Source organism: Streptomyces sp. NPDC094147, assembly GCF_044764265.1.
Lineage (GTDB): Bacteria > Actinomycetota > Actinomycetes > Streptomycetales > Streptomycetaceae > Streptomyces.
Genome location: NZ_JBIWHT010000019.1, coordinates 1 through 109806 on the forward strand (window position 1 = coordinate 1; position 109806 = coordinate 109806).

The 109806-nt window shown below is 71.5% G+C and carries 109 protein-coding genes, 1 tRNA gene, 4 pseudogenes and 1 riboswitch (1 of these 115 only partly in view); of the genes and pseudogenes, 50 read left to right on the forward strand and 64 right to left on the reverse strand.

Features of this window, described 5'->3' with window-relative positions; genetic code table 11:
- Positions 1 to 135: 135 nt before the first annotated feature.
- Positions 136 to 825, reverse strand: coding sequence for a copper homeostasis protein CutC (locus ACIQ8J_RS24540; protein WP_403274556.1), 690 nt, complete (start codon positions 823 to 825; stop codon positions 136 to 138).
- A gap of 286 nt (positions 826 to 1111) precedes the next feature.
- Here ACIQ8J_RS24540 and ACIQ8J_RS24545 point away from each other — a divergent pair, with 286 nt between their 5' ends.
- The 4 genes from ACIQ8J_RS24545 to ACIQ8J_RS24560 all read left to right on the forward strand — a co-directional run bounded on the left by ACIQ8J_RS24545 (position 1112) and on the right by ACIQ8J_RS24560 (position 6298).
- A complete protein-coding gene (locus tag ACIQ8J_RS24545) occupies positions 1112 to 3379 on the forward strand; it encodes a heavy metal translocating P-type ATPase (RefSeq protein ID WP_403274554.1) in 2268 nt (755 codons plus the stop codon).
- Between the two features lie 399 nt (positions 3380 to 3778).
- The gene (locus ACIQ8J_RS24550) at positions 3779 to 4426 is read left to right on the forward strand and encodes a hypothetical protein (RefSeq protein ID WP_403274553.1); all 648 of its coding nucleotides are present in this window, start codon (positions 3779 to 3781) and stop codon (positions 4424 to 4426) included.
- Between the two features lie 52 nt (positions 4427 to 4478).
- Positions 4479 to 5006 carry a GNAT family N-acetyltransferase gene (locus ACIQ8J_RS24555; protein WP_403274552.1) on the forward strand — a complete coding sequence of 176 codons (528 nt, stop codon included), beginning with the start codon at positions 4479 to 4481 and terminating at the stop codon, positions 5004 to 5006.
- An 86-nt stretch (positions 5007 to 5092) separates the two neighbouring features.
- On the forward strand, positions 5093 to 6298 hold the full coding sequence (locus ACIQ8J_RS24560) for a Cmx/CmrA family chloramphenicol efflux MFS transporter (protein WP_403274567.1): 1206 nt from the start codon (positions 5093 to 5095) through the stop codon (positions 6296 to 6298).
- An 85-nt stretch (positions 6299 to 6383) separates the two neighbouring features.
- On the opposite strand, the gene ACIQ8J_RS24565 is transcribed toward ACIQ8J_RS24560, so the two are convergent.
- From ACIQ8J_RS24565 to ACIQ8J_RS24575, 3 genes are all read right to left on the reverse strand, one after another.
- Positions 6384 to 6587: a cold-shock protein gene (locus tag ACIQ8J_RS24565; protein ID WP_403274551.1), complete on the reverse strand. Its 204-nt coding sequence runs from the start codon at positions 6585 to 6587 to the stop codon at positions 6384 to 6386.
- A gap of 244 nt (positions 6588 to 6831) precedes the next feature.
- Complete coding sequence (locus ACIQ8J_RS24570; RefSeq protein ID WP_403274550.1) at positions 6832 to 7098, reverse strand: DUF4031 domain-containing protein; 267 nt, start codon at positions 7096 to 7098, stop codon at positions 6832 to 6834.
- Positions 7095 to 7454: a hypothetical protein gene (locus ACIQ8J_RS24575; RefSeq protein ID WP_053724152.1), complete on the reverse strand. Its 360-nt coding sequence runs from the start codon at positions 7452 to 7454 to the stop codon at positions 7095 to 7097. The genes ACIQ8J_RS24570 and ACIQ8J_RS24575 overlap by 4 nt, the downstream gene beginning before the upstream one ends.
- A 109-nt stretch (positions 7455 to 7563) precedes the next feature.
- Here ACIQ8J_RS24575 and ACIQ8J_RS24580 point away from each other — a divergent pair, with 109 nt between their 5' ends.
- The 3 genes from ACIQ8J_RS24580 (at position 7564) to ACIQ8J_RS24590 (ending at position 11073) form a co-directional block, all read left to right on the forward strand.
- Positions 7564 to 8490, forward strand: a complete 927-nt coding sequence (locus ACIQ8J_RS24580) for a MurR/RpiR family transcriptional regulator (RefSeq protein ID WP_403274548.1) — start codon at positions 7564 to 7566, stop codon at positions 8488 to 8490.
- A gap of 68 nt (positions 8491 to 8558) precedes the next feature.
- Positions 8559 to 9497: an N-acetylmuramic acid 6-phosphate etherase gene (gene murQ, locus ACIQ8J_RS24585; protein ID WP_403274546.1), complete on the forward strand. Its 939-nt coding sequence runs from the start codon at positions 8559 to 8561 to the stop codon at positions 9495 to 9497.
- Between the two features lie 106 nt (positions 9498 to 9603).
- Positions 9604 to 11073, forward strand: coding sequence for a PTS transporter subunit EIIC (locus tag ACIQ8J_RS24590; RefSeq protein ID WP_403274544.1), 1470 nt, complete (start codon positions 9604 to 9606; stop codon positions 11071 to 11073).
- A gap of 9 nt (positions 11074 to 11082) precedes the next feature.
- Here ACIQ8J_RS24590 and ACIQ8J_RS24595 read toward each other — a convergent pair whose 3' ends face one another.
- Positions 11083 to 11496 carry a winged helix-turn-helix transcriptional regulator gene (locus tag ACIQ8J_RS24595; protein ID WP_403274543.1) on the reverse strand — a complete coding sequence of 138 codons (414 nt, stop codon included), beginning with the start codon at positions 11494 to 11496 and terminating at the stop codon, positions 11083 to 11085.
- A 137-nt stretch (positions 11497 to 11633) separates the two neighbouring features.
- Between ACIQ8J_RS24595 and ACIQ8J_RS24600 the strand changes: the two genes are divergently transcribed.
- Complete coding sequence (locus tag ACIQ8J_RS24600; RefSeq protein ID WP_403274542.1) at positions 11634 to 12446, forward strand: NAD(P)H-binding protein; 813 nt, start codon at positions 11634 to 11636, stop codon at positions 12444 to 12446.
- A gap of 112 nt (positions 12447 to 12558) precedes the next feature.
- On the opposite strand, the gene ACIQ8J_RS24605 is transcribed toward ACIQ8J_RS24600, so the two are convergent.
- Together ACIQ8J_RS24605 and ACIQ8J_RS24610 are read right to left on the reverse strand one after the other, a co-directional pair.
- On the reverse strand, positions 12559 to 13155 hold the full coding sequence (locus ACIQ8J_RS24605; protein WP_403274541.1) for a Uma2 family endonuclease: 597 nt from the start codon (positions 13153 to 13155) through the stop codon (positions 12559 to 12561).
- Positions 13156 to 13313: 158 nt separating this feature from the next.
- Complete coding sequence (locus tag ACIQ8J_RS24610) at positions 13314 to 13523, reverse strand: hypothetical protein (RefSeq protein ID WP_403274539.1); 210 nt, start codon at positions 13521 to 13523, stop codon at positions 13314 to 13316.
- Positions 13524 to 13641: 118 nt separating this feature from the next.
- Between ACIQ8J_RS24610 and ACIQ8J_RS24615 the strand changes: the two genes are divergently transcribed.
- Both ACIQ8J_RS24615 and ACIQ8J_RS24620 read left to right on the forward strand, forming a co-directional pair.
- Positions 13642 to 14481, forward strand: coding sequence for a Scr1 family TA system antitoxin-like transcriptional regulator (locus ACIQ8J_RS24615; protein WP_403274537.1), 840 nt, complete (start codon positions 13642 to 13644; stop codon positions 14479 to 14481).
- Positions 14465 to 14725 (forward strand): DUF397 domain-containing protein, encoded by a 261-nt coding sequence (locus ACIQ8J_RS24620; protein ID WP_403274535.1) that lies wholly within the window; start codon positions 14465 to 14467, stop codon positions 14723 to 14725. The genes ACIQ8J_RS24615 and ACIQ8J_RS24620 overlap by 17 nt, the downstream gene beginning before the upstream one ends.
- Before the next feature lie 42 nt (positions 14726 to 14767).
- Here ACIQ8J_RS24620 and ACIQ8J_RS24625 read toward each other — a convergent pair whose 3' ends face one another.
- The 5 genes from ACIQ8J_RS24625 to thrC all read right to left on the reverse strand — a co-directional run bounded on the left by ACIQ8J_RS24625 (position 14768) and on the right by thrC (position 20138).
- Positions 14768 to 15523 (reverse strand): DUF4097 family beta strand repeat-containing protein, encoded by a 756-nt coding sequence (locus ACIQ8J_RS24625; RefSeq protein ID WP_403274534.1) that lies wholly within the window; start codon positions 15521 to 15523, stop codon positions 14768 to 14770.
- A gap of 233 nt (positions 15524 to 15756) precedes the next feature.
- Positions 15757 to 17379 (reverse strand): chaperonin GroEL, encoded by a 1623-nt coding sequence (gene groL / locus ACIQ8J_RS24630; protein ID WP_403274533.1) that lies wholly within the window; start codon positions 17377 to 17379, stop codon positions 15757 to 15759.
- 563 nt (positions 17380 to 17942) lie between these two features.
- Positions 17943 to 18146, reverse strand: coding sequence for a cold-shock protein (locus tag ACIQ8J_RS24635; protein WP_005315736.1), 204 nt, complete (start codon positions 18144 to 18146; stop codon positions 17943 to 17945).
- A gap of 399 nt (positions 18147 to 18545) precedes the next feature.
- Positions 18546 to 18821 carry a MoaD/ThiS family protein gene (locus ACIQ8J_RS24640; protein ID WP_385098672.1) on the reverse strand — a complete coding sequence of 92 codons (276 nt, stop codon included), beginning with the start codon at positions 18819 to 18821 and terminating at the stop codon, positions 18546 to 18548.
- 30 nt (positions 18822 to 18851) lie between these two features.
- Entirely contained in the window at positions 18852 to 20138 is a 1287-nt protein-coding gene (thrC, locus tag ACIQ8J_RS24645; RefSeq protein ID WP_403274532.1) for a threonine synthase, read from the reverse strand.
- A gap of 17 nt (positions 20139 to 20155) precedes the next feature.
- Positions 20156 to 20300, reverse strand: a riboswitch (SAM riboswitch).
- A 136-nt stretch (positions 20301 to 20436) separates the two neighbouring features.
- Here thrC and ACIQ8J_RS24650 point away from each other — a divergent pair.
- Positions 20437 to 21384 (forward strand): glucosyl-3-phosphoglycerate synthase, encoded by a 948-nt coding sequence (locus ACIQ8J_RS24650; protein WP_403274531.1) that lies wholly within the window; start codon positions 20437 to 20439, stop codon positions 21382 to 21384.
- Positions 21385 to 21467: 83 nt separating this feature from the next.
- A complete protein-coding gene (locus ACIQ8J_RS24655) occupies positions 21468 to 22928 on the forward strand; it encodes a trehalose-6-phosphate synthase (protein ID WP_403274529.1) in 1461 nt (486 codons plus the stop codon).
- A gap of 10 nt (positions 22929 to 22938) precedes the next feature.
- Here ACIQ8J_RS24655 and otsB read toward each other — a convergent pair whose 3' ends face one another.
- The 3 genes from otsB to ACIQ8J_RS24670 form a co-directional block, all read right to left on the reverse strand.
- Complete coding sequence (otsB, locus tag ACIQ8J_RS24660; RefSeq protein WP_403274528.1) at positions 22939 to 23778, reverse strand: trehalose-phosphatase; 840 nt, start codon at positions 23776 to 23778, stop codon at positions 22939 to 22941.
- A 58-nt stretch (positions 23779 to 23836) separates the two neighbouring features.
- Entirely contained in the window at positions 23837 to 24064 is a 228-nt protein-coding gene (locus ACIQ8J_RS24665; protein ID WP_403274526.1) for a DUF3263 domain-containing protein, read from the reverse strand.
- Between the two features lie 86 nt (positions 24065 to 24150).
- Positions 24151 to 25401: an ABC transporter substrate-binding protein gene (locus ACIQ8J_RS24670; protein WP_403274565.1), complete on the reverse strand. Its 1251-nt coding sequence runs from the start codon at positions 25399 to 25401 to the stop codon at positions 24151 to 24153.
- 250 nt (positions 25402 to 25651) lie between these two features.
- Here ACIQ8J_RS24670 and ACIQ8J_RS24675 point away from each other — a divergent pair, with 250 nt between their 5' ends.
- The 3 genes from ACIQ8J_RS24675 to ACIQ8J_RS24685 all read left to right on the forward strand — a co-directional run bounded on the left by ACIQ8J_RS24675 (position 25652) and on the right by ACIQ8J_RS24685 (position 28989).
- A complete protein-coding gene (locus ACIQ8J_RS24675) occupies positions 25652 to 26632 on the forward strand; it encodes an ROK family protein (protein ID WP_403274524.1) in 981 nt (326 codons plus the stop codon).
- Positions 26632 to 27777 (forward strand): N-acetylglucosamine-6-phosphate deacetylase, encoded by a 1146-nt coding sequence (gene nagA / locus ACIQ8J_RS24680; RefSeq protein WP_403274523.1) that lies wholly within the window; start codon positions 26632 to 26634, stop codon positions 27775 to 27777. Before ACIQ8J_RS24675 ends, nagA begins: the two co-directional genes overlap by 1 nt.
- A gap of 291 nt (positions 27778 to 28068) precedes the next feature.
- The gene (locus ACIQ8J_RS24685) at positions 28069 to 28989 is read left to right on the forward strand and encodes a 1-phosphofructokinase family hexose kinase (protein WP_403274522.1); all 921 of its coding nucleotides are present in this window, start codon (positions 28069 to 28071) and stop codon (positions 28987 to 28989) included.
- 13 nt (positions 28990 to 29002) lie between these two features.
- Here ACIQ8J_RS24685 and ACIQ8J_RS24690 read toward each other — a convergent pair whose 3' ends face one another.
- Together ACIQ8J_RS24690 and cdgB are read right to left on the reverse strand one after the other, a co-directional pair.
- The gene (locus ACIQ8J_RS24690; protein ID WP_403274520.1) at positions 29003 to 29965 is read right to left on the reverse strand and encodes a CBM35 domain-containing protein; all 963 of its coding nucleotides are present in this window, start codon (positions 29963 to 29965) and stop codon (positions 29003 to 29005) included.
- A 108-nt stretch (positions 29966 to 30073) separates the two neighbouring features.
- Positions 30074 to 31747 carry a diguanylate cyclase CdgB gene (cdgB, locus tag ACIQ8J_RS24695; protein WP_403274519.1) on the reverse strand — a complete coding sequence of 558 codons (1674 nt, stop codon included), beginning with the start codon at positions 31745 to 31747 and terminating at the stop codon, positions 30074 to 30076.
- Positions 31748 to 32168: 421 nt separating this feature from the next.
- Between cdgB and ACIQ8J_RS24700 the strand changes: the two genes are divergently transcribed.
- Positions 32169 to 32642 carry a flavin reductase family protein gene (locus tag ACIQ8J_RS24700; RefSeq protein ID WP_403274564.1) on the forward strand — a complete coding sequence of 158 codons (474 nt, stop codon included), beginning with the start codon at positions 32169 to 32171 and terminating at the stop codon, positions 32640 to 32642.
- Positions 32643 to 32669: 27 nt separating this feature from the next.
- On the opposite strand, the gene arfB is transcribed toward ACIQ8J_RS24700, so the two are convergent.
- On the reverse strand, positions 32670 to 33104 hold the full coding sequence (gene arfB / locus ACIQ8J_RS24705) for an alternative ribosome rescue aminoacyl-tRNA hydrolase ArfB (protein WP_403274518.1): 435 nt from the start codon (positions 33102 to 33104) through the stop codon (positions 32670 to 32672).
- Positions 33105 to 33313: 209 nt separating this feature from the next.
- Here arfB and ACIQ8J_RS24710 point away from each other — a divergent pair, with 209 nt between their 5' ends.
- The gene (locus ACIQ8J_RS24710; protein WP_403274516.1) at positions 33314 to 33889 is read left to right on the forward strand and encodes a TerD family protein; all 576 of its coding nucleotides are present in this window, start codon (positions 33314 to 33316) and stop codon (positions 33887 to 33889) included.
- A 248-nt stretch (positions 33890 to 34137) separates the two neighbouring features.
- Positions 34138 to 35643 (forward strand): M4 family metallopeptidase, encoded by a 1506-nt coding sequence (locus ACIQ8J_RS24715; protein WP_403274563.1) that lies wholly within the window; start codon positions 34138 to 34140, stop codon positions 35641 to 35643.
- A gap of 28 nt (positions 35644 to 35671) precedes the next feature.
- On the opposite strand, the gene ACIQ8J_RS24720 is transcribed toward ACIQ8J_RS24715, so the two are convergent.
- Positions 35672 to 37105: a M1 family metallopeptidase gene (locus ACIQ8J_RS24720; RefSeq protein ID WP_403274514.1), complete on the reverse strand. Its 1434-nt coding sequence runs from the start codon at positions 37103 to 37105 to the stop codon at positions 35672 to 35674.
- Positions 37106 to 37147: 42 nt separating this feature from the next.
- Complete coding sequence (locus ACIQ8J_RS24725; protein WP_403274513.1) at positions 37148 to 37759, reverse strand: heme-binding protein; 612 nt, start codon at positions 37757 to 37759, stop codon at positions 37148 to 37150.
- Between the two features lie 200 nt (positions 37760 to 37959).
- Here ACIQ8J_RS24725 and ACIQ8J_RS24730 point away from each other — a divergent pair.
- From ACIQ8J_RS24730 to ACIQ8J_RS24745, 4 genes and pseudogenes are all read left to right on the forward strand, one after another.
- Positions 37960 to 38154, forward strand: a pseudogene (locus tag ACIQ8J_RS24730) (sensor histidine kinase); the annotation flags it as partial.
- A gap of 197 nt (positions 38155 to 38351) precedes the next feature.
- Positions 38352 to 39422 (forward strand): annotated as a pseudogene (locus ACIQ8J_RS24735) (sensor histidine kinase); the annotation flags it as partial.
- The gene (locus tag ACIQ8J_RS24740; protein ID WP_403274512.1) at positions 39419 to 40054 is read left to right on the forward strand and encodes a response regulator; all 636 of its coding nucleotides are present in this window, start codon (positions 39419 to 39421) and stop codon (positions 40052 to 40054) included. The pseudogene ACIQ8J_RS24735 and the gene ACIQ8J_RS24740, both read left to right, overlap by 4 nt.
- Before the next feature lie 65 nt (positions 40055 to 40119).
- On the forward strand, positions 40120 to 40620 hold the full coding sequence (locus tag ACIQ8J_RS24745) for a hypothetical protein (protein ID WP_403274510.1): 501 nt from the start codon (positions 40120 to 40122) through the stop codon (positions 40618 to 40620).
- Between the two features lie 78 nt (positions 40621 to 40698).
- Here ACIQ8J_RS24745 and ACIQ8J_RS24750 read toward each other — a convergent pair whose 3' ends face one another.
- A complete protein-coding gene (locus tag ACIQ8J_RS24750) occupies positions 40699 to 41382 on the reverse strand; it encodes a pentapeptide repeat-containing protein (protein ID WP_403274509.1) in 684 nt (227 codons plus the stop codon).
- 149 nt (positions 41383 to 41531) lie between these two features.
- Between ACIQ8J_RS24750 and ACIQ8J_RS24755 the strand changes: the two genes are divergently transcribed.
- The 5 genes from ACIQ8J_RS24755 (at position 41532) to ACIQ8J_RS24775 (ending at position 46043) form a co-directional block, all read left to right on the forward strand.
- A complete protein-coding gene (locus ACIQ8J_RS24755) occupies positions 41532 to 42743 on the forward strand; it encodes an NAD(P)-binding protein (protein WP_403274508.1) in 1212 nt (403 codons plus the stop codon).
- Positions 42744 to 42853: 110 nt separating this feature from the next.
- The gene (locus ACIQ8J_RS24760; protein ID WP_403274507.1) at positions 42854 to 43864 is read left to right on the forward strand and encodes a zinc-binding dehydrogenase; all 1011 of its coding nucleotides are present in this window, start codon (positions 42854 to 42856) and stop codon (positions 43862 to 43864) included.
- Between the two features lie 165 nt (positions 43865 to 44029).
- Positions 44030 to 44782, forward strand: coding sequence for a DUF6879 family protein (locus ACIQ8J_RS24765; RefSeq protein ID WP_403274506.1), 753 nt, complete (start codon positions 44030 to 44032; stop codon positions 44780 to 44782).
- Positions 44779 to 45621: a helix-turn-helix domain-containing protein gene (locus ACIQ8J_RS24770; protein ID WP_403274505.1), complete on the forward strand. Its 843-nt coding sequence runs from the start codon at positions 44779 to 44781 to the stop codon at positions 45619 to 45621. The genes ACIQ8J_RS24765 and ACIQ8J_RS24770 overlap by 4 nt, the downstream gene beginning before the upstream one ends.
- 158 nt (positions 45622 to 45779) lie before the next feature.
- Entirely contained in the window at positions 45780 to 46043 is a 264-nt protein-coding gene (locus ACIQ8J_RS24775) for a hypothetical protein (RefSeq protein WP_403274503.1), read from the forward strand.
- A 20-nt stretch (positions 46044 to 46063) separates the two neighbouring features.
- On the opposite strand, the gene ACIQ8J_RS24780 is transcribed toward ACIQ8J_RS24775, so the two are convergent.
- A complete protein-coding gene (locus ACIQ8J_RS24780) occupies positions 46064 to 46537 on the reverse strand; it encodes a GNAT family N-acetyltransferase (RefSeq protein WP_403274502.1) in 474 nt (157 codons plus the stop codon).
- A 142-nt stretch (positions 46538 to 46679) separates the two neighbouring features.
- On the opposite strand from ACIQ8J_RS24780, the gene ACIQ8J_RS24785 reads away from it, so the two are divergent.
- Positions 46680 to 47474 (forward strand): rhomboid-like protein, encoded by a 795-nt coding sequence (locus ACIQ8J_RS24785; protein ID WP_403274501.1) that lies wholly within the window; start codon positions 46680 to 46682, stop codon positions 47472 to 47474.
- A 76-nt stretch (positions 47475 to 47550) separates the two neighbouring features.
- Here ACIQ8J_RS24785 and ACIQ8J_RS24790 read toward each other — a convergent pair whose 3' ends face one another.
- Entirely contained in the window at positions 47551 to 48276 is a 726-nt protein-coding gene (locus ACIQ8J_RS24790; protein ID WP_403274500.1) for a DsbA family protein, read from the reverse strand.
- 194 nt (positions 48277 to 48470) lie between these two features.
- Between ACIQ8J_RS24790 and ACIQ8J_RS24795 the strand changes: the two genes are divergently transcribed.
- Positions 48471 to 49862, forward strand: coding sequence for an NAD(P)/FAD-dependent oxidoreductase (locus ACIQ8J_RS24795; RefSeq protein ID WP_403274499.1), 1392 nt, complete (start codon positions 48471 to 48473; stop codon positions 49860 to 49862).
- 57 nt (positions 49863 to 49919) lie between these two features.
- On the opposite strand, the gene ACIQ8J_RS24800 is transcribed toward ACIQ8J_RS24795, so the two are convergent.
- Positions 49920 to 52043: a restriction endonuclease gene (locus ACIQ8J_RS24800; RefSeq protein WP_403274497.1), complete on the reverse strand. Its 2124-nt coding sequence runs from the start codon at positions 52041 to 52043 to the stop codon at positions 49920 to 49922.
- Positions 52044 to 52168: 125 nt separating this feature from the next.
- Positions 52169 to 52242 (reverse strand) — tRNA-Thr (locus tag ACIQ8J_RS24805).
- A gap of 182 nt (positions 52243 to 52424) precedes the next feature.
- Here ACIQ8J_RS24805 and ACIQ8J_RS24810 point away from each other — a divergent pair.
- From ACIQ8J_RS24810 to ACIQ8J_RS24820, 3 genes are all read left to right on the forward strand, one after another.
- Positions 52425 to 53561 (forward strand): ABC transporter ATP-binding protein, encoded by a 1137-nt coding sequence (locus tag ACIQ8J_RS24810; RefSeq protein ID WP_403274496.1) that lies wholly within the window; start codon positions 52425 to 52427, stop codon positions 53559 to 53561.
- 191 nt (positions 53562 to 53752) lie between these two features.
- On the forward strand, positions 53753 to 54163 hold the full coding sequence (locus ACIQ8J_RS24815; RefSeq protein WP_403274494.1) for a hypothetical protein: 411 nt from the start codon (positions 53753 to 53755) through the stop codon (positions 54161 to 54163).
- Positions 54164 to 54196: 33 nt separating this feature from the next.
- Positions 54197 to 54928 carry an NDP-sugar synthase gene (locus tag ACIQ8J_RS24820; protein ID WP_403274493.1) on the forward strand — a complete coding sequence of 244 codons (732 nt, stop codon included), beginning with the start codon at positions 54197 to 54199 and terminating at the stop codon, positions 54926 to 54928.
- Positions 54929 to 55062: 134 nt separating this feature from the next.
- On the opposite strand, the gene ACIQ8J_RS24825 is transcribed toward ACIQ8J_RS24820, so the two are convergent.
- The 7 genes from ACIQ8J_RS24825 to ACIQ8J_RS24855 all read right to left on the reverse strand — a co-directional run bounded on the left by ACIQ8J_RS24825 (position 55063) and on the right by ACIQ8J_RS24855 (position 61632).
- Entirely contained in the window at positions 55063 to 56532 is a 1470-nt protein-coding gene (locus ACIQ8J_RS24825) for a DoxX family membrane protein (protein ID WP_403274492.1), read from the reverse strand.
- A 76-nt stretch (positions 56533 to 56608) separates the two neighbouring features.
- The gene (gene rlmB, locus ACIQ8J_RS24830) at positions 56609 to 57565 is read right to left on the reverse strand and encodes a 23S rRNA (guanosine(2251)-2'-O)-methyltransferase RlmB (protein ID WP_403274491.1); all 957 of its coding nucleotides are present in this window, start codon (positions 57563 to 57565) and stop codon (positions 56609 to 56611) included.
- 109 nt (positions 57566 to 57674) lie between these two features.
- Complete coding sequence (gene cysS / locus ACIQ8J_RS24835) at positions 57675 to 59075, reverse strand: cysteine--tRNA ligase (RefSeq protein WP_403274489.1); 1401 nt, start codon at positions 59073 to 59075, stop codon at positions 57675 to 57677.
- A gap of 80 nt (positions 59076 to 59155) precedes the next feature.
- A complete protein-coding gene (locus tag ACIQ8J_RS24840) occupies positions 59156 to 59560 on the reverse strand; it encodes a PPOX class F420-dependent oxidoreductase (protein WP_403274488.1) in 405 nt (134 codons plus the stop codon).
- A 78-nt stretch (positions 59561 to 59638) separates the two neighbouring features.
- On the reverse strand, positions 59639 to 60154 hold the full coding sequence (gene ispF, locus ACIQ8J_RS24845) for a 2-C-methyl-D-erythritol 2,4-cyclodiphosphate synthase (RefSeq protein WP_403274486.1): 516 nt from the start codon (positions 60152 to 60154) through the stop codon (positions 59639 to 59641).
- Entirely contained in the window at positions 60144 to 60881 is a 738-nt protein-coding gene (ispD, locus tag ACIQ8J_RS24850) for a 2-C-methyl-D-erythritol 4-phosphate cytidylyltransferase (RefSeq protein WP_403274485.1), read from the reverse strand. The genes ispF and ispD overlap by 11 nt, the downstream gene beginning before the upstream one ends.
- A gap of 268 nt (positions 60882 to 61149) precedes the next feature.
- Positions 61150 to 61632 carry a CarD family transcriptional regulator gene (locus ACIQ8J_RS24855; RefSeq protein WP_003953493.1) on the reverse strand — a complete coding sequence of 161 codons (483 nt, stop codon included), beginning with the start codon at positions 61630 to 61632 and terminating at the stop codon, positions 61150 to 61152.
- A gap of 611 nt (positions 61633 to 62243) precedes the next feature.
- Between ACIQ8J_RS24855 and ACIQ8J_RS24860 the strand changes: the two genes are divergently transcribed.
- Complete coding sequence (locus tag ACIQ8J_RS24860) at positions 62244 to 62903, forward strand: DUF461 domain-containing protein (protein WP_403274483.1); 660 nt, start codon at positions 62244 to 62246, stop codon at positions 62901 to 62903.
- A 65-nt stretch (positions 62904 to 62968) separates the two neighbouring features.
- On the opposite strand, the gene ACIQ8J_RS24865 is transcribed toward ACIQ8J_RS24860, so the two are convergent.
- The gene (locus ACIQ8J_RS24865; protein WP_017242433.1) at positions 62969 to 63649 is read right to left on the reverse strand and encodes a response regulator transcription factor; all 681 of its coding nucleotides are present in this window, start codon (positions 63647 to 63649) and stop codon (positions 62969 to 62971) included.
- Positions 63646 to 64926, reverse strand: coding sequence for a sensor histidine kinase (locus tag ACIQ8J_RS24870; protein WP_403274482.1), 1281 nt, complete (start codon positions 64924 to 64926; stop codon positions 63646 to 63648). The genes ACIQ8J_RS24865 and ACIQ8J_RS24870 overlap by 4 nt, the downstream gene beginning before the upstream one ends.
- A gap of 225 nt (positions 64927 to 65151) precedes the next feature.
- On the opposite strand from ACIQ8J_RS24870, the gene phoU reads away from it, so the two are divergent.
- Positions 65152 to 65829, forward strand: a complete 678-nt coding sequence (gene phoU / locus ACIQ8J_RS24875) for a phosphate signaling complex protein PhoU (RefSeq protein WP_403274481.1) — start codon at positions 65152 to 65154, stop codon at positions 65827 to 65829.
- A gap of 411 nt (positions 65830 to 66240) precedes the next feature.
- Here phoU and ACIQ8J_RS24880 read toward each other — a convergent pair whose 3' ends face one another.
- Positions 66241 to 66711 carry a hypothetical protein gene (locus tag ACIQ8J_RS24880; protein WP_403274480.1) on the reverse strand — a complete coding sequence of 157 codons (471 nt, stop codon included), beginning with the start codon at positions 66709 to 66711 and terminating at the stop codon, positions 66241 to 66243.
- A 203-nt stretch (positions 66712 to 66914) separates the two neighbouring features.
- Positions 66915 to 67673, reverse strand: a complete 759-nt coding sequence (locus tag ACIQ8J_RS24885) for a phosphoglyceromutase (RefSeq protein ID WP_403274479.1) — start codon at positions 67671 to 67673, stop codon at positions 66915 to 66917.
- A 202-nt stretch (positions 67674 to 67875) separates the two neighbouring features.
- On the opposite strand from ACIQ8J_RS24885, the gene ACIQ8J_RS24890 reads away from it, so the two are divergent.
- On the forward strand, positions 67876 to 69138 hold the full coding sequence (locus ACIQ8J_RS24890) for an MDR family MFS transporter (protein WP_403274478.1): 1263 nt from the start codon (positions 67876 to 67878) through the stop codon (positions 69136 to 69138).
- On the opposite strand, the pseudogene ACIQ8J_RS24895 reads toward ACIQ8J_RS24890, so the two are convergent.
- Both ACIQ8J_RS24895 and ACIQ8J_RS24900 read right to left on the reverse strand, forming a co-directional pair.
- Positions 69089 to 70815, reverse strand: a pseudogene (locus ACIQ8J_RS24895) (glycosyl hydrolase family 28-related protein). The gene ACIQ8J_RS24890 and the pseudogene ACIQ8J_RS24895 sit on opposite strands and share 50 nt — an antisense overlap.
- A 127-nt stretch (positions 70816 to 70942) precedes the next feature.
- Positions 70943 to 71890, reverse strand: a complete 948-nt coding sequence (locus ACIQ8J_RS24900) for an RNA polymerase sigma-70 factor (protein WP_403274477.1) — start codon at positions 71888 to 71890, stop codon at positions 70943 to 70945.
- A gap of 173 nt (positions 71891 to 72063) precedes the next feature.
- Between ACIQ8J_RS24900 and ACIQ8J_RS24905 the strand changes: the two genes are divergently transcribed.
- Positions 72064 to 72546 (forward strand): carboxymuconolactone decarboxylase family protein, encoded by a 483-nt coding sequence (locus ACIQ8J_RS24905; protein ID WP_403274476.1) that lies wholly within the window; start codon positions 72064 to 72066, stop codon positions 72544 to 72546.
- Positions 72547 to 72594: 48 nt separating this feature from the next.
- Here ACIQ8J_RS24905 and ACIQ8J_RS24910 read toward each other — a convergent pair whose 3' ends face one another.
- The 4 genes from ACIQ8J_RS24910 to mshA form a co-directional block, all read right to left on the reverse strand.
- Positions 72595 to 72816: a hypothetical protein gene (locus ACIQ8J_RS24910; protein WP_403274474.1), complete on the reverse strand. Its 222-nt coding sequence runs from the start codon at positions 72814 to 72816 to the stop codon at positions 72595 to 72597.
- A gap of 36 nt (positions 72817 to 72852) precedes the next feature.
- On the reverse strand, positions 72853 to 73137 hold the full coding sequence (locus ACIQ8J_RS24915; RefSeq protein WP_403274472.1) for a hypothetical protein: 285 nt from the start codon (positions 73135 to 73137) through the stop codon (positions 72853 to 72855).
- A gap of 153 nt (positions 73138 to 73290) precedes the next feature.
- Positions 73291 to 73782 (reverse strand): YbjN domain-containing protein, encoded by a 492-nt coding sequence (locus ACIQ8J_RS24920; RefSeq protein WP_403274470.1) that lies wholly within the window; start codon positions 73780 to 73782, stop codon positions 73291 to 73293.
- Between the two features lie 77 nt (positions 73783 to 73859).
- Positions 73860 to 75203, reverse strand: a complete 1344-nt coding sequence (gene mshA, locus ACIQ8J_RS24925; protein WP_403274562.1) for a D-inositol-3-phosphate glycosyltransferase — start codon at positions 75201 to 75203, stop codon at positions 73860 to 73862.
- Positions 75204 to 75465: 262 nt separating this feature from the next.
- On the opposite strand from mshA, the gene ACIQ8J_RS24930 reads away from it, so the two are divergent.
- From ACIQ8J_RS24930 to ACIQ8J_RS24940, 3 genes are all read left to right on the forward strand, one after another.
- The gene (locus ACIQ8J_RS24930) at positions 75466 to 76263 is read left to right on the forward strand and encodes a class I SAM-dependent methyltransferase (RefSeq protein ID WP_403274469.1); all 798 of its coding nucleotides are present in this window, start codon (positions 75466 to 75468) and stop codon (positions 76261 to 76263) included.
- A gap of 287 nt (positions 76264 to 76550) precedes the next feature.
- The gene (locus tag ACIQ8J_RS24935) at positions 76551 to 77573 is read left to right on the forward strand and encodes an NlpC/P60 family protein (protein WP_403274561.1); all 1023 of its coding nucleotides are present in this window, start codon (positions 76551 to 76553) and stop codon (positions 77571 to 77573) included.
- Positions 77574 to 77970: 397 nt separating this feature from the next.
- Positions 77971 to 79212 (forward strand): PP2C family protein-serine/threonine phosphatase, encoded by a 1242-nt coding sequence (locus ACIQ8J_RS24940; protein ID WP_403274467.1) that lies wholly within the window; start codon positions 77971 to 77973, stop codon positions 79210 to 79212.
- Positions 79213 to 79247: 35 nt separating this feature from the next.
- Here ACIQ8J_RS24940 and ACIQ8J_RS24945 read toward each other — a convergent pair whose 3' ends face one another.
- From ACIQ8J_RS24945 to ACIQ8J_RS24955, 3 genes are all read right to left on the reverse strand, one after another.
- Positions 79248 to 79592 carry a DUF2516 family protein gene (locus ACIQ8J_RS24945; protein ID WP_399052985.1) on the reverse strand — a complete coding sequence of 115 codons (345 nt, stop codon included), beginning with the start codon at positions 79590 to 79592 and terminating at the stop codon, positions 79248 to 79250.
- A 181-nt stretch (positions 79593 to 79773) separates the two neighbouring features.
- Entirely contained in the window at positions 79774 to 80391 is a 618-nt protein-coding gene (locus ACIQ8J_RS24950; protein ID WP_403274465.1) for a hypothetical protein, read from the reverse strand.
- A gap of 22 nt (positions 80392 to 80413) precedes the next feature.
- A complete protein-coding gene (locus ACIQ8J_RS24955) occupies positions 80414 to 80836 on the reverse strand; it encodes a helix-turn-helix domain-containing protein (RefSeq protein WP_403274464.1) in 423 nt (140 codons plus the stop codon).
- Positions 80837 to 81156: 320 nt separating this feature from the next.
- On the opposite strand from ACIQ8J_RS24955, the gene ACIQ8J_RS24960 reads away from it, so the two are divergent.
- Positions 81157 to 82095: a helix-turn-helix transcriptional regulator gene (locus ACIQ8J_RS24960; protein ID WP_403274463.1), complete on the forward strand. Its 939-nt coding sequence runs from the start codon at positions 81157 to 81159 to the stop codon at positions 82093 to 82095.
- A gap of 60 nt (positions 82096 to 82155) precedes the next feature.
- Here ACIQ8J_RS24960 and rox read toward each other — a convergent pair whose 3' ends face one another.
- From rox to ACIQ8J_RS24995, 7 genes are all read right to left on the reverse strand, one after another.
- On the reverse strand, positions 82156 to 83589 hold the full coding sequence (rox, locus tag ACIQ8J_RS24965; protein ID WP_403274461.1) for a rifampin monooxygenase: 1434 nt from the start codon (positions 83587 to 83589) through the stop codon (positions 82156 to 82158).
- A gap of 329 nt (positions 83590 to 83918) precedes the next feature.
- Positions 83919 to 84542: a TetR/AcrR family transcriptional regulator gene (locus ACIQ8J_RS24970; protein ID WP_403274460.1), complete on the reverse strand. Its 624-nt coding sequence runs from the start codon at positions 84540 to 84542 to the stop codon at positions 83919 to 83921.
- A gap of 67 nt (positions 84543 to 84609) precedes the next feature.
- Positions 84610 to 86676, reverse strand: coding sequence for a HelD family protein (locus ACIQ8J_RS24975; RefSeq protein ID WP_403274459.1), 2067 nt, complete (start codon positions 86674 to 86676; stop codon positions 84610 to 84612).
- Between the two features lie 68 nt (positions 86677 to 86744).
- Entirely contained in the window at positions 86745 to 87383 is a 639-nt protein-coding gene (locus ACIQ8J_RS24980; RefSeq protein ID WP_403274458.1) for a TetR/AcrR family transcriptional regulator, read from the reverse strand.
- Between the two features lie 39 nt (positions 87384 to 87422).
- Positions 87423 to 88679, reverse strand: a complete 1257-nt coding sequence (locus ACIQ8J_RS24985; RefSeq protein ID WP_403274457.1) for a GNAT family N-acetyltransferase — start codon at positions 88677 to 88679, stop codon at positions 87423 to 87425.
- A 60-nt stretch (positions 88680 to 88739) separates the two neighbouring features.
- Entirely contained in the window at positions 88740 to 89705 is a 966-nt protein-coding gene (locus tag ACIQ8J_RS24990; protein ID WP_403274456.1) for an asparaginase, read from the reverse strand.
- 59 nt (positions 89706 to 89764) lie between these two features.
- The gene (locus ACIQ8J_RS24995) at positions 89765 to 90358 is read right to left on the reverse strand and encodes an ABC transporter substrate-binding protein (protein WP_403274454.1); all 594 of its coding nucleotides are present in this window, start codon (positions 90356 to 90358) and stop codon (positions 89765 to 89767) included.
- Positions 90359 to 90524: 166 nt separating this feature from the next.
- Between ACIQ8J_RS24995 and dtd the strand changes: the two genes are divergently transcribed.
- Positions 90525 to 90950 (forward strand): D-aminoacyl-tRNA deacylase, encoded by a 426-nt coding sequence (dtd, locus tag ACIQ8J_RS25000; RefSeq protein WP_403274452.1) that lies wholly within the window; start codon positions 90525 to 90527, stop codon positions 90948 to 90950.
- 21 nt (positions 90951 to 90971) lie between these two features.
- On the opposite strand, the gene ACIQ8J_RS25005 is transcribed toward dtd, so the two are convergent.
- The 3 genes from ACIQ8J_RS25005 to ACIQ8J_RS25015 all read right to left on the reverse strand — a co-directional run bounded on the left by ACIQ8J_RS25005 (position 90972) and on the right by ACIQ8J_RS25015 (position 93021).
- A complete protein-coding gene (locus tag ACIQ8J_RS25005; RefSeq protein WP_403274451.1) occupies positions 90972 to 91937 on the reverse strand; it encodes a YgfZ/GcvT domain-containing protein in 966 nt (321 codons plus the stop codon).
- Positions 91938 to 91947: 10 nt separating this feature from the next.
- The gene (locus ACIQ8J_RS25010) at positions 91948 to 92385 is read right to left on the reverse strand and encodes a Fur family transcriptional regulator (RefSeq protein WP_403274450.1); all 438 of its coding nucleotides are present in this window, start codon (positions 92383 to 92385) and stop codon (positions 91948 to 91950) included.
- 63 nt (positions 92386 to 92448) lie between these two features.
- A complete protein-coding gene (locus ACIQ8J_RS25015; RefSeq protein WP_403274449.1) occupies positions 92449 to 93021 on the reverse strand; it encodes an FABP family protein in 573 nt (190 codons plus the stop codon).
- A gap of 277 nt (positions 93022 to 93298) precedes the next feature.
- On the opposite strand from ACIQ8J_RS25015, the gene ACIQ8J_RS25020 reads away from it, so the two are divergent.
- Positions 93299 to 93664, forward strand: a complete 366-nt coding sequence (locus ACIQ8J_RS25020) for a DsrE family protein (protein WP_403274447.1) — start codon at positions 93299 to 93301, stop codon at positions 93662 to 93664.
- Between the two features lie 4 nt (positions 93665 to 93668).
- On the opposite strand, the gene ACIQ8J_RS25025 is transcribed toward ACIQ8J_RS25020, so the two are convergent.
- The 8 genes and pseudogenes from ACIQ8J_RS25025 to ACIQ8J_RS25060 form a co-directional block, all read right to left on the reverse strand.
- A complete protein-coding gene (locus ACIQ8J_RS25025) occupies positions 93669 to 93929 on the reverse strand; it encodes a DUF3099 domain-containing protein (protein ID WP_403274446.1) in 261 nt (86 codons plus the stop codon).
- 115 nt (positions 93930 to 94044) lie between these two features.
- Entirely contained in the window at positions 94045 to 94332 is a 288-nt protein-coding gene (locus ACIQ8J_RS25030; RefSeq protein ID WP_018527919.1) for a DUF1416 domain-containing protein, read from the reverse strand.
- A gap of 54 nt (positions 94333 to 94386) precedes the next feature.
- The gene (locus tag ACIQ8J_RS25035; RefSeq protein ID WP_403274445.1) at positions 94387 to 95232 is read right to left on the reverse strand and encodes a sulfurtransferase; all 846 of its coding nucleotides are present in this window, start codon (positions 95230 to 95232) and stop codon (positions 94387 to 94389) included.
- A 147-nt stretch (positions 95233 to 95379) separates the two neighbouring features.
- The gene (locus tag ACIQ8J_RS25040; RefSeq protein WP_350751515.1) at positions 95380 to 95460 is read right to left on the reverse strand and encodes an Ms5788A family Cys-rich leader peptide; all 81 of its coding nucleotides are present in this window, start codon (positions 95458 to 95460) and stop codon (positions 95380 to 95382) included.
- A 698-nt stretch (positions 95461 to 96158) separates the two neighbouring features.
- Complete coding sequence (locus ACIQ8J_RS25045; RefSeq protein WP_403274443.1) at positions 96159 to 96908, reverse strand: DUF2993 domain-containing protein; 750 nt, start codon at positions 96906 to 96908, stop codon at positions 96159 to 96161.
- Between the two features lie 123 nt (positions 96909 to 97031).
- A complete protein-coding gene (locus ACIQ8J_RS25050) occupies positions 97032 to 98231 on the reverse strand; it encodes a hypothetical protein (RefSeq protein WP_403274441.1) in 1200 nt (399 codons plus the stop codon).
- 10 nt (positions 98232 to 98241) lie between these two features.
- Complete coding sequence (locus ACIQ8J_RS25055; RefSeq protein ID WP_403607945.1) at positions 98242 to 98523, reverse strand: MoaD/ThiS family protein; 282 nt, start codon at positions 98521 to 98523, stop codon at positions 98242 to 98244.
- A gap of 21 nt (positions 98524 to 98544) precedes the next feature.
- Positions 98545 to 99348, reverse strand: a pseudogene (locus ACIQ8J_RS25060) (alpha/beta hydrolase); the annotation flags it as partial.
- Between the two features lie 295 nt (positions 99349 to 99643).
- Here ACIQ8J_RS25060 and ACIQ8J_RS25065 point away from each other — a divergent pair.
- The 5 genes from ACIQ8J_RS25065 (at position 99644) to ACIQ8J_RS25085 (ending at position 105242) form a co-directional block, all read left to right on the forward strand.
- Positions 99644 to 100435 (forward strand): winged-helix domain-containing protein, encoded by a 792-nt coding sequence (locus ACIQ8J_RS25065; RefSeq protein ID WP_403274440.1) that lies wholly within the window; start codon positions 99644 to 99646, stop codon positions 100433 to 100435.
- Positions 100436 to 100529: 94 nt separating this feature from the next.
- Positions 100530 to 101552 (forward strand): LacI family DNA-binding transcriptional regulator, encoded by a 1023-nt coding sequence (locus tag ACIQ8J_RS25070; protein ID WP_403274439.1) that lies wholly within the window; start codon positions 100530 to 100532, stop codon positions 101550 to 101552.
- Positions 101553 to 101670: 118 nt separating this feature from the next.
- Positions 101671 to 102927 carry a S1C family serine protease gene (locus ACIQ8J_RS25075; protein ID WP_403274438.1) on the forward strand — a complete coding sequence of 419 codons (1257 nt, stop codon included), beginning with the start codon at positions 101671 to 101673 and terminating at the stop codon, positions 102925 to 102927.
- Between the two features lie 162 nt (positions 102928 to 103089).
- Positions 103090 to 103821 (forward strand): response regulator transcription factor, encoded by a 732-nt coding sequence (locus ACIQ8J_RS25080; protein WP_403274437.1) that lies wholly within the window; start codon positions 103090 to 103092, stop codon positions 103819 to 103821.
- A gap of 5 nt (positions 103822 to 103826) precedes the next feature.
- A complete protein-coding gene (locus tag ACIQ8J_RS25085; protein WP_403274560.1) occupies positions 103827 to 105242 on the forward strand; it encodes a sensor histidine kinase in 1416 nt (471 codons plus the stop codon).
- Here ACIQ8J_RS25085 and ACIQ8J_RS25090 read toward each other — a convergent pair.
- Positions 105193 to 105792, reverse strand: coding sequence for a TetR/AcrR family transcriptional regulator (locus ACIQ8J_RS25090; protein ID WP_403274436.1), 600 nt, complete (start codon positions 105790 to 105792; stop codon positions 105193 to 105195). The two genes, ACIQ8J_RS25085 and ACIQ8J_RS25090, sit on opposite strands and share 50 nt — an antisense overlap.
- A 114-nt stretch (positions 105793 to 105906) precedes the next feature.
- On the opposite strand from ACIQ8J_RS25090, the gene ACIQ8J_RS25095 reads away from it, so the two are divergent.
- The 3 genes from ACIQ8J_RS25095 to ACIQ8J_RS25105 form a co-directional block, all read left to right on the forward strand.
- Positions 105907 to 106686, forward strand: coding sequence for an alpha/beta fold hydrolase (locus ACIQ8J_RS25095; RefSeq protein WP_403274435.1), 780 nt, complete (start codon positions 105907 to 105909; stop codon positions 106684 to 106686).
- A gap of 100 nt (positions 106687 to 106786) precedes the next feature.
- Positions 106787 to 107710 (forward strand): mycothiol synthase, encoded by a 924-nt coding sequence (gene mshD, locus ACIQ8J_RS25100; RefSeq protein WP_403274433.1) that lies wholly within the window; start codon positions 106787 to 106789, stop codon positions 107708 to 107710.
- 448 nt (positions 107711 to 108158) lie between these two features.
- Positions 108159 to 109806, forward strand: partial view of an RNA degradosome polyphosphate kinase gene (locus tag ACIQ8J_RS25105; protein WP_403274432.1) — the 5' portion only. It continues 578 nt past the right edge of the window; only the first 1648 of its 2226 coding nucleotides appear in the window; it begins with the start codon at positions 108159 to 108161; its stop codon lies beyond the right edge, outside the window.

Here is a 109806-nt window from a genome sequence, read left to right on the forward strand (position 1 = left end):
GCCCCCCCCCCCCGGGCCCGCGCCCGCCCCCCCCCCCCCCCCCCCGCCCCCCCCCCCCCCCCCCCCCCCGCCCCCCCCCCAAACCCCCCCCCCCACCGGGGGGGGGGGGGGGAAAACACCCCCCCCCCACCCCCGCTACGCGTCAAGCGCCGCGCGCCACTCCGCGACAGCCCCCGCGTCAACGGGCGCCCCCCACCCGCGAGGCCGAGACGCCCCGCCGATGTGGACCGCGTCAATACCCGCGGCCCGCAACACCGGCAGGTGCGAGAGCCGCAGCCCGCCCCCCACCAGAATCCGCGGCTCGTAGCCCGGCTCGCCGCGCAGCCCCGCCTCCGCCAGCAGGACGGGCAGCCCGTCGTCCACGCCCAGCGCCGATCCCGCCGTCAGATACGTGTCGAGGCCGGGCAGCCCGGCCAGTTCCTTGCGGAGGGCGTCGCGGGAGGAGGCCCGGTCGATGGCCCGGTGGAAGGTCCAGCGGCACCCGGACAGCGCGGAGGCGAGCGCGCGTACCGCCACCATGTCGGGGCCCCCGGTCTCGTCGAGGAAGCCCAGCACGAATTCGTCCGCGCCCTCGGCCCGCAGCGCCTCGGCATCCCGTACCAGCGCGTCGACGTCACCCGCCGCGAACCCGTCCGCCGACCGCAGCATCACGCGCAGCGGGATGCCGACCGCGGCCCGGATCGCCGCGAAGGTCTCCAGGGGCGGGGTCAGCCCGTCGGCCGCCATGTCGGTGACCAGCTCAAGGCGGTCCGCCCCGCCGGCCTGGGCCGCGACGGCGTCCTGCGCGTCGAGCGCGATCACCTCAAGCAGTGCACGGTTGCTCATCTGACCCCATTCCTCCGTCACCCGGGCCCAGCTCGGCCCAATAGGTCTAGTCCATTGACTACCCTACGCCGCGGAATGCCCGCCCACGTGGACGGTAAACGCGGCCGTTCGGACCTGTCCGCCGTGCCGGCCCGTACGCCCAGCTCCGGTCGACATACCCCCAGGGGGTACAAAGCCAAGGCCGGGGCAACCCTTGCATCCAATACACCCCGGGGGTATACATGGGGTTGGGCAATACCCCCAGGGGGTATAAGCTCGGGGAACCGTCCTACGAGGAGCAGCAGCCATGACCACCACCACGCCCGGCGCCGCCGACGTCGAACTCGCCATCGGCGGCATGACCTGCGCCTCGTGCGCGGCCCGGATCGAGAAGAAGCTCAACCGCATGGACGGGGTCGAGGCCACCGTCAACTACGCCACCGAGAAGGCGAAGGTCACCTTCCGCGAGGACGTGTCCGTCGCCGACCTGATCGCCACCGTCGAGGCGACCGGCTACACCGCCGAGGAGCCCGCGCCCCCGCGGTCCGCATCCGGATCCGGATCCGACGGCGGCGGTGCCGAGCCCGCCGACGAACTGCGGCCGTTGCGCCGGCGATTGCTGACGGCGGTCGCCCTCGCCGTGCCGGTCATCGCGATGTCGATGGCCCCGGCCCTCCAGTTCGAGTACTGGCAGTGGCTCTCGCTCACCCTGACCGCGCCGGTCGTGACGTACGCCGCCTGGCCCTTCCACAAGGCCGCCTGGACCAACGCCAGGCACGGCGCGGCGACCATGGACACACTGATCTCGGTCGGCACGTCGGCCGCGTTCCTGTGGTCGGTGTGGGCCCTGTTCTTCGGCACGGCCGGGATGCCGGGCATGACCCACCCCTTCGAGCTGACCATCGGCCGCTCGGACGGCGCGGGCAACATCTACCTGGAGGCCGCCGCCGGAGTCACCGCGTTCATCCTCGCGGGGCGCTACTTCGAGGCCCGCTCGAAGCGGAAGGCGGGCGCGGCCCTGAAGGCGCTGCTCGAACTGGGCGCCAAGGACGTGACGGTCGTACGCCCCGGCGGCGGCGAAGTCACCGTCCCCACCGCCGAGTTGAAGGTCGGCGACCGCTTCCTGGTCCGGCCGGGCGAGAAGATCGCCACCGACGGGACCGTGGTGGAGGGCAGCAGCGCGGTCGACGCGTCGATGCTCACGGGTGAGTCCGTACCCGTCGAGGTGGCCCCCGGCGACTCCGTCACCGGCGCCACCCTCAACGCGGGCGGGCGCCTGGTGGTCGAGGCCTCCCGCGTGGGCGCCGACACCCAACTGGCCCGGATGGCCAGGCTCGTCGAGGACGCCCAGAACGGCAAGGCCGCCGCCCAGCGGCTCGCCGACAGGATCTCGGCGGTCTTCGTACCGGTCGTGATCGGCCTCGCGCTCGCCACCCTCGGCTTCTGGCTCTGGAACGGTTCGGGCATCACCGCCGCCTTCACCGCCGCCGTCGCCGTACTGATCATCGCCTGCCCGTGCGCCCTGGGCCTGGCCACCCCGACCGCCCTCATGGTCGGTACGGGCCGGGGCGCCCAGCTCGGCATCCTGATCAAGGGCCCGGAGGTCCTGGAGACCACCCGCAAGGTCGACACGATCGTCCTGGACAAGACGGGCACGGTCACGACCGGCCGGATGACCCTGCTCGCCGTGCACACCGCAGGCACTGCGGACGAGGCCGAAGTCCTGCGCCTGGCCGGCGCGTTGGAGCACTCCTCGGAGCACCCCGTCGCCCGCGCCGTCGCCGACGGGGCCGCGGCCAGGGTCGGTACGCTGCCGGCCCCCGAGGACTTCGCGAACATCGCCGGGCTCGGCGTGCAGGGCATCGTGGACGGGCACGCGGTCCTGGTCGGCCGCGAGAAGCTGCTGGAAGAGTGGGCGATGGAACTGACCCCCGCCTTGAAGGAGGCGAAGGCGAAGGCCGAGGCGGCGGGACGCACCGCCATCGCGGTCGCCTGGGACGGCGAGGCCCGCGCGGTCCTCGAAGTGGCCGACGCGGTCAAGGAGACCAGCCCCGAGGCCATCAGGCGCCTGCGCGCACTCGGCCTCACCCCGATCCTGCTGACCGGCGACAACAGGGCGGTCGCGGAGGCGGTCGCGGCCGAGGTGGGCATCGAGCAGATCTACGCCGAGGTCATGCCGCAGGACAAGGTCGACGTGGTCAAGTCCCTTCAGGCGCAGGGCCGTTCGGTCGCCATGGTCGGCGACGGCGTGAACGACGCGGCCGCCCTGGCGCAGGCCGACCTGGGCCTGGCGATGGGTACGGGTACGGATGCCGCGATCGAGGCGGGCGACCTCACGCTGGTACGGGGCGACCTGCGGGCGGCGGCGGATGCGATCCGCCTCGCGCGCAAGACCCTCGGCACCATCAAGTCGAACCTGTTCTGGGCCTTCGCCTACAACGTGGCCGCCCTGCCGCTGGCGGCGGCGGGCCTCCTGAACCCCATGATCGCGGGCGCGGCGATGGCCTTCTCGTCGGTCTTCGTGGTAGCCAACTCCCTCCGCCTCCGAGGCTTCCAGCCCATCGCGAACAACTGACCACCCCTACCACCACCCCCGCCCCGCCCCAGCCCCCACCTGCGGCGGGCCCCCCTCTCCCACCCGCCCACCCGTTCGGCCGGATGGGAAGGCTGGGCCACCGGTGGATGGTCGCCCGCCATTGGCGGCCATCGGCCCGCAGCCGCCACCGGCGAGCACCGCTCACGGGTGCCCAGCCATCCGAGCGGGCAGAACGGGCGGGGTGGGAAAGAGGCCCGCCAGAGGCGGGCGCCCACGCACGAGCGGCCGGCCGCCAACGGCGGGCAACCCCCCACAGGCGGCCCAGCCTCCCGACCCGGCCGAACGGGCGGGCGGGCGGGCGGGAGAGGCGCACCCCACCCGCCCCGCGGCCGACGCGCACCGCGGAATCCCCCGAACCACCCCCGCTACGCTCACCGCATGCCGCACAACAATCCCCTCCGCGCCCGTTGGCGATCCGCACTGCTCGGAGCCCGCCCCGCCCGCGACGGCGGCCCGGACCCGGACCCGTACGGCGAGAACCTCCTGGCCCGCTGGGCCGAACCCCAGCGCCGCTACCACGACACCGCCCACCTCACCGCCGTCCTCGACCGCATCGACGTACTGGAGCGGTACGCGGACGACCCGGACCTCGTCCGTCTCGCCGCCTGGTTCCACGACGCCGTCTACCTCCCGGACCGGTCCGAGAACGAGGAGCGCTCGGCCCGGCTCGCCGAACGCGCCCTGCCCGAGGCCGGTCTGAGCGCGCAGGCCACCGCCGAGGTCGCCCGCCTGGTACGCCTCACCGTCACCCACGCCCCCGCCGACGGCGACGCCAACGGCGCGGTCCTGTGCGACGCCGACCTCGCGATCCTGGCCGCCGCCCCCGACGCGTACGCCGCGTACACCGCCGCCGTACGCGAGGAGTACGCCTTCGTGCCGGACCCGGCGTTCCGGGCGGGCCGGGCGGACGTGCTGCGCCAACTCCTCGCGCTGCCAAGGCTGTTCCGCACCCCGTACGGAGAACGCGAGTGGGAGGCGGCCGCCCGCGCGAATCTCGGGGCGGAACTGGCCCTGCTCACCGCATAATCGGCCCGAGCCCACCGCTCGCCCCGCTCCCTCCGGAAAGCAGGTACCCCGCGTGCCCGTGACAGTCCAGGCCGACCGCGTCGCCCTCCACGAACTGACCCGCGCATCGGCGGCCGAGCTCCAGTCCGGCGGCTCCGGCGGCTGGGAGTGGGCGCCCGGCGGGCCGCACGAGGGCAGCCGTTTCGCCGCCGGGAAGATGCTGGCGGGCATGGCGGCCGGCCGGCACCTGACCGGCTGGGGCGCGTACGTCGTGATCCGTACCGAGGACAACCGCGCCATCGGCGGCATCGGCTTCCACGGCCCGCCGGAGGACGGCCGCGTCGAGGTCGGCTACGACCTCGCGGACTCCGCCCGCGGCCAGGGCTACGCGACCGAGTCCCTCAGGGCGCTGACCGCCTGGGCGCTGGCCCAGCCCGACGTCGAGACGGTGTACGCCACCACGGACGCGGACAACATCGCCTCGCAGCGCGTCCTGGAACGGGCGGGCTTCCGGCGCATCGGCGACACCCCGCGCCCGATCGCGGGCCGAGAGGCACAGCACCTCTTCGAACAGAGCACCTCCGAGACCCGGCGGGAATAGCAGAATCAGCCATGGCGTTGGCACCCGATATGCCCGCCGACGCCATACCCGCGCCCGACGCCCCCGCAGCCACCCCCTCCTCGCGCATGCCGCTGGCCGTCTACATCCTCGGCCTGTCCGTCTTCGCGCTCGGCACGAGTGAGTTCATGCTCACCGGGCTGCTTCCGTCCATCGCGGACGACATGCACGTGTCGATTCCGCAGGCGGGCCTGCTGATCTCGGCCTTCGCGATCGGCATGGTGGTCGGCGCCCCGCTGCTCGCGGTGGCCACGCTGCGCCTGCCGCCCCGCACCACCCTGATCGCGCTGATCTCGGTCTTCGGCCTGGGCCAGGTCGCCGGTGCGCTGGCCCCGAACTACGCCCTTCTCTTCACCTCGCGGGTCGTGTCCGCGCTGGCCTGCGCCGGGTTCTGGGCGGTCGGCGCGGCGGTCGCCATCGCGATGGTCCCGGTGAACGCGCGGGCCCGCGCGATGGCCGTCATGATCGGCGGCCTATCGATCGCGAACGTACTCGGCGTGCCGCTGGGCGCGGTGCTCGGTGACAGCCTGGGCTGGCGTTCGGCGTTCTGGGCGGTCGGCGCGGCCTCCGCGATCGCGCTGGCCGGCATCGCGACCCGCATCCCGCGCATCCCGCTCCCCGCCGAGAAGCCCCAGCTCAGCCGCGAGCTGCGGATCTACCGCGACCCGCAGGTGCTGCTCTCGGTCGCCATCACCGCGCTCGCGGCGGGTGGCGTGTTCTGTGCGTTCAGCTACCTCAAGCCGCTCCTCACGGATGTCGCGCACCTGGACCCGGGCTGGGTCCCGGCCGTCCTCGGCCTGTTCGGCGTGGGCGCGCTGGTCGGTACGACGATCGGCGGCCGGGTCGCCGACGCGCACCTCTTCGGCGTGCTGCTCAGCGGCATCACGGCCTCGACGGTGTTCCTGGTCGCGCTCGCCCTGTTCGCCTCGACGCCCGCCGTCGCGATCACGCTGTCGTTCCTGATCGGCTGCTCGGCGTTCTACACGGCGCCCGCGCTCAACGCCCGCATGTTCAACGTCGGCGGCGCCGCCCCGACGCTGGCCGGCGCGACGACGACCTCGTCCTTCAACCTGGGCAACACCGCGGGCCCCTGGCTCGGCGGCCTCGTGATCAGCGCGAACCTCGGCTTCGCCGCCACCGCCTGGGCGGGCGCCGCGATGACGGTCCTCGCCATCGCCCTGGTCACCGTCTCCCTGCGGCTGCACAACTCCCCCTCCCGCGTGGTCGCCCGCTCCACCGACCAGGTGCCTGCCGAACCGCGCGTGCACGTCTAGCGGGGACAGCAGCGGATACGAGCGGGACACGGCAAAGGCGCCCCGCACCCTTGAAGGGGTGCGGGGCGCCTGGGTGTTCGTCAGGTCAGGCCGGGGTGACGTTCTCGGCCTGCGGACCCTTCGGGCCCTGCGTGACGTCGAAGGAGACCTGCTGGTTCTCCTGGAGCTCGCGGAAGCCCGTGGTGTTGATCGCGGAGTAGTGCACGAAGACGTCGGGGCCGCCGCCGTCCTGCGCGATGAAACCGAAGCCCTTTTCGGCGTTGAACCACTTCACGGTGCCGGTAGCCATCTGTTTCCCCTGTCGAGGATCGCGGGGCACTGGCTTGTCAGTGCCCCTGGGTAGGTGATCGCCCTGGTCCTCGGACATTGCTGCACAGCAGGACGCCCACGGCGTAAACCGCGGGCGCTGAGACTTCGGAACCACGACTACTGGCAAGGAAGTTAGCCGATCCGCAGTCGTCTGGCTACGGGCCGCAGCCGAACCGGTGAAAGTTCCGGCCGGCGCGTGATCCGGCCCGGCCGGACGGACCGGCTCAGGCGGGCCGCCCCTTCGGCCTGCGCAGCCCCGCCGCCGTGAGACGGCGTACGAGCTCCTTCGAGCCGATCTCCACCGCCCCTGCCCGCACCGCCTCCGCGTAGTGCTGCGACGGCACGTCGTAGTGGTCGCGCTCGAAGGCGCGCGGCGGGCACCCGATGGACGCCGCGAAGGTGTGCAGTTCCTCGTACGAGACGTCGCTGACCAGGTGCGACCACAGGCGGCCGTGGCCCGGCCAGGTCGGCGGGTCTATGTAGAGCGTCATCCGCCGAGTCCGCCGACCGGGGCGACCACGACGCCCGCCTTGCCGCACACCCAGTGCGGGTCGGGCCCGAGCTCCGGTTCCACGTCGAGCGCGTGCGGATCGCCCGCGTCGCACACCGGGCACAGCGGCCAGCGGCCGTACCGCTCAAGGAGCGCGTCCTGTACGTCCTGGGCGACGAGGCCCGCGACGTACTCCGTGCCCTCGGGCCACTGCTCGACCCACCAGCGCCGGTGCGTCACCGCGTCCTCGACCAGCGAGACGACATCAGCGTGCGCCACGTCGCGCGCCGCCAGATCCGCCAGGACCAGGGCGCGGGCCGCGTGCAGTGCTTGCTCCAGGGGCTGTACGTCGTCCATGCACCCCATTGTCACCCCACCGGCACCACGGCCCAACGGGACCAAGGGCCCGGCGCCGGAGGGACCGAAGGGGGTTGACCGGAGAACGTCCCGAAAATATCTTTCAAGAGTGACCAATGACGTGAAGGAAAGTTTCAGCGGCGGCGCCCCGCCCGCGCCGGCGGCCCTCGCCGCCAAGGTGCGCACGCTCGCGCCGTCCATGACCCGCTCCATGCAGCGGGTCGCCGAAGCCGTGGCCGGCGACCCGGCCGGCTGCGCGGCCCTCACGGTCACCGGCCTCGCCGAGCTCACCGGCACCAGCGAGGCCACCGTGGTGCGCACCGCCCGCCTCCTCGGCTACCCCGGCTACCGGGACCTGCGCCTCGCGCTCGCCGGGCTCGCCGCCCAGCAGCAGTCGGGCCGGGCCCCCGCGGTCACCGCCGACATAGCCGTCGACGACCCGATCGCGGACGTGGTCGCCAAGCTCGCCTACGACGAGCAGCAGACCCTCGCCGACACCGCGGCCGCCCTCGACACCGTCCAACTCGGCGCCGCAGTCGCCGCGTTGGCGGCCGCCCGGCGCATCGACGTCTACGGGGTGGGCGCCTCCTCGCTGGTCGGCCAGGACCTCGCGCAGAAGCTGCTGCGCATCGGCCTCATCGCGCACGCCCACACCGACCCGCACCTCGCCGTCACCAACGCCGTGCAGCTCCGCTCCGGCGACGCGGCGGTCGCGATCACCCACTCCGGGTCCACCGGCGACGTCATCGAGCCGCTGCGGGTCGCCTTCGACCACGGCGCCACCACGATCGCGATCACCGGCCGCCCCGACGGTCCGATATCGCAGTACGCCGACCACGTCCTGACCACCTCCACGGCCCGCGAGAGCGAACTGCGCCCGGCCGCGATGTCGTCCCGGACGAGTCAACTCCTCGTCGTGGACTGCCTGTTCATCGGCGTCGCACAGCGCACCTACGAAACGGCGGCCCCGGCCCTCGCCGCCTCGTACGAGGCCCTGGCCCACCGGCACAACCCCCGTACCAGACAGGCCCGTTGACCAGCCGCAAAAAGATGTGAAGCCGTACGCACGGGTTCACGAGAACACGAGAAAGAGCCGCCGTCACCATGACCATCCAGGACTACGCCGAGCTCCGCGCCCAGCTGGCCACCCTCACCACCGAGGCGTTCCGGCCCGAGCTCGCGGAGATCGACCAGCTGCCGACCGCCGAGATCGCGCGGATCATGAACGGCGAGGACGCCACCGTCCCCGCCGCCGTGGCGGAGCGGCTCCCGGCCATCGCGGCCGCCATCGACGCCACGGCCGCGCGGATGGCGCGCGGCGGCCGGCTCGTCTACGCGGGCGCCGGCACGGCCGGGCGGCTCGGCGTCCTCGACGCGAGCGAGTGCCCGCCGACGTTCAACACCGACCCCTCCGAGGTCGTCGGGCTGATCGCGGGCGGCCCGTCCGCGCTGGTCAAGGCCGTCGAAGGCGCCGAGGACTCACAGCAGTTGGCGGCCGAGGACCTGGACGCGCTGCGGCTGACCGGCCTCGACACCGTGGTCGGCATCTCCGCCTCGGGCCGCACCCCGTACGCGATCGGCGCGGTCGAGCACGCCCGTTCGCTCGGGGCGCTCACCATCGGCCTGTCCTGCAACGCGGGCAGCGCGCTTGCGGCGGCCGCCGAACACGGCATCGAGATCGTGGTGGGCCCCGAACTGCTCACCGGATCAACGAGGTTGAAGTCCGGCACGGCCCAGAAGCTCGTCCTCAACATGATCTCGACGATCACCATGATCCGGCTCGGCAAGACCTACGGAAACCTGATGGTCGACGTACGGGCCTCCAACGCGAAGCTGCGCGCCCGCTCCCGCCGCATCGTGGCACTGGCGACCGGCGCGGACGACACGGAGATCGAGGCCGCGCTCGCCGCCACGGACGGCGAGGTGAAGAACGCGATCCTGGTCATCCTGGGCGGGGTCGGGGGCTCGACGGCGGCGCGCCTGCTGAACGAGACGGGCGGCCACTTGCGCACAGCGCTGGACGCGGCCCGTACGCCCCACTGAATCCGGCACGACCCGCTCACGCCGGAAGCACCGCACAACTCGTCGTTCCGCACGGCTCGCCGTTACCGCACGGCTCGTCGTTACCGCACAGCAAGGCACCAGCGCCATGGCACCAGAGAACAAGAACCGCGTCACCGCCGCCGCGATCCTCCCGCTCGTCGGCGGTGCCGGGAACATCGACTCGATCGCCCACTGCATGACCCGCCTCCGCCTCGGCCTCAAGGACCGCGCCCTGGTCCAGGACGAGGCGTTGAAGGCGGTGCCGGCGGTGATGGGCGTCGTGGAGGACGACACGTATCAGATCGTGCTCGGTCCGGGCACGGTCGCCCGGGTGGCCCCGGAGTTCGAGGCGCTGATGGCGGAGGGACGGCCCCAACACCCGTCCACAGCAGAGGAGTTGGCGGCGAAGGGCGCCGAACTGAGGGCGGCGCGGAAGGCGAGGAACGCAACGCCCGTCAAACTGCTCCTCCGCCGCATCGCGAACATCTTCGTCCCGCTGATCCCGGCGCTGATCGGCTGCGGCATCATCGCGGGCCTGGGCGGCCTGCTGGTGAACCTGGGTTGGCTGACCGGCGTGACCCCGGCGCTGTCGGCCGTCGCATCGGGCTTCATGGCACTGATCGCGGTGTTCGTCGGCTTCAACACGGCGAAGGAGTTCGGCGGCACACCGGTCCTGGGCGGCGCGGTCGCCGCGATCATCGTCTTCCCCGGCGTGGCGAAGATCGACGCCTTCGGCCAGCCGCTCTCCCCCGGCCAGGGCGGAGTACTGGGCGCGCTGGGCGCGGCGGTCCTCGCGGTGTACGTCGAGAAGTGGTGCCGCCGCTGGGTCCCCGAGTCCCTGGACGTACTGGTGACTCCGACGCTGACGGTGCTGGTCTCGGGCCTGGTCACGCTGTACGGCCTGATGTTCCTGGCGGGCGAGGTCTCGACGGGCATCGGGCACGGCGCGAACTGGCTCCTGGACAACACCGGCGCGTTCGCGGGCCTGGTCCTGGGCGGCCTGTTCCTCCCGCTCGTCATGCTGGGCCTGCACCAGGCGCTGATCCCGATCCACACGACGCTCATCGAGCAGCAGGGCTACACGGTGCTGCTCCCCGTCCTGGCGATGGCGGGCGCGGGCCAGGTGGGGTGCGCGGTGGCGGTGTACGTACGGGCGAAGCGGAACGAGTCCCTCCGAGCCACCATCAAGTCGGCGCTCCCCGCAGGCCTCCTGGGCGTGGGCGAACCGCTGATCTACGGCGTCTCGCTCCCGCTCGGCCGCCCGTTCATCACCGCGTGCGCGGGCGGCGCGGCGGGCGGGGCGTTCGTGGGCCTGTTCTCGATGCTGGGCGACAAGGTGGGCTCCACGGCGATCGGCCCCTCCGGCTGGGCCCTGTTCCCCCTCCTCCAGGGCAACCACGGCCTGGGCACGACGATCGCGATCTACGCGGGCGGACTCCTTGTGGGCTACGCGGTGGGGTTCGCGGCCACGTACTGCTTCGGCTTCACTCGCCAGACGCTGGCGGACCTGAACACCCCGGAGCCGACGGCCCCGCCCTCCCCGACCTCCCGGACCGAGCAGCCGACGGCGGTTTAGCGACCCCGGTCAGCGGATTTCGGAGTCGGGGTGTCCGGCATCCCATTCCTGGCGGGCCCGCGCGATGGAGTCACGGTGCTCCGCCGACCAGTCGGCGAGGGCTTTCACCAGATGCGTGAGGCTGTGGCCCATCGCGGTGAGCTCGTACTCGACCTGCGGGGGAACCGTCGGGTACACGGTCCGGGCCACCAGCCCGTCCCGTTCCAGACGGCGCACCGTGAGTGTCAGCATCCGCTGCGAGATCCCCGGGACGGCACGCTGCAACTGCCGGAACCGGCGTACGCCCTGGGCGAGTTCGACCACGACCAGAACCGACCACTTGTCGCCGATCCGGTCGAGTACGTCGCGGATCCCGCAGTCCTGGTGCTCGTCCCCGCAGCTGACCACGGGGGCGGCGGTTACCTCCGTGTGCCCCACTGACATCAAAGTGCCTCCTTACGCCCGCTGCCGCGGACCCGCAGGATGTTCCTGGTTACCGAAGAGAACCTATCTGAACCGCCCCGAACCTCCCCGAACCCGTCTGTCACCTATCTGACACCTATCTGAATGCGGAGATCCTGATGCTCCTGGTCACCGGCGCCGCAGGCGCCTTGGGCACGCTGGTCGCAGAGCGGCTGTCTGGGCGCGATGACGTCGTCCTCGGCACGCGCGATCCGGAGCAGACGCGGGCCCCGCTGCCGGTCCGCCACATCGACTTCGACGTCCCGGACACCCTCGCGACGGGCTTCGCGGGGGTGGATGTGCTGCTGATGATCTCCGCGGGTTATGGAGAGGACGACGCCGTCATCACCCGGCACGGCGCCGCGATCGACGCCGCGGAGAAGGCGGGGGTGGGCCATGTCGTCTATACGAGCCTGACCGCCGATGGCGACCACCTGCCATACGCCCTGCCGCACCGCTGGACCGAGCAGCGGCTTGAGCGGAGCAGCATGGAGTGGACCATCCTGCGCAACGGCCTCTACGCGGAGCTGCTGGCCTGGCTCGCGGCACCGTCGCCGGACGGGCGGATCACCGCCCCGCTCGGCGAGGGGCGGCTGGCCGCTGTCGCACGCGCGGACCTGGCGGACGCCGCGGTGCGCGTGGCGCTGACGGCATCTGCGCACGCGGGACGCGTCTACGAACTCGTCGGCGAGGAAACCGTCGGCGGCGCGGACCTGGCGAAGGCGCACGGCCCGCACGTCGCGTACGAACCGCAGACACTCGCCCAGGCCCGCGCCCGCCTCGCCGCCTCCGGCGCCGAGCCGTTCCAGGTACCGATGCTGGTCGGCACCTACTCCGCGATCGCCGCCGGATTCATGTCCCGAACCGGAGACGAGCTGCGCCAACTCCTCGGCCGCGCACCCCGTTCCGCCCTCGCGACGGCCGTCGCGTAGCCGAGCGGAGCACCATGCGGCGCACGGACACCGCCACCGCGAAGAGCGCCCTGACCACCGCACGCCGGAATCGGCACGGGCACCATCGCCCCAGAACTCGGGCTGAAGCAGCTCAGCGCGGGAATGCCGCCGTATCGAGCGCCGAGAAGAACGGTTCGGGGAAGGCGACGGCCCTGCCGAACGGCACCGGATCGTCGCGCTTGTACACCCCGCCCTCCGGCTCCGTGAACAGCGTCGCCATGGGCCCTCGTGCGTCGAACCGATCGATGAGCAGATACGCGGGGACCGGCGCATGGGCATATGCCCACAGCTTCTTGGTCCGGTCGTCCTTCGCATTGCTCTTCGAGGCGATCTCCACCACCAGCAGCGTGTCGGCGCCGTCGACGGGCAGCGGGTCCTCACCCGCATCGGCAGCCCGCTGCGCCAGCTCCGCCCGCTCGAAGACGACCAGATCGGGAACGTACAGCTTGCCCAGGCTCGCAATGTGCACACCGAGTGTCTGATAGAGCCCGTAACCGTCGGGCAGGCACCGGTACAGCCACTGCGACACCAGGTCGGCAATGAGGTTGTGGCCGCTGCTGGGGGGTGGAACCACGATGATCCGGCCCTCGTCGATTTCGGCCCGCCAACCGTCGGGCACGTCCATGTCCTGCCAGGCCTTAAGCAGGCGTCCCCACTGGGAGCCGCCCTCCAGCACTTCAGCGGTCACCGCGGACCTCCCGATCTCGGCCTCACACGACGTGAACGTACCGGCACTCATCAGGCCCGGCGCCCACATTCCTCAGCCTCCCACGATCGTGTGAGCAGTGCAGCAATCGGGCGCCGGACCACGGCAACCTCCCCCTCCGATTCAGCTCCGGCACCCCCTCACGTCGTCCCCAGCACCGCCACCAGCCGCAGCGCCATGTCCAGGTTGCAGCGCCCCAGGTCCACGAGCGGGAACAGCACCTCCCCCGCGCACGTCAGCGGGTCGATCCGCAACGACGGCAGCACCACCCCGGCCCGCGCCAGACCCTCCCGCAGCTGCTCCACGGCCTCCTCCACCGCTCGGACCCGCTCCATAGCCGTCAGCGCCATCTCTCTTGTCCTCCCGCACACCGAGTGTTCTACTTTCCTCACCCAGCGTGGCGAACTCCCGCTAGCCTGACTACCGACGGCAACCCAACAACCCCGCCTGTTCCTGAGGGAGTTGCCCATGTCAGGCCCCAAGAACCTCGACCCATCCTCCTCTCCCCGCGCCCTCCTCGGCGCCGAACTCCGCTTCGCCCGCGAGAGATCCGGCCTCACCCAGGACGAACTCGGCCAGCCCCTCTTCGTCTCCGGATCCTTCATCGGCCAACTCGAATCCGGCACCCGCCGCATGCACCTCGAATACGCCCGCCAGATCGACCAGATCCTGGGCACCGAGAGCTTCTTCGCCCGCAACTGCGTCGCCGCCGCCAAGTCCAAGTACCCCGACCACTTCGCCGAAGCGGCGGAGGCCGAAGCCGTCGCCACCACGATCCGGGAGTACGCCCCTCTTCTCATCCCGGGCTTGCTTCAGACCGAGGCGTACGCGCGGGCCGTGTTCCGCGCCTACCAGCCCACCGCCCCGGAGGCGGTCATCGATGAGCTGGTGGCGGCTCGGCTGGAGCGCGCGCAGATCCTCGATGATCCAACAACCCCCCTGTTGTGGGCAGTAATTGACGAGGCCGTACTGAGGAGGGAGGTCGGCGGCCCCGCAGTGATGGCCGAAGCCCTGGCCCACATCGCCGCCCTCGGCTTCCGACACCGGATCATCGTCCAGGTACTTGAGTTCGGAGCGGGGGCACATGCAGCTCTGAACGGCTCCCTCAAGTTGATGAGCTTCGAGGACGCGCCTCCGCTCGCCTACCTTCAAGGCTTGGGCACCGGACGGCTTCAAGACGATCCCGCCACAGTCGCCCGCCACGAACTGACCTACGATCTACTCGGGGCCAGCGCACTGTCACCTCAACAATCCCTGGCCCTGATCAAATCAGTGGCGGAGGATTACGCCCATGAGGATCAGCCCTGAGTACGACCTGAGCAATGCCACCTGGCACAAGTCCAGCTACAGCGACGCCAGCGGAGGCGACTGCCTCGAAATGGCCCGCTGGCGCAAGTCCACCTACAGCGGGGGCGACGGCGGCGACTGCCTCGAAGTGGCCGACGACCAGCTCGACTTCATACCCGTCCGGGATTCGAAGAACCCGGACGGGCCCGTGCTCGTGTTCCCCGCCGGCGCCTGGTCGGCGTTCGTCGCGGGCGTACGGGCCTGAGGGACCGAGGGGGCTCGGGGCGCAAGTCCCGGGCCGCTGGGGCTACTTGGTGGACTTCAGCGTGATCGCGCCGTTGCTGGTGGTCAGGTCCAGGTGGTGGGCGGCGGACGGGCTGTCCGCGATGCCGATGTTCTTGTTGCCCTTGCTGGTCTGCGCGGAGACGCGGTACGGGCCGGCCGGGGCGGTGACGCTGATGCTGCCGTTGGACGTCTTCGCCCGGACGTCCTGCGCGACGGCCGGGGTGATGGAGATCGAGCCGTTGGAGGTCTGCGCCGTGATGCCCGCGCCCTTCAGGCCGCCGGCCTTGATCGCGCCGTTGGTGGTGTGGACGTCGACCGGTCCGCTCGCACCGTCCACGATGATCTCCCCGTTGCTGCTGGACACCTTCACCTCGCCCACCGCCGACAGCTTCATCGCGCCCGAGTGGGCCGAGCCGGTCACCGGGATCCCGGCCGGGACGTCGACCGTGTAGTCCACCGAGCACTGGGAGCCGCAGTCGCCGAGCACCAGAACGCCGTTCTCCACGCGGTACGTCGAGCCCTCCGGCTTCGTACCGCGGTACGAGACCTCACGGTGCAGGGACACCTTGGCGAGGCGCTTCTTGCCCCGGAGCCGTACGCCCCCGGACTCGGTGTCGATGCGTACCGAGGTGATCTTCTGCGAGACCGTGCTGTCGTCCTTGAACACCTTGTCGTTCAGCGTGTCGTTCAGCGTGTCGCACGCGCCCAGCGCGCCGACCGCGAGCGCGGTGACGGTCACGGCCGCGAGCGAGCGGAGACGCAGCTGTGTGGTGGTCATGAAAGTCCCCCGGGTGGGTGCCAGTTGGGGCGGTTCGGGATGCCGCCGTTGATCACCAACGTAACCGGGTCCGAAGGTCTCCCGCCATGAAGCCAGCACCCGTATCGCCCTTCGGCTTTTCAGTACCCCCTGGGTACTGAAAAGCCGAAGGGCGGCATCCCCTTGCTGGGGATACCGCCCTCGGCGTACAGCTTCGTACCGCTTGATGAACTACCGATCCCTCGTGTGGGGGATCAGAAGTCCATGTCACCGCCCGGCATGCCGCCCGGAGCGGCCGCGGAGGCCTTCTCCGGCTTGTCGGCGATGACGGCCTCGGTGGTGAGGAAGAGCGCCGCGATGGAGGCGGCGTTCTGCAGCGCGGAGCGCGTGACCTTCGCCGGGTCGATGATGCCCTCGGCGATCATGTCGACGTACTCGCCCGTGGCGGCGTTCAGACCGTGGCCGACGGCCAGGTTGCGCACCTTCTCCACGACGACGCCGCCCTCAAGACCACCGTTGACGGCGATCTGCTTCAGCGGGGCCTCCAGGGCCAGGCGCACGGCGTTGGCGCCGGTCGCCTCGTCACCCTCCAGGTCCAGCTTCTCGAAGACCGCGGAGGCCTGGAGCAGGGCCACGCCACCACCGGCGACGATGCCCTCCTCGACGGCCGCCTTCGCGTTGCGAACGGCGTCCTCGATGCGGTGCTTGCGCTCCTTGAGCTCGACCTCGGTCGCGGCACCGGCCTTGATGACCGCAACACCGCCGGCGAGCTTCGCCAGGCGCTCCTGCAGCTTCTCGCGGTCGTAGTCCGAGTCGCTGTTCTCGATCTCGGCGCGGATCTGGTTGACGCGGCCCTGGACCTGCTCGCTGTCACCGGCACCGTCGACGATCGTCGTCTCGTCCTTGGTGATGACGACCTTGCGGGCGCGGCCGAGCAGGTCGAGACCGGCGTTCTCCAGCTTGAGGCCGACCTCCTCGGAGATGACCGTGCCGCCCGTGAGGATGGCGATGTCACCGAGCATGGCCTTGCGGCGGTCGCCGAAGCCCGGGGCCTTGACGGCGACGGACTTGAAGGTGCCGCGGATCTTGTTGACGACCAGGGTCGACAGCGCCTCGCCCTCGACGTCCTCGGCGATGATCAGCAGCGGCTTGCCCGACTGCATGACCTTCTCCAGGAGCGGGAGCAGGTCCTTCACCGAGGAGATCTTGGAGTTGACGATCAGGATGTACGGGTCATCCAGGGCCGCCTCCATGCGCTCCATGTCGGTCGCGAAGTACGCCGAGATGTAGCCCTTGTCGAAGCGCATGCCCTCGGTGAGCTCAAGCTCAAGACCGAAGGTCTGCGACTCCTCGACGGTGATGACGCCTTCCTTGCCGACCTTGTCCATCGCCTCGGCGATGAGCTCGCCGATCTGGGTGTCGGCGGCGGAGATGGAGGCGGTGGAGGCGATCTGCTCCTTGGTCTCCACGTCCTTGGCCTGCTCAAGCAGAGCAGCGGAGACGGCCTCGACGGCCTTCTCGATGCCGCGCTTCAGGGCCATCGGGTTGGCGCCGGCGGCCACGTTGCGCAGACCCTCGCGCACCAGGGCCTGGGCCAGGACGGTCGCGGTGGTCGTACCGTCACCGGCGACGTCGTCCGTCTTCTTGGCGACTTCCTTGACCAGCTCGGCGCCGATCTTCTCAAACGGGTCCTCGAGCTCGATCTCCTTGGCGATGGAAACACCATCGTTGGTGATCGTGGGGGCGCCCCACTTCTTCTCGAGGACGACGTTGCGGCCCTTGGGGCCAAGGGTGACCTTGACGGCGTCGGCGAGCTGGTTCATCCCGCGCTCGAGACCGCGCCGTGCCTCCTCGTCGAACGCGATGATCTTGGCCATGTGAAGTGGTCCTCCCGGACAGGGGTGGCGTTCTTCGTGGACCGCGCCGGTGCCCGCGACGGACGGCCTGCAGCCCTTGTGGTTCCTTGCCCCACCCGGCCTGCGGGCCTCACTGACCCGATCCAAGTTCTGTCACTCTCACTGGGAGAGTGCTAACGCCAATGATTAGCACTCGACCCCTGCGAGTGCAAGCGAGTCTCTTGAACCGGGGCCCTCCACTACGCCCCCTTGGCGGCGCGCCCGGCACCGGCGGGGGCTCCGCCCCCCACACCCCGGCTCCTCAAACGCCGGAGGGGCTTCCCGGTAATACGGCTGCGGACCGTGCGTGGTTGCTCGCGCAGTTCCCCGCGCCCCCAAGGGGCACTGTCCGGCGCCCTGTGCAGACATCCCAAGCCCGTCCGGCGATTGAGGACGAGCGCCGTTCAGGCGCGAACGGGGTCTGGGGCGGAGCCCCAGTGGCCACCGGGGCCCGCCACCGGGGGGACGGAGGAACGCGTGAAGGGGGCCACCCTTTCGGGAGCCCCCTTCATGCGTGAGTGCGTCGGTGGTCGATCGCGCCGAGATCAGACGGCGAGCTTGACCATGTCCGCCTGCGGACCCTTCTGGCCCTGCGAGATCTCGAACTCGACTCGCTGACCTTCTTCAAGGGTGCGGTAGCCGTCCATCTGGATCGCGCTGTAGTGGACGAAAACATCCGCACCACCGTCGACCGCGATGAAGCCGTACCCCTTCTCCGCGTTGAACCACTTGACGGTGCCCTGAGCCATGCCTAACTCCCCTATTACTGGCCCTTGCACGGGACCGCACTTCGCGGACCCGGGTCAGACCTCCACCCTCCGACAGGAGAGGGTGTGCGCCGGAACGCGTCGACCGCGGCTGAATGTATCTGCCCAACTGCCCTCTGCAACAGGTCAATCGGACGAGAATTCCGGGCACACTCGGGGCGCGGAATGCCATGAATTCAACATTCCGGGGCAAGTCGGGCCGGGCAAAGTGCACTTAAGGAGCAAATGGCTCGCACACTTTGACCCCATGTTGTCGCGTTCTCATATGCACTTGGCACACACGGCGAGGGGGCTTTCCCAACTGTACCGCGCTCAACCATGCAGAATTGCCCCCTCCGCTTCTCGTGCGGAGAGGGCAATTCGGGGAAACCGCGCGGCGGATCAGCCTCCGGCGACGGCCGGGATGATCGAGACTCCGGCGCCCTCGGGCGTGGCCGTCTCAAGGCCCTGCTCGAAGCGCACGTCGTCGTCGTTGACGTACACGTTGACGAAGCGGCGCAGCTTGCCCTGGTCGTCCAGGACGCGCGCGGCGATCCCGGTGTGGTTCTTCTCCAGGTCGGCGATGACCTCGGCGAGGGTCGCGCCCTCGGCGGCGACCTCGGCCCGACCGCCGGTGTAGGTGCGGAGAATCGTGGGGATGCGGACGTTCACGCTCATGGTCGGTACTCCTAGTCGTTCGGCAGTGGCTCAGTGGGCGAGGCCCGCGGCGCGGAACGCGTCCAGGCTCGGGCGGATCGTCGCCGTCGGGCCGGTGGTCGGGGCCACCGCGTCGAGGGTCTTGAGGCCGTCACCCGTGTTGAGAACGACCGTGGTGAGCGAAGGGTCGAGCAGACCGGCCTCGATCAGCTTCCGGGTGACGCCGACCGTCACCCCGCCCGCCGTCTCCGCGAAGATGCCCTCGGTGCGGGCCAGCAGCTTGATGGCGTCGACGATCTGCTCGTCATTGACATCCTCCACCGCGCCGCCGGTGCGGCGGGCGATGTCCAGGACGTACGGGCCGTCCGCCGGGTTGCCGATCGCCAGGGACTTGGCGATGGTGTCGGGCTTCTGCGGGCGTACCACGTCGTGGCCGGCCTTGAAGGCGGTCGACACCGGGGAGCAGCCCTCGGCCTGCGCGCCGAAGATCTTGTACGGCTTGTCCTCGACCAGGCCGAGCTTGATGAGCTCCTGAAGTCCCTTGTCGATCTTGGTGAGTTGGGAGCCGGAGGCGATCGGGATGACCAGCTGGTCGGGCAGCCGCCAGCCGAGCTGCTCGCAGATCTCGTACGCCAGCGTCTTGGAACCCTCGCCGTAGTACGGGCGCAGGTTGACGTTGACGAAGCCCCAGCCCTCGCCGAGCGGGTCGCCGATGAGCTCCGAGCAGAAGCGGTTCACGTCGTCGTAGTTGCCCTCGATGCCGACGAGCTCGCCGCCGTACACCGCGGCCATGACGACCTTGCCCTGCTCCAGGTCGTGCGGGATGAACACGCAGGAGCGGAATCCGGCCCGCGCGGCGGCGGCGCCGACCGCGCCCGCGAGGTTTCCGGTGGAGGAGCAGGAGAGCGTGGTGAAGCCGAAGGCGCGGGCGGCCTCCAGGGCCTGGGCGACGACGCGGTCCTTGAAGGAGTGCGTCGGGTTGCCGGAGTCGTCCTTGACGAACAGCCTGCCGGGCTCGACGCCCAGCTCGCGCGCCAGGTTGTCGGCCTTGACGAGCTTGGTGAAGCCGGGGTTCAGGTTCGGCTTGTCGGCGACGTCGGCGGGGACGGGCAGCAGCGGGGCGTAGCGCCAGATGTTCTCGGGGCCGGCCTCGATCCGCTTGCGCAGCGCCTCGGGGTCGCCGAGCGGCAGGTCATAAGCCACTTCGAGCGGTCCGAAACACAGCTCGCAGGCGAAGATCGGGCCGAGTTCGAAACGCTGGCCGCACTCGCGGCAGGAAAGCCCGGACGCCGGACCGAGATCGACAGAGGTGCGGCTTTCAACAGTCTGTGCAGACATGGAGGGGAGGCCCTTTCTCCTCATCTTCCTCATGGCGAACCTCGCCATGAGACGGATTTGGCACCTTCCCTAGCCGGGGGCCTCGCGCATGACTGGCGAGAACCGACTGGAGGGTTGCCGGGGCTTCAACGGGCCGTTTCCCTCTGCCCCTCTGGATGAGCGGTATTCGATTGTCAGCGTGGTGACGACCCCCGACATGCGACGGTCATCCGCGTTGCTCAAGACTGTAACCGAAGCCCTGGACGGTTGAGACAGCCGTCCGAACCGCGAGATGGATCACACAAGGAGGCCGGGGACCGTGCTGGAAGAGGTGGAACGCTGGCTGAGCAGGCGTTCCTGGTCCGCGGCCGAGCGGCCGCTGGACCGGATCATGGCCGCGAAGCACAAGGGCGGAGCCACCGTCAGCGTCGTCCTGCCCGCACTTGACGAGGAGGCCACGGTCGGCGCCATCGTGACCGCGATCCGGGACACGCTGATGACCGGCGGGACGCGCCTGGTGGACGAGCTGGTGGTCATCGACTCCGGCTCCACCGACCGCACCGCCGAGGTCGCGGCGGCGGCCGGCGCGCGTGTCGTGCACCGGGACGCGATCCTGCCGCGGATACCGGCGCTGCCCGGCAAGGGCGAGGTGCTGTGGCGCTCGCTGCTCGTGACCAGCGGCGACATCGTGTGCTTCGTCGACGCCGACCTGAAGGACTTCGACCCGGTGTTCGTGTCGGGGATCGTCGGGCCGCTCCTCACCGACCCGGACGTGGACTTCGTCAAGGCGATGTACGACCGCCCGCTCGGCGAGGCCGCGGGCCAGGGCGGCCGGGTCACCGAGCTGGTGGCGCGCCCGCTGCTCAACCTCCACTGGCCCCAACTGGCCGGATTCGTCCAGCCGTTGGGCGGCGAGTACGCGGCCAGGCGCTCGCTCCTGGAGCGGCTGCCGTTCCCCGTCGGGTACGGAGTGGAGCTCGCCCTGCTGGTCGACGCGCTGCACACGGTGGGCCTCGACGCGCTGGCCCAGGTCGACGTCGGTGTGCGCAAGCACCGCCACCAGGACGGGCAGGCGCTCGGCCGGATGGCCGCCGCGATCTACCGCACCGCCCAGCTCCGGCTGTCCCGGGGCCATCTCGTACGCCCCGAGCTGACCCAGTTCGAGCGGGGCGAGCACGGCTTCGTACCGCGCACCTACGCCGTGGACACCGAGGAGCGGCCGCCGATGCGGGACATCGAGGAGTACCCGCTCCACCGCGCCGCGTAGGGGCCGGAAGGACGGCCGGATCCCGCCCCCCGGGCCGGGCGTACGCGTGTTTGGGCGATTGCGGGGCGGGCTAGGTTCCGCTCATGGTCTCCGCGCACACCACCCCCAAGGTCCAGGTACTCGTCGCGTCCAATCGCGGCCCCGTTTCGTACGTCCTGAAGGAGGACGGCTCGCTGGAGTCCAAGCGGGGCGGGGGCGGGCTCGTCTCCGGGCTCAGCGCGATCGGCGACGACGTGGAGTCGCTGTGGGTGTGCGCGGCGCTCGGGGACGGCGACCGCGAGGCGGTCCGGCGGGGCGTGGGTGAACACGGCGTCCGGATGCTGGACATCGATCCGGAGGTCTTCGCCCAGGCGTACAACGGCATCGCGAACTCGGTGCTGTGGTTCGTCCACCACATGCTGTACCAGACACCGCTGGAGCCGGTCTTCGACGCGGAGTTCCGGCGGCAGTGGGCTTCGTACGAGGCGTACAACCGGGCGTTCGCCGAGGCATTGGCGGCGGAGGCCGGGGGCGGGGCGCGCGTCCTGGTGCAGGACTACCACCTGGCGCTGGTGCCGGGGATGCTCCGCGAACTCCGCCCCGACCTGCGGATCGGGCACTTCTCGCACACGCCGTGGGCGCCGGTGGACTACTTCCGGATGCTGCCGGACGACATCGCGGGGCAGTTGGTGCGGGGGATGCTCGGCGCGGACCGGCTGGGGTTCCTCACCTGGCGGTGGGCGGGCGCGTTCATGGACGCGGTGACGGCCACGCTCCCGGCCGAGACGCAGGCGTTCGTCCCGTCCGGCGAGGGGCGTCACTGGTTCCGGCACAGCCTGCCCGGCCGGGCGCCGCACGAGACGGACATCGCGGTGTACCCGCTGGGCGCGGACGGCGACTTCCTGCGGCGGCGCGCGCACGAGGCGGACGTGGCGGAGCGGATGGCCGCGCTGCGCGAGCAGATCGGGGCGGGCCGCAGGACGATCGTGCGGGTCGACCGCACCGAGCTGTCCAAGAACATCGTGCGGGGGCTGCACGCGTACCGGCACCTGCTCGACACCCGCCCCGAGTGGCGGGAGCGGGTCGTGCACGTCGCGTTCGCGTATCCGTCGCGGCAGGACCTCGCGGTGTACCGGGACTACACCGCGGAGGTCGCGCGGGTGGCCGACGGCATCAACTCGGCGTACGGGACGGCGAGTTGGACCCCGGTCGTGCTGCACGTCCAGGACGACTTCGCTCGCTCGCTGGCCGCGTACCGGCTCGCGGACGTCGCCCTGGTGAACCCCATCCGGGACGGCATGAACCTCGTCGCGAAGGAGGTGCCGGTGGTCTCGGACGCGGGGTGCGTGCTGGTGCTGTCGCGGGAGGCGGGGGCGTGTGCGGAGCTCGGCGAGGACGCGCTGGTCGTGAACCCGTACGACGTGACGGGGACGGCTGCCGCGTTGCACTCGGCGCTGTCCATGGAGGACGGGGAGCGGGCGGAGCGGACGAAGCGGCTGGCCGCGGCGGGGACCGCGGTGCCGCCCCGGCGGTGGTTCCTGGCGCAGCTGGAGGCGCTGGGGTGACCCCTGGGGGTTACAAGTGTCCGGCCAGAGTCCGCAGGAACGTCGTCACCGACGCCGGGCCGTTCAGCAACAGGTCGGCCCGGTCGGAGAGTTCGGGGATCACCGTGTCGGCGGCCACCAGCAGGCCCGGTGTCCCGTCCGAGCGGAGTTTCTCCACGGCGGCGAAGGCGGGGAGGTCGCCCAGGTCGTCGCCCGCGTACAGGACGGACTCGGCGCCGACCTCGCGCAGGTACGCGGCGAGCGCCACCCCCTTGTCCATGCCGGGGGGCCTCAACTCCAGTACCAGGCGGCCGGGTTCGAGGACCAGGCCGTGGTGGGTCGCGAGGTCGGCCAGGGGTTCGCGGAGGGCCTCGTAGGCGGCCTCGGGGTCCTGGGCCCGGCGGGTGTGGACCGCCACGGCCTGCCCCTTCTCCTCCACCCAGGTGCCGCGCCAGGCGCCGTGGGAGTCGAGGACCCCGGGGAGTTCGGCGCGGGCGGCGGCCACGCCGGGGTGGGGGGCGGGGGTGTGGACGGTGCCGGTGACCGCGTCCCAGCGTTCGGCGCCGTAGTGGCCGAGGACCACGAGGTGCTCCAGGCCTGGTACGCCCGCGAAGCCCCCGTAGCGGACCGCGACCCCGGCCGGCCGGCCGGTGACCACGGCGACGGAGGCCACGTGGGGGGCCAGCGCGGTGAGCGCCGGAACGGCGTCGGGGTGGGCGCGGGCCTGCTCGGGGTCGGCGACGATCTCGGCGAGCGTGCCGTCGAAGTCGAGCGCGATGACGGCCCGCTCCGGCTTCGCGACGATCGCGGCGAGCCCGTCGCGGCCGGACTGGGTGGCGGGGGTCGGCAAGGGGTGCGATTGGCTGCCCATGCGCCCGACCCTATAGGGATGGGGGCGGGTGCACGTATGGCGCAACGGGGCGCGTGCCTCAGCGGCTCTTCCGCTGCTCGTCCCGGACCCGGCGGAGGCGGTTGACCGTGACCGGGTCGTGGGCGAGGGCGCGGGTGTCGTCGAGGAGGGCGTTGAGCAACTGGTAGTAGCGGGTGGGCGAGATCCCGAGCTCCTCACGGATGGCGCGCTCCTTGGCGCCGGGGGTGGGCCAGGGCCGGCCCTCCATGCGGAGCACGGCTTGCGCGCGGTCGTCGAGTGGGCTCATGCCGTTGAGGCTATCCGGGGGCTGCGCCCCCGGACCCCCATGCCGTTGGCCTGCGGACCGTGCCCGGCGGAAAAAGGAACCCAGGGCTATTCCGCGTTCTGCGCGTCCGTCGCCACCTTCCCGATGTCCTGGAGGACCGCCTTCGGCGAGCCCCCCGGCGTGACCGCCCCGCCGATCTTCTGCTTCACCGTCTCGCTCACCTTCGGCCACGACGTCTTGCCCACCGGAGGCAGCTGGGACGTCGGCAGGGCGGAGAGGAACGGCTTGAGTTCCTTGTGGCCGGCGTCCGCCGACATCGCCGTCGACGCCGACACCGTGGACGGCAGCAGGTCGTACTGGTCGGCGAAGTTCAGCACGTTCTGGTCGGAGAACGTGAAGTCCAGGAACTTCCCGATCTGCGCCCGGTGCCCGCTCTGCTTGAAGCCCATGATCCAGTCGGCGACGCCCATCGCCGCCTTGGCCGGGCCGTTCTGGCCGGGCAGCGGGACCATGCCGAACTTGATGCCCTTCTTCTTGGCCTCCTCCATCAGCGAGGGGTGGCCGTTGAGCATGCCCACCTCGCCCTTGGCGAACGCGTCGAACGCGGCCTGGCGGTTGAGCTTGGCGGGCGCGACGGGACCGGTCAGCTCGGGCTCGACCAGGTTGGTCTTCAGCCAGTCGAAGGTCTGGATGTTCTCGGGCGAGTCGATGTCGTACCCGTCGACCGCGTTGGTGTAGCCGCCGTTGCCGCTGAGCATCCACATCATGGTCTCGGCCTGCGCCTCCTCGCTGCCGAGCGGCAGCGCGAAGGGGGTCTTCACACCCTTGGCCTTGAGCGCCTTGGCGTCCGACGCGATCTCGGCCCAGGTCGTCGGCGGCTTGATGTGCGCCTGGTCGAACAGCGTCTGGTTGTAGAAGAGCAGCCGCGTGGAGGCCACGAACGGCATGCCGTACGCGACACGCTTGACCTGGCCCGCGTCCGCGAGCGACGACAGGAAGTCGGCCTGCACGGGGATGGAGAGCAGCTGGTCGACGCTGTACAGCTTGCCGGTCGCCGCGTAGTCCGAGTACGCGCCGATCTGCGCGATGTCGGGGGCGTTGCCCGCCTTCACCATCTCGGCGACCTTGGCGTCGACCACGTCCCAGGAGAAGATCGACACGTCTATCTTGATGCCGGGATTCTTCTTCTCGAAGTCCGCGACGACGTTATTCCAGTACGTCTTCGTACTGCCGCCGCCCGCGATGTCGTAGTCCGCTGCCACCAGCTTGAGGGTGACGCCGCCGGATCCGCTCTGCCCGCCGCATCCCGAGAGCACTGCCGTCATGCCGAATGCGGCCACTGCCGCGGTCAAGCCCAAGAAGCGCCGCTGCACGCGCTATCCCACCCTCGTTGGGATCCTGGCGGATCCAGTCGGTCCCCCGTGACGTCCTGTTTGTGAGCTGCGATTTTCCCTCATACGGGGGCATGAGGTCTACACCAGTCGCATATCGCTTCCGCAACGCCCGGGGCAAGAGTACATTGGGGAACTTTGCGCGCTGAAAGCGCTTTCTACTCCATCCGGCGAGTGGACTAGACCTTTAGTGGGTGTTGGCGCGAGACTGTCCCCCGTGAGACACGTCATCGCCCTGGATGTGGGCGGCACCGGGATGAAGGCCGCCCTGGTCGGGGCGGACACCGTGCTGTCCGGCGGGAATCCCCCCAGACCCCCCAAGCTGCTCCACGAGGCGCGCAGGCCCACCGGCAGGGAGCGCGGGCCCGAGGCCGTCGTCGAGTCGATCCTCGCGTTCGCCGCCGATCTGCGGGCGTACGGCGAGGAGCACTTCGGCGAGAGCGCCGTCGCGGCCGGGGTCGCCGTGCCCGGCATCGTCGACGCCGAGAACGGGATCGCCGCGTACGCGGCCAACCTGGGCTGGCGCGACGTGCCCATGCGCCGGCTGCTCAGCGAGCGGCTGCGGGGCGTGCCGGTCGCGCTCGGCCACGATGTGCGCACCGGCGGCCTCGCCGAGGGCCGGATCGGCGCGGGCAAGGGCGCCGACCGCTTCCTGTTCGTACCGCTCGGCACCGGGATCGCGGGCGCCATCGGCATCGACGGCCGGGTCGAGCCGGGCGCGCACGGCTTCGCCGGGGAGATCGGCCACATCGTCGTACGCCCCGGAGGCATCGCCTGCCCCTGCGGCCAGCGGGGCTGTCTGGAGCGCCTCGCCTCCGCCTCCGCGGTGACGCTGGCCTGGGCCGGGGCGAGCGGCGATCCGGACGCGGACGCCGCCGACTGCGCCAAGGCCGTCGAGTCCGGCGACCCGCGGGCCGTCGCCGTCTGGCAGAACGCGATCGACGCGCTCGCCGACGGCCTGGTCACCGCGCTCACCCTGCTCGACCCCCGCATGCTGATCATCGGTGGCGGACTCGCCGAAGCCGGGGAAACCTTGTTCGTACCGCTCCGGGCCGCCGTGGAGGAGCGCGTGACGTTCCAGAAGCTGCCCGAGATCGTCCCGGCGGCCCTCGGGGACACCGCCGGATGCCTGGGCGCGGGGCTGCTCGCCTGGGACCTCGTCGCCACGACCACCGACTCCAGTGAGGTAACCGCCTGATGGCCGCATCGAAAGTTCTCTCCGGCGCCCGCGTCGTCCTCCCGACCGGGATCGTCGAGAACGGACGCGTGATCGTCGACGGCACGGCCATCGCCGGTGCGGCCCCCGACGGCGCGCCGGCCCTCGACCTGTCGGGCCACTGGGTCGTGCCCGGCTTCGTGGACATGCACAACCACGGCGGGGGCGGCGCCTCGTTCACCAACGGCACGGTCGAGGACGTGCTCAAGGGCGTCCACACCCACCGGCTGCACGGCACGACCACGGTGGTCGCCTCCACGGTGACCGGCGAGATGGACTTCCTCGCCCAGCGCGCGGGGCTGCTCTCCGAACTGGTCGAGCAGGGCGATCTGGCCGGCATCCACTTCGAGGGCCCGTTCATCTCGCCGTGCCGCAAGGGCGCGCACAGCGAGGACCTGCTGCGCCACCCGGACCCGGCCGAGGTCCGCAAGCTGATGGACGCCGCGCGCGGCACCGCGAAGATGTTCACGCTCGCCACCGAACTGCCCGGCGGCCTCGACTCCGTACGCCTGCTCGCCGAGCACGGCGTCGTCGCGGCGATCGGCCACACCGACGCCTCGTACGAGCAGACCGTCGAGGCGATCGACGCCGGTGCCACCGTCGCCACCCACCTCTTCAACGCGATGCCCCCGCTCGGCCACCGCGAGCCGGGCCCGATCGCGGCCCTCCTGGAGGACGAGCGGATCACCGTCGAGCTCATCAACGACGGTACGCATCTGCACCCCGCGGCCCTCGAACTCGCCTTCCACCACAAGGGCGCGGGCCGGGTCGCGTTCATCACCGACGCCATGGACGCGGCCGGGTTCGGCGACGGCCTCTACCACCTGGGCCCGCTGGAGGTCGAGGTCAAGGAGGGCGTGGCACGCCTGGTGGAGGGCGGTTCGATCGCGGGCTCCACGCTCACCCTGGACCGCGCGTTCAAGCGCTCGGTGACGATCGACGGCATCTCGGTCGAGGACACGGTGCGCGCACTTTCGGCCAACCCCGCGCGGCTGCTCGGCATCGACGACAAGGTGGGCTCCCTGGAGCCCGGCAAGGACGCCGACCTGGTGGTCCTGGACGCCGACTTCACCGTCAAGGGCGTCCTGCGCAAGGGCGCTTGGGTGGTTGAGCCGCAACTCGGCTGATTGCACCCGGTTTTGGTGCGGCGGCCGGTCGGAGGTCTAGGGCGTGTCCGGCGGATCTCGTCTGGGACGCGGTGGTCTGGCACGCCCATCTGCCGCGTTGTCGTCAGTTGCCGACTCCCCCAAGCTCTTGACGAGCAGGGGGACCCCCATCGCGTCGACTCCCTCCTCCGCCTTGCAGCTGCACGCACCAGACCACCGCTCACCAGCACCAAAAAGCACCGCCCGCTGCGGGCGACCAGATCCGCCGGACACGCCCTAGGCCTGCCGCCGTCCGTTTGGCATGATCACCCCGTGATTCTGACCGTCACGCTGAATACCGCGCTCGATCTCACCTACCGCGTCCCCGCCCTCGTACCGCACGCGAGCCATCGCGTCGAAGAGGTCATCGAACGCCCCGGCGGCAAGGGGCTCAACGTCGCCCGGGTGCTCGCCGCGCTCGGTCACGAGACCGTCGTGACGGGGTTCGTGGGCGGCCCGAGCGGCGAGGTGCTGCGCGCGCTGCTCGCCCGGCTCGCGCCCGTCGACGCGCTCGTCCCCATCAGCGGCGCCACCCGCCGCACGATCGCCGTGGTGGACGCGGGGAGCGGCGACACCACCCAGCTCAACGAGCCGGGCCCGCTCGTCTCGCCCGCCGAGTGGGACGCCTTCCTCGCGACGTACGAGCGGCTGCTCGCCGACGCCGACGCGGTGGCGCTGTGCGGGAGTCTGCCGCCGGGGCTGCCGGTCGGCGCGTACGCCCAGCTGGTGCGCCAGGCCCGTACCGCGAAGGTGCCGGTGCTCCTGGACACCAGCGGCGAACCGCTGCGCCGCGGCATCGCGGCCCGGCCCGATCTGGCCAAACCCAACGCCGACGAACTCGCCCAGCTGACGGGTTCGCGCGAGCCGCTGCGCGCGGCCCGGGACGCGCGCCGGCGCGGCGCGCACACGGTGGTCGCCTCGCTCGGCCCCGACGGTCTGCTGGCGGCCACGCCCGACGGCCTGTGGCAGGCGGCCCCGCCGGCCGCCGTCCAGGGCAATCCGACGGGCGCGGGCGACTCTGCGGTGGCCGGGCTGCTGTCCGCTCTGGTCGAGGGCCTCGACTGGCCGGCCCGTCTGACGCGCGCGGTGGCCCTGTCGGCTGCGACCGTACTGGCGCCCGCTGCGGGCGAGTTCGACCGGAAGGCGTACGAGGAACTGCTCGGCTCAGTGCGCGTGACCCGGCACGCGCACTGAACGAGCGACCTCCTCAGGAGGAGGGCGTCAGCCAGATCTGGTCGAGGTTGGCCTGGCACTGGTTGCCCTGCTCGCAGGACAGCTTGATCTCGTTGGCGCCCTTGTTGAGCTGCACTATGGCGAAGGTGCTCTGCCAGCCCTTGGCCCAGTCGCCGGCCGGGGAGCCCGCGAAGTTCTTCATGTTCATCGGGCGGGACTGCGCCTTGCCGTTGAGCGTTATCGTCGCGTTCGCGTCGACGCCCGGCACGCCGTAGCGCAGGTTCAGCTTGTACGAGCCGGCCTTCGGGACGTCGGGCTTCCAAGTCACCGAGGCGCCCACGTTGTTGAAGTTGCCGACGAACGCGCCGCCCGTGCCCTGCGCGCCCGGCACGTTGGTGCCGACCTGCGCGGAGCCGCCGAGCGTCAGCGTCGCCGCGTCGTCCTTGGGGAGCGCGGCCGGGGACGGCGGCGGGGACGACGGGTCGGTGCTCGGTGCCGCGGATTGGCTGGAAGCGGACTTGCCGGGATTGGCGGTGTCGCTCTTCTTGTCCGTGCTGTCGCTGTTGCTGGCCAGCGCCACGGTGATGCCGATGACGACGGCCGCGACCACCGCGACCGCGCCGATCAGCAGCCCCTTGGTGTTGGGGCCGCGCCCCTGCGGGGGCGCCGGAGGCGGCGGAGTCTGCCGGGGCGGGCCGCCCTGGTAGGTCTCGGGCGCGGCGTACTGGGCGGTCGGCTGCCCGTACTGCTGCTGCGGGGGCCCTTGGTACTGCTGCTGCGGGATCTGTCCGTACTGGCGCTCACCGACCGTGCGCACCTGGTTGTACGACGTCCTGGGGACTCCGGGCTGCTGCTGCCCCACCGTCGGCCCGGGGTAGCCGTAGCCGCCACCGGTGCGGGGCGGGTTGGCGCCCGATGCCTGCCCGTCCTCGTACAGGTAGCCGAACGGATCGTCGTCCTCGGGGGTGTTCGCGCCGTTGTTGCCGGGCGTCGTCATCCGGGGTCACTCCTCACTGTCCGCCAGCCGTCGCCGACCGGCCGAGCCTACCCCGAACGGATGACTGCCCCGTCTGGGCTTGACCACACCCGCCTCGGGCCGGATCGCTCAGCCGGCCCGGCGGTGGACCTTGGAGCGCGACCGCTTCTCGATGTACATCCGCTGGTCGGCGGAGCGCAGGACCTCTTCCACGGACATCCCGCAGCTGGCCCAGCCGATGCCGAAACTGGCCCCCACCCGGACCGCTCGGCCGTCCACCCGAATCGGCGGGATGATCGCGTTGCGCAGGCGAACGGCCAGGTCGGCGGCGTCCGCCGCACCGAGCCCGTCCGCGAGCACGACGAATTCGTCCCCTCCGAGCCGGGCCACGGTGTCGCCGTCCCGCACGCCCCTGGTGAGGCGGCGCGCGACCTCGATGAGGACGGCGTCACCGGTGTGGTGGCCGAACCTGTCGTTGATCGACTTGAAGCCGTCGAGGTCGCAGAAGAGCACCGCGAGCCCCTTCGTACCGTCGTCGATCTCACTGCCGGGGGCCACGGCGTGGACGTGGTGGTCGTACGGTCCGCCGCCGGGCACCGCGTCGAAGTCGAAGCCGTCGGCGCGGAACGCGTGGCCGTGCGCCTCGCTCTCGCCCGTCGCGGGCAGCCGGTCGTACGCCGCGTCCAGGGTTTCGGCCGCACTCGCCGCGCCGACGGAGTGCGGCCGGGGACAGAGCCGGGCCGAGAGCCTCGCGCGCAGCTCGGCGCTGTTGGGCAGGCCCGTGAGGGCGTCGTGCGAGGCGCGGTGGGCGAGCTGGAGCTCGTGCCGCTTGCGGTCCTCGATGTCCTCGACGTGGGTGAGCAGGAAGCGGGGCCCGTCGGCGGTGTCGGCGACCACGGAGTTGCGCAGCGACACCCACACATAGGTGCCGTCGCGCCGCCCGAGCCGCAGTTCGGCCCGGCCGCCCTCGGCGGAGGTGCGCAGCAGTGTCCCTATGTCCTCGGGGTGGACGAGGTCGGCGAAGGAGTAGCGGCGCATCACGGAGGCGGGCCGCCCGAGCAGCCGGCACAGGGCGTCGTTGGTGCGCAGGAGCCGGCCGTGCTGGTCGCCGCCCATCTCGGCGATGGCCATGCCGGAGGGCGCGTACTCGAAGGCCTGCCGGAAGCTCTCCTCGCTGGCGCGCAGCGCCTGCTGCTCGCGCTCCAGGCGGACCAGGGCGCGCTGCATGTTTGCGCGGAGCCGGGCGTTGCTGATCGCAATCGCCGACTGCGAGGCGTACATCTGGAGCGCTTCCCTCCCCCAGGCGCCGGGCTTGCGGCCGTTGCGGGGTTTGTCGACGGAGATGACGCCGAGGAGTTCCTGGGAGCCGCCGGCGGAGTACATCGGGGCGTAGAGGCGGTCCTGCGGATGCCACTCGTCCTCGAAGCGCGGATCGGGTCCCTCGGTGTACCACTGGGGTACGTCGTCCTCCAGGAGCACCCAGCCCTCGGTGTGCGGGATGAAGCGGAGCCCGTCCCAGTCCTCGCCCATGGACAGGCGCCGCTCCCAGGAGGCGCGCGAGCCGACCCGGCCGGTGATCAGGGCTTCGGCGGCGGCGTTGCCCGCGAAGGCGGCGACGACCAGGTCACCGTCGGGGCGTACGAGGTTGACGCAGGCCAGCTCGTAGCCGAGTCCGGCGATGACGCCGTCCGCAACGGTCTGCAGTGTGTCGGCCAGGCTGCGGGCGGTGTTCAGCTCCGCAACCACCTGATGCAGCTGCCGCAAGGTCGCAAGACGGACGTACGGCTCCGACTCGGTCTCCATTGCTCGCTCTCCCCGAGACCTCGACAGCAACTCCTGGCTTCAGATCGGCGTTCCCTTTTCCACTGTCCCCGCCACTGAATCACAGCGAGCTGCCTCGCCGGTACACAGGGTCAACAAATACTGCCTCCTGTGACTCAAGTCACAGCAGATGATGAAGAGTTGGACGGTCTTTCCGTCTTTGCCCCCTACCTTTTCTGAACGCAAACACCTCATGGGTGCGGGCGTCGAGAGCGGGCGGGGACTGGGCCGCCGGACCTAGGTCCCGGCTGGTTCCAGGGTCCGATGCGGCCGACGGTGCGAGGAGACTAGCGTTCCGGTTGTGTTGCAGACACCCCTTTCCACCGCCCTTTCCCCACTTCCCCCACTTCCCCCGGGGACCCCTCATCCTGATGGGGTGAGCAATGACGAGTTCCGCGCGGCGATGTCCCGGCTGGCCGCGGGCGTGGTCCTGGTGACCGCGCACGACACCGAGGACGGACCCAGGGGCGAGGACGTCGGCATGACCGCGACCGCCTTCATGTCGGTGTCCCTGGACCCGCCCCTGGTCCTCGTCTCGCTGCGCAACGGCTCGCGGATGGACGACCTCCTCGCCGAGCAGCCGCTGTGGGCGGTGTCGGTACTGTCCGAGAGCCAGCGCCACATCGCGGGCCGGTTCGCGATGAAGGGCCGCATCAGCGACCGCCTGCTCTTCGAGGACATCCCGTACCGCAGCGGCGAGGTGAGCGGCGCCCCGCTGGTCGGCGGCGCGCTCGCGACCCTGGAGTGCCGCACCGAGCAGCACATCGTGGCGGGCGACCACACCCTCGTCATCGGCCGCGTCCTGACGGTGGGCCTGCCGAGCGCGGACGGCGGGCCGTTGACGTACTTCCGGGGCAAGTACCGGCAGTTGAGCTGAACCCTGGGGTCGCCCGCGAGGCCCGGCTCACCAATCGCGGCCGGTGCGGCCCTTCTTGGTCTGGGCGCGCTGCTTCTTCTCGCGCAGGCGGCGCTCGTTGATGCCGCGCGGGATCTTCGTGGCGCGGCGCGGCTTGGGCGGCGGGGCGGTCGCCTCGGCGAGCAGCGAGGCGAGCCGGACGGCGGCGGTCTCCCGGTTGCGCCACTGCGAGCGGTGCTCGGAGGCGCGTACCGAGATGACGCCGCCCACCAGCCGGTTCGCGAGCCGCTCCAGGGCGCGGGCCTTCCAGACCTCCGGCAGCGCCTCGGTCTTCGCGAGGTCGAAGCGGAGCTCCACCTGGGAGTCGCTGGTGTTGACGTGCTGGCCGCCGGGCCCGGACGACCGGGAGAAACGCCAGATGAGCTCGGCCTCCGGGAGGGAGACGGAGCCGCGGATGAGATAGGGCCCGGACATGACATCCATGGTGACGGCTGCGCGGCACCCCGTCACCCGCTTTTCACCGCGCGACGCGCGCCAGGCCCTCTTGTCGCCCCCTTCTCGCCCTCTTGGCGGCCGCTTGGCAAAGAAAGTAAAGGCGGTTGGAACCTCACGGTCCTCCGCCGACGTTATGGGGGATGACGGCAGCTTCGGGACGGCCCGAGGCCCGCGCATCACGACGAAGGGGACATCCCATGGCTGTAAGCCTGTCCAAGGGCGGCAACATCTCGCTCACCAAGGAGGCCCCGGGCCTGACCGCCGTCACGGTCGGCCTCGGCTGGGACGTCCGCACCACCACCGGAACCGACTTCGACCTGGACGCCTCGGCCATAGCCGTGAACGCGGCGGGCAAGGTCTACTCCGACGGCCACTTCGTCTTCTTCAACAACAAGTCGACGCCGGACCAGACCATCGTCCACACCGGTGACAACACCACCGGCGAGGGCGAGGGCGACGACGAGTCCATCAAGGTCAACCTGGCCGGCCTGCCCGCCGACATCGACAAGATCGTCTTCCCGGTCTCGATCTACGACGCCGAGAACCGCTCGCAGAACTTCGGCCAGGTGCGGAACGCCTTCATCCGCATCGTCAACCAGGCCGGCGGCGCCGAGATCGCCCGCTACGACCTGAGCGAGGACGCCGCGACCGAGACCGCGATGGTCTTCGGCGAGCTGTACCGCAACGGCGCGGAGTGGAAGTTCCGCGCCGTGGGCCAGGGTTACGCCTCGGGCCTGGTCGGCATCGCGAAGGACTTCGGCGTGAACGTCTGACGTTCACGTGGCGAGGTGCCCCCGGCGTTCGCGCCGGGGGCACCAACTCCCTTGCGAGCGGCTTGAATTGGTCGGTCAGCGGACATCGGCAACCCTCTTCCGGACACGATAAAGTCAAATAGTTGTCGGGTCACTGTCAAGAAGTGGTCATCGACTGGCAGTCTCCAACTCGCCCCCACGGAACGAGTGAAGGAGACCACCGAGTGCGAACCACTCTGCGTGCCGCCGCTCTTGCTGCATCCGCCGCCATGGTCGTCGTCGGCGTACAGTCCGGATCCACCGCCGGTGCCGCCGACCGCGAGGCCGGTGCCACCGCGCTTCCCCTCAGCACCGCCCAGCAGGCCGACGCCGTGCGCGCCGCCCAGGACGCGGCTCCGGCCGCCGCCCGCCGGATCGGGCTCGGCGCGAAGGAACAGCTCGTCGTCCGCGATGTGATCAAGGACGCCGACGGCACGGTCCACACCCGCTACGAGCGCACCTACGACGGCCTGCCCGTCCTCGGCGGCGACCTCGTCGTGCACACCGCCAAGGACGGCGCCCTCAAGGGCGTCAACCGGGCGACCGACGCGAAGATATCCGTCGCCACCGCCACCACCTCCCTCAAAGCCGCCCCGGCGGGCGCCCGCAAGGTCGTCTGGGCCGCCACCGGCAAGCCCGTCCTCGCCTTTGAGCGCACCGTCACCGGCACCCAGCCCGACGGCACCCCGAGCCGCCGCGACATCGTCACGGACGCCACCACCGGAGCCGAGCTGTACTCCCACGAGGAGATCGAGACCGGCACCGGCACCAGCGAGTACTCCGGCACCGTCACCCTCGGCACCACCAAGAGCGGCTCCTCCTACAGCCTCACCGACGCCGCGCGCGGCGGGCACAAGACGTACGACCTGAACCACGGCAGCTCCGGCACCGGCACGCTCTTCACCAAGTCCGCCGACACCTGGGGCAACGGCCTGCCCTCCAACCGCGAGACGGCCGCCGTCGACGCCCACTACGGCGCGGCCGTCACCTGGGACTTCTACAAGACCGAGTTCGGCCGCAACGGCATCGCGGGCAACGGCAAGGCCGCCTACTCGCGGGTCCACTACGGCAACGCGTACGTCAACGCGTTCTGGGACGACAGCTGCTTCTGCATGACGTACGGCGACGGCGCGGGCAACGCCAAGCCGCTCACCTCACTGGACGTGGCCGGTCACGAGATGAGCCACGGCCTGACCGCCGCCACCGCCAAGCTGAACTACAGCCGGGAGTCCGGCGGCCTCAACGAGGCCACCAGCGACATGTTCGGCACCTCGGTGGAGTTCTACGCCAACAACAAGGCCCACCCGGGCAACTACCTCATCGGCGAGCAGCTCGACATCAACGGCAACGGCACTCCGCTGCGCTACATGGACAAGCCCAGCAAGGACGGCAGGTCCGCCGACTACTGGTCATCGAGCGTCGGCGGCCTCGACGTGCACTACTCCTCGGGCCCCGCCAACCACTTCTTCTACCTGCTGTCCGAGGGCAGCGGCGCGAAGACGATCAACGGGGTGAGCTACAACTCGCCGACCTCCAACGGTTCCAAGATCACCGGGATCGGCCGGGTCAAGGCGTACAAGATCTGGTACAAGGCGCTCTCCACGTACATGACGTCGACCACCAACTACGCGGGGGCGCGCACCACGACCCTCAAGGCGGCGGCCGATCTGTACGGCGCGAGCAGCACCGAGTACAAGACGGTGGCGGCGACGTGGACCGCCATCAACGTGAAGTAGCCGTGACATAGCGTCAACTCACCTGGTTCTACGGGGAGTCGGGCTTGCCGTCCCCGTAGAGCCAGGTGTCCCACACCATCGAGAGGCTCGTGCCCGCCTCCTTGTCCACGAAGCGGGTGAAGTCCGCGGTCGAGGCGTTGGCGTGCCGGTAGGTGCGCACCCAGTCGCGCAGCAGGGCGTGGAACTTCTCGTCCCCGACCGCTTGGCGGATCTTGTGGACGACCATGGCGCCGCGCACGTACACCGGCCGGGCCGACACCTCGGCGGCGGTCGGCGGCTCGGCGGGCGGGAAGGACCAGATCTCGTCGCCGTCGTCCTTGGCGTACTCCTCGTCGAAGAGCTGCTGCGCCGACGGGCCGCCGTGGTCCTCGCTCCACAGCCACTCCGAATACTGCGCGAAGCCCTCGTTCAGCCACATGTCGCGCCACACGGCGGGCGTGACGGAATCGCCGAACCACTGGTGGGTCAGCTCGTGCACGAGGGTGCTGGTGTCGAAGTGGTCGAGCGGGATCACCGGCCGGTTCTGCGTCTCCAGCGCGTACCCGGCGGCCTTCTCGGGCGCGACGACGACGCCGGTGGAGGAGAACGGGTAGGGCCCGAAGTTCTTCTCCTCCCACGCCATGATGTCCGGCAACTGGGCGACGACGCCGGCGCTCTGCTTCTTCACCCCCGGATCGACGGCGGTGTAGAGGGGGATCCCGGACTTGGTGATCCCCTTGTCGTCGATCTCGTACGGTCCGATGGCGACGGTGGCCAGATAGGTGGCCATCGGCTCCTTGGTCCGCCAACTGAACGTCGTACGGCCGTTGATGGAGGTCTTGGCCGCCAACTCGCCGTTGGACACGGCCTGGAGACCGTCCGGCACCGTCACCTTGATGTCGTACGTGGCCTTGTCGCTCGGGTGGTTGTTGGACGGGAACCAGGTCATCGAGCCGGTCGGTTCGCCGAGCGCGAGCACGCCGCCGTCCGGCGATCTCAGCCAGCCCTCCACGGAGCCGTCGGGATCGGTGATGGTCTTCGGGCTGCCCGAGTAGCGGACGTACGCCGTGAAGGTCTCGCCCCCGGTCAGCTCGTCGTGCGGGCGCAGCGTGAGCTCGTCCCCGGCCCGGTTGACGGCCGCGGGCCGGCTGTCGACGGTGGCCTCCTCCACGTCCATCCCGGCGAAGTCGAGGTCCAAGGCGCTGAGGTCCTTGGTGGCCCGCGCCACGATGGTGGCGCCGCCCTTGAGGTGCCCGGAGGCCGGGTCGTAGTCGAGGTCCAGGCTGTAGTGCTGGACGTCGTAACCGTCGTTGCCGAGCCGGGGGAAGAGCGGGTCGCGGGTGCCGGACGAGCCCGGGGTGCCGTCGACGCCGCCGGTGCAGGACGTGACGGCGAGGGCGGTGAGCAACGCGGCGGCGAGGCGGACAGGGGTCGATCTCCTTCGCCCCTTCACTGCCGTCCGCCTCTCCGGTCGTTTGTCCACGTCTGTGATCCTACGGGCGGGACGAGGGGGTGCGAGCGGTGGCTACCGCTTCAGCGCCGCGACGCCCGCCTGTGCGAACTTCTCGTCCAGGTCGCCGCTCGGGGCGCCGGCCACACCGATGCCCGCGACCGGGACGGCGCCCTTCGCCTGGACGGGTGCGCCGCCCGCCAGGAACAGGGTGCCGGGGATGTCCTTGAGGTTCGGGGCCTGGGCGAGGCGCTTGGCGAGCTCGGAGGTGGGCGCGTTCCAGGAGACGGCGGTGAACGCCTTGCGCCGGGCCGACTCGGGGGCCTGCGGCCCGGAGCCGTCGCCGCGCAGGGTGACGAGGGTGTTGCCGTCCCGGTCGACGACGGCGACGGACACGTGCTGGTTCTCCTGGGCGGCGGCGGAGAGGGCCGCCTGGGCGGCCTTGGTGGCGGCGGGGAGGGTGAGGTGGGGGGTGCTGGTGAGGTGGGAGGCGGCGACGGTGGCGTCGGTGGCCGTGCCCGGCGCGGCGGCGCTGGCGGTGACGGCGCCGAGCGTGCCGAGGGTGCCCGCGGCGGCGAGGGCGGTGGCGAAGAGGGCGATCTTCTTGGCGTGCCCGCCCTTGACGGGGTTGTTGGCGTCCTGGCCCTCGGCGGGGTTCTGGGCGTTCCGGCTCTTGGTGAGGTTCATGCTTCGATCCTCCGGGCGGTCGCGGCCCCCTCCGGTCGGCGTACCGGCTGCTCGCGCCGCGCGTAACGGCGTACGGGTCCGTCAGCCGATCGGTTGATGCGGGGGTGGCCTGGCCGGGTGACGATGAGTGGGTACGTGGCGTACGTACGCGCAGGTGAGAGGTCCGGACGCGGGACGTCGGCGCGAGTGAGGAGAGCTGGGTGAACCGCAGTGGCGGGGCGCGGGACGGCGGCGATGCGCCCGGTACCGAGCGCCGGCTGCCCGTGGTCATGCACGCCGCGTTCTTCCTGCTGCTCGGCGCCTCGCTCGCCCGGTTCCTGATCCGGCATCCCGGGGAGGCCCGGACGCCCTGGATCATCGCGCTGTCCGCCACGCTGGCCCTGCTGTACGTGCTGGGGGGTGTCCGGTGGATCAGGGTCGGACAGGGCGCGGCGGCTGGTGCGGTGCATCGCAAGGCGCCGGAGCGTCTTCAATGGGGGTCCCCCCTGGCCTTTAAGGCCTTGGGGGAGGAGCTATCGGGACGGTTCGGCAACGCGGCGAGGTGCCGTGCCAGCCGCCGCGACCCCGGCCACGATCCACCGGACACCCCCCAGGCCCCGCGCCGGGTTCGCGGCCGACCCCGCGGCGGCTCGCCTGGCTCGGCTCGGTGGTGGCCGTCTGGATGGTGCTGGTCGTGCTGGCGCCGAGCTTCGCGTGGTGCGCGGTGCCGCTGTTCTACACCGGGCTGCGGACCCTGCGCCCGCGGGCCGCGCTGGCCCTGGTCGGCGTGCTCACCGCGTTCGTCGTCACGGCCCAGGTCGAACTGTCCGCCTCCGACGCCTTCGACCCGAACCTCGTCCTCGCGCCGCCCGCCGTCGCGGCGATCGCGACGGCGGTCTTCGTGCAGATGCAGCGCCAGTCCGACCGGCAGCGTGAACTGACCGAACACCAGCGGCAGTTGATCGACGACCTGATCCGCACCCGCCGCGAACTCGCCGCCACGGAACGCCGCGAGGGCACGCTCGCCGAGCGGCAGCGGCTGTCCATGGAGATCCACGACACCCTCGCCCAGGGCCTGTCCAGCCAGCAGATGCTGCTCCAGGCCGCCGACCGGGTGTGGGCCGCCGGCCCCGGCGCCGCCCGCCGCCATGTCCGTACGGCCGAGTCCATCGCCGAGCGCAACCTCGCCGAGGCGCGCCGGTTCGTGCACGATCTGGCCCCCGCGGACCTCGCGGCGGGCGGCGGCCTGGACGCGGCACTGCGCGCGCTGGCCGCGCGGGAATCGGCGGAGTCGGGCGCGTTCGAGGTCCGCTGCCACATCGACGGGGCGCCGAACGCGCCGCTGCCGGACCGCGTGAGCTCCGCGCTGCTGCGCATCGCCCAGGGCGCCCTGGCGAACGTACGCGAACACGCCGGCGCCACGACGGCGGCGCTGACGCTGACGTATCTGGGCGACCAGGTGGTCCTGGACGTCGCGGACGACGGGCGGGGGTTCGCCCCGGGGAGCGACGCGGCCGGCTTCACTTCCGCATCCGCATCCGGGGAGGCGCCGGGGGTGCGGGGCCACGGGCTGCCCGCGATGCGGGCCCGGGTGCGGCAGCTCGGGGGCTCTCTCACCGTCGAGTCGGCGCCCGGCGAGGGCACCGTCCTGTCCGCCGCGATCCCCCTGGAGCCCCAGCCGTGACGCATCCCGTACGCCCCGTCCGCGTTCTGCTCTGCGACGACCACGCGGTGGTGCGCGCCGGACTGCTCGCCCTCATCGGCAGCGAGCCCGACATCGAGGTGGCCGGGGAGGCGGGCAGCGGCGAGGAGGCGGTGGCCGCGGCGGCCAAGCTGAAGCCGGACGTGGTGCTGATGGACCTCCAGCTCGGCCCCGGCATCGACGGCGTGGAAGCCACCCGCCGCATCTCCGCCACCGGCAGCCACGTCCTCGTACTCACCACGTACGACACGGACGCCGACATCACGCGGGCGATCGCCGCGGGCGCGACGGGCTACCTCCTCAAGGCCGAGCGCCCCGAGGAGCTCTTCGCCGCGATCCGCGCGGCCGCCCAGGGCCGCACCGCCCTCTCCCCTCCCGTCGCCAGCCGCGTCATGAACCAGCTGCGCGGGGCGGCCCGCCCCACCCTCACCGCCCGCGAACTCGACATCCTCGCCCAGCTCGCGCAGGGCCTCGGCAACCGCGACATCGCCCGCGCGCTGTTCATCAGCGAGGCGACGGTGAAGACCCATCTGGGCCGCATCTACGACAAGCTGGGCGTGGACACGCGGGCGGGGGCGGTGTCGGTGGCGAAGGAGCAGCGGCTCGTGCCGTGACGGCGGCCCGCCCCGCGAGGGGGCTGCGGAAAGGGACCCGGCCCCAGCCATGACACCATCGACCCGTGCTCGACATCGGCTACTCCCTATCCCGCCGTTTCCCCGACCCCTCGCAGACCGACTACCGCCGCGCGGACGTCTACACCCTGCGCCACGACCTGTTCTGCGGAGACGTCTACCTCGCCGACACCAAGGCGGACCGCGAGGTGTCCACAGCCTGGGGATGGGTGCCGGTGCTCGACTTCGCGTGGGCGCTGTGCGACACCGTCGAGCGGCTCGACCAAGACCCGCGCGGCTCGCGCGCCGCGCAGCCCCAGTACGCCGAGATCGACTTCACCGAGTCGCCGGACCGGATGCTCTTCGAGCGCCGCTTCGGCTGGGTGGACGTGGAGGCCGACTGGATGCCCGCCGACGAACCGCCCCTCACCTTCTCGCACGCCGAACTCCGCCGCGAGACAAGGGACTTCCTGCACGACCTCGTCGCCGACCTGACCGACATGCACGAGGGCCTCGGCGAGAACCCGATCGTCTGGGACCTCCAGGCCCGCTTCCCCAGGCTGGCCTGACCGGCCGCCTTGGCCGGCCCTGGGGACCCCGCGGCCCCGGGCGTACCGCGGCCGCCCACAGGCCCGCGACGAGAACCCCTACGCCTCCACCCGTACCCCGATCTGCGCGGCCAACGCCGGTGCCAGATCGAGGAGTTGGGACGGGGTGATGATCGCGCCCGCCAGCCGCTCGACCCCGCGCGCGATGTCGAGCAGCGTCGCCCCGCGCAGATCGACGTCCTTCATCCGGGCGCCGCTGAAGTCCGCGCGGCGCAGTTCGCAGCCGTGGAACTCGACCCGCTCCAGCTTCGCCCCGCCGAAGTCCGGCTCGGACAGGACGCAGCCCTCGAAGACGACGTCGCGCAGCTCGGCCTCGCGCAGATTCAGGTAGTCGATCTTCCCGCCCTTGATCAGCACCCGCTCCAGCACCGCCCCGTGCAGCTGCACTCCGCCCATGCGGACGTCGCGCACCTCCACATCCCGCAGCCCGGCCCGGGACAGATCCGTACCCACACCGCGGACGCCCGACAGGACCGAGTCGACGAAGCGGGCGCCGCTCAGCCGGGTCTCGTCCAGCCCGCAGCCGTAGATGCCGCAGTCGAGGAAGCGGGCACTGCGCGCCTCCTGTCCCGCCAGGTCGAGGTCCCTGAACTCAAGCCCGTCATAGTCACCCTCCGGCTCCAGCTCACCCGCGCCGAACGGCGCCAGTGGTGGCAACCGCACCTCCGTCCTGCGGGCTCCCGCCGTCGCCGCCGTCTTCTTCGCACTCCGTGCCGCTGCCATGTCCCCATGCTGGACCATGACACTGACAATCACCCCTGCTCGGAAGCGGGGGAAGGCCCCGCTCCGTAAATTCGCGGCCCGGACATGTCACATTCGCCGAGCCCGTCCCGTCATATCTCCGAACGCGCAAGCCCGCGAAGGAGACCACCATGGACCGCCCCGGCAAAGCCCATCGCCCGCTCCGCCCCGGTCGCGTCACCGTCATCGGCGGCGGTTTCGCCGGTCTGACCACCGCGATCACCGCCGCCGAGGCCGGGGCCGCCGTCACGCTGTACGAGGCGCACGCCACCCTCGGCGGCCGCGCCCGCACCGCCGACGCCCCGTACCGCACCAACGAGGGGCCGCACGCCTTGTACAACGGGGGCCCGCACTGGTCCTGGCTCAAGCAGCGCGGGCTGCTCCAGCCGGTCGCGCCGGTGCGGCCCGCGGAAGCCGTACGGTTCCGCTTCCACCGGAACGGAACCCTGCGCCTCACCCCACCGCCCGCACTACTGCGACTGGCTCGCAAATCACCCGAACTCGCCTCGGTGGACGCCGACTTCACCACCTGGGCCGCCCGGACCGTCGGCGCCCGGGGCGCCCGCGCCGCAGCCCACTACGTCGCCGTCGCGCTCTTCCACCACGACCCGGGCTCGCTCTCCGCCCGTTTCGTACAGGAGCGGCTGCACCGTGCCGCGGCCCTGCCGCCGGAGGCCCACTACCCGGTCGGCGGCTGGGGCGCGCTCGTCGACCGGATGGCCGCCCGCGCCTGGGACCTGGGCGTACGCATCGAGACGGACGCCCGGATCTGTGAACTGCCGGGCGGCGCGGACGGCCCGGTCGTCGTGGCGACCTCGCTGGCGGCGGCCCGCCGGCTGCTCGGCGACGACACCCTGGACTGGCCCAGCGGCCGCACCGCCCTGCTCGACCTGGCGCTCAGGGCCCGCCGCGGCGACCCGTTCGTGGTCGCCGACCTGGACGCGCCCGGCTGGCTGGAGCGCTTCAGTGGCAACGACCCGGGGCTCACCCCACCCGGCGAGCAGCTCTTCCAGGGCCATTTCCCCATCGCCCCGTACGAGTCGAAGGCCGCCGGGATCGCGCGTGCGGAGGGGCTGCTGGACGCGGGGTTCCCGGGCTGGCGCCAGCGCGTCACCTGGCGGCGGGAGGCGCTCGCGGCGGGCCGTACGGGCGCGGTCGACCCGCCCGGCACGACGTGGCGCGACCGCCCCGCGATCGACCGGGGCCACGGCGTGTACCTCGCGGGCGACCAGACAGCGGCCCCCGGCGTCCTCTCGGAGGTCGCCTTCAACAGCGCCATGGAGGCGGCGTCTCTGTCCCTGACCGCTCTCAAACTCGCCCGCCTGGACGCGTATCGCCCCTGACGGCAAAGGGAGTTGACCTCAACCCGACTTGAGGTACCAGAGTGGCGGCAGAGCACGAAGCGCGACACAACCCCCCGAAACACCCCTCTCCCGACCCAACGGAGCCCGCCATGCACGCCGCACGCCTCCACTCCTTCGGCCCCGCCGAGAACCTGACGTACGAGAGGACGGAGGACCCCCTGCCGGCGCCGGGCCAGGTGCGGATCGCGGTCGCGGCGGCCGGAGTTCACTTGATCGACACCGCGTTCCGCGAGGGCCTGGAGGGCGGTCCGGTGACCCGGCTCGAACTCCCCGTCACGCTGGGCCGCGAGGTCGCCGGCACCGTCGAGTCCCTCGGCGAGGGCGTGGACCCGGCGCTGCTCGGCACGCGCGTGGTCGCCCACCTCGGCGGGCACCCGGGCGGCTATGCCGAACTCGCCGTGGTGGACGCCGCGCGGCTGCACTCGATCCCGGAGAACCTCGACGCGGCCGAGGCCGTCGCCATGATCGGCACCGGCCGCACCGCCATGGGCATCGTCCAGTTCGCGGACCTCAATGCCGAGTCCGTCGCGATAGTTCCCGCCGCGGCGGGCGGGATCGGAACGCTTCTCGTCCAGTACGCGAAGAACCTCGGCGCCACCGTGATCGGCCTTGCCGGGGGTCCGGCGAAGGTGGCCCGGGTGAAGGAGAACGGCGCCGACCTGGCCGTGGACTACACCCTCCCCAACTGGCCGGAAGAAGCACGCCGGTTCCTGGACGGCATCGCCCAGCAGGCCACCGTCGTCTTCGACTCGGTGGGCGGCCCCACCGGCCTGGCCGCCGTCGACCTCCTCGGCCCCGGCGGCCGCCACCTGGCCTTCGGCCATTCGAGCCAGGGCCTCCGCGAGGGCACCCCGCTGACCTTCCCGGCCGCGTATCTCGCCGAACGCGGCATCACCTCGCGCAGCGTGCTGGGCCCGGTGATGCTCCAGCAGACGGGCGGCCCCGACCCCCTGCGCACCCTGGAAACCCAGGCCCTGACCGAGGCCGCAACGGGCCGCCTGCACCCGGCCGTCCACCGCTTCCCCCTCTCCGAAGCGGCATCGGCCCACCGGGCCCTGGAGAACCGGGGGACTGTGGGGAAGGTGGTGCTGGTGCCGTAGGGGCGTTGGTCGCACCTCTCTGATCACCGGGATCACGATGCCCTCCCTGGTTGCCGAGACGGGGACTTCGGTGTTCCGGCGCGCGAATATTCGCGAATCACGCCGGACAGAACACCAGAGCCGGTCTCAACCTGGTCGTAACCTGTCCGGCGAGAGGGGAAGACGATGGCCCGGCGACTTCGCATCATCGGCACCAACTCCGGCAATGACGGCTGCCCGACCCTGTACGAAGACCTGGATACTGGAGAGGTCCTGGTCCAGGGGGACGCGGTGACCGACCCCGAAGACATCGCCCAACTCCGCGGCGTCAAGCCCGGGGAGGGTTTGGTCACGGTGCCACGCGTACTCCTGGCGGACTTCGCACCGAAGGAGGCGGACAGGGTGCCCGCGATGATCGGCTTCGAAGAGTTCAGTGGCATGTTCCGTACCTTCGAGCACACCGCCTGGCGCCTGGAGACCCGCCGCCGCTACCAGTCGGACGAAGAGACCGAGACCTACCGCCGGTTCGCTCGTGGCGAGAACGCCGGGTGGGACCTGGACGACCCGTGGTGCGTCTCCCGGCGCGAACAGTCGGCCCTGGGCAAGCGGTTCGAGCGCGTACGCATCATGGACAACCCGCCGTCCCTGGGGCAGCGGTACCTGCTCGACAACGCCCGCCGCAACAGTGCCGTAGGCGAAGACATCCGCAACCTGTGGAGGACCGACGCTGAGCGGCTGAAGCTCCCGGAAGTGGACTTCTGGCTCTTCGATTCACGCGTGATCGCGCGGCTCCACTTCGATGACGACGACCGGATGACGGGCGTCGAACTGATCACGGACCCCGTGGAGGTGGTGCGCGCCTGCCAGGTCCGTGACACGGCCTGGCACCATGCCGTCCCCTACGACGTGTTCGCGGGGCAGGTGCCGTCCGCCGAGTGACCACCGATTTCCAGCAAGCAAGAGTCTCCCTCGGCGTGCGGCTGCGTGAGCTGCGCGCCGAACGGGGGTTTACCGGACGAGAGTTGGCCCGCGAGCTTGGCTGGCCCCAGTCCAAGGTCAGCAAGCTGGAGACCGGGCGCCAGACCGCGACCGTCGATGACGTACAGGCGTGGGCGCAGGGCACGGGACAGCCGGAGGCGGCCGAAGAGCTGACCACCAGACTCCGGACCATGGAGTCCCGCTCCCGCTCCTGGAGACGACAACTCGCCGCCGGGCACAGGCCGGTTCAGGACGCGCTCACAGGCGAGTACGAGCGCTCCACGACGTTCCATGCCTGGCAGCGCTCCATGGTCGTCGGGATGCTCCAGACAGCCGAGTACGCCCGCCATGTGTTCTCCCAGTACGTGGACTTGCACCGGTCGGTCCGTGACGTGGAGGAGGCCGTCCGGGCCCGCGTGAAGCGCCAGGAGATGCTGTACGTACCGGGCAAGACGTTCCGCATCGTCATGTGGGAAGCCGCCCTGCGCGCCCTGGTCTGCCCGCCCGCGGTGTTGGCCGCACAGCTGGACCGGCTCAGCGGCGTGGTCGGACTGGACACCGTCACCTTGGGAATCGTCCCGCTCGGCGCCCCGCTCAAGCTCCCGCCGGCCAACGGCTTCTGGCTGTACGACGACCGCTTGGCGATCGCGGAGGACTGGCACGCGGAACTGTGGCTGGACGACGCCGAAACGGTCGGCGTGTACCGCCGAGTCTGGCAGTCGCTCTCCGATTCAGCCGTCTACGGAGCAGACGCCCACCGGGTGATCAGCCGTGCGAGACGGGCCCTGGACAACTCCTGAGAATCGGCCTGAGGCACCTCCGCCGACGCTCGAATCACCGCGAATCGGAGCCCACAGCCCTGCCCCACGCTCTCTACCGTCCGGGGAACGGTGCGCCGACTGGTGGCGATCCGCAAGGTTCAGGACGCGGGAAGGGAAGGCGAAGCGATGACCCAGAAGTGCCAGGCGCAGGACATGCGCCGAACAGCGGACACGTACGGCACAGCCAGGAGATGGCGCTGATGTGGGCCGTGCCGCCGATGAACTCCAGCTCTCTGGACGCGTGGCTCTACCAGGCCGATCCGGTGGACGGGTGCGATGGCTGCTCGGCTGCCATGGCGCGACTGGAGGCCGCCATGCGGGCCAACGACGCCACGGCCCGGTTCAACGCCTCGGCCGACGTTCGCAACCACCCCAACCATCAAGCGGAGGCGCCCAGATGAGATCCGGGGCCCCGCGTCGACTACTCCCCGCCCAGCGCCGCCAGCCCCCCGTCCGTGAGCCGGTACACCGTCCACTCGTCCTGCGGTCGCGCGCCCAGCGACTCGTAGAACGCGATCGACGGGGTGTTCCAGTTCAAGACCGACCACTCAAGGCGCTCATAGCCGCGCGCCACGCAGATGCGGGCCAGTGCCGCGAGGAGGGCCTTGCCGTGGCCGGCGCCCCGGGCCTCGGGGCGTACGTACAGGTCCTCCAGGTAGATGCCGTGCACCCCGCGCCACGTCGAGAAGTTCAGGAACCACAGGGCGAAGCCCACCGGCTCGCCCGACTCGTCCTGCGCGATGTGCGCGAACGCCGCCGGGTGCTCGCCGAACAGCGCCTCGCGGAGCTGCTCCTCGGTCGCGCGCGCCTCGTCGGGGACCTTCTCGTACTCGGCGAGCTCGCGGACCATCTGGTGGATCACGGGGATGTCGGCGGCTGTGGCGTTGCGAATCATGGCCGCAGGGTAGGCGGCGGGACGGCCGTTCCGCGCGGGCGTTTCGTCGTACGGACATCCCGCCCGAGGTGGCAGGGGTGACGCGCCTCCCGCCCGGATGTCGGTCCCCCGTCCTGCCCTACCCCCATGCGTGAATCAGCGCATGAGGCGTTTTCCCCCCGGCGGACGGCCGCCCGGCACCCGGGCCCGCGGCACACAGACCCCCGGCACAGGTGCCGAGCCCACACCGCCCCGCCGCACACCGCTCGCCCGCGCCGCGCGCCCGCTCCACCGCGCCCTCCGCTACATCCGCAGCGCGCCCGGCACCTACATCTGGCTGGCCGCGCTGTTCGTCACCACCATCGCCATGCACCACATGTCGCCCGACTTCGAGGCGGACTTCCTGCGGCAGCGGTCCACCAACATCCACGAGCTGTCGGCCAACCCCCGCCGGGTCCTGATCGCGAGCGCGTTCTGGATCGACGGCGGCGGCTGGCTCCCGTACGCCGTCCTCTACACCGTCTTCCACGCCCAGGCCGAACGCTGGCTCGGCACCCTGCGCTGGCTGGTCATCGCCTTCGGCACACATGTGGCCGCCACCTTCATCAGCGAGGGCGCCCTGCTGTGGGCGATCCGGCACGACTACGCGCCTCACGCAGCGGTCAACACCCTTGATGTGGGCGTGAGTTACGCGCTCGCCGGCGTCGTCGCCGTACTGACGTACCGGATCGCCCGCCCCTACCGCCACCTCTACCTCGCGGGCGTCGTCGTCATCTACGGCGCCCCGCTCCTGAGCGCCCGCACCTTCACCGATCTGGGCCACTTCGCATCCGTACTCATCGGCCTGGCCTGCTACCCGCTCACCCGCGGACGGGGCGGCGCCCCCTGGGACCCGGCCGCGACCCTGCGCACCGTCGGCCGCCACCTCGGCTTCTCCGGCGCGCGGGCCGAGGACTGACGCGCACCGGGCCCAGTACGCGCGGCCGCGCCCGGCCCCTCAGGACACCGCGGCCGCCTACGACACCCCGGCCGGCTTACGACACCCCCGCCGACGCCAGCACCTTCCCGAACGCCTCCGCGTCGAAGATCGCCCGGCCGTCCCCGCCCGGCTTCTTCCCGTCGATCAGCACCACGGGGCTGCCGTTGACGCCGGAGTCCTCGAACGCGCCCTCCGCCGACTTCACCCAGTCCTTGTACGTGTCCTCACGCACCGCCTTGTCGAAGGCGGCGCCGCGCAGCCCCGGCACCTTGTCGGCGATCTTCAGCAGGTTGTCGGCGGTGAAGGCGTCGTCGGTCTCCTTCGGCGGCTGGCTGGCGAACACGGCCGCGTGGAACTCGGGGAACTTGCCCGCGTCGACGGCCGCCCGCATCGCGTTGACGGCCCGCTTGGAGCTGCTCCCGCCGAAGTTGGCGTCGAGGAACGAGGCGATCGTGTAGCGGATCTTGACCTTGCCCTCGGCTGCGAGCCTCGCCACCGCCGTCGCGCCGCCGCCCTCGTAGTGCTTGCAGAACGGGCAGCGCGGATCCTCGTACACGGTCACGGTGTGGGGCGCGGCCGGATCGCCGACGACGATTTCCGCACCCTCCACCTTCGCGGCCAGCTTCGCGAGCGTGGCGGCCTCCGGCGCGGTCTTCACGGTGAGCTCGGCCTGCGAGGACGCACCCGAGCCCGAGCCGGAGGAGCACGCGGTCGCCGAGAGACCGAGCGCCATGGCCGCCGCCGCCACAACGGCGGCACGACGGATAGTGCGTACGCCCATGAAAAACCAACCCTTCGGCGCGAAATACCCCAAAATTACCTGACCTTCGACACTAAACACCCGCCCGCACCGCCCCGGCCGCCAAAGGTCCCGCCCCACGCCGCCATTGGTCCCACGGATTCCGCAGCGACCCCGCCCACCTGCGAATTCCATGGCTGGACAGCCCCCGCGCCCCGGGTGTACGAACAACCCTCATGAGCGCGATCAACGGCGGAATCTCCTTCTGGTACGCAACCGACGGCATACCCACGCCCCGCGAGCCGCTGCCCGGCGACGCCACTGCCGACGTGGTGATCGTGGGCGGCGGATACACCGGCCTGTGGACGGCGTACTACCTGAAGAAGGCGGCCCCCTTCCTCAACATCACCGTCCTGGAGTCCCGCTTCTGCGGCTACGGCGCCTCCGGCCGCAACGGCGGCTGGCTCTACAACGGCATCGCGGGCCGCGACCGGTACGCGAAGCTGCACGGGCAGGAGAGCGCGGTCCGCCTCCAGCGGGAGATGAACGCCACGGTCGACGAAGTCGTACGCGTCGCCGCCGAGGAGTCGGTCGACGCCGACATCCACCAGGGCGGCGTCCTCGAAGTCGCTTACACACCGGCCCAGTTGGGGCGGCTCAAGGCCTTCCACGCGGCCGAGGTGGCCTTCGGCGAGAAGGACCGCGTCCTGATGGGCGCGCGGGAGACCGCGGAGCGCATCCGGGTCAGCGGCGCGGTCGGCTCGACCTGGACTCCGCACGGGGCGCGCATCCACCCGGTGAAGCTCGTGAAGGGCCTGGCCACCGCGGTCGAGGCGCTCGGCGTCACCATCCACGAGTCGACGCCGGTCACCGAGATCCGCCCGCGGCACGCCGTCACCCCGTACGGAACCGTCCGCGCGCCCTACATCCTGCGCTGCACCGAGGGGTTCACCGCCTCACTGAAGGGCGCCCGCCGGGCCTGGCTGCCCATGAACTCATCCATGATCACTACGGAGCCGCTCGGCCCCGAGGTGTGGGAGGCGATCGGCTGGGCGGGCCGCGAGACGCTGGGCGACATGGCGCACGCCTACATGTACGCGCAGCGCACCGCCGACGACCGCATCGCGCTCGGCGGCCGGGGCGTCCCGTACCGCTTCGGTTCGCGGACGGACAACGACGGGCGCACCCAGCCCGCCACGATCGAGGCGCTGCGCGAGATCCTGGTGCGCTTCTTCCCGCAGCTGGCCGGGGCGCGCGTCAGCCACGCCTGGTCGGGCGTGCTCGGCGTGCCGCGCGACTGGTGCGCCACCGTCACCCTGGACCGTACGACGGGACTGGGCTGGGCGGGCGGTTACGTCGGCTCGGGCGTCGCGACCGCCAACCTCGCCGCCCGCACCCTGCGCGACCTCGTCCAGCAGGACTCCGGCCAGGCGGGCGCCACCGAACTGACCGCCCTGCCGTGGGTCAACCACAAGGTCCGCACGTGGGAGCCGGAGCCGCTGCGCTGGCTCGGTGTCCAGGGGATGTACGCGGCGTACCGTGCGGCCGACCGCCGCGAGCTGGTCGGGCACGGGGTGGCCACGGACCGGATCGCCGTGCTGGCCGACCGCATCGCCGGGCGCCACTGACCCCCGGACCGCCTCGGGGCCCCTGCACCCCCAACTGCCCGCGCACACAGCCGCCGCCTACGCCACCACAATCCCGAACTCCCCCACCAGCTCCCCCAGCCCGCCCCGGTACCCCTTCCCGCCCGCTACGAAGTCCCAGTCGCCGCTCGGTCTGCGGCGGAACGAGCCGAGTACCAGGGCCGTTTCGCCGGGGCGGCCGTCGGAGACGGGCAGGCGGTCGAGTTCGCGGCCGGCGGGGTCGCGCAGGCGGATGCCCGCGCCGGTGAACCCGGACAGGTCCTGGCCCGGGTTCACCTCGGGGTCGACGGCGGCGACCAGGACCAGCCGGTCGGCCCGCTCCGGCAGCGCGTCGAAGACCACCCGTACCGCCGCCCGGTCACCGCCGGTGCCGGGCACCATCCGTACCGAACCCCCCGGATTCTGCGGGTTGTTGAAGAACACGAACTGCTCCTCGGCCAGCACCTGGGCACCCCGGCACACCAGCGCGCACACGTCGAGCGCGACCGCGCCGGTCCACGTCATGCCGAGCAGGTTGAAGTCCTCGGACCCCTGGCCGGACGCCTCGCTCGACACCTCGCCGGACACCTGCTCGGCCGCCCGCTCCGGCGCCGTGCGCTGCGCGGGGACGGCGGGCGCGCTCCCGTCGCCGAGGCGGCCGCGCAGGCCGTGCTGGTGCAGCAGCCCCACCAGTTCCTCGCCGGAGACCAGCGTGAGCGGCTTGCCCTCGGCGAAGCCGTACGAACCGGGCCCGAAGCCCGAAGTCGTCACCAGGACGCCCTTGTTGGCGCCCGCCCCCTGCACCGTCCCGTACAGATCGCGCACCGCGGTCGGCGGGACCGTGTTGCGGTAGCGCTTGACCTGGACGATGATCCGGCCGCCGCTGATCGGGTCCGGATCGAGGGCCTCCACGTCCACACCGCCGTCGTTGGAGCGCTGGGTGGTCAGCGCCTGCATGCCGCGGGCCCGGAACAGCTCGGCGACCAGGCCCTCGAACTCGATGGGGTCCATCGTGAACAGGTCGGGCTCCTCGCCGCCCCCGTGCGACACCACACCCGTGCCCACATCGGCGGGACGGCGTCCGGGACGTACGGCGGTCCGCTGGTCCGGCCGCGCGGACAGCTGCCCGCGCAGCGCCTCCACCAGGCAGTCGACGGCGCTGACCTGCCCGAGGTTCAGCTGCGCGAACGCGGCGCGCGGCACGCTCACCGCGGCCAGGAAGATCTCGGCCCGCCGCCCGGTGGCCGGATCCACGTCGTCGACGAACCCGTTCAGGGCGACCGACTCCAGCACCCCGAACTCATCGGCCGCGAACAGATCGCGCAGGACCAGCAGCATGCACTGCGCGAGCGCGTCCCGGTACAGCGCGCGGCGCTGGGTGACCGGCCGGGCCGTCTCCTTCTCCTGGTCCGAACTGGCCATGTAGCGTACGGACTTGGCCTCGGGGACTATCTCGTACCCGGGCAGCTCCCAGTCGAGGACCAGCTGCCGGGCGCCCCGGTCGAACGAGGCCGCCACCTGCCGGGGAAAGCCCTCCGGCCAGGCGGCCGAGGAGTACAGGGCGGCCGAGAAGTAGTCGACCACCGCGCCCGGGTCCCCGGCCCGCAGCGCGTCCGCGAGTTCGGCGATGCCCGCGTTGTGCCCGCGCACCTCGGCGAGCTGACCGGCCGCCCAGGCGTCGTACTGCGCCCGGTACGCCGCGAGCTGCTCCTGCCGGCGCGCCTCGGCGGCCTGCGCCGCCTGCCAGTCGTGCTGGTACCTGGCCTGCGCCTCCTGCTGGGCCTGCGCCCGCCGCCCGGCCGTCCAGCCGCCCTGCGCCTGGTACTGCGCCGGATCCGGCATCGGCACCGGCCGCGCGAGCTGCCCCGGCTCGAACGGGGCGATCTCCTCCCGCCGGGTCAGCGCCGCGGCCCGGAACGGCGCCGCTCCGCACCCCGCCGCCAACAGCCCTGCCAGGGCGGCGACTTGGTCCTCCAGCTCCTGCGTACGCAGCCGCGCGTCCGCGTCCCGCCCCTGCCGGTACGCCGCCTGCTGCTCCCGCTGCATCCGCGCGAGATCACGCTCGTACGCCCGCTGCTGCCGCTGCTGCCGCACCACCGCCCGCTGCTGCGCCTCCCGCTGGCGCTGCTGCTGACGCTGCGCCTCGGCCCAGATCCCGACCAGCCCGCTGGAACGACGGCTCATGCGTTGACTGCCTTTCTCCCCACACCCCGGAACGCCCCACATCCCGGGAGAGCCCCACACCCCGGAAAAGCAAGTGTCCCGGACCTGGCAGGCCCGGGACGGTTTGTTGCGATCTGCTACGACAGAGCCCCCTGTCGGGTTCGAACCGACGACCCCCGCTTTACAAGAGCGGTGCTCTGGCCAGCTGAGCTAAGGAGGCAACCCGAGAAGTGTAACCAACGCTCGCGCGGGCGCGGCGGGAAATTTCGTCGCCTCTCACCTGCTGACACGGCGGACATCCCCAGGTAGCGTCCTGACCCAGTCCGCTCAGGTGGACTACACCACTTCTCCCTCTACTCGGATCGTCCGGCACGTTCCTGCCGGTGAAGGGACACATCAGTCATGGCCACTGTCACGTTCGACAAGGCGACCCGGATCTACCCGGGCTCCACCAAGCCCGCGGTCGACGGGCTGGAGATCGAGATCGAGGACGGCGAGTTCCTGGTACTCGTCGGCCCCTCCGGCTGCGGAAAGTCCACCTCCCTGCGCATGCTCGCGGGTCTGGAGGACGTCAATGGCGGAGCGATCCGCATCGGTGAGCGCGACGTCACGCACCTGCCGCCGAAGGACCGGGACATCGCCATGGTGTTCCAGAACTACGCGCTGTACCCGCACATGACGGTCGCCGACAACATGGGCTTCGCCCTCAAGATCGCCGGCGTGAACAAGGCGGAGATCCGCAAGAAGGTGGAGGAGGCGGCCAAGATCCTCGATCTGACCGAGTACCTCGACCGCAAGCCCAAGGCGCTCTCCGGCGGCCAGCGCCAGCGCGTCGCGATGGGCCGCGCCATCGTCCGCGAGCCGCAGGTCTTCCTCATGGACGAGCCGCTGTCCAACCTCGACGCCAAGCTGCGCGTCTCCACCCGTACGCAGATCGCCTCGCTCCAGCGCCGGCTCGGCATCACCACCGTGTACGTCACGCACGACCAGGTCGAGGCCATGACCATGGGCGACCGGGTGGCCGTCCTGAAGGACGGTCTGCTCCAGCAGATCGACTCGCCGCGCAACATGTACGACCGCCCGGCCAACCTGTTCGTCGCCGGATTCATCGGCTCGCCCGCCATGAACCTGGTCGAGGTGCCGATCACCGACGGCGGTGTGAAGTTCGGCAACAGCGTGGTGCCGGTCAGCCGCGAGGCGCTGTCCGCGGCCGCCGACAAGGGCGACCGCACGGTCACGGTCGGCGTGCGCCCCGAGCACTTCGACATCGTGGAGCAGAACGGCGCCGCCGCGAAGTCCCTCAGCAAGGAGTCCGCGGACGCCCCGGCGGGCCTCGCGGTCACCGTCAACGTGGTCGAGGAGCTCGGCGCCGACGGCTATGTGTACGGATCCGCCGAGGTCGGCGGCGAAGTGAAGGACCTGGTGGTCCGGGTCAACGGCCGCGCCGTACCGGACAAGGGCACGCAGCTGCACGTCGTCCCGCGTCCGGGCGAGACCCACGTGTTCTCCACCTCCACGGGCGAGCGGCTCAGCGACTGACTCCGCCCGATACGCTTGCCGCGGCCCCGCATTCATCTGCGGGGCCGCGGCCCGTTGTCGACAAATACCCCGGCACACCGCCCATTTCGAACCTTGTTCGTCAACGCGTGATTCGAAAAGCGGCCTCGAACCATCCCCCGGCAGGGTGACGAAATGTCGCCAAATCATCACTCCCCGCTACGCTCGCCTCCGTGACGCACACAGCCCGCCGAATCGGCCGAACCCTCGCCCTCGTCCTGCCCGTCGTCCTCGTGCTCTCCGGGACGCTCGCCGTCACCCGGGTCAACTGGGCCGGCAGCAACGAATCGCAGCTCCTGACCGCCTCTTCCGAGAACGTCTCCGTACGCGCCAAGTCCCGAGCCCCGCAGGACGTACTGCGCGACGCGCTCCTGACCGAGCTCCAGGAGAAGGACCCCGGCACCGCCCTCACCCACCTCCAGCGCGAGGTGGAGCGCCGCCCCTCGCTCGCCCAGCACTGCATGTCGATCGCCCGCGCGCTCGGCCGGGCCGCCGTGGAGCACTACGGCCCCGTGAAGGCCCAGTCGTTCTCGCGCCCCGTCTGCGACACCTCCTTCGCCTCGGGCGTGGCCCAAGAGCGGTGACGTCCCACTGCGGGGGCGCCTATCGTTCACCGCATGAATCCGAGCACAACTGCGACTTTTCCGACGCAGGCCGTGGTCCTGGCGGGCGGCCAGGGCTCACGACTTCGTCCGTACACCGACGACCGCCCCAAGCCGATGGTCGAGATCCCGGGCACCGGGGTCCCGATCATCGGCCATCAGCTCGCCTGGCTGGCCGCCGAGGGCGTCACTGACGCCGTCGTCTCCTGCGGCCACCTCGCCGACGTCCTCAAGGACTGGCTGGCCAAGACGGAGCTGCCGCTGCGTGTCACCACGGTCGTCGAGGACGAACCGCTGGGCCGGGGCGGCGGCCTGAAGCACGCGGCGGCCTCGCTGCCCCACCCCGACCAGCCCTGGTACGCCACCAACGGCGACATCTGGACGCGCTTCTCGCTCCGCGAGATGGCCTCCTTCCACGGCGAGCGCGACGCGACCGCCACGCTGGCCCTGGCCCGCCCCCGCATCCCGTGGGGCGCCGTCGAGACCGACGCCTTCGGCCACATCACCGACTTCATCGAGTCGCCGCCCTCGCCGTACCTCATCAACGCGGGCGTGTACGTCTTCTCCGCGGCCTTCACCGCGATGCTGCCGGACCGGGGCGACCACGAGCGCACCACGTTTCCCCGGCTGGCCCGGGAGCGCCGGCTGGCCGGGTTCCCGCTGCCGCACGGGGCGTACTGGCGGGCGATCGACACGGCGAAGGACCTCACGGAGGCGGCCAAGGAGCTTGCCTCCCAGCGGGGTTGAGCCTGTCTGGTCACCCTGCTGGGGGCGCTGCCCCCAACCCCCGCTGAGCGGGACTGGTTTGCTCAGCGGCATGCCGAAGGGGGCCGGAATCTCCGGCCCCCTTCTCCTTGCTTCTAGCTTCTAGCTTCTAGCTTCTAGCCCAGCAACCCCCCGATCGGGTTGCGGTTGGAGCCCCCGCCGGTGGAGCCCCCCGTGCCGCCCGATGACGTCGGGCCCGCGCTCGTGGTCGGCGGGGGCTGGGGGGTGCGGTGGTGGGTGGGGGGCTGGCCGCCGGTGCCGGCGGTGCGGCTCGGCTGGCCGCCGGTGCCCGCCGTGGCGGTCTGGTGGGTCTTCGGCTTCTTGGACGCCTTCGCGGAGGGGCTCGCCGAACCGGTGCCCTTCGGCGACGGCTTGACGCCCTTGGGGGCGGTACGGGGCACGAGCGCGGGGCCGGTCTCGCTCGGCAGCGGGGTGCCGGGCAGGTAGTTGGTCGGGTCGTCGTCGGGGCCCGGCACGGTCACCACGGTGGTGGAGCGGACCGCGCCGCCGAGGAGCGCGCCGGTCACCAGGGTGAGGCCGACGACGACGGTCGCCATGACCAGGCCGCGCCGCAGCACCCGGCGCCGCAGTTCCCAGAGTTCGGAGCGCGGACCCAGCTTGCGCCAGGCCTCACCGGCGAGCCGGGCGTCCAGCGAGTACACCGGGGCGCCCGCGATGATCAGCGGGGACCAGGCGGCGAGGTAGATGATGTCGGGCGCGTCGTAGGCGCGTACGGTCTGCCAGCTCACCGTCACGAGCAGGGCCGCCGACAGCACCGCGCCGAACACGGCCGCGATGCGCTGCCACAGACCGAGCATCGTCAGTACGCCGACGACCACTTGGAGGAAGGCGACGGTGAGGCCCGCACCCACGGGGTGCTGCAGTGCGAAGTCGCGCAGGGGCTCGGCGAGCGCCCAAGGGTGCAGCGAATTCAGCCACTTGACCATCGAGCCGCGTTCGCCGCCGTCGAAGTACACGGGGTCGCACAGCTTGCCCATGCCTGCGTACACGGAGATGAAACCGAGGAAGACGCGCAGCGGGAGCAGCACGACACCGAGGTTCATGCGGCGGCCCGGGTAGTAGGCGTGCCGCACCGCCGGCACCTCGGGGCCCGGTGTACGCGGCCGCCGGTCGCCCGGGGCATCCTCGGTGAATCCGCCCGGATCCTCGAAGTCGCCTTCCGCATACGGCTGTTGACCGTACGGGGAGCGCATCTTGGGGAGCAGCGCGGTCCCCGGTCCGGGGCCCGCGATCAGCTGCGTCGGCATCGTTTCGCCGACGTCGATGCGCGGGATGACCTGCGTCGCACCGGCCTCGTGGCGCTCGATGCCGCCGACGGAGGTGGCGCGGACCGCCTGCAGGAGTCCGCTCGCCCCCGGCGCCGACTTGCCGCTCCACACCACGGGCGCCCTGCGGCGCACCGCGGTGCTCGAAATGTGGGGCTTCGGCAGCGACTTGGGCGCAAACAGCACCCGGAAGCTGGCGTGGTTGACGATGACCTGCGCGGGGTCGGCGTCCACCTTGAGCATGCTCAGGGCAGGCTGGTCGTCGATCCCGGGCCGGGGCGTTCTGGTGTCCACACTCATCTAACCGAGTGACGGGTGCTTAGGACACTGCTTGACGGGTCCGAATCTGTCCGAGACCCGTCAAGATCACCTTTTTTCAGGCGCGGCGGCGGGCCGCCTCGTAGAGCACGATGCCCGCCGCCACACCGGCGTTGAGGGACTCGGCGCCGCCCGGCATCGAGATCCGCACCCGGTAGTCGCAGGTCTCGCCGACGAGTCGGCCAAGTCCCTTGCCCTCGCTGCCGATCACGATGACGACCGGGCCGCCGATCTGCTCAAGGTCCTCGACCGTGTGCTCGCCGTCGGCGGCGAGACCGACGATCGCGAGGCCTTCCTTCTTGTAGGCCTCCAGGGCGCGCGTCAGGTTGGTGACCCGGGAGACCGGCGTACGGGCCGCGGTGCCCGCCGACGACTTCCAGGCGCCCGCCGTCATACCGGCCGCACGCCGCTCGGGGACGACCACGCCGTGGCCGCCGAAGGCGGAGGTGGAGCGGACGATCGCGCCGAGGTTGCGCGGGTCGGTCACGCCGTCGAGGGCGACGATCAGCGGGTCCTCGCCGTTGTCGTACGCGGCGGCCGTGAGGTCCTGCGGGTCGGCGTACTCGTACGGCGGCACCTGGAGGACGAGACCCTGGTGGTTGAGGCCGTTCGTCATCCGGTCGAGCTCGACGCGCGGGGCCTCCATCAGGTTGATGTTGCCGCGCTCGCCGGCGAGCTGGAGCGCCTCGCGGACCCGCTCGTCGTTGTCGATGTACTGCTGGACGTAGAGCGTGGTCGCCGGGACGCCGTCGCGCAGCGCCTCGAAGACGGGGTTGCGGCCCACGACCATCTCGGACGTGCCCTTGACGCCGCCGCGCCGCGGGGCGGGACGGCGGGCCTGGGCCTGCTTGGCGGCCGCGTTCGCGATGCGGTTCTTCTTGTGTCCCTTGCGGGCGGAGGCGGGCGGCGTCGGGCCCCGGCCTTCCAGACCCTTGCGCCGCTGGCCACCGCTGCCGACCGTAGCGCCCTTCTTGTTGGACGTGCGGCGGTTCCTGCGCTGGCTGTTCCCGGCCATGACCTACCTGTTTCCTGTGCATCTGGCGATCCACATGGAGACGCGGATCGTGTACGTACGTATATGAAGTGTGCCGCCCGATCGCGCGGGCGGCACATCGCGCATGGGCTCAGCGCGGGCCGAGGGTCCAGCGGGGGCCGCTGGGGCTGTCCTCGATGACCAGGCCGGACTGGGTCAGCTGGTCGCGGATGGCGTCCGCGGTGGCCCAGTCCTTGCGGGACCTGGCCGCCTCGCGCTGCTCCAGGACGAGGCGTACGAGTGTGTCGACGGCCCCGTGCAGGTCTGCGCCGCGGTCGGCCTCGCCGGCCCAGTGCGGATCCAGCGGGTCCAGGCCGAGGACGCCCAGCATGGCGCGGACCTCGGCGAGGCGGGCGATCGCGGCTTCCTTGTCGTCGGCGGCGAGCGCGCTGTTGCCCTGGCGGACGGTGGTGTGGACGATCGCGAGGGCCCCCGGGACGCCCAGGTCGTCGTCCATGGCCTCGGCGAACGCCGGCGGCACATGGCCGGCGGGCTCGACGACGCCCCCCGCCTTCTCGACCACGCGCTGGATGAAGCCCTCGATCCGCGCGAACGCGGACTCGGCCTCGCGCAGGGCCTCCTCGCTGTACTCGATCATCGACCGGTAGTGCGGGGTGCCCAGGTAGTAGCGCAGCACGATCGGGCGCCACTGCTTGACCATCTCGGACACCAGGACCGAGTTGCCGAGCGACTTCGACATCTTCTCGCCGCTCATGGTGACCCAGGCGTTGTGCACCCAGTAACTGGCGAACTCGTCGCCGAACGCCTGGGCCTGGGCGATCTCGTTCTCGTGGTGCGGGAAGATCAGGTCGAGGCCGCCGCCGTGGATGTCGAAGGCGCTGCCCAGGTACTTGTGGGCCATCGCCGAGCACTCCAGGTGCCAGCCCGGACGGCCGCGCCCCCACGGGGTCTCCCAGCTGGGCTCGCCCGGCTTGGCGGCCTTCCACATCGCGAAGTCGCGGGGGTCGCGCTTGCCGGTCTCGCCGTCGCCGGACGGCTGGCGCAGATCGTCGATGTCCTGGTTGGAGAGCGAGAGATAGCCCGCGAAGGACCGCACGTCGAAGTAGACGTTGCCGTCCGCCTCGTAGGCGTGGCCGCGCTCGATCAGGCCGCGCATCATCTCGACCATCTCGGTGACATGACCGGTGGCGCGCGGCTCGTAGGTGGGCGGCAGGCAGCCGAGCGCGGTGTAGCCGTCGTTGAACGCGCGCTCGTTCTCGTACCCGATGGACCACCAGGGGCGGCCCTGGTCGGCCGACTTCTTGATGATCTTGTCGTCGATGTCGGTGACGTTGCGGATGAACGTGACGTCGTAGCCGCGGTAGTCGAACCAGCGGCGCATGATGTCGAAGTTCAGCCCCGACCGGATGTGTCCGATGTGCGGGGCCGCCTGGACGGTGGCGCCACACAGGTAGATCGAGACACAGCCCTGCGTGAGCGGGACGAAGTCACGAATCTGCCGGGCGCTGGTGTCGTACAGGCGAATGGTCACCACTCCAGGGTAGTGGCCCAATACCAGTGCCCCGCGACCCTTACGGGCCACGGGGCACACAATTTGGCGTCTGTTGGGACTCAGAGCCGACCGACGATCTTCCGCGGGGTGATCCGGACGACCACGCGCGGGGCGTCATTGACCGAATCCGGGTTGAATTCGGCGTACTTCTTGCCGGTGTACTTCAACGCGAGCTCGTCGATCAGCTCCTGGCCGCCCTCGGTGGTGAGGTCGGCGGTGCCCCTGATCTCGGCGTACGAGTAGGGGGCGTCGAAGGGCTGGAGGAGCACGGTGACGCGCGGGTCGCGGCGCAGGTTCTTCTCCTTGCGCCGGCCCACGGTCGTGGAGATCAGCACGTCGTCGCCGTCGCGCTTCACCCAGACCGGGGACACCTGGGGGCTTCCGTCGGGCTGGATGGTGGCGATGCTGACGAAGACGGGGCTGTCGAGCAGCTCCTTGATCCTGTCGCTGAGCTCAGCTGACACGGCGGGTCCTTCCGGGAGGGTGCGGATGGTTGCTTCCTCTCCTACCCCGGCCCGCCGTGTTTTTCGCGTACGGCTCCGTCAGCGGACGCGGTACACCAGCGCGGTGGCGACGGCCGCGAGGCCCTCGGCGCGGCCGGTCAGGCCGAGTCCGTCGCTGGTGGTGCCGGACACCGCGACCGGCGCCCCGGCCGCCGCCGACAGCGCCTTCTGCGCCTCGTCGCGCCGCTTGCCGATCTTCGGGCGTACGCCGATGACCTGCACCGCGATGTTCCCGATCTCGAAGCCCTCGGCGCGTACGATCCGGGCGGCCTCGGCGAGCAGGGTCACCCCGGAGGCGCCGGACCACTCGGGGCGGTCGGTGCCGAAGTGCGCGCCGAGGTCGCCGACGCCGGCCGCGGAGAAGACCGCGTCGCAGGCGGCGTGCGCGGCGACATCACCGTCGGAGTGCCCGGCGAGCCCGTACTCCGCGTTTTCGGGGCCGTCCCAGAGCAGCCCTGCGCACCACAGCTCCCGGCCGCGCTCGAAGGCGTGGACGTCGGTGCCGATGCCGACGAGCGGGATCAGCGCGTTCGGGGGAGCGGTCTCAGAAGCCATCGTTGGCCCTCCGTCGTGCGAGTACGGCCTCGGCGAGTACGAGGTCGAGCGGCCGGGTCACCTTGAACGCCTCTTCGTGTCCGGGCACCACCACGACGGTCAGGCCCAGCTGCTCGACCATGCCGGCGTCGTCGGTGACGCTGCCGGTGACCGTCTCGTGGGCGCGGACGAGCGTGGCGTGGTCGAAGCCCTGCGGGGTCTGCACGGCGCGGAGCCGGGACCGCTCGGGGGTGGCGACGACGGGCTCGGGGCCGCCGTCGGTGCGCGGCTCGACCTGCTTGACGGTGTCGGCGAGCGGGAGCGCGGGAACGACGGCCGGGGCTCCGTCGCGTACCGCCTCGATGACCGCGTCTACGGTGTCGACGGGGACCAGCGGGCGGGCCGCGTCATGGACCAGTACGACGTCGAAGCCGGGCGGCAGCGCGTCCAGGCCGAGCTTCACCGACTCCTGGCGGGTCTCGCCGCCGGGCACCACGAGGAAATCCGTCCTCTCGGGCAGCGCGTGCTCGGCGAGCAGGTTCTTGACCTCGGTGGCGCCGTCCGGCGGGGCCACGACGACGACCAGCGAGACGGCGCGGGAGGCGGCCATCGCCCGGACGGCGTGGATGAGCATGGGGGTGCCGTTCAGCGCGCGGAGCGCCTTAGGGGCGCCCGGACCGAGACGCACGCCGCGTCCGGCCGCTGGAATCACCGCGGCGGTGCGGAAAGGGCGCGATTCGTCTGACAAGGTTTGTGTCCTCAAACGACGTGGGTATGGCCTGGGGGAACCCCTTGCTCGAAGAGCGCGGGGCAGTGCCGGGCGCTCCGCCCTGACCGGCCCTTCCGTGACACCGGTCAGGCGGACAGCCCGAGCCCGGCACACCACAGTGCGGGCGCTGTTGGCGAGGGGATACGAACATGCCGCAGCGCCCGGCGACACAGCAATTTTCACTGCTGGTCAGCGGGCACCGCGGCAATGCCGGTCATTCCGGGGCGAGCCCCGGAACGGGTCGGCGTCAGGACGCGAGAACCTCGTCGAGGAGGGCCTCGGCCTTGTCTTCGTTGGTGTTCTCCGCGAGGGCCAGCTCGCTCACCAGGATCTGGCGCGCCTTGGCGAGCATGCGCTTCTCGCCGGCGGACAGTCCGCGCTCGCGCTCACGACGCCACAGGTCGCGCACCACTTCGGCGACCTTGATGACATCGCCGGAGGCGAGCTTCTCGAGATTTGCCTTGTAGCGACGGGACCAGTTCGTGGGCTCTTCGGCATACGGTGCCCGCAGCACCTCGAAGACCCGGTCCAGCCCGTCCTGCCCGACCACATCGCGTACGCCTACGAACTCCGCGTTGTCCGCCGGCACGCGCACCGTCAAGTCGCCCTGGGCGACCTTGAGCACCAAGTAGGTCTTGTCCACGCCTTTGATCTGGCGAGTTTCGATGGCCTCGATCAGCGCGGCCCCGTGATGGGGATAGACCACGGTGTCGCCAACCTTGAACGTCATGTGACAGGTACCCCTTCCGTGGCTATCCAGGGTAACACGGATACGGCTTCTTCTGAATGGCGTTTTCGCAGGTCAGGGCATATCTCGGGGCTTGACAACAGCAACAGGAACGTGCTGTGGAAGCCTTCCGGAAGGCGGTATTCGCAGGTCGGAGCGGCTGCGAAGGGGCCGGGAAACACGTACGTTACCCGCCCCCGATCGGCACCCCGAGCGGCCGAACGTCCCGGTTTGCCGGGTTCCAAGCGGTGAACTTGATCTACTCCGTTCGGCGCTCGTTCACCCGTTCGGCCGTCCGGGATTCTTTCGGGAATTGATCAACGGACCGCCCGGCGCGTCACCGCGGCGGATTTTCGGTAAGGAATGTGTGGCGACCCGGGAAATTGATCACCCGGGATATGTGAACGGCGTACGAAAGACCGAGATCAGCGCGCGATCCGCCCGAGTTCGGCGGGCCCCTCGGCCGAAGGGGCGGGTCGGGTGCGGGGCGCGTCGGACGGCTCGGTAATCTAAGCCCGCTGACACACCCTTAGCTGGCCCTTAGGTATGCGGCCGGCTGACCCGTAGCCCGTCCGAAGCAGTCCGTCTCGTACGTCCAAGGAGTTGCCGCCGCCGTGAGCCGCAGCCTTCGACGCGGCGCCCTCGCCGCCTCTGCCATCGCGTTCTCGCTCCTCTCGCTCTCCGCGTGCGCGGCGGGCAACAAAGCCCAGACGCTCGGGGTGAAGGCCGACAGCGCCTACGTCACCGTCGGCGACATCAAGGTCCAGAACGCGACGGTCGTGACCCAGCCGAAGGCCGACGCCGAGGGCCCGGCCGTCGTCACGGCGACGCTGTTCAACAACGGCACCGACCCGCAGACCCTCGACTCCGTCCAGGTCGGCAGCGCCACCGTGAAGCTCTCCCCCGCCAAGGGCGAGGGCCCGGTCACCGTTCCGGGGCACGGCTCGATCCAGCTCGGCGGCAAGGACAACGCCTCCGCCGTCGTCGCCAACGGCCGCGAGGCCGCCAAGAACGGCGATGCCCAGAAGGTCACCTTCCAGTTCAGCAAGACCGGCGCGGTGAGCCTGAACGCCTTCGTGGTCCCGGCCACCAGCTACTTCGAGGGCGTCGGCCCCAGCGAGCTCCCGAAGCCGAAGGAGACCCCCTCGGGCACCGCGTCGGGCGCGCCCTCGGGCACCCCGTCCGGCTCGGCCTCGCCGAACACCCCGGGCGCGGGCACCAACAGCAAGCCCGCCGGCAGCGGCTCGCCGTCGCACAGCGCCGCGGGTCACTGACGTACGGAAAAGGGAGGGCGGCCCCGGATCTTCCGGGGCCGCCCTCCCTTGTGTCTCCGTGCGGTTTACGGCTCGAACTTGTAGCCGAGCCCCCGCACCGTCACCAGGTACCGCGGCGCGCCCGGGTCCGGTTCGATCTTGGCGCGCAGGCGCTTGACGTGGACGTCGAGGGTCTTGGTGTCGCCGACGTAGTCCGCGCCCCACACCCGGTCGATGAGCTGCATCCGGGTCAGGACGCGGCCCGCGTTGCGCAGCAGCATCTCCAGGAGGTCGAACTCCTTCAGCGGGAGGTCGACCTTGCCGCCGGAGACGGTGACCACGTGGCGGTCGACGTCCATGCGGACCGGGCCCGCCTCCAGGGCGGCCGGGGTGACCTCCTCCGGCTCGCCGCGGCGGCGCAGCACGGCGCGGATGCGGGCGACCAGCTCCCGCGAGGAGAACGGCTTGGTGACGTAGTCGTCGGCTCCTATTTCCAGCCCGACGACCTTGTCGATCTCGCTGTCCTTGGCGGTCACCATGATGACCGGGACGTTGGAGCGGCCGCGCAGCTGACGGCAGACCTCGGTGCCCGGCAGGCCGGGCAGCATCAGGTCGAGCAGGACCAGGTCGGCGCCGTTGCGCTCGAACTCGTCCAGGCCGTCGGGCCCGGTGGCCGCCACCGCGACCTCGAAGCCCTCCTTGCGGAGCATGTAGGAAAGGGCGTCGCTGAAGGATTCCTCATCCTCGACGACGAGCACTCGGGTCACGGAAGGACCTCCGGGGCAGGAACTATGACGTGTGATTGAGGCACAGCGGAACTGAAGGTCTCGTACGGGACGTCCTCGTCCTCGTCGGCCGTGACCGGTCCGCGCCCGGCGAGGGCGCGGTCCCTGACGGCGCCGGCTTCCGGCAGCCGCAGGGTGAAGGTGGAGCCCTGTCCCTCGGAGCTCCACACCGTGACCTCCCCGCCGTGCGAGGCGGCCACGTGCTTGACGATGGCCAGGCCCAGGCCCGTGCCGCCGGTGGCACGGGAGCGGGCCGGGTCCACCCGGTAGAAGCGCTCGAAGATGCGCTCCCGGTCCTTCTCGGAGATGCCGATGCCCTGGTCGGTCACGGCTATCTCGATGAGGTCCCCGCCGGGCGCGGCGATGCGCCGCCCGGCGATGCCGACCCGCGTCCTGGCCGGAGAGTAGTTCACCGCGTTCTCGACCAGGTTGCCGAGGGCGGCGGCGAGCTGGCCGCGATTGCCCCAGACGTACAGGTCGGCGGTGCCGCCGGCGGCCATGGTGATCTGCTTGGTGGACGCGGTGTGCCGGGAGCGGTCTATGGCCTCGGCGACGAGCTCGTCCACCCGGACCGGCTCGGCGTCCTCCAGCGGGTCGTCGTTCTGGACCCGCGAGAGGTCGATGAGCTCCTGGACCAGGTTGGTGAGCCGGGTCGCCTCGATCTGCATCCGGCCCGCGAAGCGGGTGACCGCCTCGGGGTCGTCCGAGGCGTCCATGACCGCCTCGGAGAGCAGGGAGAGCGCGCCGGTCGGGGTCTTGAGCTCATGGCTGACGTTGGCCACGAAGTCGCGCCGTACGGCCTCGATGCGGCGGGCCTCGGTGAGGTCCTCCACCAGGAGCAGGACGAGCCGGGAGCCGAGCGGGGCGACCCGGGCGGAGACCGCGAGGGCCTCGCCCCGGCCGGTGCCGCGCCGCGGCAGGTCCAGCTCGACCTGGCGTATTTCGCCGTCGCGCCGGGTGTCGCGGGCCATCTGGAGCATGGGCTCGACGGCCAGCTTGCCGCCCCTGACCAGGCCGAGCGCGTACGCCGCGGAGCTGGCCTTGACCACCGAGTCGCTCTCGTCGAGGACGACCGCGGAGGAGCGCAGTACGGAAAGGACGGTGTCCACGCCCGGCGGCAGTACGGCATCGGTGTGCAGGGACGTCCGGGTGGGGCGCGCCTGGTCGCGCTCGCTCCAGCGGAACGCCAGCATGGCGATCACGCCGGTGCACACCCCGGCGATCGCTGCCAATGCGGCGACCGCCGCGTTCACGTCCATGCATCCAGGTTATGCGGCGCCGCCGACACTCTCCCAGCCAAATGGGTGGTCGCTCGAACGTTCGTCGCCCAGAGTTCACCGAGGTGATGGGGACGGTTCACTTCCTGTGGCCGAATCGGACGCGTAACGGACCGAACGTGGGAGCGTGGGGGTCGGAGCCCCCGGACGGCCCCCGAACCCCCGGTTCGCAGAGAGCCTGGTTCGTATGTGAGGAGAGGGACACCCATGCGGGACGCGTACCACGAGGAACTTGACTCGATCGGCGAGGGCCTGGTCGAAATGGCCCGCCTTGTCGGGTCGGCGATCGGGCGCGCCACGACGGCCATGCTCGATGCCGACCTGAAGCTCGCCGAGAGCGTGATCGCGGCCGACCAGAAGGTCGACGATCTCCAGCACGATCTGGAGGCCCGTGCGATAGCGCTGCTGGCCCGCCAGCAGCCGGTCGCCACCGATCTGCGGATCGTCGTGACCTCCCTGCGCATGAGCGCCGACCTGGAGCGCTCCGGCGACCTCGCCCAGCACGTGGCCAAGCTGACCCGGCTGCGCTACCCGGAGCGGGCCGTGCCGCACGACCTGCACGCCACCATCCTGGAGATGGGCCAGCTGGCCCAGCGCCTGATGGCGAAGGCCGCCGAGGTCATCATCACCAAGGACGTCGACCTGGCCCTCCAACTGGAGCAGGACGACGACGAGATGGACCTGCTGCACCGCGCCCTTTTCCAGCACCTGATGGACGACCGCTGGCAGCACGGCATCGAGACCGCCGTCGACGTGACGCTGCTCGGCCGCTACTACGAGCGGTTCGCGGACCACGCGGTGTCGGTCGCCAAGCGCGTCGTCTACCTGGTGACGGGCGAGCACGCGGACGAGCTCCAGCCGCCCGCGCAGGTCGAGGGCGCCTGACCTCGACGGCGCGGGTCCCAGCCCAACTCGCCCGCACGCGGGCCGAGTTGACCGAGGCCGGCCGACCCGCCGGACCGGCCGCGCTCCCAACAGCCTTGCCCGCATGCGCTGTTGATGCGCCCTTCCCAGTGGGCATGCAATGGAAGAAGGCTCCTTGCGTCTGCCTACCCCGGGAGGGACCCATGGCCGATTCACCCACGAACAACCCGCAGCAGGAAGCGCCCGTCCCCGCGGCCGAAGCGATGAGGCTGCCGATGATCGGCGCGTGCGGCTGCGGCTCCGGCTGCGGCTGCGGCTGCCAGTCGGGCGCGCCGTGCCAGTGTGGCGGTTAGTCCCGCCGACATCGCCGTACGGGCGAGAAGGGGCCCCGTCCGATCGCGGACGGGGCCCCTTCGTGGGCTGGTGCCCGGGTCACTTCACCGTGACGGTGACCGACGGCGAGGTGACCTCGTCGTACTTGATCCGCAGCTCCTGCTTGCCCTTGTCGTTGAGCTTGGCGTCGAGGCTGTAGCTGCTGCCCTGCTTGACCGTGGTGCTGGCCTGCAAGGTCGTCCACTTGCCGCCCTTCTTGTGCTGGAGCACGAGCTTGCTGCCGATGGGCATGCCCTTGGTGCGGCCGGTGAACGTCACCTTGTCGCCGGCCTTCACCGAGTCCGGCGTCGCCTTGATGGTGGTGATGGCGGCGGTCGACTTCGAGGCGGACACAGACGGACTGGGCTTGGCAGTGGTGGCGGCCGGCTTCGAGGCGGACACGGACGGACTGGGCTTGGGGCTGGTGGCGGCCGAGGCGAAGGTGCCGGCGGCACCGGCGGTCAGCAGGGCGGCGGACAGCGCACCGGCCGCGAACGTCCGGGCACAGCGCCTGCGCAGGATGGCTTTCACGTTGGAACTCCCGTCTTGGCGGACTCCCCCAGGTGAAACGCAGTTCACCACTTCGGGCGAAATGCGCCTTTCGAGGCTATCCATAGCCGGGTCGAATCGGCGACCGGAGCGATACCGGCTGACGACGGAGCGTAACGAAAAGCCCCCCGCCCCGCGAATAGTCCGCGGACGGGGGGCTCCGTCGTGACGTGGGGTTACCGGGGCTACTTCTTGCCCTGGTTCTTCACGGCCTCGATCGCGGCGGCGGCCGCGTCCGGGTCCAGGTAGGTGCCGCCCGGCTTGACCGGCTTGAAGTCGGCGTCGAGCTCGTACACCAGCGGGATGCCGGTCGGGATGTTCAGGCCCGCGATGTCGGCGTCGGAGATGCCGTCGAGGTGCTTGACCAGCGCGCGCAGCGAGTTGCCGTGGGCGGCGATCAGGACGGTGCGGCCCGCGAGGAGGTCCGGGACGATGCCGTCGTACCAGTACGGCAGCATGCGGACGACGACGTCCTTGAGGCACTCGGTCCGCGGGCGCAGCTCCGGCGGGATCGTCGCGTAACGGGCGTCGTCGCTCTGCGAGAACTCCGTGCCGTCCTCAAGGGCCGGCGGCGGGGTGTCGTACGAGCGGCGCCACAGCATGAACTGCTCCTCGCCGAACTCGGCGAGCGTCTGCGCCTTGTCCTTGCCCTGGAGGGCACCGTAGTGGCGCTCGTTCAGGCGCCAGCTGCGGTGCACCGGGATCCAGTGGCGGTCCGCGGACTCAAGGGCGAGCTGGGCGGTGCGGATGGCGCGCTTCTGGAGGGAGGTGTGCAGCACGTCGGGGAGCAGGCCGGCGTCCTTGAGCAGCTCACCGCCGCGCGCCGCCTCCTTCTCACCCTTCGCGGTGAGGTTGACGTCCACCCACCCGGTGAACAGGTTCTTCTCGTTCCACTCGCTCTCGCCGTGGCGGAGGAGGATCAGCTTGTACGGTGCGTCGGCCATGCGTCCGAGCCTAATCGACGTTTCCGGGCCCTCGCGCGCGCAGGGACCCGGGTCCCGGGGCCGTCTCGATTGACGGACGGCGTCAATTCAGTAGCCCCCGGCGCGGGCCCACTTGTAACGTGCGGGCATCGCCAGCACCACTTACACATGAGCGACTTGCGTGCGCCTGCCCGCGTGAGCCGCACAGTCCCGGGGGAACCGCATGACCGTCGCCAGTCTCAGACGCGCCGCACGAGAGACCGTCTCCGGTCTGCCACGGGAGTTCTGGTGGCTGTGGACCAGCACCCTGATCAACCGGCTCGGCGCCTTCGTCGCCACGTTCATGGCCCTCTACCTCACCCTGGACCGGGGCTATTCGGCCTCGTACGCGGGGCTCGTGGCCTCCCTGCACGGGCTCGGCGGGGTCGTCTCGTCCATCGGCGCGGGCATCATGACCGACCGGCTCGGCCGCCGCCCCACCCTGGTGATCGCGCAGACGTCCACCGCGCTGAGCGTCGCCCTGCTCGGCTTCATGACCGATCCGGTGGCGATCGCGGGCGTCGCCTTCCTCGTCGGCATGGCGAGCAACGCCTCGCGGCCGGCCGTGCAGGCGATGATGGCGGACATCGTGAAGCCCGAGGACCGGGTCCGCGCGTTCTCCCTCAACTACTGGGCGATCAACCTCGGTTTCGCGATCTCCTCGATGACGGCCGGCTTCATCGCCCAGTACAGCTATCTGGCGGGCTTCCTCGGCGAGGCGAGCCTCACCCTGACCTGCGCGATCGTGGTCTTCCTCAAGCTGCCCGAGTCCCGGCCGCAGCGGACCGCCAAGGAGCGGGCCGCCGAGCCGGAGATCGGCATCGGCACGGTGCTGCGCGACGGCCGCTTCATGGGCGTGGTCGGCCTCTCCTTCCTCATCTCCCTTATTTTCCAGCAGGGTTACGTGGGCCTGCCGGTCGCGATGGGCACGGACGGGTTCTCCAGCGCCGACTTCGGACTCGCGATCGCGGTCAACGGCATCCTCATCGTGGCGGTCCAGATCCCGGTCACCCGCTACATCCAGCACCGCGACCCGCGCCGCCTGCTGATCATCTCGGCGCTGCTCGCGGGCTACGGCTTCGGGCTGACGGCGTTCGCCGGATCGGTCGCCGTCTACGCCCTCACCATCTGCGTGTGGACCCTGGCCGAGATCGTCAACTCCCCGACCCAGACCGGCCTGGTGGTCCGCCTCTCCCCCGTCCACGGCCGCGGCCGCTACCAGGGCGTCTACACGATGTCCTGGTCGGTGGCGGCGCTGATCGCGCCGCTGATGTCGGGTTACGTCATCGACCACTACGGGGCGGCCTGGCTCTGGGGCACCTGCGCGGTCCTCGGCACCGCGACGGCGCTCGGCTACTGGCTGCTGATGCGCGGGCTCCCGGCGGAGCGGTCCGCGGTCACCGTGGACGTACCGCGCGCTGAGCTTCGTACAGATTCGGCGGTCTGACGGCCTCGGGAGCCCCGTACAGCTCAAGGCGCGCGTGCAGGTCCCCGGCGAAATCGGGCACGTCGATCTGATCGAACTCGCGGACGGTGCTGACGCCGACCGTGGCGCTGTACGGGGCGAGCCCGTCGATCCTCATGAGACCGGCCCGGCCGTTGGTGACGCGGATGTTCCAGTGCGTGAAGCGGGCGCCGAACAGCGGCCCAGCGGAGGCGTCCCCGCCGTGGCGCCCGTTGTTGTCGACGGTGATGTCGGTGCGTACGTTGGCGAACGGCAGCCCGCGGTGCGAGTCGAAGGTGCCCATCTCCATGACGCCCCGCGACCAGACGTTGTGGCTGGAGAGCCCCTCGACGTTGATCCCGTGGAGCTGGGTGTTGGCGGGCGCGGGCACGGTCCGCCGAGCGATGGCGAAGTCCTCGACGAGGTTGTCGTGCGAGCCCTCGCGGCAGAAGTACGGATGGTGCGAGCCGCGCCCCTCGACGCGGGTGCGGCGCAGGGTGCACGCGGAGGCGGCGACCAGACCGAAGCCGTTGTCGACGTTGCGGACGACGACGTCGTCGGCCCAGCAGTCGTAGGCGCACTGGAAGACCACACCGTTGTAGCCCTTGTCGAGCAGGTGCGGTGACTGCGGGGTGAGCACGGCTTCGAGGGTGAGCCCTTCAACTCCCGTATGGGTGAGGGGAGTTACGTGCGTGGTGATCCGCGGATCCCATTCGGGCCGGAGGTCGAGGGGCAACGGCCTCTCGAAGGTGACGCGGTCGCCGCGCGAGGCGCCCTCCACCCGGTCGATCCGCACGGGCCACTCGTACGGCACGTAGGACGTCAGCTTGGTCTCGTCGTCCCAGGAGTACGCCGCCGGGCCCGGCCCGCCGCCGGCCATGTGCTGGAGCAGCGTGTGGGTGGCGTCGTCGGCGAGCCGGAGCAGGACGAGGTCGCCGGGGCTCAGGCGGGAGGCGTCGTCGACGGTGACGGTCCAGTCGCCCTGGCGGGCGGGCCGCACGGTGGTGAGGGTCCGCCACTCGTCCCTCTTGTTCCCGGTCCATCCTTCGAAGGGCCAGGCCTTGGCGCGGATGGCGGCGGTGAGCGACTCCCAACGCGCTTGCGGGGCAAGCCAGATGAGACCGCCGGACCAGGACCAGGACGACTTGTCACCGCCGTACCGGGAGCCGTAGGGGCCGATCAGCTCGGTGAGGCTCTTGGTCGCGTACAGCTTGGTGGCCCCGCTCCCGGCGCCGCGCAGGGTGACGTTGTCGTGCCCGATCCGGATGAGGTCGTCGATGCGGTACGTCCCCGGAGGCACGAGGACGGTGCCGCCGCCGGCCCGCCCGGCGTCGGCGAGGGCGCGGTTGATGGCGGGGGCGGCGTCGGCGGGGCGGGCGCCGTAGTGGAGGACGTCGGCGACGACGGGGCGGCGGCGGGGCGGGCGAAGGTCTCCGGCCCGACGACCGGCGCGGCCTATGTAGGGGATCTGGGGGTGGGTGTGGGGGTTCGGGTGAACTCGCCCCAGATGGAGGCGGGTTGGGGCGGGGAAGGGGTGGCCTCGGCGGCGGTGGCGGTGACGGTGGTCGTGGTGGCTGCGGTTGCCGCGACGGCTATCGCGCCGCCGAGGACTCCGCGTCTGCTGATGCTGCCGGGGCTGCCAGGGCTGTCGACGTTCTTTGCACCCGTGCCCGTACCCATACCCATGCCCATGGGCTCGCCTCAACTTCCATGGATGTGAACGGAGTTCATGTCAGCGGTTGGGGCGAGGATGGCATGGGTGGGGAGGTGAGGGAAAGGGGTGTGCGGGGCGGGCAGGGCCCCGGGGTCAGCGGCGCAGGGCGGTCTCCTGCTGCATGTGCGTCAGCTTCGCGGGATTGCGCACGGCGTAGAGCCCGGTGATGAGGCCGTCGTCCATGCGCACCGCCACGACGGTGTCGATCGCGCCGTCGAGCCGGAGGACCAGCGCCGGGTAGGCATTGACCTGGGCCGGCCGCAGCGACGGTGCGGTGACCTTGCCCAGCCCCCCGATCAGCAGGCGGGCCACCTTGTCGGCCCCCACGACGGGCCGCAGGACGGCCTGCTTGACTCCGCCGCCGTCGCCCAGCAGGACGACTTCCGGCGCGAGGATGTCCAGCAGGCTCTGCAAGTCGCCTGTTTCGACGGCCCGTTGGAACGCGTCGAGCGCGTCCCGGGTCTCGGTCGGGGAGACGATCCCGCGCGGCCGGCGCGCCGCGACGTGCGCCCGCGCCCGGTGCGCGATCTGGCGGACCGCGGCCGGGCTCTTGTCGACGGCTTCGGCGATCTCCTCGTACCCGAGGTCGAACACCTCGCGCAGCACGAACACCGCCCGCTCGGTCGGCGAGAGCGTCTCCATCACCAGCAGCATCGCCATCGAGACGCTGTCGGCCAGCTCGACGTCCTCGGCCACGTCGGGCGCGGTGAGCAGCGGCTCGGGCAGCCAGGTGCCGACGTAGGACTCCTTGCGGCGGCCGAGCGTACGCAGCCGGGTCAGCGCCTGGCGCGTGGTGATCCGGACCAGGTACGCCCGCCGTTCCCGCACCGTGTCGAGATCGACGCCCGCCCACCGCAGCCAGGTCTCCTGCAGGACGTCCTCCGCGTCGGCGGCCGAGCCGAGCATCTCGTAGGCGACGGTGAACAGCAGGTTGCGGTGGGCGACGAACGCCTCGGTGGCGGGGTCCGTGCGGCCGCCGCCGGCAGGCTGCCCGGCCGTGTCCTCGGTGCGCCCGCTGTGCTCACTGTGCTCGCTCTTCACCGGCTGCTCCTGCGTGTTCGCTCTCGACGTTGCCACGCGCACAAGACGCCGGTGCCCGCGGCCGTGTGACACCCGTGGACGGTGGCTCACGTCACACGGCCGCCCTGTCACAGGGAGCGGGCCGGCGGCATCTCGTGTTCATCCAGCGCAACACCACGAGTGAGGACAAGATCATGGACGCCCGATTCAACCTGTTCGAGAACGAGCTCGCCACCAAGTTCTCCAAGCGGTTCGCCAACGCGAGCCTGGTGATCCAGCAGTCGTCGCTGCCGACGTCCACGCAGGAGCTGGTGTCGCTGCGCGCCAGCCAGATCAACGGCTGCGGCTGGTGCATCGACTACCACACCAAGGAGGCCGCGGCCGCCGGTGAAACCGCGGTCCGGCTCCACCTGGTCGCCGCCTGGCGCGAGTCCACCGTGTTCACCGAGGCCGAGCAGGCCGCGCTGGCGCTCGCCGAAGAGGGCACCCGGCTCGCCGACGCCCACACCGGCGTGTCCGACGAGACCTGGGCCCAGGTGCGCAGGCACTACGACGACGACCAGATCGCGGCGCTGGTCTCCCTGGTCGCCCTGGTCAACGCGGCCAACCGGCTCGCCGTGATCGTGCACCAGCGGGGCGGCTCGTACGAGCCCGGCATGTTCGCCTCGTTCAACTGAAGGTGCTGAGGCCCGTCGCAGCCGCGCCGGGACCTGCGCGAACGCGGCTCACGCCTGCCAGTGGGCCTGGGGCCCCTCCGGGCCCACTTCCAGGCGGAGGCGCGCGTACAGCCCGGACAGCGGGAGATCGGTGTACTCGTCGGGCACTTCGATCTCAGTGACCTCGCGGCCGTCCATGGGGAGGGGCCGGACACTCACGCCGCCGCTGCTGTCGACGTCCGCGAGGGCGATGATCCGGCCGTGTTGGTCGTAGGCCACCTGAACCCGCATCAGACTCTCCCTCGCTCCTCTTACTGATCCACGCTTCTACTGATCCACGCTGACGGCGCTCATGATGAAGTCCGCGTCCCCGTTCTGGGCGCGGACCAGCATGTTCCATCCCGTACGGGGTGTCGCGTTGATGTCCCAGGCGGCCAGCTCCTGCACGATGTCGACGTAGGTGAAGGCGGCGCCGAATCCCGTGTGGCCCACCGACCAGCGGTTCCAGCTGCGAGGCTGGGGGTCACCGCTGGTGTAGAAGAACCCGAACCAGTGCTGCTGTCCGGCCGCGAGGAACATCCGGCCCGTGTAGCGGTGCACAACGCTTGCCATGGGCGCCACCCTTCGTCCGCGGAATCCCTCTCCCTTTCTGCCCTGTCCGCTGGGCGGGGAGCACCGCCGGGAGCGGCTTTCACGCGAAGGAAGGAGCGCACCCCGGCGCGGGGCGGAGCTCCCGGAGAGGGGGGCGGGCCGAGGTGTGCCCGGTCAGGATTCCGGACTATGGGTCAGGTGGGTGAACGCGGCCAGGTTCCGCGTCGACTCCCCCCGAGAGACCCGCCACGCGTACTCCCGCCGGATCGCCGAAGCGAAGCCCAGCTCCAGCAGCGTGTTGAACGCCCCGTCCGCCTCCTCCAGGACCACCCCGAGCAGCCGGTCCACCTCGTCCGGCGTGACCGCGCCGAGCGGAACCTTGCCCGCCAGGTACACGTCCCCGAGCCGGTCGACCGCGTAACTCACCCCGTACAGGCGGAGGTTGCGTTCGAGGAGCCACCGGTGGACGGCCGGTTCGTTCTCGTCGGGGTGGCGCACGACGAACGCGTTCACGGAGAGGGAGTGGCGGCCCACCCGCAGCGAGCAGGTGGTCGACAGTTTGCGCGTGCCCGGCAGGGTCACCACGTAGGAGCCGGGCTCCGGGGACTCCCACGAGAGCTCCGCGTCCTTGAGGGCCGCTTCGATGACCTGCCGCACGTCAGCCATGCCGCGAGCCTACGCGAAGGGCCCCCGGACCCACCTCCGCACACCTCGCCGCGCCGCCCGCCGGCCGGCCGCGCACCTCATCCGTGCCGCGCCCGCACCCTGCGCCGGTGCTCCTGCATCGCTGCCGTGTACACGTCGGCCGTAGCCGACGCCGCCGTCCCCCAGCCGAAGGACTGGGCGTGGCGGGCGGCCGCGTCGCCCATGCGCTGCACCAGCGCGGGGTCCTGTACGAAGCGGCGCAGCGCCGTCGCGTAGTCCTTCGGGTCGTGGCCCCGCACCAGGAAGCCCGTCGATCCGTCCCGTACCGCCACCGGAAGGCCGCCGACCGAGGCCGCGACCACCGGGGTGCCGGCCGCCTGCGCCTCGATGGCGACGAGGCCGAACGATTCGCTGTAGGACGGCATGACCAGGACGGACGCCGCCCGGAACCAGTCCGCCAGACGGTCCTGGCCGACCGGGGGTTTGAACCGTACGACGTCACTGATGCCGAGCCGGGCCGCCAGCTTCTGCAGGCCCTCCGGCTTCGCCAGGCCACTGCCGCTCGGCCCGCCCACGATCGGCACGATCATCCGCGAGCGCAGCGAGGGGTCCCGGTCCAGGAGGTCCGCCGCCGCCCGCAGCAGGATGTCCGGTGCCTTCAGGGGCTGGATGCGGCCCGCGAACACCGGGATGAACGCGTCCCGGGGCAGGCCGAGCCGGGCCCGCGCCGCCGTCCGTCCGTCCGCCGGGCGGAACCGGTCCAGGTTCACCCCGGGGTGTACGACGGCGACCTTGCCTGGGTCGGCGTCGTAGAAGCGGACCAGTTCGTCGGCCTCCTCGGCGGTGTTGGCGATCAGCCGGTCCGCCGCGTTGACGATCTGCGTCTCGCCGATGACGCGCGCGGCCGGCTCGGGGGTGTCGCCCTCCGCGAGCGCCGCGTTCTTGACCTTGGCCATGGTGTGCATGGCGTGGACGAGGGGCACGCCCCAGCGTTCGGCGGCGAGCCAGCCGACGTGGCCGGAGAGCCAGTAGTGGGAGTGGACCAGGTCGTAGTAGCCCGGCCGGTGGAGCGCCCAGGCCTGCATCACGCCGTGCGTGAAGGCGCACAGCTGGGCCGGCAGTTCTTCCTTGGCGAGGCCTTCGTACGGACCCGCGTCGATGTGCCGGACCAGCACTCCGGGCGACATCTCGACGGTCGGCGCGAGCCCGCCCGTGGTGGCCCGGGTGAAGATCTCGACCTCGATGTTGATCGCGGCGAGGCGCTTGGCGAGCTCCACGATGTACACGTTCATGCCGCCCGCGTCGCCCGTCCCCGGCTGGTGCAGCGGGGAGGTGTGCACGCTGAGCATGGCCACCCGGCGCGGTTTGCGGTGGCCGCCGGGAAGCCGGAGCCGGGGCGGCCCCGCCAGGGTGCCGGCGAACCGGGACACGTACTGGCTCACGTCGAGGTCCTCCTCGGCTCGGGGCACTGCCTTCGGACGCGGAACGGGCATGCCAACGCGCCCCCTCCGGAGACGGGCATGCGGGCACGCCCCTCCACAGCCCCGAACACCGGAATCCGGCCTTTCATTTCCACTTTGCCAAAAAGTTGCCGGACACGGGAGGCCGGGACTGGCAGCCCGGCCCCGGGCGCCGCACCGGAGCGGAGGGTCCCACCGCTTTGCGGCCGGAAGCCGCGCCCGCCCCGCCCCCTACCCTCGTCGTATGGCTCCACCCGCCCCGTCCGCGAAACGCCCCGTCGGCACCGTCACCCGCGGCACCACCAACCCGAACCGGCTGCGCCGCATGGACCGCTGGATCGCCGACGCGCACGGGGCCGCGCTCCGCCGCGCGGACGCCCCCGTCGCCGTCGACCTCGGGTACGGCGCCGCCCCCTGGACCGCGGTGGAGCTCCTCCAGCGGCTGCGCACCGCGGCCCCCGCCGTCTCGGTCGTCGGCATCGAGATCGAGCCCGCCCGGGTCGCCGCCGCCAAGCCGTACGAGCGCGACGGGCTCACCTTCCGGCACGGCGGTTTCGAGGTGCCGCTGGCCGAGCCGCCGATGCTGATCCGCGCGGCGAACGTGCTGCGCCAGTACGACGAGGCCGAGGTGGCCGCCGTCTGGGCCCGGCTGTGCGCACGGCTCGCGCCCGGCGGGCTGCTCGTCGAGGGCACCTGCGACGAGATCGGCCGCCGCCACGTGTGGGTCGCGCTCGACCGCTCCGGCCCGCGCGCGGTGACCTTCGCGACCCGGCTCGGCTCCCTCGACCGCCCCTCCGACCTCGCCGAACGGCTGCCCAAAGCGCTGATCCACCGCAACGTCCCGGGCGAGCCGGTGCACGCGTTCCTGCGCGACTTCGACCGGGCGTGGGCGGCGGCCGCCCCGTACGCCTCGCTCGGCGCGCGGCAGCGGTGGATCAGGGCGGTACGGGATCTGTCGGCCGACTGGCCGCTCGCGGACGGCGTACGGCGCTGGCGGCAGGGCGAGGTCACGGTCAACTGGGCGGCGCTGGCGCCCCGTTGAGTCCGGACCCGCAGGCTGCCGCGGCACGGGCCCCGGACATCGCGCAGGTGAACTCCCGTCACCGGGGGAACGCGCGGCGCGCTCCGTTCGTCCCACACGAGGGGATGTGACCCGTCAGGTGCCGTGCGCCCCTGTCGTTTTGGCGGAGGTCGTGGCAGCATCGCGGACATTACCGGGATGTTACTGACGGTAAATCAGGTTCGGATTGTCCGGTGTGGGGCCGGGGTTGGCCGGAGGGGGAGTTTCCAGTGCCGAAGAAGCGCCGTTTAGCGACCGCGATCACTTTGGTGTGCGCGTTGAGCGTGTTGGCCGCGCCGGGCACGGCGTTCGCCGACCCCGCGCCGACGCCGTCCGGCGGAGCGCCGGGGCAGCAGCCCCTGACGCTCGACGAGGTCGGCAAGCAGATCGACGACCTGTACCGGCAGGCGGCCGTGGCCACCGACGCGTACAACCTCGCCGAGGAGCAGACCAAGGCGCAGTCCGCGCAGATCGTGCAGCTGGCCCAGCAGATAGTCCAGGGCCAGGAGAAGATCAAGCACCTCAAGGACCGGGCGGGCGCCACCGCGCGGATGCAGTACCGCAACGGCGGCCTGCCGCCCGGCGCGCTGATGATGCTCAGCGGCGACCCCGGCTCCTTCCTCGACGGCGCGAACCGGTTCCGCGAGGGCCAGCAGGCCGCCCAGAGCCTGCTCACCGAACTGAACCAGACCCAGGCCGACTTGGCGGCGTACGGCAAGGACGCCACCGCCCAGTGGAAGAACCTGGAGGACAACCGGGTCAAGAAGGAAGCCGCGAAGAAGGACATCACCGAGAAGATCTCGGCGGCCGAGAAGCTCCAGTCCCAGCTCAAGGAGCAGGATCGCCAGCGCCTGGCCGAGCTGGAGCGGAAGAAGGAGTTCGACTCGCAGACCGCCTGGCTGAGCACGGGCATACTGAAGGCCATCAGCGGCAGCGCGAGCGAGCAGGGCAAGAAGGCCGTGAAGTTCGCGACCGACCAGATCGGCAAGCCGTACCTCTGGGGCGCCGAGGGTCCCGGCTCCTTCGACTGCTCGGGCCTGACCTCCCAGGCCTGGCTCGCCGCCGGCCACGGGATCCCGCGCACCTCGCAGGAGCAGTGGGCGCAGCTGCCGCGCGTCGCGATCAAGGACATGCGGCCGGGCGACCTGATCATTTACTTCGCCGACGCCTCGCACGTGGGGATGTACATCGGCGACGGAGCGATCGTGCACTCGCCCCGGCCCGGCCGGAACGTGACGATCACCGGCGCCGGCTCCATGCCGATCCTCGGCGCCGTGCGACCGGACATGTAGCCGGACACGCGACCGGACAGGCAGGGCGACGGGTCCGGGCCCCGACCGGGCCCGCGACCCGCCCCGAGTACGCCCGCATGCCCGTCCGGCCCGACCCCGGGATCACGCCCGCGCCCCTCCGCCACACGCCCACATCCCGCCCATATCTCCTCCGCGCCCGTCCGTCCGGACACCCGCGCCGCGTACGGCAGGGCAGCCGGAAAACGTCCGGGCGGGCAGGGAGCAACTTCCTGAGGGCCGGACAAATCGGGCATGCGGCATATGCCAACCGACCCGTACCGATCGGCCGCCGTACGCCATTCCGCCGCGCCCGTGGATGACGCTAGGGTCCCGGCTGGTGGGGCGCCGACCGGCGCTCCCCCGCCCTCGGGGGGAGGGAAGGAAACCGGAACCGACGATGCCCGCATCCCAGCACGTACCCGTACCGCACCAGCGAGCGGCCCCGCAGGCCCCTGCGAACTGCGCCGGCGACGGCCCGCTCAACCTGCTGGTGATCGAGGACGACCCGGCGGGCACCCTGACCGTGCACGAGCTCCTCGACGCCGCGGGCACCCGGGGCCGGATCCGTACCGCCCGCAACCTCACCGAGGCCGAGCGGCTGCTCACCGACGACGTCCACTGCATACTCCTGGACCTGGCGCTGCCCGGCCGCGACCCCGACGACGAGCTCGCCGCCCTGCGCCATCTGCTCCGCCTCGCCCCGCGCCACGCCGTACTGGCCCTCACCCCGTCCACCCACGCGGAGCGGGCGGCCGAAGCGGTGCGCGTCGGCGCGCAGGACTACCTCTTCCGCGACGAGCTGGACGGCAAGCTGCTCAGCCGCGCCATCCGGTACGCGGTGGAGCGCAAGCGCGCGGACACCGCCCAGTACAAGCTGGCCGAGTCGCGGCTGCGCGCCCAGGAGAACGCCCGCCTGGAGCGCGGGCTGCTCCCGACCCCGCTCCTGGAGGGCTCGGACCTGCGCTTCGCCGCCCGCTACCGCCCCGGCCGCTCCCGGGCACTGCTCGGCGGCGACTTCTACGACACGGTGCGTACGCCCGACGGAACCGTCCACGCGATGATCGGCGACGTGTGCGGGCACGGCCCCGACGAGGCGGCCCTCGGGGTCGAACTCCGCATCGCCTGGCGGGCGTTGACACTGGCGGGCCTGTGCGGCGACGAGCTGCTCTCCACCCTGCAGCAGGTCCTGGAGCACGAACGCGACAGCGAGGAGATCTTCGCGACGCTCTGCACCGTCGACATCTCCCCCGACGGCCGCAGCGCCGGCCTGTGCCTGGCCGGCCACCCGGCCCCGCTGATCGCCCGGGGCGACCGCGCCCATCTGCTCCCGTACGAGAACAGCGGCCCGGCCCTCGGCCTGCTGCCCCGCGCGCGCTGGCCACGGCGGCAGGTCCAACTCGGCCGCGAATGGGGCCTGTTGATGTACACCGACGGCCTGATCGAGGGCCGCACGGGCGAGGGGAACCAGCGGCTCGGGCAGGACGGCATGCTGGAAATGATCAACAGCCAGCTGGCGTCCGGGCTGCGCGGCGAGTCACTGCTCGAAGCGGCGGTGACCCGGGCCCGCGAACTCAACGGCGGCGAGCTGACGGACGACGTGGCGGTGGTGCTCCTGGAGCGCAAACGCCGGCAGGGCTGAGGCCCTGCCGGCGCGCGCCGGGAACTCGGGGTCGTCTACCGACCGCCGTTGTACGGCCCGTACGGACCGTCGCTGCTGGAGCCGCCGCCACGGCGGCCGCCCCGGCCCCCGCCGGACACCTGCCGCAGTGCGGGCCGTACGTCCACCATGAACACGATCGAGGCGACGAGACCGGCGAGCTGCAGGATCAGCACGGGCACGAACAGGTTCACCACGACCGTGAGGCCGAGAATCACCAGCCAGAACGGCTTGGTCTTCTTGTCGGCCGCGCGGTACGCGTCCTCGCGGGCGAGGAGGGCGAAGAGCAGCGCCACCACGGCGATGACGAGCAACCCGAGATAGAGCAGTGACGTAAGGAGGCTGAATCCCGTGAGCAACATGATGTGCACCGCCTAACCAGTGGAGAGCGCCTCGCGGCCAAGGTACTAGTACAACGGGGCGGACACCCGAAAGATGCCCGCCCGCGAACCGGCGGCGACCGGCCACCGGAACGACCGCTGAACGATCACCGGAACGACTCCGGAACGACGCCGGGACGACGCCGGGACGACGCCGGAACGACTACTCGGCGGACTTGCCGGCGGGCTTCTTCGCCGGGGTCCTGCGCGCGGTGGCCTTCTTGGCGGCGGGCTTGTCCCCGGCACTGTCGGCCCCGTCGGCGCCGGAGCCGGCCTGGGCGTCGGCCTTGGCGGAGTCGTCGCTCGTGGAGTCCTTGCCGGGCTCGTCCCTGGGCCCGACGACCTCGCCGAGCTCGGCGATCTCCTCGGCGGCCTCGCCGCGCCACTGCTTGACGACGTCCTGGCCGTGCTCGGCGACGTTGTCGTATCCCTCGCGCGCCTTCACGGCGTACTCGGCGAGGACGCCGACGCCGCGCAGGGCCAGGTCCTGGGCGTTCTCACCGAGCTTCTTGAGGTCGCCGTCGAGGGCGCCGAGGAACTCGTTGGCCCGGGTGGTGACGGCGGTCTGCACCACCTTGACCCGTGCGGCGGCCTTCTCCTGCACGGCCTTGGGGTCGGTGCGGCGCACGGCCTCGATGCGCTCGGGGGCCTCGGCCTGGATCTTCTCGATCAGCGCCGGAACCTTCTTGGCCTGCTGCCCGGCGAGGTCCGCCGTGCCCGCGAGGAAGTAGAGGGGGGTGGGGTCGGTGAGGGTCTTGCGCAGGTCATCGGTGATGGCCATGACTGTCCTCCCGGATCAGTGCTCAGTTGCTCGCTTGAGGGTGGTCGGCATCACTGCCGCCGGCACCGCTGCCGTCGGCCGTGCGGGGTGTGTCGCTGTCGAGCCCGTTCTCCTTGCGGAAGGACTCGTAGATCTGGAGCAGTACCTGCTTCTGACGCTCGCTGAGCGAGGGGTCGGCGAGAATGACGCTCCGCGTCCCCGCCGCCTCGGGCGAGCGTTCGTCGAGAATCCCGGCCTGCACGTACAGCGTCTCGGCGGAGATCCGCAGCGCCTTCGCGAGCTGCTGCAGAATGTCCGCGCTCGGCTTGCGCAGCCCGCGCTCGATCTGACTCAGATACGGATTGGACACCCCGGCGGCATCGGCGAGCTGCCGCAGCGACAGCTGCGCATTGCGCCGCTGCTCGCGCAGGTACTCGCCGAGATTGCCGACGTTGAGCGATGCCATGCTCCGATGGTGACCCACCCTGCTAACTATTGCAAGCACATGCTTGCAATAGTGTTCGCCGCCACAGGATCGCGGCGTGGCTTCCCTGGACAGTGCGCGGCGGTGGAACGTCGGTCAGGGGCGCATGAGGACCTTGAGGGCCTCGCGGTCGTTCATGAGGCGGTAGCCCTCGGCGATGTCGGTGATCTGCCCTCTTCCTCAACCGTGCCCCCGTCGGCCGCCACGCGGCAGGGCGAGCCGTTCCGGGGAGCGCGACGGGGGGTGCGATACGGCCCCCCTCGCCCCCAGCGCGCAGGTCGCGGGCGCACCACACTGGTCCTATGGCACCCGAGCGGCAGCACGACGGCGGCGGTACGGAACTGGGGCGCTTCCTGCGCGCCCGGCGCACCCAGATCACCCCGGCCGACGTCGGCCTCACCCCCGGCATCGGCGTACGCCGCACCCCCGGCCTGCGTCGCGAGGAGGTCGCCGCGCTGGCCGGGGTGAGCATCGACTACTACACCCGCCTCGAACGCGGCAAGGAGACCCGCCCCAGCCACGCCGTCGTCGAAGCCATGGGCCGCGCACTCAAACTGGACGAGGACGAGCAGAACCACCTGCGCGACCTCGCCGTCCGCGCCGCCCTCCCCCAAGCTCTCGGCTCCGCTCGATCAGAGGGGACCCCCATCGCCTCCGTGCCTCCGGCCGCCCCGGGCCGCACGGTCAGCCCCAAGGCCCGGCTGCTCCTGGAGAGCCTGCGCCCGAGCCCGGCCTACGTCACCAGCCGCACCCTGGACCTGCTCGCCGCCAACCCCGGCGCGCTCGCCCTGTACACCGGCATCGACAACTGGCCCGCCAAGCAGCGCAACCTCGCCCGCTACCTCTTCCTCCACCCGGCGGCCCGCGACCTCTACGCCGACCGGAAGACCCAGATCCGCGGCTGCGTCGCCCGCCTGCGCGCCCTGGCCGGCACCGACCCCGACGCACCCGACCTGGCCGGGCTGATCGGCGAACTCCTCCTCAAAAGCCCCGAGTTCGCGCGGCTCTGGGACCGCTACGACGTCACCCGCTCCCTCCACGCGCAGAAGCCGAAGACCTTCCACCACCCCCAGGTCGGCGAGATCACCCTCGACTTCCAGGGCCTCCAACTCGAAGGCACCCCCGGCCACCGGCTGGGCATCTACATCGCCGCACCCGGCACCCCCGCCCACGACGCGATGATCCTGCTCGACATGACCGCGCCCCACAGCGCCGAAGAGCCGGTCCGGCCACGCCGTTGAACCCGGCCCGGCGGCGCAGCCGGCTGCTCGGCGCAGGGTCGGCCTCTCGCAGCTGCGCGCTCAGCCGGCCGCGGTGCCGAACCACCTGGGCAGGTGGTCGAGCAGGTCCTGCTGGTCTTCACCGACCCACGCCACATGGCCGTCCGGCCGCAACAGCGCGGCGGGCGCGTCCAGTTCCTCGCTGACGTCGACGACGTGGTCGATCCGGTCCGCCCACCCCTCCACCGAGAGCCGGCCCGTCTGGTCGAGCAGCAGGCCGCGGCCGTCGTGCATCAGCTCGTAGAGGCGACCCTGCTTCAGCTTCACGTCCCGCAGCCGCCGGCCGAGCAGTTCGTGGCCCTCGCCGAAGTCGTAGCGGACGTCGACCGCGCTGGTCATCCCGGTCATGTACCGGTTCACCTCCTCGAAGTCCATCAGCTTCGAGAACAGCCCCCGCAGCGCGATCGCACCCGAATCGGTCCCCATCAGCGTGGTCTGCGCGCGGGCGTTGTCCAGCACGCGGGCGCCCACCGGGTGCCGTTCGGCGTGGTAACTGTCGAGGAGGCCCTCCGGCGCCCAGCCGTTGACCTCGGCGGCCAGCTTCCAGCCGAGGTTGAACGCGTCCTGCACGCCGAGGTTGAGTCCCTGCCCGCCGACCGGCGGGTGGATGTGCGCAGCGTCGCCGGCCAGCAGCACCCGGCCGGTCCGGTAGCGCTCGGCCTGCCGGGTGGCGTCGCCGAACCGGGACAGCCGGCGCGGCGAGTGCACGCCGAAGTCGGTGCCCGCGACCGCCCGCAGCCGCTGCTTGAACTCCTCGAAGGTCGGCGCGGTCGTACGGTCCTCGGCCACCCCGTCGGCGGGCACGACGACGCGGTACGTCCCGTCCCCGTTGGGGATGGTGCCGAACCGCAGTTGGGTCTTGCGGACTTCCCCGACGACGGCGGCGACCGTCGCCTGGTCCTCGGCCATCTCCATGTCGCCGATCAGCGTCTCGGCCTGGGCGGGCTCACCGGGGAAACCGACGCCGAGCAGCTTGCGCACCGCGCTGCGGCCGCCGTCGCACCCGACGAGGTAGCGCGAGCGCAGGTGCGTGCCGTCCGCCAGCTCGACGGTCACTCCCGAGCCGTCTTCGTCCTGGCTCAACCCGACCACTTCGCAGCCGCGCCGGAACTCGGTGCCGAGTTCCAGGGCACGCTCGTTGAGCAGCCGCTCGGTGGCCGGCTGCGGGGCGGTGAGGCCGTACGGGTGCGCCGTGTCCAACCGGTCCGGCCACGGCTTGTGGATGCCGCCGAAGAAGCCGCCGACCTGGAACTTCTCGCCGACCGCGAGGAACCGGTCCAGCAGGCCCCGCTGATCCATCACCTCGACGCTGCGCGCGTGCAGGCCGCGCCCGCGAGGCTCCCCGGTCGGCTCGGCCAGCTTCTCCAGGACGACCACGTGCACCCCGTGCAGCCGCAACTCGCAGGCCAGCATCAAGCCGGTCGGTCCGCCGCCGACCACGATCACGTCAATCATGAAAACCCCCATGGAACGAAAGTGAATTCCGGCCAGCCGCTCCGCGAGTCCCACCCGCGGTTTTCAGGTTCCTGCGGACCCGATACGCCGATATACGCGGATAACAACGCACATACTTCGCGAATCTTTTATTTCCGCAGGTTCTGGCCTTGGTCGATCATTCTGCTGCACACCCCGGGCCTTGCCGCAAGCCCCCTGGTGCGCTATATGTTGAGAAGGGCAAGGAGTGGATGACTTCCTTGCCTTTTCCTTTTGCCGCCCGCTGGGGACGAACAGGCTTCGGGCCCCCGCCCCGCGCCAACCGGCCTTGCGCGCCGGCAGATACCCCGTCACCCCTCGTACGCGCCCTCGCGCGCCGCCACCCCCGCGGCCGTCGCCGCGCGGTCGGCCGCGGCCTCGTCCAGGGGGTCGCCGCTCACCAGGAAGCGGTAGTAGAGGGGGGCGGAGACGGCGCGGACGACTTCGGCCGCGTCGGTGCCGGGCGGGACTTCGCCGCGTTCGGCGGCCCGCTCGACGCAGGGCGCCCACTCCTCGATGCGGGTCGTATAGAAGCGGCGCAGCGCCTGGGCCGCGCGGTCGTCGCAGGTGGCCGCGGCGATCACGGCCTTGAACAGCGCGCCCTGCCGCGGGTCGGTCAGCGTCTGGACCACGAGCCGGGCGTTCGCCTTCAGGTCCCCGTCGAGCGAGCCGGTGTCCGCGCGGGGCACGGACTGCTCGGCCATGTCGGCGAGCAGATCGGCGACCAGGCCGGCGGCGGTGGACCAGCGCCGGTAGACGGTGGTCTTGCCGACCTCCGCGCGGCGTGCGACGTCGGCCAGGTCGAGCCGGTCGAAGCCGTGCTCCACCAGCGCGTCCCCGGCCGCCCGCAGCACGGCCGCCCGCACCCGGGCGGTCCGCCCGCCCGGCCGCACCGTACCCGGCTCGACGCCCTCGGCTTCCTTGGCGGCATTCATGGCGGGACCCCGGTTCCTTCGCTCGCTCGGCCTGCTCCGGGCCCACTCTAACGAAATCCCAGGACCGTTAACCCTGCGGAACCAGCACCTCCGGCAGCGGTCCGGTGTGCACGATCTCCAGGCCGGACACCGCCCGCGTCAGCACCACGTACAGCCGGTGGAGACCGCGGTCCTCCGCCGCCGCGATCGCGGCCGGTTCGACGGCCACCACGTGGTCGTATTCGAGCCCCTTGGCGAGCGTCGCGGGCAGCACGGCCACCCGGGCGCCCGCCGCCGGGCCTTCGGGGGCGGCCGCATCGAGGCCGGCCGCCGCGAGGTCGGCGCGCAGCGCGGGCACGTCCCGGTCGGCCGCGATCACGCCCACCGAGCCCTCCCGGCCGAGCGCCGCCCGCACCGCGTCGACCACCGCCGCGCCGAGATCCCCGGGCGTCGCGGCCCGCCGGAACGCCAACTCCCCGCCGCCGCGCAGGGATTGACCCGCCGGTACGTCGACGTCGAGCGCGGGAAGCAGCCGGTTGGCCACCGCCACGAGCACGGCCGGCACCCGGAACCCCGTGGTCAGCGGCACCACGGCCGCGTCCGGCTTGCCCAGATGGGCCAGTTGCGCGGGCCAGCTGCGGGCCGCCCAGGGGGTGGTGCCCTGGGCCAGGTCGCCGAGCACCGTCAGCGAGCCGAAGGCGGCGCGCCGGGCGATCGCCCGGCACTGCATCGGGGACAGGTCCTGTGCCTCGTCCACGACGATGTGCCCGTATCCCTCGGGGTGTTCGATCAGCCCCGCCACCTCGTCGAGGAGCACGAGATCGGCGGCCGACCACTTCGCGGACTTCCACGAGCGCGGGGGCTTCGGCCACAGGAGCGCCTTGCGCTCGTCGGGGCCGAGGATGCCGTCGGCGGACGCGGCCAGCGCCTCCGGGTCGGTGAACAGTCCGGCGAGCACCTCTTCCGGTGCCGCCCTGGGCCACACCGCGTCGACGTACTCCTTGACCGGGCGGGCCCGGGTGATCTTCTGAAGCCAGGCGCTGTTCACCGGCCCGGCCCGGCCTTCCGCCTGGAGCTGGATCGCCCGGACCGCCCGGCTGCGCACCCGCTCCCGTCCCACGGCGTACGGCGGCGCCTCGGTCCGTACCGCCGCGACGATCCCGGCGAGCTCGGCCTCACAGAGCCGCCAGGTGTACGAACCGTCGCGTATCGCAAGGGAGTTGAGCGGCCGGGCGACGCGTCCGTACAGCGCGCGGTGCAGCACCCGCGCCATCCGCGGGTCGTGCTTGACGGCGGCCGCGGCGGGCTCGTCCACCGCGCGCACCTCGCGGGCGCGCGTTCCGCGCACGATTTCCTCGTCCACGGTCGACTGGCGGATGTCCGTCTCGCCGAGCGCCGGGAGGACTTCGGAAATGTAGGAGAGGAAGGTGCGGTTGGGGCCGAGCACCAGGAGGCCGCGGCGCTGGACGCGCTGCGGGAAGGTGTAGAGGAGGTACGCCGCGCGGTGCAGCCCGACGGCGGTCTTGCCGGTGCCGGGGGCGCCCTGCACGCAGATGGACCGGGCGAGTGCGGAGCGTACGAGGTCGTCCTGTTCGGGCTGGATGGTCGCCGCGATGTCCCGCATGGGGCCGACCCGGGGGCGCTCGATCTCCCCCGCCAGGATCGCGCCGGTCCCCGTCGCCCCGCCGGCCGTCAGGTACTCGTCCTCCAGGCCGGTCAGGTCCTGGGCGGCGCCGAGGCTCCCCGGCGCCCAGCCGAACCGGCGGCGGACCGCGACGCCCTGCGGGGCGCGGGCGCTCGCCTGGTAGAAGCGGCGCGAGACGGGGGCCCGCCAGTCGATGACGAGGGGCGGGGCGGCGGGGTGTTCGGCGATGCGGCGGCGGCCGATGTGGTAGCTCTGGCCGCCGTGGCCGTCGTCGGCCGACGCGTCGAAGTCGAGCCGGCCGAAGAACAGCGGCCCCTGCGGCATCTGCCGCAACTCCTTGGCCCAGCTCCGGAGTTGATAGCCGAGCACCTCGGCGTCGGCGCCGGAGGCGAAGGCGTTCTCGCCGCTCACGACCCGGATTCCGGCGCCCTCGGTCATGGCGGCCAGGGCCGTCCGGCAGGCGTCGTGGTGGGTCCGCTCCTGGCTGAGTTCCCGGTCGAGAGGCGTCATGCCGCCAGGATAACGAATAATGCAACTCAGTTACATTTTTTACCCGGTAACGACAATCGTGCGAGGGGTCAGCCGGTGGCGCCCCCGCCGTACTCCGCCCCCAGCCCTGCCCCCAGCTGCCCGAACGCCTGGTCCGCCGCCCGTACCGCCTCCGCGTACAGCGCCTCCACGCCTTCCCCGGCCGCGATCCGGCGCCAGTTCTCCTCCGCGATGATCCGCTGTACGGCGATGATCTGGACGGCCGCGAGCCGTGCCCCGAGCCCTTCGCCGAGCTCCGCGGCCAGCGCCTCTTGCGATCTGCTCTGGTACGCGTGCAGCCGGGCCACCAGGCTCGGCGTGCCGTACAGCAGGCGGTAGTAGGCGTGCACGTGCGGGTTGTCGCAGAGCCCGGTCACCGGATCGCGGCGATCGAGACCCTGCCGGAAGTTGGCGTGCAGGGCGGGCAGCGGCGCGACCCCTGCGGCCCGGCCCGCCGCGACGACCCGGGCCGCCTCGTCCTCGTGGTCGGCGAACCGGTGCAGCACCAGGTCCTCCTTGGTGGGGAAGTAGCGGAACAGGGTCGGCTTGGAGACTCCGGCGGCCGCCGCCACCTCCGCCACGGACACCTTGTCGAAGCCGCGCTCCAGGAACAGCGCGATCGCGGCCTCCGACACCGCCTCGTACGTCTGCCGCTTCTTCCGCTCCCGCAGGCCCGCCTCACTACCCATGGGGCGAGCCTACGTGCCCCGCCCCACCGGGCCTGCGGGTCAGAACATGTCCGGGCACCACGGGCGGCGCGCCGTGCGGAACAGGTCGTCCGTCCGCGCGGCCGCCCCCGGCCGGTCCTCCGCGACCCGGCCCAGCGCCAGCAGCCGCGCCGCCGATTCGTCGCCCAGGTACAGCGTCGCCAACTCCCGTACGTCCAGGGTCAGTTCGGCGGAGCGGGTGGTGGGGGTGCAGCGGGCGCCGGCCGGGGTGGCCTCCAGGAGGAAGCGGCCCGCGGCCGGGCCCGCGGCGTCGAGGACCTCCAGGACGAGGGCGCCCTCGGTGGCGTACGTGCGCGACTCCAGGGCCCGTACGACGTCAAGCAGCCGCAGCCACAGGTAGTCGGTCTGGGTGATGACCCTGGCCGCGCGCGGGTCCGGCAGGTACAGGGGCAGGAGGTCGTCGGGGGCGCGGTGGCCGGTGCGCACCTTGCGGATCCAGTCGATGGAGCACAGGTAGTGCCACAGGGCGCGCTCGGCCGCCGGGGTCAGCCCGATCAACTGCCGCACCGTCGCGGTGTTCTCGGGCAGCTTGGCCTCGCTCCACGTCTCGTCGGCGGTGTAGACGGCGAGCCCGGCCGGCTCGCCGTCCGCGTCGCGGTACACCGCGTAGAAGGGCAGGGTCCAGCCGTCGCGGTGGGCCGGACCGGTGGCCAGGTCCCACCAGCGCTGGTCGCGGCTGACCACGCCGGGCCGCGTCGTGCGGAACCGCCGGAAGATCTCCGCGCCGAGCTTGCCCGCCTCGGCCGCGTCCACCAGGTCGATGCGGCCGCCCTCACCGGGGCCCGCCCAGCGGGGGTCGAGGCCGGTCCGGCCCGCGTCGATCTCCCACGCGGTCAGCCAGGTGGCCGGGCCGAACCCGTACCGGCCGTAGATCGGGTACTCGGCGGCGATCAGCGTGGCCGCCGCCTCGCCGCGCTCCTTGGCCGCCGACAGCTCGGCCGTCATCATCCGGGTCAGCAGTCCGCGCCTGCGGTGCGTGGCCGAGACGGTGACGCCGGTGACGGCGGAGACCGGCAGCGCGGCGCCGCCGGGCACGGTCAGCTCCTGCGCGAAGGACCGGAACGTCGCCACGCACCGGCCGCCGTCGAAGGCGCCCCGCAACCGGCTCAGATCGGTGTGCGCCCGGCGCCCCGCCGCTTCCTCGTCGCTCACCACCGGCGGCCGCAGAAACCCCGCGGTGACGGCCTTCAGCCAGTCGGTGTACTCAGCATCGGTGATGGTACGGACGTCGATGTGCTGCTCGGCCGGGGCGCTCATGGCGCCCAGGCTAGGCGGCCCTCACTCGGAATGTCGCCCGGATTTTCCCTGCGTCCCGGCTCAGAAGGCGGCCCGGATCTCCCCGACCACGGCGGCCCCGCCGAACAGCTGCGCCCGGCCGATCCGGTCGACCACCGGGCCGTCCACGCCCAGGAGTTGGAGCGCGCGGGCCAGGATCGGACCGAGCGAACGGATCGCGCCGTCGTCGACCTTGAAGGCGAGCGCGCGTCCGTCGGGCAGGGCCACCGCCTGCACCGCCTCCGCGCCCATCTTCGACAGCACGCCCGGCACCTCGCGCATCAGCCAGGTGTCGGGCCGCCGCGTACCGGCCACGTACTCGGGGTGCGCCCGCATCGCCTCGGCGACCCGGCCCTCGGGCGAGCCCGCCTCCGCCGTCGCGAAGGTGCGGAAGGCGCGGGCGAGCCCGGTCAGGCTGATCGCCATCAGGGGCGCCCCGCAGCCGTCCGTGCCGACCACGGAGACCGGCTCGCCGGCCGCCGCCTCGACACAGTCGTGGACCAGCCGCTGGAGCGGGTGCGCCGGGTCGAGGTAGCCGGCGAGGTCCCAGCCGTTGAGCTTGCAGGCCGCGAGCATCGCCGCGTGCTTGCCCGAGCAGTTCATGGTGAGGCGCTCGCGGACGCGGCCGGCCGCCAGGTACGTCTCGGCCTCGGCGACGTCCAGCGGCAGATCGGGCGGCGTCTGGAGGTCGTCCGGAGTCAGGCCGTGCTCGGCCAGCATCGTGCGTACGAGATCGAGGTGGAAGCCCTCGCCCGAGTGGCTCGCGGCGGCGATGGCCAGGCGCTCGCCGGACAGCTCAAGACCCGCCCGCAGCACGGCGGCGGCCTGCATCGGCTTGTTGGAGGAGCGGGGGAAGACGGGCGCGGCCGGGTCGCCGAGCGCGAACTCGACGCTGCCGTCGGCCGCCAGCACCACCAGCGAGCCGCGATGACGGCCCTCGACGAACCCGGAACGTACGACTTCGGCGAGGACCGGGGGTATCGGGGACGTCGAGGACACGGCGGTCATGGGGTGCGGCCTTCCGGGCAGGTGACCTGCCCCGGAGGGTTCGCTTCCGGACGGGCGGGTCAGATGAGCAAATCGTCTACTTGTGCTTCCCCATCACGGTACCTGCGGGCGATCTCGGCACTGCAATCGTCGGCGGTCCGCTGGAGCTGCTGGCGGCGCCGCGAGACCTGCTGCTCGTAGCGGATCAGCCGCCCGGTCGCGGTGTGCAGCTCCTCGTCCGTGCGGGCGGCCAGATCGGAGAGCTCGACCTCCGCGTCCATCTCGGCGGCCAGCAGCCGGTACTCCTCGCTGCGCGGCGCGGAGAGCGTGACGTGCCGGGCGGAGGCGCGGTGCGAGGAGGGCGCGTCCGTGAGGATCTCGGCGAGCCGCTCCACCACCGGCGCCTGCGGCCCGGTGCGCCGGGCCAGCTCGGCCCGCAGGATGTCGATCCGGCCGTGCAGCAGCCGCCGCACATAGCTGAGGTCGGCCTCGTCGCGCTGCGACTGCCGGCGCAGGGTGCGCAGCTCGGCGAGCCGGAGCGCGGCCAGATCGTGGTCGCGCTGGGGCGGCAGGGGGTGACCGGTCCGCTGCACGGGAGGTCGCACGGCGGTACGCGGGTTGGTCCGGGTCAGCGATACGGGACCGGGCGACTGCCCGGCGCCTGATGTGCTCATGGGTCTTTCCGTCCCCTCGACCGGTGCTCGGGGTCACCCCGGGCCCGAAGGGCCGAGGTGTGCACCGCCTGTACGCATCGTGCCACTCCGGATGCACACGTGCAGGTGCACTGCACCCGTTCAGCCGCTCGGAAGACGAACCCGTCTGTGGCATAGGTTGGGGCGCATGCGAGCGGTGGTGCAGAGGGTGGACGGCGCGAAGGTCGTCGTGGCGGGCGAGACGGTCGGCGAGATCACCGGCGAGGGCCTGTGTGTCCTGGTCGGAGTCACCCACGGGGACAACTCGGACAAGGCGGCGCAGCTCGCCCGCAAGCTGTGGTCGGTTCGCATCCTTGAGGGCGAGAAGTCCTGCTCGGACGTGAATGCGCCCTTGCTGGTGATTTCGCAGTTCACTCTCTACGGGGACGCCCGCAAGGGCCGCCGCCCCACCTGGAACGCGGCCGCCCCCGGCGAGGTGGCCGAGCCCCTGGTCGACGAGGTGGTGGCCCAACTGCGGGCGCTGGGCGCCCAGGTGGAGACGGGCCGCTTCGGCGCGGACATGCGGGTGTCGCTGACGAACCACGGGCCGTTCACGGTGCTGGTCGAGGTCTGAGCCCCTGAGGCTTGCCGAGCCCTACGGCTCGACCACGACTTCCTGTGCCGCCGCGGTGTTCCCCGCGAGCAGCTCCGCGTCCACCGGAACGTTCCGCTTGACCAGGGCCAGCGCGATCGGGCCCAGCTCGTGGTGGCGGGCCGAGGTGGTGACGAAGCCGAGCTGGCGGCCCTCCTCGCCGTCCGCCGCGAGCCGGACCGGCGTGCCGGGGCCGGGCAGCAGCACCTCGCTGCCGTCCAGGTGCAGGAACACCAGGCGGCGCGGCGGCTTCCCCAGGTTGTGGACCCGGGCGACCGTCTCCTGGCCCCGGTAGCAGCCCTTCTGGAGGTGCACGGCCGAGCCGATCCAGCCCACCTCGTGCGGGATCGTCCGGTGGTCGGTCTCGAAGCCGAGCCGGGGCCGGTGCGCCTCCACCCGGAGCGCCTCGTAGGCCAGGATCCCGGCGAGCGGGCCGGCCTCGGCGGCGTACTTCTCCAGGTCGGCGCGCGGCAGGAACAGATCACGTCCGTACGCCGTCTCGCGCACGACCACCCCGTCCGGCACCTCGGCGATGGACCCGGCGGGCAGGTGCACGACCGCGAACTCCCCGGTGCGGTCGGCGACTTCGACCCGGTAGAAGAACTTCATCGACTCCAGGTAGGCGATCAGCTCGCCCTGCGTGCCGGGCTCGACGTGGATCCACACCGTCGTGCCGTCGTCCACGAGGTACAGGGCGTGCTCGACGTGCCCGTGCGCGGACAGGACGAGGGCCTCGGTGGCCTGCCCGGCGGGCAGGTCGCTGACGTGCTGGGTGAGCAGCAGGTGCAGCCAGCTCAGCCGGTCGTCGCCGGTGACGGTGACGACACCGCGGTGCGAGAGGTCGACGAGACCGGTTCCGGCGGCCAGTGCGCGCTGCTCGCGGAACAGGTCGCCGTAGTGCGCGGCGACGCCTTCGTCACGCCCTTCGGCGGGGACGGCGCCGGGCTGGGACAGCAGGGGGCTCTTCATGTACGCAAGCCTACGACTCGGTAATCGAAGCCTTCCCGGCACAGGCCTCGCAGCGCCCGAAGATGGCGAAATGCTTCATGTCCGTGTCGAAGCCGAAGGTGTCCCTGAGCTTCGCGGTGAAGTCCGCGGCCACCGACACATCGGCCTCGATCACCTGGGTGCAGTCGCGGCACACCAGGTGGATGTGGTGGTGGCGGTCGGCCAGGTGGTACGTCGGGGCGCCGTGGCCGAGATGGGCGTGCGAGACCAGACCCAGCTCCTCCAGGAGCTCCAGGGTCCGGTACACGGTGGAGATGTTCACGCCGCCCGCCGTCTTCCGCACCTGGGTGAGGATGTCGTCGGGCGTCGCGTGTTCCAGTACGTCGACGGCCTCCAGCACGAGCTGCCGCTGGGGGGTCAGCCGGTAGCCGCGCCTACGGAGGTCGCTCTGCCAGTCGGTGGTCACCACGCTCCCAGTGTAGGAGCGCAGGAGCCGTTGCCCACGTGTCGAAGGCGATCCGTCTGCTTCCGTCTACTTGAAGAACGCGATTCCGTCGTCCGGGAGATCGCCGAGGCCCCGCGCCATCTCCGCGACCTGCTCCGGCGTGACGACCTTCTTCAGGTGCGCCGACATGTAGGGACGGAGCTCGACCTCGGGGGTCGCCTTCTCGCCGACCCACATCAGGTCGCTCTTGACGTAGCCGTACAGACGCTTGCCGCCGGTGTGCGGGGTGGCGCCCGGGGTGCGGGCGACGGCGTCGGTGACCAGGTCGATCTGCGGCTTCTGGTGGGCGAGCTCGCCGTACCAGATCTCGGCGATGCCCTGGTCGCGGACCATGACGACCTCGACCTTGCGGTTCTTGTCGATGCGCCAGTAGCCCGACTCGGACTCCAGCGGCTTCACCTTGTTGCCCTCGGCGTCCAGGATCCAGGAGTGCGAGACGTACTCCAGGAAGTCACGGCCGTCGTGGGAGAAGGTCACGGACTGCCCGAAGTTCGCCTTCTCGGCGCCGGGGAAGTCGGTGACGCCAACGCCCTCCCACGTACCGAGGAGGAAGACCAGTGGGACCAGGTCGGGGTGGAGGTCGGACGGAATCTCGATCATGAGGCTGCGATCTCTCAGTAACGGTCGGGGTTAGCGCTGACCCTGGTACAGCTTCTTGACGGTCAGTGCGGCGAAGGCGAGGACGCCGACGCAGACCAGGACAAGGAGGGTGGAGAAAACAGCCTCAAGCACGGGGGGCTCCTCGCATGAGCGGGTGTAGGGGCGGTCAGGGCCGGCCCCCAGCCTAATGGGTGGGGGGCGGGTCCTCTCTGTGAGGTGCGCCGCCGGTGGGGCACGGGCGCGGGGAGGCCGCGGCGGGCGGATTACAGTTCGGCGTATGCCGAAGCAGAAGCTCGTGATCAAGGTGACCGCCGGTGCCGACGCGCCCGAGCGGTGCTCGCAGGCCTTCACCGTCGCGGCCGTCGCCGTCGCCAGCGGGGTCGAGGTCTCCCTGTGGCTCACGGGCGAATCGTCCTGGTTCGCCCTGCCGGGCCGGGCCGCCGAGTTCGAACTCCCCCATGCCGCGCCGCTGCCGGACCTCATCGACTCGATCCAGGCGGGCGGGCAGATCACCTTGTGCACCCAGTGCGCCACCCGCCGGGACATCACCGAGAAGGACGTCCTGGACGGCGTACGCATCGCGGGCGCGCAGGTCTTCGTGCAGGAGGTCATGGGGGACGGCGTACAGGCGCTCGTGTACTGAGGCGCTAGGGGCGGCGTTTCTTGCCGTCCAGCTCGTCCCACCACTCGTCGGACTTCGGGTCGCCGGAGGGGTCGTCCCACCAGCGGTCGTCGGGGCCGCGCCGGTTGGCGACCATCGCGGCGATGGGCGGGATCACCATGGCGACCACGCACATTCCCACCGCCACCGGGATCGACCACAGGCGCACGAAACCCCAGGCGGACACGAAGAGCAGGATGCAGCCGCCCATCATCCAGAAGTAGCCGCGCCGGCGCCGGGCGTACATAAATCCAGCGTACGACCGCAACGCCGGGCCGGAAACGGCACGGAGGGCCGCACCCCATTCCAAGGCGTCCAACCCCCGGGGTGCGGCCCTCCGGCCGGTACTGCGGCGCCGTCGGTCAGACGGCGATGGCGACCTCCGCGAGGCCTCCGGTCCGGGCGACGACGGTACGGTCCGCGGTGCCGCCCGGCACCAGGGCGCGCACGGTCCAGGTGCCCTCGGCCGCGTAGAAGCGGAACTGTCCGGTGGCCGAGGTGGGCACCTCGGCGGTGAACTCGCCGGTCGAGTCCAGCAGGCGCACGTAACCGGTGACGGGCTCGCCGTCGCGGGTCACCTGGCCCTGGATGGTGGTCTCACCGGGCTTGATGGTCGAGGCGTCGGGGCCGCCGGCCTTCGCTCCACACATGGGTTCTTCCTTACGGTCTACGGTCTGGGGGTGTGCGGGGGCTGCTCGCCCGGGTTACTTGTTGGCGCCGAGCTCGATCGGCACGCCGACGAGGGAGCCGTACTCGGTCCACGAGCCGTCGTAGTTCTTGACGTTCGTCTGGCCGAGCAGCTGGTGCAGCACGAACCAGGTCAGGGCCGAGCGCTCGCCGATGCGGCAGTACGCGATGGTGTCCTTCGCCAGGTCGACCTGCTCGTCCTCGTAGAGGGCCTTGAGATCGTCGTCCGACTTGAAGGTGCCGTCGTCGTTGGCGTTCTTCGACCACGGGATGTTGCGGGCGGACGGGACGTGGCCCGGACGCTGCGACTGCTCCTGCGGGAGGTGCGCCGGGGCGAGCAGCTTGCCGGAGAACTCGTCGGGCGACCGCACGTCGACCAGGTTCTTGCTGCCGATCGCGTTCACCACGTCGTCGCGGAAGGCGCGGATGGAGGTGTCCTGCGGCTTGGCCTTGTAGTCGGTGGCGGGCCGGTTCGGGACCTGGTCGCCGTCCACGAGGTCGCGGGAGTCGAGCTCCCACTTCTTGCGGCCGCCGTCGAGGAGCCTGACGTCCTGGTGGCCGTAGAGCTTGAAGTACCAGAAGGCGTACGAGGCGAACCAGTTGTTGTTGCCGCCGTACAGGACGACGGTGGTGTCGTTCGCGATGCCCTTCTTCGACAGCAGGGCCTCGAAGCCGGCCTGGTCGATGAAGTCGCGGCGGACCGGGTCCTGGAGGTCCTTCGTCCAGTCGATCCGGATCGCGTTCTTGATGTGGTTCTTCTCGTACGCCGAGGTGTCCTCGTCGACCTCGACGATGGCGACCTTCGGGTCCTCGATGTGGGCCTCGACCCAGTCGGCGTCTACCAGGACGTCGCTGCGGCTCATGTTGATCTCCTCCGGGGCAGTCTGCGGGGGGGGTGGTGCGGGTGTGCGGGTACGCGTCCGCGGCGCGCGTACGCGGCACGGGATGGCCCTGATGACGCCCTGATCACGGTCAAAGGGCCCGGGGAATGCGGGAGTTGAGCGTCCCGCTCAGAAGGGGCGACAGAGCATGGCGGCGACGCGGCACAGGTCTACTGCCCGCCGCTTCGTGAGGTCCGCCTGTCGCTTCATGCGTCCGATCGTAGGGAGGCAAACCGGGGCGTGTCACCGGTGTGTCGCATCCTGAGACACGATCATCCGCATACTGGTACGCCCGTCGGCCCGGGGCATCCCCGGGCCCCTCCCGGGGTGGGGGGTTCGGGGTCTGCATCTGCCCTGCGGACGGGGGTGTCTCACGATGCGGGCGGGTGGGGGCGGGGAGGGCGTTTTCCCACCCTCCCCCAAGCTCTTGAGGAGCAGGGGGGACCCCCATCCCGTTGCGCGGGGTTGGATGCCCCGGTGTTGCGCGGGGTTGGATGCCCCGGCCCTCCTGGGGCTCCGCCCCAGACCCCCTGAGGGGTTTGCCCACCCGCCCGCCCGTGCAAGGGGTTGAGAAGGCTGAGCCCTGGGGCTGCGCCCCAGACCCCCTGAGGGGCTCCGCCCCTCGAACCCCGGCGGGGGCTCCGCCCCCCTGCACCCCCTCGGGGCTCCGCCCCGGACCCCGCTCCTCAAGCGCCGGATGGGCTTGATTTTTGCCGGCCAGCGCTGGATCTGCTCGGGAGCGCCGGACTTGGCTGGGCCAACCCTTCCGGCCCCCGGTTGTGGGCAGGCGTTCCGCAGGGCGATGGGGGTCCCCCCTGCTCGTTAAGAGCTTGGGGGAAGGTGGACACAACCGGGACGGCGGGCCGCAGACCAAGGGGCTGGGGGCGCAGCCCCCAGGAAGAGGGTCGTCAGCCCGCCAGGCGGACCTCCGTGCCCTCCCCCGAGAACTTCAGCCCCGCCTCCGTCGCCGTCACCTTGTTCAGCTTGATGCTCGACGGCATCCCGGCGATCTTCAGGTCGTAGTCGACGGCCTTGCGCAGGCGCTGGTCGAAGCCCGGGACCGGCAGCTGGGGCAGCGCCTCGGCGCGGAGCTGTACCGAGCCCGAGCCGGTCAGGCTCACCGTGCTGTACGCCGACACCGTCCGCCCGGCCAGCAGCGCCTTGATCGTGGGCGGCAGCGTCACGCCCTGGCCCTCCAGGAGGTCGGTGAGCGGGCCGGTCACCTTGACCTGGCCCTTGGCCGCCCGGTCCGCGCCCGCGTAGCCGACCGTCGCCCCCTTGGGCGCCGCCTTCGAGAGGTCGGCGTACGAGATCTGCGCCGCCCCGTCCGCCCGCCCCGCGACCGCCGAGGAGAAGCTGCTGTCGATCCGTACGGAATGCAGCTCCGCCGTCACCTCGGTGACGTTGACCGAGTGGCCGCCCGCGGTGGCGGTGACCCCGGACAGCGACACGTCGACCTCGTCCAGCTCCTTGCCCAGGACCTGGGTGAGGAAGGGGAAGCCCTTGATGCTGACGTCCGGCGTCGACCCGAGCCGCTGGCTGGTCTTGATCTTGTCAGCGGTCTTGGACTCGGCGATGTTCACCGCGATCCGGTCCACGGCGACGAAGATGCCGCCGAGAACCACCGCGATGATCAAAAGTATTCGCAGTGCGCGCATTACGTACGTGTCCCCCACCCGTCGGCCGTCGAACGTCGCGACCGTCGATGTCGAAGTCGATGTCGATCGGTTTTCATCAATTCCGGAATCCGGAAAGACGATCGCGAGCCTAACCGCGGTTCCCTACGCCACGGCGCGCCCGATGAGATAGAGCACAGGTACGGCCGCGGTGAGCGGCAGGGCGACGCCCGCCGTCATGTGGACGAAGCGGGAGGGGTAGTCGTACGAGGCGACCCGCAGGCCGATCAGCGCACAGCCCCCGGCCGCGAGGCCGAGCAGCGCACCGTTCGCGCCGATGCCGGTCAGACCGCCCATCGCGATGCCCGCGCCCGCGGCCGCGAGCAGCGCGACCGCCACGGAGGCGGCCGACGGCAGCGGCAGCGCCCGCGCGAGGGCGGCGACGGCCACGGCGACGGCGCCGACGGAGACCGCGTGCGGCGGCGCCGCGAGGTATCCGCCGGCCAGGATCGCGAGCGCCGCGGAGGCGACGGTCGCCATCAGCCCGTACATGCGCTCGTCGGGGTCGGCGTGCGACCGCAGTTGGAGCACGAGCGTGAGCAGCACCCAGACGCCGAGGGTGCCCAGGATCGCGGCGGGCGCGTTCTCCCGGCCGAGCGCGAGCAGCGCGACATCGGCGACCAGGCCGCCCGCGAAGGCGAGCGCGATGCCCTGCCGGGCCGGCCACATCCCGTTCAGCCGGAACCAGCCCGCCGCGGTCACGGCCTGGAGCAGGACGAGCGGTACCGCCAGCGAGTACGCGCCGAACTGCGCCCCCACCGCGAGCAGCAGACCGAGCACCGCGGTCAGCGCGGCGGGCTGCATCCCGGGCGCGATGACCGGCGAGCGGCCCTCCGCGCGGGCCCGCTGGGCATCGGTGACGCGGGCGCTGCCGACGGTGGTGGGCGGGCTGTAGGCCGGGCCTTGCGCGGACCCGGTGTACGGCTCGGGCGAGCCGTAGGCCGGTCCCGGAGCGACGGCCGGCTCAGCCAACGGAGCGGGCGCGGGCGCCTGAGCCATCGGCATCTCGGGCGGCAGCGGCACGGACGTGGTCCCCGCGCCGTTCTGCGGCGGCAGATACGCCGTCCCTTGCCCGCTCTCCTGCCAGGGCTGCGCGTGCCGCCCCCGGCGCTGAGCGGGCTCGGCCGGCTGCTGCACGGGCGGGATCGTGGGCTGGTACTGGGTGTCCCAGGTCTGCCCCTCCCAGGTCTGCGTGTACTGCGGCTGGTCCTGGTACGGCTCGTACGGGAACGGCGGCTGGGGCTGCACGGGCCGCCCGTACTGGTCGTACTGCGGCTGCTGCTGATACGGGTACTGCTCGCTCATGACGTGGGGGTCACCCTCCTGCGAACGGCGGGAGCACCTCGACCGTGCCGCCCTCGGCAAGGCGTACGGTCTCATGGTTCCGCTTGCCGACGGGGTCACCGTCGACCAGGAAGGAACACCTCTGCAGTACGCGCGTCAGCTCTCCGGGGTGCCGTTCGCGCACCGCGTCGAGTGCCTCGGCCAGCGTCCCGGCGGTGTACGGCTCCTCGGCGACACCGGCGGCGGACTTGGCCGCGGCCCAGAAGCGGATGGTTCCCGCTGCCATGGTGAGGCTCCTTTCGTCGCCCTCCATGATGGGCCACTCGGCGGGCCGGGCGGCCGTCAGCCAGCCCGCGATCTTGGTGAGCAGCGCCTCGCCGGCCGCGTTCTCGGCGTGGCCCATGCCCGGCTCCAGCCACAATTCCGCAGGTCCGGCGGCCGCCAGCATGCGCGGGTGGTCCACCGGGAAGTACGGGTCGCGGTCGCCGTGCACGATCAGGAGCGGGGTCGGCGCGATCAGCGGGACGGCCTCGACGGGCGAGAGCGGCACCGGGTCCCAGTCCTCGGGATGGATCCGGGTGGCGAAGCCGAACCGGCCGACCAGCCGTCCGGCGCGCCGGGTCACCAGCCAGTGCACCCGCCGCATCGCGGGCGTACCGCGGTAGTACCAGCGGGCGGGCGCGCTGACCGCGGCCACTGCTTCCGTGCGCCCCCTCATGCTCCCCCTGTGCGTCGCCGCGTGCCGCAGCACCACGGACCCGCCCATCGAGAAGCCGACGGTCACCACGTGCTCGTACCCGAGTGATCTCGCCCACTCGACGGCCGCCGCGAGATCGAGCACCTCGCGGTCGCCGACGGTGGAGCGGCCGGCGGACTTCCCGTGCCCGCGGAAGGAGAAGGTCACCACGGCCGCGTACCGGGCGAACACGCCTGCCGCCCTTCGTACGGCGGGCCGGTCGGCCGATCCCGTGAATCCGTGCGCGACCACGATCGCGGTGTCGGTGGCACCCGTACGGCACGGTTCATAAACCGCCTCGATCCGGACACCGTCCGAGGTACACAGGGTTGCGCGCCGGGGTCCGGGAGTGATCGAGGAAACAGCTGAAGTGTGAAATCGGCCCTCTGCCTCGGAACTCATGTGGGCTATTCTCCTAGGCAGAGGATCCGGGCAACGCAGCCCCCGGGTCCTTTTGTGTTTCCCGGTCGTTGTTACGGACGGGTGAACAAACGCTCACAAAGGAGCTGCTCCCGGGGCGCGGGGGCAGACCCCACAAAGCAACACAAAGTACGAAGCAGTGCCGCAACGCCCCCGAGCTCCTGAGGAGCAGGGGGACCCCCTCCGCAGGGACCGAGGAGGAACAAGACGTTATGGGCGAGCGAACCGTGCACGATCCGAAGAAACCGACGACGCTGACCACGGCAGGTGGGGCGCGATGAGCTCTCTGCTGCTCCTGACCAATGCCCTTCAGCCGTCGACGGAGGTGCTCCCCGCCCTCGGCCTGCTTCTGCACAGCGTGCGGGTGGCCCCCGCCGAGGGCCCGGCCCTGGTCGACACCCCGGGTGCCGACGTCATCCTGATCGACGGCCGCCGCGACCTCCCGCAGGTGCGGTCGCTGTGCCAGCTGCTCCGCTCCACGGGACCGGGCTGTCCGCTGGTCCTGGTCGTCACCGAGGGCGGTCTGGCCGCCGTCACCGCCGACTGGGGCATCGACGACGTCCTGCTCGACACCGCGGGCCCGGCCGAGGTCGAGGCCCGGCTGCGGCTGGCCACCGGCCGCCAGCAGATCACGTCGGACGACTCCCCCATGGAGATCCGCAACGGCGACCTCTCCGTGGACGAGGCGACGTACAGCGCGAAGCTGAAGGGGCGGGTCCTCGACCTGACCTTCAAGGAGTTCGAGCTGCTCAAGTACCTCGCCCAGCACCCGGGCCGGGTGTTCACGCGCGCCCAGCTGCTCCAGGAGGTCTGGGGCTACGACTACTTCGGCGGCACCCGCACGGTCGACGTCCACGTACGACGGCTGCGGGCCAAGCTCGGTCCCGAGCACGAGTCGCTGATCGGTACCGTCCGCAATGTCGGATACCGCTTCGTGACACCGGAGAAGGTCGAACGCGCGGCCGAGGAGGCCAAGGCGCGGGCGGTCGTGGACGCGGCCACCGCCGAGGCGAAGGAAGCGGCCGTCCGCTCGCAGAAGCGACAGGCCGAGCAGCAGGCCGAGCGATAGGCCAAGCGGGTAGGTCATGCGCTAGGTCACACGTGGGGTACGACCTGCGATAAGGCCTGCCCAGCGGGAGGTCACCCCGCGTAGACTGCCGCGCGTGGCCAAGGTGACGCGGGACGATGTGGCGCGACTGGCGGGTACTTCGACCGCGGTCGTGAGCTACGTCATCAACAACGGACCCCGGCCGGTCGCCCCGGCCACGCGCGAGCGTGTCCTCGCCGCGATCAAGGAGTTGGGGTACCGGCCCGACCGGGTGGCCCAGGCGATGGCCTCGCGGCGCACCGACCTCATAGGCATGATCGTCCCCGATGCGCGGCAGCCGTTCTTCGCGGAGATGGCGCACGCCGTCGAACAGGCCGCCGCCGAGCGCGGAAAGATGGTCCTGGTCGGCAACTCCGACTACCTCGACGACCGCGAGGTGCACTATCTGCGGGCCTTCCTCGGCATGCGGGTCGCCGGTCTGATCCTGGTCAGCCAGGGCCCCAGCGAGCGGGCCGCGGCCGAGATCGACGCCTGGGACGCCCGGGTGGTGCTGCTGCACGAACGCCCCGAGGCCATCGACGACGTGGCGGTCGTCACCGACGACATCGGCGGCGCCCAGCTCGCCACCCGCCACCTCCTGGAACACGGCCATGAGTACGTCGCCTGCCTCGGCGGGGTCGAGTCGACCCCGGCTGTCGGCGACCCGGTGGCCGACCACGTGGAGGGCTGGCGCCGGGCCATGCTGGAGTCGGGCCGCTCGCTGGAGGGCCGGCTCTTCCAGGCCCCGTACAACCGGTACGACGCCTACAAGGTGGCGCTGGAGATCCTGGCCGGGCCCGAGCGGCCGCCGGCCATCTTCTGCTCGACCGACGACCAGGCGATCGGGGTGCTGCGGGCCGCCCGCGAGCTCCGCATCGACGTGCCGGGCGAGCTCGCCGTGGCGGGCTTCGACGACGTCAAGGAAGCGGCCCTGACCGATCCGCCGCTCACCACGATCGCCTCCGACCGGCCCGCCATGGCGCGGGCCGCCGTCGATCTGGTCCTGGACGACGCGCTGCGGGTGGCGGGGTCGCGCCGGGAGCGGCTGAAACAGTTCCCCTCGCGGCTCGTCGTACGCCGCTCCTGCGGCTGCGGGTAGTTCAGCCGGCCGTCGCCAAGGCGCCGCGAGGCGCCTTTATTTCGGGCAAACGCGGTTCTGCCGGGCTTCTTAACCGGTCCTCAGACTGCTCTCATGATCCGTCGCGAAGGTCATAGACATGACCGAGAGCCCCCGCCACAGCGGCGAGTACCCCGAGCAGCAGCCGAACCACTCTTCTGAGTCCTGGCAGCGAGCCAAGGACGACGCCCGGCGAGAGGCCGAGGCCTACGCGGCCGCCTACCCGCCGCCGCCCCCGTACCAGCCGACCGCCCCCGTCACCGCCGGCCCCGGCACCACCGTGTGGCCGGGCAGCCCGGCCGGCCACCCCGAGACCGCAGGGTTCCACGGGGGCGGCGACGGCGGCGGGGCCGTCCACCACCTCGCCGGGGCGGACGCGGGCCCGCCGAAGCCGCGCCGCACCAAGCGTTCGGTCGGCCTCCTCGCCGCCGTCGCCATCATCGCCGCGGCCATCGGCGGCGGCACCGCCGCCGTGGTCGAGCACTACGTCAGCAACGACGGCACCACCGTGGCCTCCGGCGTCAGCGGCACCAACGCCGCCAACAGCACCAACGGCACCGTCTCCGGCGTCGCCAAGGCCCTCATGCCGAGCATCGTCGAGATCAACGCGACGTCCGGCTCGGGCGAGTCGACCGGCGCGGGCGTGATCATCACCTCCGGCGGCGAGGTCATCACCAACAACCACGTCATCTCGGGCGCCAGCCAGATAAAGGTCAAGCTCAGCAACGGCAAGTCGTACCCCGCGAAGGTCGTCGGCACCGACCCCGACAAGGACCTCGCGCTGGTCAAGCTGGACGGGGCGAGCGGCCTCAAGCCCGCGAACCTCGGCGATTCCAGCAAGGTCGCGGTCGGCGACCAGGTCGTCGCGATCGGCTCCCCCGAGGGCCTCACGGGCACCGTCACCAGCGGCATCGTCTCCGCCCTCAACCGCGATGTCACCGTCGCCAAGGAGCAGGGCAACCAGGGACAGGGCCAGGGACAAGGCCAGGGGCGCGGGAACGGCGGCTGGCCGTTCGAGTTCGGCGGGCAGCAGTTCAACGGCGACACCGGGTCCTCGAAGACCACGTACAAGGCGCTCCAGACCGACGCCTCGCTCAACCCGGGCAACTCCGGCGGTGCGCTCATCGACATGAACGGCAACATCATCGGCATCAACTCCGCGATGTACTCGCCGAGTTCGAGCAGCGCGGGCGGCTCGTCGGCCGGCAGTGTCGGGCTCGGCTTCGCCATCCCGATCAACACCGTCAAGTCCGATCTCGCCGGCCTGCGCAGCGGCGGCAGCGGCGGCGCGAACACCGGCGGCAACAGCAACCAGGGCACCGGCAGCTCCGGGAACGGCTTCGGCGGCAGCTACTGACCCGCGCGGGGCCGTCAGGGTCTGTCCGGCGGATCACGGCCGGGGCCACGGCGCCCTGTCCGACCCTGACCCACCGGACACCCCTAGCCGCCCCGCGCCCCGCCGTCCGCGTGCGAGGCTGATGTCACCGAGCCGAAGAGAAGCAGAAGAAGGAACCCGCTCATGAGCCCCGCCGAGGACGAACCGCAGCGCATCCTGATCGTCGACGACGAGCCCGCCGTCCGCGAGGCGCTCCAGCGCAGTCTCGCCTTCGAGGGGTACGGCACCGAGGTCGCCGTCGACGGCCTCGACGCCCTCGCCAAGACGGACGCGTACCGGCCGGAGCTGATCGTCCTCGACATCCAGATGCCCCGCATGGACGGCCTGACCGCCTCCCGCAGGCTGCGCGCCGCCGGCTCCACCACCCCCATCCTGATGCTGACCGCACGCGACACGGTCGGCGACCGCGTCACCGGGCTCGACGCGGGCGCCGACGACTACCTGGTCAAGCCCTTCGAGCTGGACGAACTCTTCGCCCGCATCCGGGCGTTGCTCCGCCGCAGCTCGTACGCCGTCGACACGGGGACGGCCGGGCGGGACGAGGCCAACGTCCTCACCTTCGCGGACCTGCGGATGGACCTGTCGACGCGGGAGGTCACGCGCGGCAGCCGGGTGGTGGAGCTGACCCGCACCGAGTTCACCCTCCTGGAGATGTTCCTGGCCCACCCCCGCCAGGTGCTGACCCGCGAGCAGATCCTCAAGGCGGTCTGGGGCTTCGACTTCGAGCCGTCGTCCAACTCCCTCGACGTGTACGTGATGTACCTGCGCCGCAAGACGGAAGCGGGCGGCGAGCCGCGCCTCGTGCACACGGTGCGGGGTGTGGGGTACGCGCTGCGGCCGGGCGGCGCGGAGTGAACCGTCTGGTCCGGCGGTACCGCGCCATGCCGCTCCGCTCGCGCCTGGCCATGCTGGTCGCGACGGCGGTGGCGGTCGCGGTGGCTGCGGTGGCGGTGGCGTGCTGGCTGATGACCCGCGCCCAGTTGCACGCGGAACTCGACACGACCCTGCGCAACAGCAGCGCACCCCCCGAGTCGGTGGATGCCGCCCTGCGCAACTGCATCGCCCCCGGCGGCAGTTCCATCAGCACCAAACAGCGGTACAGCTTCGCCTACATCCAGGTCGTCCTGCCGGACGGCACGCGCTGCATGGCACCGAACGCGCAGCCCGTGAAGGTGCAGCAGCAGGACATCGCGGTGGCCACCGGCCGGCAGGGGAACACGCTGCACGACGGCGTCACCGACAGGGGCGAGGCCGTACGGGTCCACACGGTGCGCGAGAGCCTGCCCGGAGGGGTCGGCTCGATCGGCGTCAGCGTCTCCCGTCCGCTCACCGAGATCGACGCGGCGCTCAACCGGCTGGCCGTCCTGCTGGCCGGCCTCGCCGGAATCGGTGTGCTCGGCGCGGGCGCGGCCGGACTCTGGGTCGCGCGGACCGGGCTGCGGCCCGTGGACAAGCTGACCGGCGCGGTCGAGCACGTGGCGCGGACCGAGGACCTGACCGTCCGCATCCCCGTCGAGGGGGAGGACGAGATCGCCCGGCTCTCGCGTTCCTTCAACGCGATGACCGCCGCCCTCGCCTCCTCCCGCGACCGGCAGGCGCAGCTCATCGCGGACGCCGGCCACGAGCTGCGCACCCCGCTCACCTCGCTGCGTACGAACATCGAGCTGCTCGCCAGGAGCGAGGAGACCGGGCGGGCCATTCCGCCCGCCGACCGCAAGGCGCTCATGACGTCCGTCACCGCCCAGATGTCCGAACTGGCCTCCCTCATCGGCGACTTGCAGGAGCTGTCCCGGCCGGACGCGGTCCGCGAGGGGCCGCTGGAGGTGGTCGGCCTGCACGACATCACGCGGATCGCGCTCGACCGGGCCCGGCTGCGCGGCCCCGAGCTGACGATCACGGCACAGCTCGCGCCCTGGTACGTACGGGCCGAACCGGCCGCGTTGCAGCGGGCGGTCGTGAACGTGCTGGACAACGCGGTGAAGTTCAGCCCGCCGCGCGGCACGGTCACGGTCGTCCTGGACCGGGGCATCCTGACCGTCCGCGACCACGGCCCCGGCATCCCCGCCGATGACCTCCCGCACGTCTTCGAACGGTTCTGGCGCTCCCCGTCGGCCCGCGCGCTGCCCGGCTCGGGGCTCGGCCTGTCGATCGTGGCGCGTACGGTGCAGCACGCGGGAGGCGAGATCAGCCTCGCCCCGGCCGACGGCGGCGGCACGGCCGCCACGATCAGGCTGCCGGGGGCGCCGACCCCTCCCCCCGAGCTTCGAGCAGGTTAGCCAGCGCGCGCAGCCCGGCCACGATCTCCCGCCCGTCCGGGGCATGTCCGGGATCGGTGAGCCACTGGATCATCACGCCGGACATCAGCGCCAGGTGTACGGAGCCGAGAGTGCGCACGTCGGAGTCCTCGACCGCGTCCTCGGGCCCGCCGGTGAGCTGGGCGGTCACCCCCCGCCGCCCCTCGCGCTGTCCGACGGCGAGGATCTCGCGCAGTTCGGGCGAGGTCTGGGCGTGCACGAAGGCCTCGACGCTCGCCAGCCACAGCCAGCGGTGGCTCTCGAAGGTGCTGATCGTGCCGTCCCACAGGGCCGCGTACCGCTCGGCGGCCGAGCCGTCCCGGCCGGCCGGTCCGCCGCCCCCGGCGCCCCATTCCTCGATCGCCGCGATCAGCGCCTCGTTGAGCAGGGCCTCGCGGGAGCCGAAGTGGTAGCCGATGGCGGCCATCGACACCTTCGCGGCGGTGGCGATGTCGCGCACGGTGGTGCGCAGATAGCCCTTCTCCTCCAGGCAGCGCCTGGCACCGGCCAGCAGATCCTCACGGTTTCCCATGCCAGGGATGGTAACCAGCCACCTTGCGCAACCGCCTTATACAAACGTCTTGCACGCTTGCCCAAATCCTGCGTACAGTCATGGCTGCCACCAGCGACGAGGGAGCCCGACACCATGAACCGCCACGAGATGACGACCGCCGACGGACGCCGCCTGTCCTACCTGGACTTCGGCCCCGCCGACGGCCGCCCGCTGCTCGCCCTGCACGGCCACCTCTCGGAGGGCGCCTCCTTCGCGGACCTCGCGGCCGAACTCGGCCCCGAATGGCGGGTGATCGCGCCCGACCAGCGCGGCCACGGCGACTCCGACCGGGCCGCCGACTACACCCGCGCCGGGTACGTCGGCGACCTCCTCGCCCTCCTCGACCACCTGGGTCTGGACTCGGTCGTCGCCCTCGGCCACTCGCTGGGCGCCATCAACGCCTACCACCTGGCGGCCGAACACCCCACCCGCGTCACGGCGTTGGTCAACACCGACGCACCCGTCGACCTGCCGCACCTGGACCCGGGCCCCTTCGCCTTCCTCGCCCGCTTCCCCTACACGGCCGCCGACGAGGACGAACTCATCGCCGCCACCGCCCCGTTGGGCGCGCTGATCGCCCCCTCGATCCGCCCGCACGCCGACGGCGTACGGCTGGCCTTCCACCCCCAGGACACCATCGACTCCGAGCGTCTGGTGCACGGCGACCACTGGGCCACCTGGCTGGGCAGCGACTGTCCCGCCCTGCTGATCCACGCCGCCCGCAGCCAGGCGCTCCCGGCCGGGCAGGCCCGCGCGATGGCCGAACGCCGCCCGCACACCACCGCCGTCACCCTGGACACCGACCACTTCGTACAGCAGCAGGACCCGAAGGGCTTCGCGGCGGCGGTACGGGACTTCCTCGCCACGCTGTGAGCTCCCCCCGGGCGGGACCGACGGGACCCCGTACCGACCACCGCGGACCCGAAGCGGCGCCCGCCCCATCCGCGCGCCGCCCCGCCGTACCCTCGTAGACATGACAGACGCAGCCGTCCCCGCCCCGGCCTCCCGCGACATCCAGACGCTCGACGAGCTCAGTCACTCCCAGGCCCAGGCCGTCCTCGACCTGCTCGCCGAAGCCGCCCGCGGCGACGGGCAGCAGGCCGTTTCCGAGCAGGGGCGGCTCCAGTTGCGCGGCGGCCGGCGCGAGGGCGTCCGGCATTTTCTGCTGACCACGAGCGGCGTGCTCGCCGGGTACGCCCAGCTGGAGGACACCGACCCGGTCGAGGCGCCCGCCGCCGAACTCGTCGTGCACCCCGCGCACCGCGGCCACGGGCACGGGCGCGCCCTCGGCAGCGCGCTGCTCGGCGCGACCGGCAAGCGGCTGCGGGTCTGGGCGCACGGCGGGCACTCCGCGGCCCGCCACCTCGCGCAGGTCCTCGGCCTCACCCTGTTCCGCGAACTGCGCCAGCTGCGGCGCCCGTTGAGCCCGCTGGACATCGCGGAGCCGGTCTGGCCCGCGGGCGTCACCGTGCGCACCTTCACACCGGGCGACGACGACGCGGCCTGGCTCGCCGTGAACGCCGCCGCCTTCGCCCACCACCCCGAGCAGGGCTCCCTCACCCAGCGCGACCTGGACGACCGCAAGGCCGAGCCGTGGTTCGACCCCAAGGGCTTCTTCCTCGCGGAGAAGGACGGCGAGATCGTCGGCTTCCACTGGACCAAGGTGCACGCCGCGGAGCAGCTCGGCGAGGTGTACGTCGTCGGGATCCGGCCGGACGCGCAGGGCGGCGGCCTCGGCAAGGCCCTCACCGCGACCGGCCTGCGCCACCTCGCGGCCGAGGGGCTGCCCACCGCGATGCTGTACGTCGACGCCGACAACACCGCGGCCGTCACGGTCTACGAGCGCCTCGGCTTCACCACCCACGAGGTGGACCTGATGTACCGCGCGGAGTCGTAAGGGCCCGTCCTCTTGCCGCCGCCCGGCCGCGGCCGCATCCTGGGTGGCGGCCGCGCGCCGCGGCCCTGGGGGGTGTCCGGTGGGTCAGGGTCGGACAGGGCGCGGCGGCTGGTGCGGTGCATCGCAAGGCGCCGGAGCGGCCTGATAGCGGAGCTATCGGGACGTTTCGGCAACGCGGCGAGGTGCCGTGCCAGCCGCCGCGACCCCGGCCATGACCCACCGGACACCCCCTAGCCCCCCGGCGCCGACGCCCGGGGGCCGGAGTCCGCTTGCCCGCACGTCATGTCCTCGTAACCAGTCATTCAGACACGCTTGCGACCCTCACACAATGAAGCCGCCGGCGCCCGCCACCCGGAACGGAACTGTTCCCCCGCCCAGACCCTCCAGGGCGCTCACTCCCGCCCTCTCCGACGCGCTGGACTCACCCGACGCGCGGAACAATGGAGGCATGAGCCAGCAGCCCAGCGCCGAGGTCCCGCTCCAGCCCGCCCAGCCGTCCGTCGGTTCCATAGCCGCGCACCGGCCGCACACCCTCGCGGCCGCCGTTTCCGACCTGGAACCGGACATCGACGCCGACCTGGACGCCTACGAGGACGAGAGCGAGGGCGAGGAGCTTCCCTCGGGGCGCTTCCTGGACCGCGAACGCAGCTGGCTCGCGTTCAACGAGCGCGTCCTGGAGCTGGCCGAGGACCCGGCGACCCCGCTGCTCGAACGGGCGAACTTCCTGGCGATCTTCGCCTCGAACCTGGACGAGTTCTTCATGGTCCGGGTGGCCGGCCTCAAGCGCCGCATCGCGACCGGCGTCGCCACCCGCTCCGCCTCCGGCCTCCAGCCGCGCGAGGTGCTCGACCTGATCTGGACGCGCTCGCGCGAGCTCATGGCCCGGCACGCCGCCTGCTACCAGCAGGACGTCGCCCCGGCGCTCGCCGACGAGAGCATCCACCTGATCCGCTGGCCCGAGCTCACCGAGAAGGAGCAGGCCCGGCTCTTCACCCTGTTCCGGCAGCAGATCTTCCCGGTGCTCACCCCGCTGGCCGTGGACCCCGCGCACCCCTTCCCGTACATCTCGGGACTCTCGCTCAACCTCGCCGTGGTCGTCCGCAACCCGGTCTCCGGGCACCGCCACTTCGCCCGGGTGAAGGTGCCGCCGCTGCTCTCCCGGTTCCTGGAGGCCTCGCCGCAGCGCTACGTCCCCCTTGAGGACGTCATCGCCGCGCACCTGGAGGAGCTCTTCCCCGGGATGGAGGTCCTCGCGCACCACATGTTCCGGGTAACGCGCAATGAGGACCTGGAAGTTGAGGAGGACGACGCGGAGAACCTGCTCCAGGCGCTGGAGAAGGAGCTCATGCGGCGCCGGTTCGGCCCGCCGGTCCGCCTGGAGGTCGAGGAGTCCATCGACCCGTACGTACTCGACCTGCTGGTACGGGAGTTGAAGGTCTCCGACGCCGAGGTGTACCCGCTGCCGGGGCCGCTCGACCTGACCGGGCTCTTCGGGATCTCGGCGCTCGACCGGCCGGAGCTGAAGTTCCCCAAGTTCGTCGCGGGCACCCACCGCGACCTCGCCGAGGTCGAGTCCGCCTCCGCGCCCGACATATTCGCCGCGCTGCGCGAACGCGATGTGCTGCTGCACCACCCGTACGACTCGTTCTCCACCTCGGTGCAGGCCTTCCTGGAGCAGGCCGCCGGCGACCCGGACGTACTCGCCATCAAGCAGACGCTGTACCGGACTTCGGGCGACTCGCCGATCGTGGACGCGCTGATAGACGCCGCCGAGTCGGGCAAGCAGGTGCTCGTCCTGGTGGAGATCAAGGCGCGCTTCGACGAGCAGGCCAACATCAAGTGGGCGCGGAAGCTGGAGGAGTCCGGCTGCCACGTCGTCTACGGACTCGTCGGCCTCAAGACGCACTGCAAGCTGTCCCTCGTGGTGCGCCAGGAGGGCGACCTGCTGCGCCGCTACTCGCACGTCGGGACCGGCAACTACCACCCCAAGACGGCCCGGCTGTACGAGGACCTGGGGCTGCTGACCGCCGACCCGCAGGTCGGCGCCGACCTCTCCGACCTCTTCAACCGGCTCTCCGGCTACTCCCGCCGCGAGA

Coding starts and splice junctions, on each gene's coding strand:
- murQ (WP_403274546.1), top strand. CDS start 8,559: ATGACCATCCAGGACTACGCCGAGCTCCGCGCCCAGCTGGCCACCCTC.
- ACIQ8J_RS25030 (WP_018527919.1), bottom strand. CDS start 94,332: ATGTGTGGAGCGAAGGCCGGCGGCCCCGACGCCTCGACCATCAAGCCC.
- ACIQ8J_RS24885 (WP_403274479.1), bottom strand. CDS start 67,673: ATGGCCGACGCACCGTACAAGCTGATCCTCCTCCGCCACGGCGAGAGC.
- rox (WP_403274461.1), bottom strand. CDS start 83,589: ATGATTGACGTGATCGTGGTCGGCGGCGGACCGACCGGCTTGATGCTG.
- ACIQ8J_RS25065 (WP_403274440.1), top strand. CDS start 99,644: ATGAGCTCTCTGCTGCTCCTGACCAATGCCCTTCAGCCGTCGACGGAG.
- ACIQ8J_RS24955 (WP_403274464.1), bottom strand. CDS start 80,836: ATGGCATCGCTCAACGTCGGCAATCTCGGCGAGTACCTGCGCGAGCAG.
- ACIQ8J_RS24710 (WP_403274516.1), top strand. CDS start 33,314: ATGGCTGTAAGCCTGTCCAAGGGCGGCAACATCTCGCTCACCAAGGAG.
- ACIQ8J_RS24700 (WP_403274564.1), top strand. CDS start 32,169: ATGTCCCGGCTGGCCGCGGGCGTGGTCCTGGTGACCGCGCACGACACC.
- ACIQ8J_RS24760 (WP_403274507.1), top strand. CDS start 42,854: ATGCACGCCGCACGCCTCCACTCCTTCGGCCCCGCCGAGAACCTGACG.
- ACIQ8J_RS24610 (WP_403274539.1), bottom strand. CDS start 13,523: ATGGCGCTGACGGCTATGGAGCGGGTCCGAGCGGTGGAGGAGGCCGTG.
- ACIQ8J_RS25020 (WP_403274447.1), top strand. CDS start 93,299: ATGCCGAAGCAGAAGCTCGTGATCAAGGTGACCGCCGGTGCCGACGCG.
- ACIQ8J_RS24910 (WP_403274474.1), bottom strand. CDS start 72,816: ATGCGGGTTCAGGTGGCCTACGACCAACACGGCCGGATCATCGCCCTC.
- ACIQ8J_RS24570 (WP_403274550.1), bottom strand. CDS start 7,098: ATGACGCTCTACATAGACCCGCCGACCTGGCCGGGCCACGGCCGCCTG.
- ACIQ8J_RS24595 (WP_403274543.1), bottom strand. CDS start 11,496: ATGTCAGTGGGGCACACGGAGGTAACCGCCGCCCCCGTGGTCAGCTGC.
- ACIQ8J_RS24620 (WP_403274535.1), top strand. CDS start 14,465: ATGAGGATCAGCCCTGAGTACGACCTGAGCAATGCCACCTGGCACAAG.
- phoU (WP_403274481.1), top strand. CDS start 65,152: ATGCGGGACGCGTACCACGAGGAACTTGACTCGATCGGCGAGGGCCTG.
- ACIQ8J_RS24665 (WP_403274526.1), bottom strand. CDS start 24,064: ATGAGCCCACTCGACGACCGCGCGCAAGCCGTGCTCCGCATGGAGGGC.
- ACIQ8J_RS24915 (WP_403274472.1), bottom strand. CDS start 73,137: ATGGCAAGCGTTGTGCACCGCTACACGGGCCGGATGTTCCTCGCGGCC.
- ACIQ8J_RS24780 (WP_403274502.1), bottom strand. CDS start 46,537: ATGATTCGCAACGCCACAGCCGCCGACATCCCCGTGATCCACCAGATG.
- ACIQ8J_RS25080 (WP_403274437.1), top strand. CDS start 103,090: ATGAGCCCCGCCGAGGACGAACCGCAGCGCATCCTGATCGTCGACGAC.
- ACIQ8J_RS24945 (WP_399052985.1), bottom strand. CDS start 79,592: ATGTTGCTCACGGGATTCAGCCTCCTTACGTCACTGCTCTATCTCGGG.
- ACIQ8J_RS24990 (WP_403274456.1), bottom strand. CDS start 89,705: ATGACCGCCGTGTCCTCGACGTCCCCGATACCCCCGGTCCTCGCCGAA.
- ACIQ8J_RS24930 (WP_403274469.1), top strand. CDS start 75,466: ATGGCTCCACCCGCCCCGTCCGCGAAACGCCCCGTCGGCACCGTCACC.
- ACIQ8J_RS24790 (WP_403274500.1), bottom strand. CDS start 48,276: ATGGGCGTACGCACTATCCGTCGTGCCGCCGTTGTGGCGGCGGCGGCC.
- ACIQ8J_RS24825 (WP_403274492.1), bottom strand. CDS start 56,532: ATGAGTGTGGACACCAGAACGCCCCGGCCCGGGATCGACGACCAGCCT.
- ACIQ8J_RS25050 (WP_403274441.1), bottom strand. CDS start 98,231: ATGAGCGAGCAGTACCCGTATCAGCAGCAGCCGCAGTACGACCAGTAC.
- ACIQ8J_RS24715 (WP_403274563.1), top strand. CDS start 34,138: ATGGTCGTCGTCGGCGTACAGTCCGGATCCACCGCCGGTGCCGCCGAC.
- thrC (WP_403274532.1), bottom strand. CDS start 20,138: ATGTCTGCACAGACTGTTGAAAGCCGCACCTCTGTCGATCTCGGTCCG.
- ACIQ8J_RS24560 (WP_403274567.1), top strand. CDS start 5,093: ATGCCGCTGGCCGTCTACATCCTCGGCCTGTCCGTCTTCGCGCTCGGC.
- ACIQ8J_RS24820 (WP_403274493.1), top strand. CDS start 54,197: ATGAATCCGAGCACAACTGCGACTTTTCCGACGCAGGCCGTGGTCCTG.
- ACIQ8J_RS24795 (WP_403274499.1), top strand. CDS start 48,471: ATGAGCGCGATCAACGGCGGAATCTCCTTCTGGTACGCAACCGACGGC.
- ACIQ8J_RS24940 (WP_403274467.1), top strand. CDS start 77,971: ATGCCCGCATCCCAGCACGTACCCGTACCGCACCAGCGAGCGGCCCCG.
- ACIQ8J_RS24890 (WP_403274478.1), top strand. CDS start 67,876: ATGACCGTCGCCAGTCTCAGACGCGCCGCACGAGAGACCGTCTCCGGT.
- ACIQ8J_RS24785 (WP_403274501.1), top strand. CDS start 46,680: ATGAGGCGTTTTCCCCCCGGCGGACGGCCGCCCGGCACCCGGGCCCGC.
- rlmB (WP_403274491.1), bottom strand. CDS start 57,565: ATGGCCGGGAACAGCCAGCGCAGGAACCGCCGCACGTCCAACAAGAAG.
- ACIQ8J_RS24970 (WP_403274460.1), bottom strand. CDS start 84,542: ATGAATGCCGCCAAGGAAGCCGAGGGCGTCGAGCCGGGTACGGTGCGG.
- ACIQ8J_RS24600 (WP_403274542.1), top strand. CDS start 11,634: ATGCTCCTGGTCACCGGCGCCGCAGGCGCCTTGGGCACGCTGGTCGCA.
- ACIQ8J_RS24565 (WP_403274551.1), bottom strand. CDS start 6,587: ATGGCTACCGGCACCGTGAAGTGGTTCAACGCCGAAAAGGGCTTCGGT.
- ACIQ8J_RS25055 (WP_403607945.1), bottom strand. CDS start 98,523: ATGGAGGGCGACGAAAGGAGCCTCACCATGGCAGCGGGAACCATCCGC.
- ACIQ8J_RS25035 (WP_403274445.1), bottom strand. CDS start 95,232: ATGAGCCGCAGCGACGTCCTGGTAGACGCCGACTGGGTCGAGGCCCAC.
- arfB (WP_403274518.1), bottom strand. CDS start 33,104: ATGGATGTCATGTCCGGGCCCTATCTCATCCGCGGCTCCGTCTCCCTC.
- dtd (WP_403274452.1), top strand. CDS start 90,525: ATGCGAGCGGTGGTGCAGAGGGTGGACGGCGCGAAGGTCGTCGTGGCG.
- ACIQ8J_RS25025 (WP_403274446.1), bottom strand. CDS start 93,929: ATGTACGCCCGGCGCCGGCGCGGCTACTTCTGGATGATGGGCGGCTGC.
- ACIQ8J_RS24540 (WP_403274556.1), bottom strand. CDS start 825: ATGAGCAACCGTGCACTGCTTGAGGTGATCGCGCTCGACGCGCAGGAC.
- ispF (WP_403274486.1), bottom strand. CDS start 60,154: ATGGCTTCTGAGACCGCTCCCCCGAACGCGCTGATCCCGCTCGTCGGC.
- ACIQ8J_RS24985 (WP_403274457.1), bottom strand. CDS start 88,679: ATGAGCGCCCCGGCCGAGCAGCACATCGACGTCCGTACCATCACCGAT.
- ACIQ8J_RS25090 (WP_403274436.1), bottom strand. CDS start 105,792: ATGGGAAACCGTGAGGATCTGCTGGCCGGTGCCAGGCGCTGCCTGGAG.
- ACIQ8J_RS24545 (WP_403274554.1), top strand. CDS start 1,112: ATGACCACCACCACGCCCGGCGCCGCCGACGTCGAACTCGCCATCGGC.
- ACIQ8J_RS24905 (WP_403274476.1), top strand. CDS start 72,064: ATGGACGCCCGATTCAACCTGTTCGAGAACGAGCTCGCCACCAAGTTC.
- ACIQ8J_RS24765 (WP_403274506.1), top strand. CDS start 44,030: ATGGCCCGGCGACTTCGCATCATCGGCACCAACTCCGGCAATGACGGC.
- ACIQ8J_RS24725 (WP_403274513.1), bottom strand. CDS start 37,759: ATGAACCTCACCAAGAGCCGGAACGCCCAGAACCCCGCCGAGGGCCAG.
- ACIQ8J_RS24810 (WP_403274496.1), top strand. CDS start 52,425: ATGGCCACTGTCACGTTCGACAAGGCGACCCGGATCTACCCGGGCTCC.
- ACIQ8J_RS24750 (WP_403274509.1), bottom strand. CDS start 41,382: ATGGCAGCGGCACGGAGTGCGAAGAAGACGGCGGCGACGGCGGGAGCC.
- ACIQ8J_RS24575 (WP_053724152.1), bottom strand. CDS start 7,454: ATGGACGACGTACAGCCCCTGGAGCAAGCACTGCACGCGGCCCGCGCC.
- groL (WP_403274533.1), bottom strand. CDS start 17,379: ATGGCCAAGATCATCGCGTTCGACGAGGAGGCACGGCGCGGTCTCGAG.
- ACIQ8J_RS24625 (WP_403274534.1), bottom strand. CDS start 15,523: ATGACCACCACACAGCTGCGTCTCCGCTCGCTCGCGGCCGTGACCGTC.
- ACIQ8J_RS24615 (WP_403274537.1), top strand. CDS start 13,642: ATGTCAGGCCCCAAGAACCTCGACCCATCCTCCTCTCCCCGCGCCCTC.
- ACIQ8J_RS25075 (WP_403274438.1), top strand. CDS start 101,671: ATGACCGAGAGCCCCCGCCACAGCGGCGAGTACCCCGAGCAGCAGCCG.
- ACIQ8J_RS24920 (WP_403274470.1), bottom strand. CDS start 73,782: ATGGCTGACGTGCGGCAGGTCATCGAAGCGGCCCTCAAGGACGCGGAG.
- ACIQ8J_RS24870 (WP_403274482.1), bottom strand. CDS start 64,926: ATGGACGTGAACGCGGCGGTCGCCGCATTGGCAGCGATCGCCGGGGTG.
- ACIQ8J_RS24550 (WP_403274553.1), top strand. CDS start 3,779: ATGCCGCACAACAATCCCCTCCGCGCCCGTTGGCGATCCGCACTGCTC.
- ACIQ8J_RS24590 (WP_403274544.1), top strand. CDS start 9,604: ATGGCACCAGAGAACAAGAACCGCGTCACCGCCGCCGCGATCCTCCCG.
- ACIQ8J_RS24655 (WP_403274529.1), top strand. CDS start 21,468: ATGGTCTCCGCGCACACCACCCCCAAGGTCCAGGTACTCGTCGCGTCC.
- ACIQ8J_RS24995 (WP_403274454.1), bottom strand. CDS start 90,358: ATGAGCACATCAGGCGCCGGGCAGTCGCCCGGTCCCGTATCGCTGACC.
- cdgB (WP_403274519.1), bottom strand. CDS start 31,747: ATGGAGACCGAGTCGGAGCCGTACGTCCGTCTTGCGACCTTGCGGCAG.
- ACIQ8J_RS24960 (WP_403274463.1), top strand. CDS start 81,157: ATGGCACCCGAGCGGCAGCACGACGGCGGCGGTACGGAACTGGGGCGC.
- ACIQ8J_RS24855 (WP_003953493.1), bottom strand. CDS start 61,632: ATGACGTTCAAGGTTGGCGACACCGTGGTCTATCCCCATCACGGGGCC.
- ACIQ8J_RS25095 (WP_403274435.1), top strand. CDS start 105,907: ATGAACCGCCACGAGATGACGACCGCCGACGGACGCCGCCTGTCCTAC.
- ACIQ8J_RS24690 (WP_403274520.1), bottom strand. CDS start 29,965: ATGACGACGCCCGGCAACAACGGCGCGAACACCCCCGAGGACGACGAT.
- ACIQ8J_RS24755 (WP_403274508.1), top strand. CDS start 41,532: ATGGACCGCCCCGGCAAAGCCCATCGCCCGCTCCGCCCCGGTCGCGTC.
- ACIQ8J_RS24800 (WP_403274497.1), bottom strand. CDS start 52,043: ATGAGCCGTCGTTCCAGCGGGCTGGTCGGGATCTGGGCCGAGGCGCAG.
- ACIQ8J_RS24640 (WP_385098672.1), bottom strand. CDS start 18,821: ATGAGCGTGAACGTCCGCATCCCCACGATTCTCCGCACCTACACCGGC.
- ACIQ8J_RS24980 (WP_403274458.1), bottom strand. CDS start 87,383: ATGGGTAGTGAGGCGGGCCTGCGGGAGCGGAAGAAGCGGCAGACGTAC.
- ACIQ8J_RS25015 (WP_403274449.1), bottom strand. CDS start 93,021: ATGATCGAGATTCCGTCCGACCTCCACCCCGACCTGGTCCCACTGGTC.
- ACIQ8J_RS25005 (WP_403274451.1), bottom strand. CDS start 91,937: ATGAAGAGCCCCCTGCTGTCCCAGCCCGGCGCCGTCCCCGCCGAAGGG.
- mshD (WP_403274433.1), top strand. CDS start 106,787: ATGACAGACGCAGCCGTCCCCGCCCCGGCCTCCCGCGACATCCAGACG.
- ACIQ8J_RS24635 (WP_005315736.1), bottom strand. CDS start 18,146: ATGGCTCAGGGCACCGTCAAGTGGTTCAACGCGGAGAAGGGGTACGGC.
- ACIQ8J_RS25040 (WP_350751515.1), bottom strand. CDS start 95,460: ATGAAGCGACAGGCGGACCTCACGAAGCGGCGGGCAGTAGACCTGTGC.
- nagA (WP_403274523.1), top strand. CDS start 26,632: ATGGCCGCATCGAAAGTTCTCTCCGGCGCCCGCGTCGTCCTCCCGACC.
- ACIQ8J_RS25045 (WP_403274443.1), bottom strand. CDS start 96,908: ATGCGCGCACTGCGAATACTTTTGATCATCGCGGTGGTTCTCGGCGGC.
- ACIQ8J_RS24975 (WP_403274459.1), bottom strand. CDS start 86,676: ATGACGCCTCTCGACCGGGAACTCAGCCAGGAGCGGACCCACCACGAC.
- otsB (WP_403274528.1), bottom strand. CDS start 23,778: ATGGGCAGCCAATCGCACCCCTTGCCGACCCCCGCCACCCAGTCCGGC.
- ACIQ8J_RS24950 (WP_403274465.1), bottom strand. CDS start 80,391: ATGGCCATCACCGATGACCTGCGCAAGACCCTCACCGACCCCACCCCC.